The organism is Streptomyces paludis (assembly GCF_003344965.1).
GTDB classification, from domain to species: Bacteria; Actinomycetota; Actinomycetes; order Streptomycetales; family Streptomycetaceae; genus Streptomyces; species Streptomyces paludis.
Genome location: NZ_CP031194.1, coordinates 1714283 through 1829625 on the forward strand (window position 1 = coordinate 1714283; position 115343 = coordinate 1829625).

Consider the following 115343-nt stretch of genomic DNA (forward strand, 5'->3'; position numbering starts at 1 on the left):
GCCGCGTCGACCCGGTCGGCGCCGCTGCCCGCTGCACCGGCAACGCGCCGACCGAACGCCCCGGTTCCGACGCGGATACGGAGGGAGTCACGGAGGGAGGCGCACCACCGGTGACGCGCGGAGCGGCAGGCGCCGGACCGGGCGCGGCGTTCACACGCGCCGGGGCAGCAGGGGCACGCGCAGGGGATCCGGAAGGACCGGAGGAGCCGGAAACCGCAGGAAGCTGAGGGGAGTTGAGGGGTACGACGACCGAAGCGGCCGGACCGGCGGAACCGGAACCGGAGGCAGGACCACCCCCCGTGCTCGACGGCCCGCTCCCACTCGACGGCCCGCTCCCACTCGGTGACGCGCCGCCACTCGGTGACGCGCCCCCCGAAGCGTCGCTCCGCTGTACGGGCAAGGCCGGTGCGGCTGCGGGGCCGGTGGCCGATCCGGTGGCGAGCGGCGCGGCGGGAGCGGCAGGCGCGGCGGACCCCTGCGCGGGCCGAACGTGCGGCCGTACGGACGGAGCCGCCGGAGTGCTCGGCTGCTGACCGGCCGCCGCCGAGCGCTGTACGGGGGCAGTGCCGCCCGGGGCCGTGGCACCGGGCGCGCGCTGCGCCGTCGGCCGCGCCGCACGGGGCAGCGGCGGGGGCACCGGCGGGGGCACCGCCGGAGCACCGGCGGGCCCGCTCAACGGAGCGCCCAGCCGGGGCCGGGCCGGCCGCTGTCCAGCACTGGAGCCAGGCACAACGGCTCCCGGCGTACCGGCTCCCGGCATACCGGCACCGGGCACAGCGGCTCCGGGCGTAACGGTTCGGGACGTACCCGGCCCCAACGCTCCGGCCCGGGGCGCGACGGCCCCCGGTCCGGCCGCCGATGCCCTCTGCACGGACGGTGTTCCGCGCCGGCCGCCGTCGGCCGCACGCGCCTGCCCGGCAGCGCCCGCCGGAGGCGTTCCGGGCGTCGCCGGTGCCTGCGCGGACGGCCGTACGACGGGAGCGGCGATGCCCTGACGGGGCCGTACCGGCGGCGGCGAAGCCGGTGCGGCCGGCGGAACCACCGGCCCTGCCACGGGAGGCCCGAGCAGCGGGCGGTCCCGGCGCGGGGCGTCCGCCGGTCCCGCCGCCTCCCGGCCGGGAGCACTCACCGCACGGCGCTGTACGGGGAACGACGAGGCCGGAGCCGACGGAGTCCGGTCCGAAGCGGTCCTGCCCGGGGCGACCGGGGCAACCGCATCCGCCCCACCCGCCTTACCGGGCACACCGGGCGGCGGGCCGGACGGAGCCGGCGGCATCGCCTTGGGCGCACCCGTAGGACCCGGCCGCCGGGGGCCCGGAGGCACGATCCGCGCGGAGCCTCCCGGAGGGCCGTCCTGGCCCCCCTCGGGGCGCCGCACCGGAGGAGTGGCCGCCGGCGCAACGGCGGACCTCTGGACGGCGGCAGAAGCCGCCGGAGAAGAAGAGGAGGCAGCGGACCGCGCAGACGCAGACGGCGAAGCAGGCGCGGGCGACGGCCCCGACGCCGCCGCAGGCTTGGGCGGCGGCGCCACCGCGGGCTTGGGCGCCGCCACCGCGGCAGCCGCCGGCGCGGGCGCCACCTTGCGCGGCGCCACCGCGGGAAGCACCCTGCGCTGCACCGCGCTCGGCGCGGCGGCCCGCGTCAGCTTCGAGGGCGTGGGGCCAGGACGTGACGGCCGTACGGGAGCGACCCGCGGGCCCTGGGCACGCTGCACCGAAGGCGCCGGGCCATACCCCCGGCCGCCCGCACCGCCCCTTCCCGTACCGTCCGCCGCTTCGCCGTCACCGTTGTCCACGACGGCGACCGGCAGGGAGAGCCTGGCCCCGCCGAGGCCGCCCGGCCGGGATCCCACGGCGGGCGACAGGGCGTCCTTGATGACACCGGTCGGGGCGCTGTCAAGCACGGCGTGCGAGAGCGTCCCGGAGAAGGAGTGGTTCTGCCAAGTGCTCAGCGAACCCGCGAAGTCGGCGGACGCGACCGTGTGCCGTCCCGGCGCCAGCACCGCACGCTGGATCGGCGGCAGACCGGCCCAGCCGAACCCCCCGCCACCGGAAACACTGGAAGCCGCACCCGCACCGGCGGACGCCTCAGGGGCGGGTCCCGGTACCGCACCGTCCCCGCCCCCGGCCGCACTCGGGTCCCGGTCCTGTCCCGGACCCTGATTCCCGCCCCGGCCCCGGCCCTTGAGCCGGTCGATTATCCCCATCACCGCTCCGTCGCAGCACGCGTCACCAAGGTGGCGATCTGTTCGGCGTATCGCCGCCGCTCACGGTGTTCGAGGTCCAGGATGCTCTCCAGGCTCCAGTGGAAGTGGTAGGCGATGTACGCGATCTCCTCGTGGATCCGGTCGGTCGCGTACGTCACGATTCCCCCAGGCGGCTCCCGCCGAGCTCGACCTCGAACGGCTGCTCGCAGTGCGGGCAGGACACACCGGCCCGGGTGTGGCCCTCGGCGTTGACCTGCCGGTAGAAGTCCTGCAAAAAGGCGAGGTCGGAGGCGAACATGTTCTCCACCACCCCGTCGTGCATGTGTTCCACGGTCCCCAGCCGGGTGATGACCCGGCCGAGCAGTACCACCGAGAGATACGCGGGATTCTCCTGCACCCGCAGGTCCCGCAGCGGGACCAGCTCGTCCCGGGCGGTCGCCAGCCGCATCACACCCTCGCGATGCACCGTTCCGTTGTTGTCCACGTACCCGCGCGGCAGCTCGAACGCGAACTCGGTCCGCAACTGCTCTCGTACGGGGGGTGCTTCCGCCGGAACGACGGCCGGGGCCGCCACGTCCGCGAATGCGGAGGTGGCGGCAACGGCGTCGGTGGCGGGCCTGGAAGGTCCGCGGCGCATTACTCGGTGACCAGCTCTTCGTAGACGATCGTGACGGTCTGGGTCATGATGGCGGCCTCGCCCGCCGTCACCGGGGGGTCCACTACCTTGGAGCACCAGGCGTTGCGCAGGTGCTTACGCTTGACCGGGTTGAACTGGTAGTCCATGTAGATGATGCTCGCGTTCTTGCGCGCCGAGGCCATGTCACCGCGCAGCGAGGTTTCGATCCACTCGTCGAACTCCTTGGACTGGTTCGCGCCGCGCGTCAAGGTCGTCTCGCCGGCCTTCTTCACACCGGGCATCTTTTTGATGATCGGCAGGCCGTTCTCCGTGACCTGCGAGTACTCGATGACGTCCTGCTCCATCCCCAGCTCGCCCACGCCGTGGAGGTGCTCGACCATCACGCCGTCGATCTGGAGGCCGAAGTTATGGGTAGTGAGGGCATCGCCCTGCGAGAGAGTCATGAAAGCCGTTCCTTCCACTGATGGGGGGGCCCGCGGGGCCCGTGTCTGTAAGCGAAATCAGATGCGAGTCAAGGGTGTGCGGGAGGACGTGGACCGACCGGTCCTGTCTCCTCCGGCTCGTCCTACTCCTCCAACTCGCCGCTGCCGCCCGAGAACTGCGCCAGCCGGAAGACCACGAACTCGGCGGGCTTGACCGGCGAGACGCCGATCTGGCAGATGACCCGTCCCAGGTCCACCGACTCCGGCGGGTTGGTCTCGGCGTCACACTTCACGTAGTAGGCGTCCTGCGGCGAGGCGCCGAAGAGCGCGCCGCTGCGCCACTCCGTCACCAGGAACGCGGAGATGTTGCGCCTGATCCGGGCCCACAGCGCCTGGTCGTTGGGCTCGAACACGACCCACTGCGTGCCGTTGAGGATCGACTCCTCCAGGTAGTTGAAGTACCTGCGGACGTTGAGGTAGCGCCAGGCCGGGTCGGAGGAGAGGGTGCGCGCACCCCAGACGCGGATGCCGCGGCCGGGGAAGGTGCGGATGCAGTTGACGCCGATCGGGTTGAGCAGGTCCTGCTCGCCCCGGGTGATCTGAAGCTCCAGGTCGACGGCGCCGCGGACGACCTCGTTGGCGGGGGCCTTGTGCACACCGCGCTCGGAGTCGTTACGGGCCCAGATGCCGGCGATGTGACCGCTCGGCGGGATCAGCCGGGTCTGGCCGCCGGCCGGGTCGAAGACCTTGATCCAGGGGTAGTAGAGCGCGGCGTACTTGGAGTCGTAGTTGGACGTCTCCTGGCGCCAGACCCGGATCTGCCGGGCGTTGAGGCCGGGCGGCGGGTCGATGATCGCCAGCCGGTCGCCCATGAGTTCGCAGTGGGCGATCAGACCGAGCTGGACGGCCTTCACGGCCTCCAGGTCGATCGCGCCGCGCTGGTAGGCGGCCATCAGGTCGGGGACGGCGACCATCGAGACCTCGTCCACCGCTTCGAGACCGCCGAAGCCCGTACGGTCCGAGGAGTCGCCCAGGTACTCGGCGATGCCGACCGACTCGGTCTCCACCGGGTCCGGGACCGCGGGGGTCTGCGCGGCGGCGGGCACGGCGAGCGCGACCGTCTGGTTGTCGGGGCGGGCCAGCTGCGAGGCCGCGACCGCCTCCTGCACGGAGATCAGCGCGGAGCGCTCCTTGACCTGCGTGACCACGTAGTTGCGGGCGCTCTTCTTCGCCGAGACGTCAAAGGTCTCGACGGGCTTCGCGCCGTCCTTGACGACCAGCCGGAAACGCTCGGCGGGGCCCTCGCCCTCGGCGTCCGTGACCTCGACGCTGAGCGTGCCGCTCTCGCCGGGCGCGATGGCCGACACCTTGAACGTGCCGAGGGCCTGGGGCGCCCCGGCCGTCAGCGCGGCGGGACCCGTACCGGCGGCGACGGCGGACCGGCCGCGCCGGCCGTCGACCGCGCTGCCGCCCTCGGTCGGCGCGCCCGCCACTCCGCCGGGGGTGCCGCCCACACGGACGACATAGGCGGCGGAACCGCCGTTGTTGAAGAAGCCGTACACCGAGTGAGCCAGGAAGTAGCCGTCGGTGAACTCTCCGAAGGAGGCGACGTACTGGGTCCAGTTGGTGACCAGCGTCGGCTCGTTCAGCGGACCTTCGGGCGCCAGCCCGACGAACGCGGCCACCGAGGTGCCGACCCCCTCGATCGGACGAGAGCCGCTGGCCACTTCTTCCACGTATACGCCCGGCGACAGGTAAGACGGCATGCTCTGCTCTCCTCGGGGTACCAAGACAAGTCCAGAATTCAGCCTCTCGGTCCGAGTGCGGTCAGGTAAACGTCCTCACGTACCTGATCAGGGGCACGGAATATGTCCCTGGGGGCAACTCCCGCGCCCCCGGAGCCACCCCGCCCCTCGCCGCGCCACGGTGTAGCCGGTGCCTGGCGGCGAACGGGCGTTTGCGTGCGGGGTTTCAAGGGCAAGGCGCGCCACCTTTCGGGCAGCGGCGGTACCCCGCGGCTTCTGCCGTCGTCTTCCCGGGGGACAGTAACGTCCATCGGGTGACCACCTGGACATCCCTGGAGCCCGCCTCGACCACGGTCGACCCGGGCAGCAGCACCACCGTACGACTGCGTCTGCGCAACACCGGCGACGTCGTCGATGAGTACCGCTTCGAGGCCGTCGGCGACATCGCACCGTACGTCACGGTGGAACCGCCGTCCATCAGGCTCTTTCCTGGAACCACCGGCACCGTGGAGCTGACGTTCTCCCCGCCCCGCAGCCCGGACGCGACGGCCGGGCCGCATCCGTACGGGGTGCGCATCCTGCCCACCGAGCACCCCGGGTCAGCCACGGTCACCGAAGGGAACGTCACCTTCACCGCCTTCACGGAGGTACGGGCCGAGCTGGTCCCGCACACCGTCAAGGGACGCTTCAGGGGCCGGCCCAAGCTGGCCGTCGACAACCTCGGCAACACGCCGCTCACCATGTCGGTCACCGGCGGCGACAACGGCGACCAGCTGTCGTACGAGATCGTTCCCGCGAACATCCAGATCGCCCCCGGCCGCGCCGCCTTCGTCGACGCGACCCTCAAGCCCCGGCAGATCACCTGGGTGGGGCAGAAGCAGCAGCGGCCGTACGAGCTGGCGCTGCGGCGCTCGGGGACCGAGCCCCTGACCGTGGACGGAACGTACGTACAGCGCAGCTTTCTGCCGTTCTGGCTGATGACCACGCTGAGTCTGCTGCTCGCGCTCACCATCGCCGGCGTTGTGCTCTGGTTCAACTACAAGGCACCGGTCACCACCCTCGCGCGGCCGAAGATCCAGCAGGTGGGGGCCACCGCGCTGCCGGAGGAGCCACCGGAGAAGGCGCAGGAACTGACGCCCGAGAAGCCGACGTCGGAGATCACCCCCGAGCCGCCCACGACGGACGACGGTCCCGGGGACACCGTGGACACCGGGGACGGCGGCGGGGACAGCGGCGGCAGTGGCGGAGGCGGAGGCGGCGGGGACAAGGAAAAGGAGAAGGAAGAGGAGGAGGTCGAGAACGAGATCATCCCCGAGGGTCCGCTGCCCATCACACAGGCGGACAAGCCCAATCTCTTCGTGCAGTTCGCCCAGGTACGCCTGGTGGAGGGAGCGGCCGGCTGCAAGCTGACCGCCCCGCACACGGTGGGCAAGCTGGACGCGGCGACCAAGGAAGCGCTGAAGTGCTTCCAGCAGGCCAACGACCGGAATTACAGCGGCTCCAGCCGGCTGGGCGAGTTCGACGGCTACGGGTTCCTGGGCCGCAGCACGATGACCGCGCTCCTGGCGTCCCACTTCGTCGCCGTCGAGACCGTGCCGCTGAAGGACGGCGAGGCCAGCCCGGAGGTGTTCTGGGTGCGGAACATGCTGCTCTGGGGCACCCAGGCCGAGATCGACGACGGTGACCTGGAGTCGACGATCGCGTACACGAGGGCCAACATCAAGTATCTGCGGGACCGTATCCAGGACAAGGACGTCCTGACTCCGGGTCTCACGAACAGGATCAAGGAGTACCAGGGCCTGATCGGCGCCGAGAAGACCGGCGTGGTCGACCAGGCGGCGCTCACGAAGGCGAAGCACGGCTGGACCAAGGCGGCGGACTTCCCCGGCACCGTGGTGGCCAAGGACTGGCTCCCGGGACCGATGCAGTAGACCGCTGGTCAGGGTGGTCGCGCCGCGGGGCTGTGAAGCCCGCGGCGCGGCCACCAGAACGGGCTTCGTCTACCAGGACGCGTCGTCCAGCACCAGCCGGCCCGCCTTGCGGTACTCGCGCTGGGCGCCCGCCAGCAGATCCGCCGTCGAGACGGCGCCGCCCCGGTCCGCCGCCGCGTACGCGGCCGTGACGACCGCGCTGCGGATCGAGCCGCCCGCCAGCTCGAAGTCCCGGGCGCAGGACGCCGGATCGATGTCGTCGGCGCACGGGACATGGGCGAGGCTGTGCCGCCAGAGCGCCAGGCGCTGGGCCTTGTCGGGGAACGGGAAGTCGACCACCAGGTCCAGCCGGCGGGTGAAGGCGTCGTCGATGTTGGAGCGCAGGTTGGTGGTCAGCAGCGCGATACCGTCGAACGACTCCAGGCGCTGGAGGAGATACGCGCTCTCCATGTTCGCGTGGCGGTCGTTGGAGCTGCTGACCTCGGAGCGCTTGCCGAAGACCGCGTCGGCCTCGTCGAAGAGCAGGACCGCGTCCGTACGGTCGGCCTCGGTGAAGATCCGCTCCAGGTTCTTCTCCGTCTCGCCGACGTACTTGTCCACGACGGACGGCAGTTGTACGACGTAGAGATCGAGGCCGAGTTCGCCCGCGACCACCTCGGCGGAGAGCGTCTTGCCCGTACCGGAATCGCCCGCGAACAGCGCCACCACACCCCGGCCGCGCCCGCCGCCCGCGCTCAGCCGCCAGTCGCCGAGCACCCGGTCGCGGTGCTGGGCGCGCCGGACCAGTTCGCGCAGCTGCGACAGCGGGCCCTCGGGCAGGACGAGATCGTTCCAGCCGACGTCGGGCCGGATACGGCGGGCGTGCCGCTCCAGGCCGGACACGGACTGCTGCCGGGCCGCGAGCCGCAGATGCGCGGCGGACAGCTCCGTACCGTCGAACGCGGCGAGGTCCAGGGCCGCGCGGGAGGCGCGGTCGATCCCGCCGGGTCCGATCCGGTACGCGGCGACGACCGGCGCCAGGTCGAAGCCCGGCTCCTCGGGGCCGAGCGCCGCCCGCCAGGCGTCGAGCGCGCCGGCCCGCTGCCGGGGGGCGTCCAGCACGAGCGGGTCGGGCCCGCCCTCGCACCACTGGGGGTCGTACGGGCGCGGGTCCGCGAACACCACCGGGACATCGTGCACCGCCAGCGCCCGGACCAGCTTCTCCGGCCTCTCGGGCAGCGAGGTCACCACGATCGCCTGCCCGGTCAGCCGCGCCTCGCGGAGCAGTTCCCGGTACGGGAGGCGCTCCCCCGTCGCCCGGTCCGCCGACGTGTGGTCATCGGGGCGGTGGTCGTCCTGGGGGTCGCCCGCCTGATGCCCCGGGGTGAGATGCAGGGCGTCGATACCGGCCGCGTCCAGGGCGACGGTGGCGCAGGCGAGCCCGTCGCCGTCGCGGTGTTCGCGCAGGTAGACGGTGAGCGGGCGCGCCGAGAGCGCCTCGGCCAGCCGCCGTACCAGCGGGTCGTCGCCGTGCACCGGGCCCGCGCTCCGCGGGTACGGCAGCGGGCGTACGGTGCCGCCCAGCGCCGGGTCCGGGGTGTCGTCGCCCAGCAGATGCGCCACGACCCGGTCGGGCACGCGCAAGGAGCGGCTGAGGAAGGGGCGTTCGGGCTCCTCGACCTCGATCAGCGCCCGCGCGAGCAGCGGCGCGGCCGGGTGGAGCCGGGAGCGGCCGAAGGCGGAGTGCGTGGGCAGGCCGCAGAGTTCGAGCGCGAGCGCGACGGTCGCGCGGCGACGGGTGACGTCGTCGTTGAGGTAGCCGTACAGCGACTCGAAGGTACGGTCCAGGTCGGGCGCGAGCGCGATCAGCAGGATCTGCATGTCGAGCGGGCCGAAGCCCAGCCGGCGGGCGAGTCGGTGGAGCCGGTCGTCGGGGTGCGGCTCCGGGGCTTTCGGCTCTTCCGCCTCTGCCGGCCCTTCCGGCTCGAACAGCAGGTGCCGTACCCGGTCGTCCGTCAGATACATCCCGCGCATCGGGTCGTTGGCCGTCGGGTCGGTGGCGCTGCGCCGGTCGACCAGGAGGGCCACCCGGTCGCGGAGTCGCGCGAGCCGTTCGAGCAGAGGGTAGGAGGGGTCGCCGCTCATTTCCGCTGCTCCGGAACCGCTCCGCTCGTACCGTTCCTCCTCACGAAGTCCTCCTTGGCGGCGGCGAGGGCCTCCGGGCTGAGGTAGTGCGTGGGACTGTCGTCGGGCGCACCGCCCCTCCCCCGTATCTGCACACCGAGGCCCTCCGTGACCGGCGGACCGACCCGGTATTCGGGGGACGCCAGGAGGGGCGCGGTGATCACCACGTCGAGCGAGGGCTTGAGTTCGCCGTTGAGCGCGGACCAGATGTCCGCGAGCGAGCGCGCCTCCGTGTGCGTTCCCGAGACCGACAGCGGGATGGAGAGCTTGAGTCCGGCGAGGGACCCGGTCAGTACCTCCGGCGGGAGGATCTCCCAGGGCAGCAGTGTGTGCAGTACCGCGGAGAGCATCCGGTGTTCGTCCTGCGGGCGCTTGGTCCAGGCGGTGACGAGATACGCGAGCCGGAACCAGCGCGGTGGCTGGCGCTGATGGACGGCGATGCCCCGCTCGTCACGGACCGACACCGCGCCACGCTGACGGCGTGTGGTGTCCTCGCGGATGTCGTAGAGATACGCGTCGATGGTCGGGGCGTTGCGCCGGGCCGCCCAGTCGCGTGTCGGGGCGTCGAAGACGACTTCGACGTCGGACCCCGCGAAGGCGCCGCGGGTGAGGAGTCCCCGGAGGATGTCGTCCACCTCGTGGATCACGGTCGTGCAGCCCTTCGCTGTCGCCGTTCGCCGTCCGGCCGCTCGTCACCGAACGCCCCGTCGCCGAACGACCTGTCACCTGTACCCGATGGGGAGGCCGCGCGAATAGGTGGGGCGGCCTCTTACCTGTACTCGATTGCATGTCGTCGTGGGCGCCTCGGCATGGTGCGCCCCAGCCCATCATCGCCGTCCGGACGCCCATCCCGCGAGCCGCCGGGGGGACGATCAAGGGGCAATCCCCCTGCCCCCGCGCCGCCCCATCCCTGTCCTCAGGGCCCTTGACTCACTCGCGAACCATCAGATGTAGCCTTCCCGCAAGGCATACGCCACGGCATGGGCGCGGTTGCGGAGTTGCAGACGGGTCGTGAGACCGTGCATGACGTTTTTGACTGTGCGTTCGGAGTACGACAGTTTGCTGGCAATCTCCCCGGTGTCCATCCCCTCGGCCACGAGCCGGAGCACGTCGACCTCGCGCGGCGCCAAGCCGGAGCCGGTGGTTCCCGACGGGCCGCCGGTGCCACGCTGTAACGTGCCGACCTGGGCAATGAGTCTGCCCAGCAGGTCGGCCGGCAGATCCCCGTCGCCCCGGGATGCCGCGAGCACCGCTTGGAGCAGCCGGTGGCCGGTGGCCTCGCGCCGCCAGACGATCGCGCCGACGCCGTACTCGATCACCTGGAGCAGCTCCGCCTCCCGGATCAGGCTGGTGACGAGGACGGCCTTGGTGCCGTCCGTACGGGTCAGCCGCCTCAGCCGCGAGAGCGTCGGTTCGTCCAGTCCCTCGGCGAGCAGGACCGCGACCGTGCCCTGCCGGCCCGCGCCCTCGTCGACCAGCTCGATCTCGGCCTGCGGGCGGAGCTGGCTGACCGCTCCGTCGTGGGAGAGGGGATCCGAGGCATGGATCTCCACCGGAATTCTGACCGGAGTTCGCAGAACCATGCCCATACGTCCTTACGTCTTGCCTCAGCGGAACAACCGATTCCTGCCCCTGACCACCCTTCCTTCGCTGATAGGACGACCACAACCGTGGCCCACCACGAGACCGACCACGAGATCGGTGGAAGGTTCCCCATGACGGCGAGTCCGGATCAGGCGGCGAACCCGCCACCGGCCCGCCCGCCGGCACCGTGCTGTCAGCCGGCCGCCGCCGTGCCGCCCGCCGAAGCCGCTGTCGTACCGTCAACGCAGGTCAAGGAACCTCCCCCGGCCCCCGCCACAAACCACACTCCGTCCCCCGCCCCGTCCTCCACCCCATCCCCCGTCACCGGCCCCGCCTCGGCCGGGCTCCTGGAGCGGGAGGCCGCCCTGGAGCTGCTGACCGCGGAGGCCGAACGGACCCTGCGCGGCTCGGGACGGCTGGTCCTGTTCCGCGCGCCCACCGGTACGGGCCGCAGCGCGCTGCTGGAGGCCGCCGTCGAGCTGGGCGCGAAGCTCGGCATGCGGGTGCTGCGGGCCCATGCCTCCGCCGAGAGTTCCGGCGTCCCCCTCGCCCTCGTACGGCAGCTCCTCGAACGGCCGCCCGGTCTCGGCGGCCTCGGCGGTCTCGGCGGCCTTGGCGACGACACCCCGGAGACCCCGCACCACCTCGAACTCCCGGCCAGGCTGTGGCAGTTGCTCTGTGCGCACGCGGCCCGGTCGCCCGTGCTGGTCGCCGTGGACGACGCGCACCTCGCCGACCCCGAGTCCCGGCGCCTGCTGGCCGAGGGGGCCCGGCGGCTGACCGGGATGCCGGTGCTGATGGTGGTGACCGAGCGCGGGCAGTACGACATCGCCCCGCCGACACCGGGCCTCGCGTACTCGCTGCCCCCCGACGCGGTCCGGGTGCACCCGGTGGCGCCGCTGAGCCGGCGCGCCGCCGAGGAGCTGATCCGGGGCGCCCTGGGCGCGGACACCAGTGACACCTGGGTGGACGGCTGCGTACGGGCGGGCGCGGGCAATCCGCTGCTGCTGCGCGCCCTGCTCGACGATCTGCGGGCGGTCTTCCCGGACGGCGTCGGACCGGAGCCGCAACTGCCTCGGAACAGCGCGGAGTTGTATCCGGGGGCGTTCGCAGCGGCGGTCTCGTGGTGGCTGGAGAGCACGGGCCCAGGAAGCACCGCGGTGGCGCGTGCGCTCGCGGAGCTGGAGGGCACGGACGTGGAGGGCGGGGAGTACGGGGCTCCCGGCGGCCCCGGAACGCCCGGCCCCCGCGCAGACGCCCAGGACCAGGACGACCAGCCCGACAGCAGCGCCGGCGCCGGCACCGGCCCAAGTCCCCACCCCGGAAGCGGTATGGGCAACAGCGGTATGGGACACAACGCCATGGGACACAACGGCATGGGCCACAGCTTCGACGCCTTCCTGGCGGAGCTGACCCGGGCCGATCCCGCCCGCGTCGGCGGCTGGATCGCCGCGATGATCCGGATCGGCCTGCTGCGCCGCGCCCCCGGCAGCGGCGCCCCGCGCTTCGCGCACCCCCTGCTGCGCGGCGCGGTCCTCGACGGCTGGCCCCACGCGGACCGGCAGGCCCTGCATCTGCGCGCGGCCGAACTGCGCCAACGCCGGGGCGACGGTGCCGAAGCCGTGGCCGGCCATCTGCTGCGTACCACCCCCGGCGGTACGGCGTACGCCGTCAAGCCACTCCTCGACGCGGCGGCCGACGCGGCCAGGGCCGGCCGGACCGGTGCCGCCGCGCACTATCTGCGCCGCGCGCTGGACGAACCGCTGCCGCGCGAGCGCCGGGCCGCGGTCCTCACCGAACTGGGCGAACTGGAGTTCGCCGCCGAACGGTCCGGCGAACGGTCCGGCGGGATACCCCTGCTGGCCGAGGCGCTGCGCCTCCAGGAGGAGCCCCGGGAACGAGTGCTGGCCGCGGTCACCCTTGGCAGCGCCCTGACCAACCGGGGCGATCCGCACGCCGCGCTCGACGTCATGCGCGATCTGGGCGCGCTGGACGGGGAACCCGTCCTCGCCCGTACGGTCCAGACGGCGTCCGCGTTCTTCTCCGACCACGACCGGGAGATCCGGCGGGCCGTCTACACCCGGCTGCGCGAGAGCGCCGAGCACGCCCCGGAGCAGATCAGCCCGGCTCTGCGCGCCCTGCTGATCCGGTACGAGGCGACGGCCGGGCTGCTCTCCGCCGAGTCGGCCGTACGGCAGATCCAGCATCTGCTGGCGGCCCCGGAGGATCCGCTGCTGGTGCCGTATCTGCTGGGTACGGCCGCCGCCGTGACACAGTGGGCCGACGCGCTGGACCACGCCGAGCGGATCATCAGGAACGGGCTGACCGAGCACCGGCTGTCGGCGCTGCACCCGGTCCACGGGGCGCTGCTCAACACGCGGCTGGACACGGCGGCGGCGCGCGGGCGGTACCGGTGGGTGCTGGAGGAGACCGCCGGCAAGATCCCGGCGCCCGGCGAAGCACCCCGTACCGGAGCGAGCAACTTCCTGGCCCACCGCGTCCTCGCGCTGGTCGAGTGCGGCCGTCCCGCCGAGGCGGAGCGGCTGACCGCCGGGGTCAACGTCAAGGACGCGTACGACAGTTGGGAGCTGAACCGCTTCCTCTACGCCCGTGGTGTGCTGCGTGCGTCCGTCGGTGACGCGGCGGGGGCCCTGGACGACTTCCGCGAGTGCGGCAGGCGCCAGCTCGGCCGCGGTGTGGAGAGCCCGGTCGTCACACCGTGGCGCTCGGCCGCCGCCGAGTGTCATCTGCTCCTCGGCGAACCGCAGGAGGCCCTCGCGCTCGCCGAGGAGGGATACCGGTACGCGGCCGTGTGGGACACCCCCCGGGTCAGGGGCCGCGCGCTGCGCGCCCTGGGCGCGGCCACCGGCGGCCGGCGCGGTCTGGAACTCACCGCCGAGGCCGTCGCCACCCTGCGCGGCACCGCGCTCGAAGTCGAGCTGATCCCCGCGCTCATCACCCACGGCCTCCAGCTCACGGCCGCCGGTCAGCCGGGCCAGGCCCGCCCGCTGCTCAGGGAGGCCGCGGCGGCGGCCGAACGGCTGGGCGCGGTACGGCTGTCGGGCGACGCGGACCAGGCCCTGCGCGCCAGCGGCGCCCGCCGCACCAACGCCTCGCTGACGGGCCGGAGTTCACTGACCGCGAGCGAACGCCGTATCGCCACGCTGGCCGCGGGCGGCCGGACGAACGCCGAGATCTCCGAACTGCTGCATGTGGCGCTGCGTACCGTGGAGACCCATCTCACCAGCACCTACCGGAAGTTGGGCATCAGGCGGAGGGCGGACCTGCCGACGGCGCTGGACAATGAGACGTAGTAATAAGCCAAGGGACCGCACGGTACGGTGACCCCCGGGTGTCACCGCGCCGCGCACACCTCAGGGGCCGTACGGTCGATACCGAGGAGCCTGAAGTAGTTCCGGCCGAGGGCGATGCCGCGGAACGCCTCGTCCCCCAGGGCCTTGTTGATACGGCTGGTGACCTCCAGCTCCTCCGCGTAGACCTGGTAGTCCTTGTTCGCGGCGGCCACGAAGTCGGTGCCGGGAATGGCCCTGGTCGGATAGCGGTCGAGGAACGCGGCGTATTTCTGCCGTACTCCCGGCTTGCTGAAGTACTGGTCCTCCAGCACCCGCCAGCTGAGGTCCAGTGTCAGCCGGGGGTAGCGGTCCAGGAGCCTCTTCATGATGCCGATGTGCTGATCGGGGTTCATGGTGGAGAGTTCCTTGGACAGACCCATGTGCGCCCAGACGATTTTGTTCTGGGGATAGCGCCGGAGGGTCTCCTCCATCAGCGGGAGATACTTCGTCGGCTCGGCGTCACTGCCGAGATCCGAGTGAATGGTGATCGGAATGCCCCGGTCACGCAGCACCTTCATGAACGGCGCCCAGTTCTTGATGTTCTCGCTGGTCGCGGGCTCGTGCTGGTTGGGGAAGAGGGCCTGCTTGACGAGGTTGACCTCGCCGGCCCAGCGGAACGCCCCGGGGAATTCCTTGTCGTAGAGGTCGATGCCGCTGGGAATGGTCTCCGGGTGGTTCAGGTCCATGAAGGTCATGGAGAGCGCGAGTTCGGGATCCTCGGGCCGCTCCTCCAGATAGTTCGCGGCGTTGACGAAGTCGTTCTTCATGCTCGGTGTCACGGGGACCCCGGGGCAGTCGAGATAGTACGTACAGCCGGAGTCCACCGGCAGCGTCTGCCCGATGCCGTACATGCTCGCGTAGCGGACACCGCTCTTGTGCAGATAGCCGGTGAGTTCCTCGAACGGAATCGCCTTGCCGCCGAACGGACGGGTGTGCAGGTGACTGTCGACGACCGAGGTATAGGGCTCCCGCGCCCGGTCAAAACACGCGTCCAGAGCCAGCACCGACCCCGCACCCGCCGGAGAGACACCGATGGCCACGGCCGTCATCACGGCCCCCGCGACCGCGAACCGCCTGCCGACCCGAAATGTACGATTGATGATAAACCTCCGGTGCGCCAGGCGAATTGAAGAATTGACGCCCGGGATTCTCGCGGCTGACCACCCAACCGTTCCGCAGAACCGGGCAACCGGAAGACACAAACACCCGGATAGGTGAACGCCGACCACACAGGCAACCCCAGAGGCCCCGGTCGGCACGGAACCGGGGCCTCTGGGGGGCGGTGATCAGGCGCGGCAGGTCAGCCGCTGCTCGGGACCTTCGACCGGTCCGCTCGCGAACCAGGTGCCGTTGGAGTTCTTGAGCTGGCGGGTGGTCACTCGGCCCCGGTAGAGCTGGTTGTCACCCACCGAGCACTTCCACTCGGCGGTGACCACCGTCGCCGAGGCACCCGGGCCCGAGTACTCCTCGGCCGCCTTGGCCACCCAGATACCCAGGGCCCGGTACTGAAGCAGGTACCCCCTGAGCCTGATGTCCCCCTTCTGGTTGCACACCAGGGAGGCGCTGGTCTTGATCATGCGGTCCACCGTGAACGGCTTGTACATGCTCAACTTGCAGCTGGGAGCGGCCTGGACGGCGACCGTCCCGGCGGCCTTGGCGATACCGAGCGCCCCGGGGTCCCTGCGGGGGCGCCGATATCCGGCTTCCCGATATGCCTTCCAGCAGGCCAACGTAGCCGTTCACGTCCTGGCCTGTGGCGGTGGCGGGCTCACCGACCGGGCCCCTCTCCCTCGGATCGGCGGCCCCAACCGAGCCCACAGGGAAAGCTCTTTCAGTGACAAGTCACTTACGAGGACGTGGAGTTACCGGAATTCACTATTCCTGTTCACCGCACTTCCGTCAGCTCCTCTTAAGGTCCTGGAGTCGTGTCGAATCGCCCGGGGTGGCCGGCCGGGAGCGAAACGTCGTGCCGCGCCGCCGCGTAGAACCTCTCGCGGGCCAAGCGCTGATTCGCGAGCAAGGCCGACCAGGCATCCGGATCACGGGTCTCGTCCCGCACGAACCGCTCCATCGCGGCGATCGTCCTCGCCCACGCGTGCGCCACGTCCACAACCTCCGAGGCTGCCAGCAGCAGAACCATCTCCCATGCCTGGTCACGGGCCTCGGACGCACTGGCCAACCGCGGATTCGCCTCCGCCGGCGCCAGAGGCTGCGGATGCGGGTCGTTGCCGAAGTGAGCCGAGACCCTGAACAGCACGCTGATTATCGCCTTGAGTGACCTGGCGTAATCCGTATAGGCGGTCAAACGCCGATCCTCCCACCGAGCCGCCTGCTCACGACGAAACCGCGCTCGATCGCCGAGAGTGACCGCCAGATAGGAGCCAAGGGCACCGACGACTACGCCGATCAGCGCCGGAACTTGCTGGAGGAAGGCCGACATCGCAGCACCGTATCGGCATAGTCGAACGCCGTCCCCTCCATGCAGAACAAACGGGTCACGCCCCTGAACACTCCGCCCGCCCCTGGAACGCGGACATGACCTTCGAAGAAGGCTTCCTCCCCTCGCGAAGCCGACACGTGATGCACGGGCCCCACTGCTTCGCTACCGCCTCGGCTGGCCCGACTCACTGATCGACCGCCCACCTGATCGATGTCTGCTACGTGGACAGTTACGACGAGCTGCACGCCGTGACTTGAGCAGCTCGACAGGCTCCGTAGTTCTGCTTCAAGACTACGGAGCCTCGGGTGTGCGGGTGTTGCGGGTCAGGGGAGGAGAAGGTTGCGCTGGCCCTTGGACACCCCGCCGGTGAAGGCGCGGTAGTCGTCTTCGGAGATGACAAGGATCTTGGCCTCGGGGTCGCCGACGTCATTGGAGTCGCGGAGGGCTACCACGCCGTCCACGAATGCGATCTCCAGGCAGTTGTCGCCACCGTTGCTCTGGTCACTCTTGACCCAGGCCGCGTTGGTGAGATCGACCTTCTTGTTCATGCTCAGTCCTTGATCAAGTCGTGAATGTATCGCCGGGAGGCGTCCGCATCGAGGGCCTCGCTGCGGAGATGGTTGAACGCCGTCTCGTAACGACCGATGTCGCTATCTTGCTCCAGGTAGATGGCGATTGTCAGCGGCTCCACCACGGCGACCGGCGGCCCTGCGAGGAAGGTGTAGGAGATGGAAAGGGCCATCGATGCCGGCGCGGCCACCGCGCTCGTTCGACAGACCCTGTATCGCTACGTTCTTGTGCTCCTCCGTGACAACGAGCAGATGCTTCAGTTACGCCTTGACCTCGCCGCCGCCAACCTGCCGATGGAGCGCGGCCTCATCCAGTACGCACCACAGGTGCAGTGGGTCTTTCCGCGTAAGTGCCTGCTGACGCGCCATCCGCAGCTCTACGAAGTTGTCGATCTCCCGCCCGGTCTGCCACGTCCGGCTCCGCTCCACAACCGCCTTGGCGTAGATGGGAGTTTGAAGCAGGCCCGGCACGACGTACGACCAGGTCTCGTTCCGGCTGGCCGGCTCTTCGAGGTGCGGGTACTCGGCGAAGGGATCGCGGATGGACTGGTGGTACTGCTCGAACAGGTTGCTCCGCTTGCCGGACAGCGCCAGCAAAGCAATGGTGCGAATCTTGTGCTTTCGAAGGTCATCAGTGAGGCCGCAGACCTCGAAGTATCCCGCCAGGGTGATCGCCGGCACTCGCTACTTGCCGTTCTCGATCTTGCTCAGGGCTGAAGATCCGGACAGTTCCAGGGCCGTGGCCGCTTCAGACAGTCTCATGCCTGCCGGGTTCCGAAGTGCTCACGGCCGTTGACTTAACGTTTCCGGCCCTTCACCGCGAAGGTGAGCTCTTCGTGCTCGGTCGATCCCGTTCCGAGGCGCTCAGACCGGAGAAACTACGCAAGCGACTCGACATCCCGGCGGACACGCCTGTTCTCCTGGTCTTCTGCGGCAGCAGCGGATCCCAGCGCATCAACGACGCCGTACAGAACCAACTCAGCTCCCTGTGCGCGCGCTTCGCGGTCGTACACGTACGAGGGAAAGGCAACCTCACGCCCGCCCTCAAGGCGTGCACGGAACTGGCCGCCGGCCTCAACCGGACCACGCGGGAACACCTGGAGCCGAAAGATCTCTACCGAGCTGCCGATCTGCTCGCACGGGAGACCATCGCCGCCGCCCGGCCAAGGCGCAGTCGTCGCGCCCGATAGCTCTCAACCGTCGTGGGCCTTGATCGGCACAAGCCCGGGGATGGCCTGATGGCAGTAGAAGTCGGACGTCGACGAGGCCACAGCAACAGTCACAGTAAGTAACTTTCCGTATCGGAGAGCAATAGCGCCGCAACACTACCGCCCAGCTCAACCGCACCACATCAGCCGCCCACGAGGCTGGAGGGCCAGACGCCGTTGACCACCTGACGACGCGATGAGCCCAGAGGACAGGGGTCGAATCCGCGGGCACCCTCGCGGGGCAACTCACAGCCGCGTGGCAGGATCTCTGTGCCGACAAATCGGCCTCAAGCCGCCTCGAACCCCTTGGTCAACGGCACCCCAGACACCTCCACCCCTGGGGCTTTTCAGGGACTTTCAGCTCTGCCGGAGGGACTTCCGAGGGACTTTTCGTCGCCTAAGACAGTAAGCCACTGAAAGATCAGAAAGGGCCTCCGACGCAGGTCAGAGGCCCTTTCTGAGGAAAACCGCAGATGGCGGCAGACGAGTCGGGCTGTACGCCGGGTTCTGTCTCCCGGTCGCCTCGCGGCGGCCGGGGAGGCGGCCATCCATCTAGGACCGGCGTTGCCGCCGGCCTCGTGCGGTCTACCCGCGGACTCGGGCGGGCAGCCCTCGAACGTCCGCGCAGGAGCGCCGTAGCGTTCCCTCTTGACCTTGCTCCGGGTGGGGTTTACCTAGCTGCCCAGGTCACCCTGGGCACTGGTGGTCTCTTACACCACCGTTTCACCCTTACCGGGGACCGAAATCCCCGGCGGTCTGTTTTCTGTGGCACTGTCCCGCGGGTCACCCCGGGTGGGCGTTACCCACCACCCTGCCGTGTGGAGCCCGGACGTTCCTCGGCAAGATCGAAGATCTTGACGCGGCCGTCCGCCCGGCTCGTCTGCCGTGCGTGCCATGTTACCCGGCGGCCGCGGGCGGGAACGCCTCAGCCGCCCGGGGCGCCTGATCACCCCGGGCCCCCGGCTCCTGACTACGCTGGCACGGATACGCCCCCGCACCGTCCGAGGAGAAGCACCGTGCTCGTCCTGCTGCCGCCGTCCGAAGGCAAGGCCCCCTCCGGACGGGGAACTCCGCTGAAGCCGGAGTCCCTCTCCCTGCCGGGGCTGGCCGGGGCGCGGGCCGCCGTGCTGGACGAGCTGGTGGAGCTGTGCGCCGCCGACGAGGAGAAGGCGCGCCAGGTGCTCGGGCTGAGCGAGGGCCTGCGCGGCGAGGTCGCCAAGAACGCGGAGCTGCGTACGGCCGGCACCCGTACGGCAGGCGAGATCTACACCGGCGTCCTGTACGACGCCCTCGGCCTCGCCACCCTCGACCCCGCCGCCCGCCGCCGCGCGAACGCCTCGCTGCTGGTCTTCTCGGGGCTGTGGGGCGCGGTACGGGTGAACGACCGCATCCCGTCCTACCGCTGCTCAATGGGCATCAAGCTCCCGGGCATCGGCGCACTGGGCACACACTGGCGCACCCCGATGCGGTCGGCACTGCCGGAAGCGGCGGGCGACGGGATGGTGCTGGACCTGCGCTCCGCCGCGTACGCGACGGCCTGGAAGCCGACGGCCGCACTCGCAGGCCGCACGGCGACCGTACGGGTACTCCACGCCCGCGTCGATCCGGCGACGGGCGCGGAGAAGCGGTCCGTGGTCAGCCACTTCAACAAAGCGACAAAGGGCCGCCTGGTACGAGACCTGCTGACCTCCGGCGCCCGCCCAAAAACGCCGGCCGAACTGGTCGAGACCGTAAGGGACTTGGGCTACACGGTCGAACCGAAGCCCCCTGCGGCCGGGCAGCCGGACCGACCGTGGGCGCTGGACGTGGTGGTACGGGAGATCCACTGACGCGGGAGGGGAGGGGAGACAGAGAACGAACGCTTCATCTGCGTGTAGTTGGGGGTGGAGCGGGGGGGCTGCTTACGGGAGCGAGGTGCTGGCGCTGGGCCGCCCCTCCTTTCGCCAGTGTCGCGCCTCCAGGGGAGGTGTAAAGGGCGCTCCTCCGTCGCGTCGGCTACGCCGATTACGCTTCGCTCCACCCTTGACACCTCCCCTTCCGGCGCGTGTACGGAAGAGGGGGGGCGGCCGGGGGAAGGGGACCCAAGGGGTCCGCTGTCCTCTCGGCCGGTTTAGGGTCCGGCGGGCCGGTGGGCCCTGCGGGGCTGCGCGGCAGAGGAATGGGGCTGCCCGGCTGGTCTCGGCGGCTGACGGCCGTCTGTTCCTCAGACACATGCCCCGCTGGGCGCCGTTGTGTGGGTGGTGGGGTTGCCGGGGCGTGGGTGGCGGCAAGTGGGTCCCTGAAGGCCGCCCATGCGTCCAGGAATGCCGCTAACGCACCTGAGGACACATGTGCCGTCCGAGGAGGCCCTCAACCTCTCACCAAACCGCCCCATATGGGACATGCGGGTGGGGTGTCCGGCGAACCCGTCCGCCTTCCGGGCATGTCCTGGCCAACCTGCGGCCGTTAGCCGCTGAGGCTCGCCGCGCAGCCCCATTTCCCTTCCGCGCAGCCCCGCAGGGCCCACCGGGCTGTCAGCCCCTGAGCCGAGTGGCAGTACGGCGCCACCTCCTGGGCCCCCCTTCCCCCCGGCCGCCCCTCCCGCACCTGCACTTGCGGCTCCGGGGGAGGTGTCAAGGGCGGAGCGCAGCGGAGTCGGCGCAGCCGACGCGACTTTAGGAGCGCCCTTTACTCCTCCACCGGAGACGCGACACTCACAGCTGGAGGGGCGGCCCCGCGCCCAACAACCTCCGCCACCCACCCGCCCCCGACCAGCCGCTTTGCGTCCTCCGCAACGTTCGTTGCGGAGCATGAGCGGGCGGGGCAGGATGTTGGGCATGACCTCTGTGCTGGGCCTTGCGCCTGTTGTGCCCGTTGTTGTGATTGATGACGTGGCTGATGCCGTTCCGCTCGCGCGTGCGCTTGTGGCCGGTGGGTTGCCCGCTATCGAGGTGACGTTGCGGACGGCGGCGGCGCTGGAGGCGATTCGGGTTATTGCCGCCGAGGTGCCGGGCGCGGTGGTCGGGGCCGGGACCGTGGTGACGCCCGGGGCCGTGGCCGACTCGGTGGCGGCCGGGGCGCGGTTTCTGGTCAGCCCGGGGTGGACGGAGGCGCTGCTGAGCGCGATGCGCGACTCCGGCGTACCGTTCCTGCCCGGGGTGTCGACGGTCTCCGAGGTCGTGGCGCTGCTGGAGAACGGGGTGACCGAGATGAAGTTCTTCCCCGCGGAGGCGGCGGGCGGCCCGGCCTATCTCAAGTCGGTGTCCGGACCGCTCCCCCAGGCCCGTTTCTGCCCCACGGGCGGCATCACCGCCGCGAAGGCCCCGGCCTATCTGGCGCTCCCGAACGTGGGCTGCGTCGGCGGTACGTGGATGCTGCCCCCGGACGCGCTGGCGGCCAAGGACTGGGCTCGGGTCGAGGCGCTCGCGCGTGAGGCTTCCGCTCTGCGTCGCTAGCCGGTGCCGTATTCAAGTCGCTAGCCCGTGCCGTATTCAAGTGGGTTGGTGGGCGGGTGCCCGCCCACCAACCCGCTTGACCGCTCAGCGCAGTTGTGACGTCTCGTTCAGCAGCCTCAGCGACGCGTTGCCGTCCGCGTAGTACGCCACCACCGACAGCGACGCCGCCGACAGTTCCATCCGGAACAGCGACTCCTGCGGCGCGCCCAGTGCCAGCCGTACCAGCTCCTTCACCGGGGTGACATGCGTGACCAGCAGCACCGTACGGCCCCGGTAGCGCTCCAGCAGCCGGTCGCGGGCCGCCGAGACCCGGCGGCCGACGGTCGCGAAGCTCTCGCCGCCGCCGGTCGGTGCCACATCGGTCGAGGCGAGCCAGGCGGTCAGGTCGTCGGGGTAGCGCTCGCGTACCTCGGCGAAGGACATGCCCTCCCAGGCGCCGAAGTGCGTCTCCCGGAGCCCTTCCTCGACCGTCACCTCCAGGCCGAGCCGCGCCGCGACCGCCCCGGCCGTCTCGCGGCAGCGCCGCAGCGGTGACGAGACGATGTCCTGGATGGTGCCGCGCGCGGCCAGCGACGCGGCGACGGCATCGGCCTGCCTGCGGCCGATCTCCGACAGCTCGGGGTCCGTGCCGCCGCTGCCCGAGAAGCGCTTCGAGGGGGTCAGGGCCGTCTCGCCGTGCCGCAGCAGGACGAAGGTGGTCGGCGCGCCGAGGTCGGCGGACGAGCCCCAGCCGGCCGACTCCGTCTCCGTGCCGCCCACACCCGTCGTGGCTGCCGTGGCTGCCGTGGTCGCCGTCAGCGTCGACGTCACCGGCGCGCGACCGCCCGCCAGCGCCGCCCGCGCCCTCGCCGCGCCGGCCGTCGCGTCGCCGGGCGGGCCGGCCGCAGCCGCGGCAGCCGCCGAGCGCGCCGCGCTCGCGTCCAGCGCCGCCGTGGACGACGACGGCTGCCACTGCTTGCCGCGCTTGCCCGCGTCCATCGCCTCGTTGGCCAGCCGGTCCGCGTGCTTGTTCTTCTCGCGCGGGATCCACTCGTACGTGACCTGGCTCGCCGGGAGGATCCGGGCGGCCTCCGCCGCCAGCGGCTTCATGTCCGGGTGCTTGATCTTCCAGCGCCCGGACATCTGCTCGACCACGAGCTTGGAGTCCATCCGGACATGGACCGGCGCCGCCGGGTCCAGCGCCCGCGCGGCCTTGAGGCCGGCGATCAGGCCCTTGTACTCGGCGACGTTGTTCGTGGCGACACCGATGTACTCGGCGGCCTCGGCCAGCGGTTCACCCGTCACCGGGTCGAGGACGACCGCACCGTAACCCGCCGGTCCCGGGTTGCCCCGGGAGCCGCCGTCGGCCTCGACCACGAACGTGGGCTGGGACGTGGGCATCGGCATCCGCTCACAGACCCGAGTCGGCGGTACGGACCAGGATGCGGTGGCAGTTCTCGCACCGCAGGACCGCGTCGCGCGCGGCGGACCTGACGTCGTTCAGCTCGGTGACGTTCAGCTCCAGCCGGCAGCCCTCGCAACGGCGCTGGTACAGCCGGGCGGCGCCCACACCGCCTTCCTTGACGCGCAGCTTCTCGTACAGCTTGAGCAGGTCGGCCGGTACGGAATCGGCGACGAGCCCGCGCTCCTTGGTGACCGTCGCGCTCTCGCCGTCGAAGCCCGCGACGGCGGTGTCGCGGCGCGCCACCGCGTCGTCCGTCTTGGCCTGGACCGCGGAGACACGTTCCGTCAGCTCGGCCACCCGCTCCTGCGCGGACTCGCGGCGCTCCATGACTTCGAGGACGACGTCCTCCAGGTCGCCCTGGCGCTTGGCGAGGGAGACGATCTCGCGCTGGAGGTTCTCCAGGTCCTTGGGCGAGCTGACCGCGCCGGAGTCCAGCCGCTGCTGGTCGCGCACGGCGCGCTGACGGACCTGGTCGACGTCCTGCTCGGCCTTGATCTGCTCGCGTGCGGTGTCGCTCTCCTCGGTCTGCGCGGCGACCAGCAGGTCGCGCAGCTGGGCGAGGTCCTTGGTGAGGGACTCGATCTCGGCGTGCTCGGGCAGCGAGGTGCGCTTGTGGTCGAGCTGCGACAGCCGTACGTCGAGGGCCTGGACGTCGAGAAGTCGGATCTGGTCGGCGGGCGCGGCGTTCAGTTGGGGGCTCCTGAGGAGGATGAGGGAGAGGATGAGGACGAAGACGAAGGCGCGTCTGCCGTGGAGTACGTGGCGGACGGAGCGTACGGGACCGTCGAAGCCTGGTGCGCCGACCACGGGTCGGTGACCGTCTTGGACACATGGACCCGCAGGTCCCAGCCGTGCCGGTCGGAGACCTCGTCGAGCTGGGCGGCGGCCTGCTCGCACCAGGGCCACTCGGTGGCCCAGTGCGCGGCGTCGATCAGCCCCAGCGGGGAGTGCTGGGTGGCCTCGGAGACCGGGTGGTGGCGCAGGTCGGCGGTGACGAACGCGTCCACGCCCGCCGCCCGTACCCGGTCGAAGAGGCTGTCGCCCGAGCCGCCGCTGACCGCGACCGTACGGACCAGGGCGTCCGGGTCGCCGGCGATCCGCACGCCCTGCGCGGTGGCCGGCAGCCGGTGCGCGACACGGGCGGCGAAGTCGCGGAGGGTGGCCGGGTGGTCGAGTTCGCAGATCCGGCCGAGGCCACGCCGTCCGGCCGGATCGGTCGGATCCGGTACGAGGGGGCCGAGGATCCGCAGGTCGAGGGCGCCCGCGAGGGCGTCGGAGACACCGGGGTCGGCGGAGTCGGCGTTGGTGTGCGCGACGTGCAGCGCGATGTCGTTCTTGATGAGCGTGTGCACGACACGGCCCTTGAACGTGCCGGCCGCGACCGTCGTCGTACCGCGCAGATAGAGCGGATGGTGGGTGACGATCAGCTGGGCGCCGAGCCGCACGGCCTCTTCGGCGATGTCCTGGACAGGGTCGACGGCGAACAGGACGCGGTTCACCGGGGCGTCGGGGTCGCCGCAGACCGTACCGACGGCATCCCACTGTTCGGCCCGCTCGGGGGGCCAGAGGGCGTCGAGCGCGGCGAGGACTTCGGACAGCCGGGGCGCGGACGGGACCGGGGACGGGACGGGGGAAGGGACAGGGGGCACGCCACAAAGGCTACCTGCCCCCGTGCGGCGCCCGGTCGGTGTCCTCCCGGCCTTCTTGCCGGCCTCCCGTTCGCCTTGTTGCCCGGTTGTTGCCCGGCCTTCCGTTCACCTTCTTGCCGGGCCTCCTTCTCAGCCCTCCGGCCGGTCTCCCTTCCACGCTTCCCCGCCCCAGGAAGCACAGCCGCCCCGCACTTTCAGGCGAATCCCGCACCAACCACCCTTATGTGTGAAGAGGGGTGTCACTTGTTGTTCGGCAGCGAGTACGAAAACTAGCTTCGTCGCCGGAGGTGACAGACCGATGACGGCCTGTGCTACGGAGTTCGCGATCACGGCGGACGGTGCCTATGCCGCCCGGCTCACCCTGGGCAACCCGGCCAGCCCGGGCATCCCCGTTGCCCCGGGCACCCCGGGATACGGCCTTCCCGGGAACGGTGACGCGTGGTACCCGGAGCGGTGGACCCTCGGCGGGCCCGAGCCCTACGCCGTATCGCTCCCCCTCGACCAGCCCGAGGAGCCCGAGACCGAGGTGCTGCCGCTGGCCGACGGGCGGGTGCTGATCAGCCGGCGGGTGGCGGACCGCAACGACTTCTCGCTGCTCTACCCGACGGGGCCGGGCACGGGGCAGGTCCCCATGGGGGCCGTCGAGTGCCGGTCGCTGACGATACTGCCGCCCTCGCCCGACGGCCGGTGCGCGTACGCCCTGGTCGTCGGCGAACGGTCCACCACGCTCTGGCTGGTGGCGGGCGGCGCGTTCGGGCCCGAGTGGATCGCCGAGGTGCCGGGCCGCTGCTCCGGCGGCGTCTGGCTGGACCGTACAGGCCGGATGCTGGCCCTCGACCGGGAGCGGGACGGCGTGGTCAAGGCCGTCGCCGTGGATCTGGAACGCGGCGGCGAGGTGACGCCGCTCCTCCAGATCACCGACGAGAGCAACGACCGGCTGCTGCTCGCGGACGCCGACAGCGGACTGCTGCTGATCCGCTCGGACGCGCCGGGCCACGACCGGCTGGGCTGGGGCGTGCTGGGCAGCCTGCGGCCGGTGCGGTTCCCCGAGTGCCTGCGGCCCGCGGACTGCGCGGTGACGCCCTTCGCCGTACAGCCGGGGCAGGTGCTGATGCCGGAGAGCTGCGCGGTGGCGCTGCGGATCGACGGCGCGGCGGGCAGCTGGCTGGGCGTGTGGCGGCCCGCCGACCGGCGGCTGGCGCAACTGCCCGCGCCCCAGGGGTGGCTGGCGGGGTCCGGGCTGTGGACCCGGGACGGTGTGCTGCGGCTGCCGTACGCGACGGAGGCGGTGCCGTGCGGGATGGCGACGGTGGTCCCGCGGCCCGAACCCGAGCACGAGTACGAGCCGGACCCGACGCGATTGCCGACGCAGACGCCTTACGCACCCGGGGCCGCGGAATCGGGAGCCGGACGATCACATGACCCGGATCGGGAACCGGACGCCGCCGCACACACTCCTGTGATGTGCAGGCCGGTGCCCTTGCAGCAGGCTCCACTCACCGGCCGCCTGGACAGCGCCGACAGGCCCTAGAATCCCGGTCGGGGCCCCACAACCGTACTGACCTGCTCGTTCCGTCAGTACGTGCGAAGTGGACGGTGCCCGTGCCGCTGTCGGGCGGTACGGGGAAGGCCGGGCCCCGCGCCACAGCAGAACAGCAAGACAGCACGCAGCGATGACGACGGAGTGACTTCCCACATGTCCGAAACCCGAACCGACACGACCCAGAGCCATCCGCAGGGAGCGGTGGCCACGGACCGGGGCGACGTCGACAGCCACGGAAAACACCGAGGTGGCGCGGCACCGACGGAGGACTCCGCGTCCCCCGTCCACGGTCGCCACCGCCGCCCGGGGGACCGCGACAACGCGGCCTGACGAGATACCGGGACCCCCGGATACCGGACAGGAGAGGCCGTCACGGCGGGCAAGGCAACGTCGTGGCGGCCTCTCGCCGTATCCGTCTCTCGCCGCGTGGGTCTCTCGCCTCGTCCGCCGCCCCACCCCTGCCTACGCTGGATCCGTGACGGAGATGCCGCGGGACCACAGGCCGGCGAAGTGTGTGCGGGTGCTGCTCGCCGAGGACCGGCGGACGGCGCACGGCGCGCTCGCCCATCTGCTCGGGATGGAGCCGGACATCGAGGTCGTCGCCCAAGTGGGTCAGGGGGACATGATCGTCGACGCGGCGCTGGTGGCGCGGCCGGACGTGGCGCTGCTGGATGTCGAACTGCCGGGGCTGAGCGGGCTGGACGCGGCGGCGCTGCTCCGTACCGAGGTGCCCGACTGCCGGGTGCTGATCCTGACGACGTCCGGACGGTCCGGGTATCTGCGGCGGGCGACGGAGGCGGGGGCGGCCGGTTTCCTGGTGAAGGACGGGCCGGTGGCGGAGCTGGCCGGGGCGATCCGCCGGGTGCTGACCGGCGAGACCGTGATCGATCCGGCGCTGGCCGCCGCCGCGGAACGCGAGCGGGACGCGCTGAACACGGCCGTGGACAGCGCGACCGTCGCCGATCTCGCGGAGTAGCTCCGGCTGACCGAACCCGCCGTACCAGCCGTACCGGCCGAACCGACCGAACCGGCCGTACGGGACCGCCTCGCAGCCCCCGCTCTCAGGACTCCGCCGACTCCGCCGCCGCGAGCAGGATTCCCGCCAGCTCGCGCGGCCGGGAGAACATCGGCCAGTGCCCGGTGTCCAGTTCGACCAGCCGCCAGCGCTCGCCCGTCAGCAGTTTTGCCACGTCGTCCGTCGGATCCGGGCCGTCGAGCAGGCACTTCACGTACGTCGCGGGGAGCGCGCCGAGCGAGCCGGTCAGCACGGCCGGTTCGGTGAGGGCGGCGCCGGGGTGCGGGGTCGCGCCGGCCACGATGCGGGCTATCTGCTCGTCGCTGAGCCCCTGGCCGGCGAAGTCGGCGGCGGGCAGGGGTGCCCAGAAGCCGCCGTTCGCGGCTATGACGGGCTCCAGCACACCGGGCCCCTGCCACCACGCGGAGGCGAACGACTCGCCGTCGGCCGGGACGTTGGAGTCGACGAAGACGACCCGGGCCAGCCGGTCCCCGATGCGCTCGGCCGCCTGGCCGACCGGGATGCCCGCGTAGCTGTGCCCGACCAGCACGACATCGCGCAGATCGCGCCGTACCACCTCGTCCACGATGTCCTGGACGTGCGTACGCTGCCCGGCAGGCGCGTCCCTCTTCTCGGCCAGGCCGGACAGCGTCAGCGCGTGCGCGCCGTGCCCGGCCGCGCGCAGCTCCGGCACCACCTCGTCCCACGCCCACGCACCGAGCCACGCCCCCGCCACCATCACGAATTCCGTCATGCCAGCAACGTAGCGCGTGGGTCTGACAATGACGGAAACAGGAGAACGAGCGGAATAGCTCGGCTCGGCAGCGGGTTGAGCCAGATGGTTTCATAGGGCAACGAATTCGCGTCGGCCCCCGCCACCCCGACCACCCCACCCATCCCCGCATCCCCGCATCCCCACTCGCCCCACCCGGAGGCCGCACGTAATGCCGCAGACGACGACCGATCAGCTCCCCGGGACGCTGCCCCCGGATCCGCGGAGCCGCGCCGCCGGGGCCATCGTCCCCGTACTCGCCTTCGCGGGCATCACCGTCGCCGTGATGCAGACCCTGCTCGTGCCCGTCATCAAGGACCTGCCGGCCCTGCTCCACACGGCGCCCGCGAACGCCACCTGGGTCATGACCGCGACCCTGCTCGCCGGCGCCGTCGCCACCCCGATCATGGGGCGGCTCGGCGATCTCTTCGGCAAGCGGCGGCTGCTGCTCGCCAGCCTCGCCGTCATGGTGGTCGGGTCGATTATCTGCGGATTCACCGACAACCTGATCATCATGATCATCGGCAGGGCGCTCCAGGGCTTCGCCATGGGCGCGATACCCCTCGGCATCGGCATCATGCGCGACGAGCTGCCGCGCGAGAAGCTCGGCTCCGCGATGGCGCTGATGAGTTCGTCCATCGGCGTGGGCGGCGGGCTCGCGCTGCCCGTCGCCGGGCTGATCGCCCAGAACACCGACTGGCACGCGCTGTTCTTCGGCGCCGCCGCACTCGGTGTGCTGGCGATGGCGCTCACCTACTTCCTCGTGCCCGAGTCGTCCGTACGGGCCGCCGGGACCTTCGACTGGGCCGGCGCGCTCGGTCTCTCCGCCGGGCTGGTCGCCCTGCTCCTGCCCATCACCAAGGGCGGCGACTGGGGCTGGTCCTCGCCCACCACGCTCGGGCTGTTCACGCTCGCCGTGGTCATCCTGCTGCTGTGGGGCCTGATGGAGCTGCGCAGCGCCGCCCCGCTGGTCAATCTGCGCACCACCGCCCGGCGCGAGGTGCTGCTCACCAACCTCGCCTCGATCATGGTCGGTGTCGCCTTCTACGCGATCTCGCTCGTCCTGCCGCAGCTGCTCCAGCTCCCCGAGTCCACGGGCTACGGCCTCGGCCGGTCCATGGTGGTGGCGGGGCTGTGCGTGGCGCCGCTCGGGCTGACGATGATGTTCACCGCCCCCATCTACGCGCGGATCGCGGCCCGTTACGGCCCCAAGTTCTCGCTGATGCTCGGGATGCTGATCATCGGCATCGGGTACGGGGCCGGTCTCGGTCTGATGAGCGAGGTCTGGCAGACGGTCCTCGTCTCGGTGATCGTGGGCGCGGGCATCGGTCTCGCGTACTCCTCGCTGCCCGCGCTGATCATCGGCGCGGTCGACCCGTCGGAGACGGGCGCGGCCAACGGGCTGAACACACTGATGCGGTCGATCGGCACCTCGGTGTCGAGCGCGGTCATCGGCATGGTGCTGGCGCACACCTCCATCGTGTCGGGCGGGGTGGCGATGCCGTCCCTGCACGGCTTCCGGATCTCGTTCGGAATCGCGGCGGGCGCGGTAGCCATCGGTCTGGTCCTGGCGGCGTTCTTGCCGTCGCGTCGCACGGCGAACACGAGCGCCGATGCGGGTGCGGGTGTCTCCGGAACCGCGACCGCCGCCACCATCCCCGTACCCGACCCCGGGCCGTCGCGGACGCTGATCGCCGGGTCGGGCGGGTTCCACGGGCGGGTACGGGACGCGGACGGTGCGCCGGTCGCGCGCGCGAACGTCACCCTGATCGACCACCGGGGCCGGCAGGCCGGTCTCACCACCGCCGACGAGGACGGCCGCTTCGCGCTGCTGCCCCCGAGCGCCGGCGCGTACGTACTGGCGGGCTCGGCGACCGGCCACGCGCCACACGCGTGCCCGGCGCGGTACGCGGGCGACGGGGTGCCGGTCGAGGTGGATCTGACGCTGCCGGAGCTGGACGCGCCGCAGACGCGGGAGCACAGCAACAGCAGCAGCGGCGGCAGCAGCAGCAGCAGCGGTACGGTCGCGGGCTGACGCAGGCGGAAACACCCCGGCGCCCGCGCCACGCGGGACGTACGGCAGCATGGGCGGGCCCGTCCCGTACCAGCGGGTAGGCCCGCACACCGTACGCCGTACGAACGTGCCCGCGTCCGCCACGCCCCGTACCCCGCCAGGAGTCACCTATGCCCGCCGGTCCCGCCGCCGACGTCCTCGCCGCCTTCGAGGCCGCCAAGGGGTTCATGCCCGTGCACGAGGGGCTCGCCCTGTACGGCGCGGCCGTCGAGGCGGGGGCGCTCGGGCTGCCGCTGCTGGAGGTCGGCACGTACTGCGGGCGCTCCACGCTGCTGCTGGCCGCCGCCGCGCGGGAGGCGGGGACGGTCGCGGTCACCGTGGACCACCATCGCGGCAGCGAGGAGCAGCAGGCCGGCTGGGAGTACCACGATCCGACGCTGGTCGACCCCGAGAGCGGTCTGATGGACACGCTGCCGGCCTTCCGCCGCACCCTGCTGCGGGCCGGGCTCGAAGACCACGTGATCGCGGTCGTCGGCCGGTCGCCGCAGGTCGCGCGGGTGTGGGGCGGCGGGCTCGGGCTCGTCTTCATCGACGGCGGTCACACCGACGAGCACGCGAGCGGGGATTACGAGGGCTGGGCGCCGCGGCTGGCCGAGGGCGGGCTGCTGGTGATCCACGATGTGTTCCCCGACCCGGCGGACGGCGGGCAGGCGCCGTACCGCGTGTACCGCCGGGCCCTGGCGTCCGGTGCCTTCGCGGAGGTCTCGGCGAGTGACTCGCTGCGCGTCCTGCGCCGTGTGTCGGCGGGAATCTGACCCGGCCCACTACCATCGCGACGGTGTCGTACGACGAGAGTCCGCAGCCCGTCCGCAGCCGCTTCGGCCGGAACCGCCTCACCGTCACGGTCGCCGCGCTGGTGCCGACCGCGCTGGCCGGAGCGCTCGTGTGGCAGGGGGTGAGCGGCGCCGGGGAGAACGACGGCGGACCCCCGACGGCGAGGGCGGCGGTCTCCCCCGCCGTGCCGACGCCCCCACAGTCCCCGGCCGACGACCTCCCCGGTGGCGGCGACCCGACGGCACCCACGAGCCCTCCCGCCACACCCGACACTTCCACCGCGCCCACCGCTCCCACCGGACCGCTCGCGGGCAAGGTCGTCGTCCTCGATCCCGGCCACAATCCGCGCAATCGCGAACACACCGCCGAGATCAACAAAAAGGTCGACATCGGGACCACCACCAAGGAATGCGACACCACCGGCACCTCCACCAACGCCGGTTACCAGGAAGCCGAGTTCACCCTCGACGTCACCCACCGGCTGCGCGATCTGCTGGTGGCGGAGGGCGCGACGGTCACCCTCACATACGACAATGACCGCCCCTTCGGCCCCTGCATCGACGAGCGGGCCCGTATCGGCAACAACGCGAAGGCGGACGCCGTCCTCTCCGTGCACGCGGACGGTTCCGCGGCCGGGAATCGCGGATTCCATGTGATTCTCCCCGCCCTGGTCAAAGGCGGTGGGGCGGATACTTCCGCAATCGTGGGGCCCTCGCGTGAACTTGGTGAACGTATCGTGGGGAATTTCGCGCGCGAGACCGGCAGCGCGCCCGCCAACTACCTCGGCGGTGGAACCGGTTTGGATGTCCGCTCGGATCTCGGCGGCCTGAATCTTTCGACCGTTCCGAAGGTGTTCATCGAATGCGGCAACATGCGCGATTCGAAGGACGCCGCTCTCCTTACCAACGCGGAATGGCGGCAGAAAGCGGCGCGGGGCCTGGCAAGCGGCATCAGCGGTTTCCTGAAGAAGTGACCGCGTAAACCGGCCGGAAGAAGGCCCGCAGGGCACTTACGCGCACAGCCCACGGACAGCGGCAGGACAGCCTTCGGACAGGTACGGGGCAGGTACGAGGCAGGTACGGGACGGGCGCGGGACAGGCACGGGACAGGTGTGACCCGAGTAACGGCCGGATAACCAGGCGTGATACCGGGCAGACGCCCCCATCGGACAGGCGTTACATTCATCCGTACGATAGGGAGCCGCCCCCGAGCTTCGCACCGTGCACCGCCTGGGTCCCGTACGGAAAGGGCCCAGCAGCGGCAGCGACGACCGCCCCGACGAGACGACTGACCGAAGGACTTTTCACGTGAACATCCGCTCCCTCACTAGAGGCGACGGCGTGGTGATCGGAGCAGCGGTGTTGCTGTTCATCGCCTCGTTCCTCAATTTCTACGACTCGTCCTACACCAATGGTGTGAAGGCATGGGACCTGCTGGGTGTGGTGATGAGCATCCATCTGGCCGGGGTCATCGCGGCGGCGCTGATCGTGACCGCTCGCGCGCTGCCGCAGCCGCGGAAGTTCGCGGGGCTCGACCTCGGTCAGCTCGGCACGGCGCTGGCGATCTTCGCCGCGTGGACGGCGCTCTGGTACCTGCTCGGTGACGGCAAGGCGGGCAGCGGTCAGATCCTCGGCTTCCTGGGTGCCGCGGTGCTCGCGGGCGCCGCGGTGGCGACGCCGCTGCTGCCGCCGCTGAAGGTCGCGCTGATCGGCGCGCCGAAGCCGGCCGCCCCGCAGCCGTACGGCGCCCAGCCGGGCGGACCGGCCGGTCCGGGGTACGGCTACCCGGGCGGCCAGCAGACCTTCGGCGCGCAGGGCCAGCCCCAGCCGTACGGCGCGCAGGCCGGCGCCGGTGCGGGCGCGGGACAGCCGGCCGGCGGCCAGCCGTCGCCCTTCGGCGGCGCGCAGTCCGGCCAGCCGGCGGCCCAGGCGGACGCCGCCGCCCCGGCGGGCGACTTCGCGCCGTTCTGGTTCGCCGTCCCGGTGGCCCGCCCGCTGTTCGGCGAGGACGGCTCCCCGTCGCCCATCGCCGAACTCGCCCCGGGTACGTGGTACCTCGCGGTGGAACAGCGCGGCGCCGCGCTGATCGCCCAGACCCAGGACGGCCGCCGCGGCGTCCTCCAGGACACCTCGGGCATACAGCGAGGCTGAACAGCCCGTGCCGCAACCGCACATGACGTCGGCCTCCAAGAGCCTGCTCACAGCTCTTGGAGGCCGACGCGTTCTGTGGGGGAGGTCAGCCCTTGTTGAGCTGGGAGAGCGAGGGCACCTTGTCCTTCACCGGTGCGCCCGCGCTGCTGCCCGCGTCCTTGACCTTGTTGATGATGTCGTTGAAGCTGCCGACGTCGCTGCTGCTCGCGTCGCCCTTGCGGAGCTTCGTGCCGAGGCCCTTGAGCGAGTCGATGCCGGCGGTGAGAGGGGCCAGCGCCTTGGAGAGGAGCGGGTCGCCCTTGGCGTTCTTGGTGGCCGCCTTGAGGCGGTTGTACGTGAAGGCGCCCGCGAGGCCCGCCTTGACCAGGGCGAGCTTGCGGCCCTTGGCGTCCTTCTTGAACTTGCCCTTCTTGTAGGGCTTGATGATCCACTGGTACGCGGCGCCGGCCGCGAGCGCGGCGTCGGCCACGAAGCGGGTCTTGGCGAACTTCCGCTTCTCGAAGGTGGAGGTGGGGGTGGGGTCCGCCGCCATGAGGTCGGCGGCGTCCTGGACCTCCTGAAGCTGCTGGAGCTCCTGCGCCTGGCCGGATGTGCCGGCGGCGTTCTTGCTACCGCTGCCGCACGCCGCCGAAGTGAACAGCAGCGCGCAGGACAGCATGACCGCCAGCACGGCACGCCGGAGCGTCACGTGGGGCGGCCTGCTGCGTATGTGCGGGGTCTCGGTCCCCGGTATGTGCGGGGTCTCGGTGCGCGGTGTGTCGGACATGGGAAACCTCCCTGGCAGACTGCCTGTAAGCCTCACCGCGGCCCGGTCCCGCCGCCATGCGGGCTGGTCCGTTCGGGTGGCGGCCCCAGGTCACCGAGGACAGGTCAGCGCGCCCTGCCGACCGCGCCCCGGTCAGCAGTCGCAGCGCGCCCCGGTCAGCAGTCGCAGTCCGGTTCCAGGCCCAGCGGCAGGCGCTCGCCGCCGAACACCGCGGTGGTCGCCTCGTCGCCCCCCAGCGCGGCGACGGCCAGCAGCAGCGAGCCCGCCGTCCAGCTGGTGCGCTCGTCCGGCCAGAACGCGATGTTCCCCTCGAAGACGAACCCCGTCCAGTACAGCCCGTCCTCGGCGCGCAGATGCTGGATGGACTGGAGGACCTCCAGCGCCCGGTCGGACTGGCCCATCACCCAGAGCGTCAGGGCGAGTTCACAGCTCTCGCCGCCTGTGACCCACGGGTTCGGCAGTACGCAGCGCACCCCGAGCCCCGGTACGACGAAGCGGTCCCAGCCCTCCGCGATCCGGGCCGTGGCCCGCTCCCCGGTCAGTGCGCCGCCGAGCACGGGGTAGTACCAGTCCATCGAGTAGTGGCTCTTGTCGAGGAACCGCTCGGGGTGGTGGGTGATGGCGTGCGCGAGCGCGCCGGCCGCCAGCTCCCAGTCCGGCTGCGGCTCCTCGCGCTCCTCGGCGATCGCCAGGGCGCAGCGCAGCGCCTGGTACACGGAGGAGCAGCCGGTCAGCAGGGCGTCCTCGACGGGGGTGCCGTCGGCCTCGCGCTTCCAGCCGATCTGGCCGCCGGGCTGCTGGAGTTCGAGGACGAACTCGATCGCGGCGTGCACGACGGGCCACATCCGGTCGAGAAAGCCGTCGTCCCCGGTGGCGAGATAGTGGTGCCAGACGCCGACGGCCACGTACGCGCAGAAGTTGGTCTCGCGCGCCGCGTCGGTCGGTACGGCGGTGCTGGTAAAAGCACCGTCGCCAGCGCCGCCGCTGCCGCTGTCGGCGTACGCCGCGTACCAGGACCCGTCCTCGTTCTGGTTCCGCGCCAGCCACTCGTACGCGCGCGCCGCCGCCCCGTCCTCGCCCGCGGCGTCCAGCGCCATGGCCGCCTCGGTGTGGTCCCAGGGGTCGAGGTGGTGGCCGTGGAACCACGGTATCGAGCCGTCGGGCCGCTGGAGGGCCAGGACGGCCGCCACCGTTCCCGCCGCCTCCTCGGCGGTGAGCACACCGGGCAGGACCAGGTGTTCCGTGGCGTCGGGGCCGCGTCGGGGCAAGGTCACTTGGCGGCCACCGGCAGGTGCGGCTTCGTCGCGTACGCCACGAAGCTCTTGCCCACGACGGGGTTGAGGAGCTGCTCGGTGAACCGGGTCGCGAGGGGCTTCTTCATGATGTCCCAGACGAGCAGCTTGTGGTACGCGCGGACGGGCAGCGCCTTGTCGTTGTCGACGCCGAAGGCGCACTTCAGCCACCAGTACGGGGAGTGCAGCGCGTGCGCGTGGTGGGTGCCGTACGGCTTGAGTCCGGCCTCCCGCATCCGGCGGAGGAGTTCATCGGCCTTGTAGATACGGATATGGCCGCCCTCGACCTCGTGGTACGCGTCGGAGAGCGCCCAGCAGACCTTCTCGGGGCCGTACCTCGGTACGGTGACCGCGATCCGGCCGCCGGGCCGCAGGACGCGGACCATCTCGGCGAGCACGCCCTTGTCGTCCGGGATGTGCTCCATGACCTCGGAGATGATCACGACGTCGAAGGACGCGTCGGGGAAGGGCAGATGGAGCGCGTCGCCCTCCATCGCGGTGGCGGTGGCGCCCGCCGGGGCCTCGCCCTCCGCCTTCATCGCGGCGAACCACTTGGCCACTTCGCGGATCTCCTCGCCGTTCCGGTCGAGGGCCACGACCTGGGCACCGCGCCGGTAGCACTCGAAGGCGTGCCGGCCCGCGCCGCACCCCAGATCGAGCACGCGGTCGCCCGCGGCGAGCGGGAAGCGGGTGAAGTCCACGGTCAGCACTGGGTCGTCCTGCTTTCGCGGTCGAGGAGGGAGAGGGGTGGAGAGGAGCTGATGGGTGGAGAGAGGTGGAGAGGAGACAGAGGCAGGAGGAACGACGCGTACGGCATCAGCCCGCGCCGCCGGCCACCGCACCGGCCCGGCGGCCCCGCCGCTCCGCCGCCGCGATCGCCTCCCGGTACCGCTCGGCGGTCTGCCGCGCCGCGCCGGCCCAGGTGAAGCGGGCCAGCACCCGCGCACGCCCCGCCGCGCCCAGCCGGGTGCGCAGCTCCGGGTCGTCGAGCAGCCGGCCGAGGGCGGCGGCCAGCGCGCCCGCGTCACCCGGCGGTACGGCAAGACAGGTCTCGCCGTCCGGGCCCGCGACCTCCGGGATGGCGCCGCCGGTGGTGGCCACGAGCGGGGTGCCGGTGGCCATCGCCTCGGCGGCGGGCAGCGAGAACCCCTCGTACAGGGACGGTACGCACGCGATCTGCGCGCCGCGCACCAGGTCGACGAGTTCGGCGTCGGAGATCCCCTTGACGAACTCGACGGCGTCCGCCAGCCCGTACCGCTCGATGGCCCGCGCGACCGGCCCGTCCTCGGCGCGTCGGCCGACGACGACGAGATGGGCGGCGGGGTGTTCCGTACGGAGCTTGGCAAGGGCCTCGACCAGATGGATCAGGCCCTTCAGCGGGACGTCCGCGCTGGAGGTCGTGACGATCCGGCCGGGGGTCTCGGGCACGGCCGGATCCGGCGAGAACAGCTCGGTGTCCGCGCCGATGTGGACGACGTCGATACGGCCGGCCGGCACCCCGAGGTGCTCGGTGATCTCCTGCTTCGAGGAGCCGGAGACGGTCAGGACGGACGGCAGCCGGCGCGCCACGCGCTTCTGCATCCGGGTGAAGCCGTACCAGCGCCGGACGGACGCCTTCTTGCTCCAGGTGGGCGCGGCGTCGAGATCCAGCCGCCGGTCGACGGTTATCGGGTGGTGGATGGTGGTGACCAGGGGCGCGCCGAGGTCGCCGAGCAGTCCGTAACCGAGCGTCTGGTTGTCGTGGATGACATCGAACTCGCCCGCGCGGGCAGCGAGATGGCGCCGGGCGCGGAGGGAGAAGGTGAGCGGTTCGGGGAAGCCGCCGGTCCACATGGTGGAGACTTCGAGGGCGTCGATCCAGTCACGGAACTCGGCGGCCTTCGGGGTGCGGAAGGGATCGGGCTGGCGGTAGAGGTCGAGGCTGGGCAGCTCGGTGAGGCGTACGCCCTCGTCCAGTACGGGGTAGGGCTGGGCGCCGATGACCTCGACGTGGTGGCCCAGGCGGGCGAGTTCGCGGGAGAGGTGGCGGACGTAGACGCCCTGGCCGCCGCAGAACGGGTTCCCTTTGTAGCTGAGGAGAGCGATACGGAGGGGCCTCTCACCGCCCGTGGAGTCGTCCGCCTCGGGGTCGCCTGCCTCGGCGTCGCGGTCGTCCTCGTCGTTCCGGGACCCTGACCCGGTGCCCGCTTCAACAGCCTCAGCGGTCACTCGCGGTCCCCTTCTCGCTGCTTTCACTGTGCTCTCAGGTTGTTCAACGGAGCGTAACCGCTGCCGTCGAGCTAGAACAAGTTCTCGTACACCGCACCGAATCTACCGGCAGGTAGCCTCGCCGCACCCGTCGGATCAGGTGATTCACACCACCTCGCGCGTGGTACGGGCGCACCTCGGGCCCTTCCCGGACAGCGCATCCGCGCCGCGCACGACACGCGGGCGAGTGGCCGAAATGACCGGGCTGCGCGACGGCGCGCCCTTCCTGACACCTCGTCATGGGATCGCACGGTGTAGCGTTCCCCGGTCGTCGCCCGCACAGGGCCTTTCACCGGATACCGGAATGAGTGAACTCCCCATCTCTCTGCCGCCCTCGTACGAGCCCCTCCGCGTGGAAATCGTCTCCCGGCCCGACCGCCGTGTGCTGGTCCAGGTCGGGGGCGAACTCGACTGCGACACCGGGCCCGATCTGTTCGCCACGCTGGCGCCGCTGGCGCACCGTTACGTCGAGCTGGATTTCAGCCAGGTGCACTTCATGGACTCCACGGGGCTCAACATCCTGCGCAGCCAGCGCCGGGCGAGCAGGCGCGCGGGCGGCGATCTGTGCCTGCTGCGCTACACGCCTCCCGTACGGCGCGTACTGGACGTCACGCGGAGTTTTGACTATCTGACGGCGCCCTGCGACGCGTGAGCCGGTACTGAAGCCGGTGCTGGAGCCGCGCCGGGGCGGGCCAGCAGCTCGCCCATGGCGGCGACCGCGCCCGCGACCATCGCCGGGTCGGCGCCCCGCCGCGCGTGGGCGCTCATCCGGATGGCCGGTACGGGCGGCAGGTCGTGCCGCGCGCTCAGCCCTTCGGGGGCGTCGCCGAGCCCGGCCAGCAGCGCGGCGCCGAGCCCGGTGCGGGCGGCGTCGAGGACGCCCGCGAGATAGCCGGCGTCGCAGACGACGGTGGCGGGGATGTCGCGCTCGGCCAGCACGCCCAGGGCACGGCGACGGATCGCGCAGGGGTCCTCGATGGCCACGAGCGGGAGCGGCGCCGGGGCCTGCGGCGGGGTCCAGCCGGGGGCCGCGTACCAGTTCAGGGGCAGTCCGCCGACCGGCGTCCCCTCCGTACCGCCCGCCTCGGTGACATAGACGGCCAGGTCGACCGTGCCCCGGTCCACGGCCTCCACCAGCCGGGCGGAGCGGTCGATGCGGAACCGTACGCGGCACTGCGGGCGCACTTCGCGGACGGCGGCGGTCAGCAGGGGCAGGATCTGGTCGGCCGCGTGTTCGGTGGAGCCGATGACGACGGCCTCCCCGTCGTCGCCGAGCAGGGTACGGACCGCCTCGTCGTGCACGGCGACGATCCGGCGCGCCTGTTCCAGCAGCCGGGCGCCGTCGGCCGTGAAGCGGGTGCCGCGGCCCTGGCGCTCGACGACCGGGCGGCCGAGGGTCTTCTCCAGCCGCCGTACGTGCTGGCTGACCGCGGACTGGCTGAGCGCCAGCGCCTCGGCGGCGCGGTGGAAGCCGCCGCGGTCCGCGACCGCGAGGAGGCTGCGCAGCGCCGTAATGTCCAGTACGTGTGCCATGCGCGCACGCTAGCACCGGAAACCTTGATCGATCAGAAAACGTGATCGATTATGAGTCCGAATCGTCGTTGGACGTGGGGTGCCGGGTCGGTCATCCTGGTGCCATGTTGCAGACAGCGAATGAGGCGGCCACCGCGCCGAAGCCCCTCGACGCCGGGCGGTACGCCGCCGTGGGCGTGCCGCTGACGCAGCGCCGCGTGGTCGATTTCGGCCTCGTCAACAGCGCCTGTTGTCGCTGACCCCGTCGCCGTGGTCGCGGGTGCCCGCGCCCTCTTCCTGCGCCTCTTCCTGGGCTTGCTCCTGTGCCCGCGCCTGTGCCTCTGCCGCGCTTCCGCGCATCGCGCACCGATTCATCTCGCTGATCAGTGACCGCTGATCAGTGACCGCTGATCAGTGACCGCTGACCGCTGACCACGGTCGTTGTCGCCTTCCCCCCCCACCTCATCACCTCATCGCGCCGCCCGGCCCGGATCCGCGCCGGAGTGCGCCACTGCCTGCCCTCACCGCGCCGGACGCGACCGCATGACGAGAGGAACCCCGATGCCCGTCCAGGAGCACACGGCCCCCGGGACCGCACCACCGGAACCGTCGCCCCGTACGCTCACCATCCGTCCCGCACGGCAGAGCGCCGGCGGCCGGAGCGGGCCGCGTGTGCCGCGCTGGGCCCGGCGGGCCAGCGGTCCCGTCGGGGTGCTGCTCGCCTGGTACCTCGCCAGTACGACCGGGGTGCTCCCGGAGAACATCCTCGCCTCGCCGGTCGATGTCGTACGCCAGGCATGGGATCTGACCGTCAGCGGTGAACTCCCCAGCGCCATCGCCGCGTCCGGCCGCCGGGCCGCGACCGGCTTTGTGATCGGCGCGGCGATCGCGCTCGCGCTCTCCCTCGCCGCCGGGCTCTTCCGGCTGGGCGAGGACGTCATCGACTCCTCGATGGGCATGTTCCGCGCGATCCCCTGGGTCGGGCTGATCCCGCTCTTCATCGTCTGGTTCGGCATCGACGAGACCCCGAAGATCGCGCTGGTGGCGCTCGGGGTGACGTACCCCCTCTACTTCAACATCTACGGCGGGATCCGCTCCGCCGACTCCCAGCTCATCGAGGCCGCGCGGATGCTGGGTCTCGGCCGGTTCGGGCTGATCCGCCATGTCATCCTGCCGTCCGCGCTGCCCGGCGCGCTGGTCGGGCTGCGGTACGCGCTGTCCACCGCCTGGCTGGCGCTGGTCTTCGCCGAGCAGGTCAACGCCAGCAACGGCATCGGCTATCTGATGAGCAACGCGCAGCAGTACTTCCGTACGGACGTGATCGTGCTCTGCCTCGCCGTCTACGCGGTCCTCGGGCTGCTCTGCGACTTCGTCGTACGGCTGCTCTCCAAGCGCCTGCTGACCTGGCGGGCCTCCTTCGACGGCGACGGGGCGTGACACGCGTATGAGTACCGACACCGACCGCACCAGTGTGGAGATCCGGTCGCTGACCCGGACCTTCGACGGCAGAACCGTGCTCGACGATCTCGATCTCACCATCGAGCGGGGCGAGTTCGTCGCGCTGCTCGGCCAGAGCGGCTGCGGCAAGAGCACCCTGCTGCGGATCCTCGCCGGGCTGGACGACGAGATCAGCGGCGAGGTGACCGTACCGGCCCGGCGCGCCGCCGCCTTCCAGTCGCCCCGGCTGATGCCCTGGCTGAAGGTCTGGCGCAATGTGGTGCTCGGTCTGCCCGGCAGACCCGACCGGGAGCTGGCCACCCGCTATCTCGCGGAGGTCGGCATCGAGCAGCGCGCGGCGGTGTGGCCCAAGACGCTGTCGGGCGGCGAGGCACAGCGGGTGTCGCTGGCCCGCGCTCTGGTGCGAGAGCCCGAACTGCTGCTGCTGGACGAGCCGTTCGGCGCGCTGGACGCGCTGACCCGGGTCAAGGCGCAGCGTCTGGTGGGTGAGGTTGTGGCAGCGGCACGGCTGCTCGATTCTGCTGGTCACCCATGACGTGGAGGAGTCGCTGCTGCTGGCCGACCGGGTCCTGGTAATGGACGCGGGCGGTATCGCGCACGAGGTGACCGTGGATCTGCCCCGGCCGCGCTCGCTCGGTTCGCCCGAATTCGTCGCGCTGCGCGGCCAGTTGCTGGCCTGGCTGGGCGTGCACGACGACGCTCCGGCCGAAGGCGCCGCGCGGGCCGCCTCCTCTCCCCCCGCTCTGTCTTCCCTTCCCTCTGTGTCTTCTCTGCCCTCTCTCGAAAGGTCTCCGTCATGATGCGCGGAACAGCTGTCCGCGTGCGCACCGCCGCCGCGCTCCTCGCCCTCTCCGCCCTCGCGTTCGGCGCGGCCGGGTGCGGTACGAGCAGCGGCGCGACATCCAAGTCGGGGGCGGACGCGGCGTCGGGTGCGGCCGGATCCGGGTCGTCCGGCGTCACCCTCACCCTCGGCGACCAGGCGAAGAACCTCCAGACGCTGGTGAACGCCTCGGGTGCCTTCAAGGGCGCGCCGTACGGGGTGAAATGGGCCGAGTTCGAGGGCGCCGCCCCGCTCTTCCAGGCGGCCCAGGCGGGCGCGGTGGACACCACGTACGCCGCCGATCTGCCGACCCTCCAGGCGCTCAGCGGCGGGGTGCCGGTGAAGGCGGTCGCCGGGCTGCGCAACGACGGTACGGCGGTCGGGATCGTCGTCCGGAAGGACTCGAAGATCAAGAAGGTGGCCGACCTCAAGGGGCGGACGGTCGTGGTGTCGTCGGCCAAGGGCAGTATCTCCGAGTATCTGCTGGCCAACGCCCTTCAGCAGGCGGGCCTGGCGTACTCCGACGTCAAGGTCAAGTATCTGCTGCCCACCGACGCGCAGGCCGCGTTCAGCGCCGGGCGGATCGAGGTCTGGGCGATCTTCGGGGTCTACAAGGCGGTGGCCACCCAGCAGGGCGGCCGGGAGATCGTCAACGGCGCGGACGGCCGGGTCAGCGGGTACGGGTTCATCGGCGCGTCCGACAAGGCGCTCGCCGACAGCGCGAAGAAGCCGGCGCTGAGCGACGCGCTCCAGCGCATCGGCAAGGCGCTGGAGTGGGCCAGGTCGCATCCGGCTGAGTACGCCGCCGCCATCAGCAAGAACAACGGGGCGTCCGCCGAGGTCGCGAAGACCATCGTGAGCCAGAGCTACGGCCGGCTCGTGCCGATCACCCCCGAGGTGACGAAGGCGGTGCAGAAGGTCGCCGACACGATGCACTCGATCAAGGTGCTGGACCCGAACGTCTCGGTCGCCGACTCCGTCGACGCCGGCCTCTACACCGAGTAGCCACCGCACTGTCCACGCAACTCACCTGTCACACAAAGGAGTTGGTCCGTCATGCCCGTCGAGTTCATCAGCGCCATCCATCCCAATCCCGCCTTCGACGGCACCTCCACCTTCGGCCGGGGCATCGACCCCGACCACACCCGCCGCTACGCCCGGGCCCTGGACGACGGCGGCTTCGACTACACCCTCGTCGCGTACCACTCCTCGTCCGCCGACGCGCTCCAGCTCGCGCAGTTCGTCGTGAACCACACCGAGCGGCTCAAGCCGATGCTCGCCCACCGCCCCGGGGTGATCTTCCCGACGCACGCGGCGCGCGCCTTCGCCACACTGGACCGGATCAGCGGCGGCAGGCTCGCCGTACACATCATCTCGGGCGGCAGCGACCAGGAGCAGCGCCGGGAGGGCGACTACCTCTCCAAGTCGGAGCGGTACGAGCGGTCCGACGAGTACATCCGGATCCTGCGCGAGGTGTGGTCGGCCGAGGGGCCCGTCTCGCACGAGGGCACGTACTACCGCTTCGAGGACTTCGTCTCCGATGTGGCGCCGGTGCACGGCACGATCCCGGTGTCGGTGGGCGGTTCGTCGGCCGACGCGTACCGGGTGGGCGGGCAGCAGGGCGATATCTTCGGTCTCTGGGGCGAGCCGCTGAAGGAGACCGCCGAGCAGATCGCCTCGGTCAACGCCGTGGCCGACGCGGCGGGGCGGCCACGGCCGCGTATCTGGGTGTCGTTCCGGCCGATCATCGCGCCGACCGACGAGCTGGCCTGGGAGAAGGCACACCGGATACTCGGCAAGGTCGAGAAGGGCGCGGCCACCCGCCTCAAGGACGACCACGCCAACCACTACCCGGCCCCGGGCACCGGCCGGCCGGCGAACGTCGGCTCGCAGCGGCTGCTCGACATCGCCGCGCGCGGCGATCTGCACGACCGGGCGTTGTGGACCCCGCTGGCCACGGCCACCAACGCGGCGGGTTCGTCGACCGCGCTCGTCGGCTCCCCGGAGACCGTCGCCGCCGCGCTGCTGGACTACGTGGACATCGGCTGCGAGCTGCTGTCGATCCGTGGCTACGACCCGCTCAACGACGCGATCGACTACGCCCGTTACGTGTTGCCGCTGGTACGGCAGGAGCTTGCCTCGCGGGCCTCCGCCGGGGCGAGGCCGGCCGCGTAACACGTACGCCGCGCACCACGTACGCCGCGTCACACGTACGTCGCGCGAGGTGCGGCGTCACACGTACGTCGCGCACCACCCACCACACACCCCCCGAGGAACCCCCATGCCCCGTGTCCGCAGAACCGCCGCGCTCGCGCTCGCCCTCACCGCCCTGCTGTTCCCGCTGGCCGCCTGCGGCGGTTCCGCCGACGCCACGTCCACGTCCACTTCCACTTCCACTTCCAGCGACGGCGCGGACGCGGCGAAGGCCGGCCGGGAGACGGACCTGTCGTCCGTGACCCTCGCTGTCGGGGACACCGGCTGGGCCCGCCAGGAGTCCATCCTCAAACTCGCCGGGCTCGACAAGACCCCGTACAGAATCAAGTGGAGTGTGTTCCAGGGCGGTGATCTCCAGCTCCAGGCGATGCGGGCGGGCGCGCTCGACGTGGCGCAGTCCAGCGAGATCCCGCCGGTGTTCGCCGCCGCCGACGGCAAGGCCAACTTCAAGGTCGTGGCGGTGCAGCGGGCCAGCACCCTGCTCCAGGAGGTCGTGGCGCCCAAGGGCTCCCCGCTCACCGGGATCGCGCAGCTCAAGGGCAAAAAGGTCGGCTACGTCAAGAACACCACCGCCCAGTACTTCCTGTACGAGCTGCTCAAGCAGGCCGGGCTGGAGTGGAGCGACATAGAGGCGGTGCCGCTGCTGCCGGACGCCGGGCTCGCGGCGCTGACCGGCGGGTCGGTCGACGCGCTCGCCTCGTACGGCAACGCGATCATCGCCGCGCACGCGCAGGGCGCCACCACGATCGGCTCCGGCGCCGACATCCTCTCCGGCAACTTCAACTGGGAGGCATCGGACAAGACGATCGCCGACCCGGCGAAGCGCGCGGCGGCCGCCGATCTCATCGCCCGGATCGGCAAGGGCTGGGACTACATCCGCGACGGCCACGAGAAGGACTTCGCGAAGGTGACGGCCGCCGCCACCCACCAGCCGCTGGAGCAGGCGCTCAGCCAGCTGCGGGACGGTGAGAAGCAGCGGCCGAACAAGGTCGGCCCGACGACGCCGGAGGCCATCGCGTCCGCGCAGAAGGTCGCTGACGCGTTCCACGCGCTGGGCGCGCTGCAAAAGCCGCTCACGGTCTCCGACTTCTGGACGGACGCGCTCAACGCCGATCTGGCGAAGGCGCGGAGCGGCGAGGGGGACACCACCTCATGACCGCGCCGAACCTCCGCACCGCGCCACCGGCCACACCACCGACCACACTCCCGACACCACTTTCGCCCGCGCTCCGGCCCGTCGCTCTCGACCGGCTCCCGGACGTCACTCGCCAACTCGCCCGCCACGCCGGGGAGTACGACCGTACGGGCGCGTTCCCCGCCGAGGGGATCCGCGCCGTCCACGAGGCGGGGCTGCTCACCGCGACCGTCGCGCCCCGGTACGGCGGGGCCGGTCTCGGTGTCGAGGACACCGCGCGGATCTTCGCCGCCCTCGGGGAGGGCGATCCGGCCACCGCGCTGATCGCCGCCATGACCCTCAACGCGCACACCGTGCAGGCGCGCCGCCCGCACTGGCCCGAGGAGCTGTACGCGCGGGTGCTGGCCGACTCCGCCGAGCGGCCCGTCCTGCTCAACAACGCGCGGGTGGAACCCGATCTGGGCTCGCCGGCCCGGGGCGGGCTGCCCGCCACCACCGCGCGCCGTACGGCCGGCGGCTGGGCGATCAGCGGCGCCAAGCGCTTCGTGACCGGCGCCGAGGGGCTCAGCTGGTATCTGGTGTGGGCGACCACGGACGAACCGGAGCCGCGCGTGGGCACGTTCGCCGTGCCCGGGGACGCGCCCGGTATCGAGATCACCCACCGCTGGAACCATCTCGGGCTGCGCGCCAGCGGCAGCCACGACATCGCGTTCCACGAGGTGGCGGTCCCCGCCGGGAACCTGGTGAGCGTGGCCGCGCACGGCCCGGCCGCCGAGCAGGACAACCGGGCCGGCGCACCGCTCCATCTCCCGCTCGCCGCGCTGTACTTGGGCGTGGGCCGGGCGGCGCAGCGGTACTTCCACCGGTTCGCCCATGAGCGGGTGCCCGCCAACCTCGGCCGTCCGGTCGCGACGACGGAGCGCTTCCGGCAGGCCGCCGGGGAGATCGAGGTGCTGCTCGGCAGCGCGGAGCAGCTCGTGTACGGGGGCGCCCGGCGTGTCGACCTCGGGGACGGCACGTACGCGCCGGAGCAGGCCCTCGGTACGAAGGTGCTGGCCACCCGGCACGCCACCACCGCCGTGGGGACCGCGCTGCGGCTGCTCGGCAATCCGGGGCTCACCCGGGACAACCCGCTGGAGCGGCACTTCCGGGACATCCAGTGCGCTCCGGTGCACGCCCCGCAGGAGGACACCGCGCTGCTGGCCATCGGCGCTTCGGCGCTGGGCGCGTGGGCGCGGAGCAAGAGGGAGGGCTCATGACGACCACCCGTCGGCCCACGTATCAGCCCACCGAACAGGCCACCGCCGCCGCCCAGTTGCTCGGGCTGCTCGCCCGCGATCTGGCCGCCGACCGGCTCACCACCGACCCCGCCGCGACCGCCGCGTACGCCACCGACCGCTCCGGCGCGCGCCCCGACGGGCAGCCGCTCGCCGTCGTACACGCCACGCACGCCGACGAGGTGCGCACCACCCTGCGGCACGCGGGCGCGCTGCGCGTGCCGGTCGTGCCCCGGGGCGCGGGCACCGGGCTGTCCGGCGGCGCGACCGCCGCCGAGGGGACCGTCGTCCTCGATCTGGCCCGGATGAACCGGATCGTCGAGATCTCCCCGGACGACCAGCTCGCCGTGGTCGAGCCCGGTGTAATCACGGCCGATCTCGACCGCGCCGCCGCCGCGTACGGGCTGCGGTACGCCCCCGATCCGGCCAGCGCCGCGATCTCCACCATCGGCGGCAACATCGCCACCAACGCGGGCGGGCTGCGCTGCGCCAAGTACGGGGTGACGCGGGACAGCGTCCTCGGGCTGGACGCCGTACTCGCCGACGGCACCTTGCTGCGGACCGGCCGCCGTACGGTCAAGGGCGTCGCGGGCTACGACCTGACGGCGCTGCTCACCGGCTCGGAGGGCACCCTCGGTGTGATCACGGCGGCGACGCTGCGGCTGCGTCCGATCCCGGTCGCGGTGTCGACGCTCGCCGCGTACTTCCGTACGTTCGAGGACGCGGCGGCCGGTGCGAGCGCGCTCACCGCCGCCCGGATCGAGCCCGCCATGGCCGAGCTGCTCGACGGTCCGGTGCTCGCCGCGATCGATGCCGCGCGCGGTACGGAACTGCGGGCACGCGGCGGGGCGCTGCTGCTCGTGCAGTGCGACGGCGCGGGCGCGGCGGCCGAGGCGGCGCGGGTGGCCGGCCTCCTCACCCCGCGAGCCGCCTCCGTCGAGACGACCGACGACCCGGCGGAGGCGGCGGCCCTGCTCGCCGCGCGCCGGCTGGCGCTGCCCGCGCTGGAGCGGCTGGGCCGTCCGCTGATCGAGGACATCGCTGTGCCGCGCTCCCAACTGGCGCGGGCGGTAAGGGAGATAGAAGCCATCTCGGCGCACCACGGGGTCCCCGTGTACTCCCTGGCGCACGCCGCCGACGGCAATCTCCACCCGATCCTCGTCATCGACCCGGCGCTCACCGAGGTCCCGGCGGCGGCCTGGGCGGCGGCCTCGGACATCTTCGCGCTGGCGCTGCGCCTGGGCGGCACCCTGACCGGCGAGCACGGGGTCGGCACGCTCAAGCGCCAGTGGCTCGCGGACGAACTCGGCGAGGACAGTCTGGCGCTGCACCACCGGCTGAAGGCCGCGTTCGATCCGTACGGAATTCTCAATCCGGGCAAAGCGATTTGAGATCCAAGCCCGGAACGGCAAATGGAAACTGACTTCCGTTCACATGCAACAGCCTTGAAATCATCGCCCGTTGGCACGTATCGCTCCCTGTCCTAGAGTGAGCCGCCGACCGACCGCCCTCCCTCCGGAAGGATCGTTTCGCGATGAATTCCAGACGTTATCTACCTTTACCAGTGGCCACATACCTGCCGCTCGCCCTCATGGCGGTGGTGACAGCCCTCTCGCTCCTGCTCGGGGTCGGCGCGCAGCCGGCACAGGCCCGCGCGGCAGCGACCGACCTCGTCGTCGAAGTCGACTTCGCCAGACCGGACCTCGCAGACCGGATACGCACCTTTTTCGACCAACTGGCGCGCGACCAGACACGGTTCAGCGATGGATACAAGGCGCTACTCAAAGAATCCGGCGCTGACGTCGATCCGAGCATCCCCGATTTCAGAGCCCAGGTGCAGGTAAGAGACACCCTGGTGATCTTCACCATTCCGGCGGGCGATGTGGAGGCGTCGACAACTTGGAAGCAGGGCATACTCGCCGGCACCATCGGTGCGGTTTCCTATGCCCTGCTCAACACTGTCTGCCTCATATATTTTCCGGCGGCGGGACTCCTGTGCGGGATGGGCGCCGGAGCCGTCGGCGAATTGCTCAACGGCACCATCTCGCAGGCGTTCGACGGGCTGATCAAGGATCCCGAAGCGTGGAAGAACACCATTGCGCGCACCTTGGTCGCCGGTTTGCTCACCGGAGCCCTGGGAAAGCTCATTCAACCCCATTTCCCGGAAATGTTCGACAGCGTCATGACTGCTCTCGAAAGGACCATCGAGAGGATCAAGGGCTGGTGGTGGAACGCCGGGGAGGTCCTCGCGATCTGCGTCTGGCCGCTGCGCGCGGGTGCGAAGCTGGCCATGGATCTCGTACGCGGCGGGACCATGGCCTGGATCACCCTTGAGGAAATCGCGAGCAAAAGCAAAGGCTTGCAGGCCCAATTCCCCGACCTCAACGGCGACGGGGCCGCCGATCGCGTCGAGGTCGGCGCCGACGGCCGTATCAGCGGGTGGCGCAACGACGCACGGCTGCGGTGGACCGCGCTGGGCGACATCACTCCCCCCGGCGCCGTACGCGCGGGGCTGGACCCGAACTCGGTGTTCTTCGGCGATGTCGACGGGGACGACCGCGACGACTACATCCAGATCCTCAACGCGAGCGAGTCCCCGACCGGGGTCCCCGCCATGATGGTCTGGCGCAACGAGTCCAGCGGCGGCACGATCAAGTGGGCGGCACAGCCCGTCAGGGTCGCGAACAACCTGGGCTACACCAAGGACGTGTTCTTCGCGGACATCGACGGTGACGGGGACGACGACGTTCTCATCGTCGGCAGGAACAACTACGTCACCGCCTGGGAGAACACCGCGACCGGGCTTCCCTCGCCCGGCGACTGGAAGCTGATCTCCGGCTTCGACCATCCGGCGACGGGGCCGACCGGACAGCTGTCCTTCGCCGACATCACCGGGGACGGCCGCGCCGATGCCGTGCTCGTCCAGCACATGACGGGCGATGTGGCCGCCTGGGAGAACACCGGCCGGCCGTGGACCATGACCACCGGCTGGAAGTCGCTCGGCACCATCCGCAGCGGCAGTCCGTTCCCGGGCGACTTCGGGGTCTTCGCCGACCTGAACAACGACCAGGTGGCGGACTACCTGATGTACAACGCGAGGACCGGAGGCGTCGACGGCTGGCTGCTGCCCCGGTACGGCAGCGGCCAGCAGGGCCCCGGCCAGCCGACCCCGCCGGACACCGGCGGGCTTCCGGCCGGCACCCTCCCCCCGTACACCGGCGGACAGCCCGAGCCCCAGGTCAGCGGGAGGCTGCTCCAGAACAGCACCTTCACCGGGACGGACAAGCCGTGGTGGGTGAACGCGGGAATGACACCGAAGGTGGACGGCGGAGTGTTCTGCGTCAACGCCCCGGCGTCGGAGAAGCCGTGGGACGTGCTGGTCGGGCACAACAGCATCTATCTGCCCACCGGGGGTTCGTACACCCTGAAGTTCAAGGTGCGCACGAGCGCGACCGCGAATCTCGTCGTACAGGTGGCGCCCTTCGACAACCCCACCAACGCCACGTATCTCGTCAAGTACCCCAGCGTGACCGGCGGGGCGTGGAAGGAATACGAATACACCTTCAACACGGCGTTCAGTGACGAGTATGTGCTCGCACAATTGCAGTTCCGGCTCGGGGGAGCCGCCAAGGCGTACGAGTTCTGCATGGACGACGTCACACTCAACGGAAAGCAGTACGCCTACCGGGCGAAGACGGGCCCGGCGGTGAAGGTGAACCAGCACGGCTATCTGCCGAACGGCCCGAAGAACGCGACGGTGCTCACGAACGCGACCGCCGCGACGGCATGGACGCTCACCCGGGTCGACGGCAGCGGTGTGGCCTTCGGCCTGACCAAGCCCGGGGGCTACGACGGCTCCGCCGGTGCGTCGGTCCACACCATCGACTTCAGCGCCGTCAAGGCCACCGGACGGTTCAGGCTCACGGTCGGCGGTGTGCAGAGCCATCCCTTCGACATCAGACAGGACCTGTACACCTCGCTGCGGTCCGACTCGATGCGGTTCTTCTACACCAACCGCAGTGGCATCGCGATCGACGGCGGCATCGCGGGCGCCGCGTACGCCCGCCCGGCCGGGCATGTCGCCTCCTCGCCGGGCGGCGGTGACACCAAGGTGCCGTGCCAGTCACCGAAGCACTACGTCGACAACTGGACGTGTGACTACACACTGGATGTGACCGGCGGCTGGTACGACGCGGGCGACCACGGCAAGTACGTCGTCAACGGCGGTATCGCCACCTACCAGTTGCTCAACGCCTGGGAGCGCGCCGTGGCCGAAGGCAGCGAAGCCGCCCTCGGTGACTCCACCCTCGCCATCCCCGAGCGCGGCAACGGCGTCCCCGACATCCTCGACGAGGCCCGCTGGAACCTGGAGTTCATGCTCAAAATGCAGGTGCCCAGCGGCAAACCCGACGCGGGCATGGTCCACCACAAAGTCCACGACGAGACCTGGACCGGCCCGCCGACCCTCCCGCACCTCGACAAGAAGAAGCGCGAACTGCACCGCCCCTCCACCGCGGCCACCCTCAACCTCGCCGCCGTCGCCGCCCAGGGCGCCCGCGTCTACAAGCGCTTCGACCCGGCCTTCGCCGACCGGCTCAGCCTCGCCGCCGTACGCGCCTACAACGCTGCGGAGATGAACCAGAGGCAGTACGCGCCACAGGCGGACCGCATCGGCGGCGGCCCGTACGCGGACAACGACGTCTCGGACGAGATCTACTGGGCCTCCGCGCAGCTCTACCTCACCACCAAGAGCCAGCGCTACCTCGACGCCGTACGCGTCAGCCGCTTCCACAAAGCAGGAGAGGCGTTCAACCAGAACGGCTTCTACTGGGGCTCGGTAGCCGCGATCGCCCAGCTCGACCTGGCACGCTTCGGAACGGACCTCTCCGAACGGAACCAGATACGGGGCTGGGTCACCGCCGCCGCGGACCGGCTCATCTCGTTCCAGCGGGCGGAGCGGTTCGGACAGACGTACACACCGACGAACGGGAAGTACGACTGGGGGTCGAACGCGTCGATCCTGAACAACCAGGTCGTTCTGGCGACCGCGTACGACCTCACCCGCGACAAGAAGTACGCCGACTCCGTGTTCGAAGCCTTCGACTACCTCATGGGCCGTAACGCCCTGGGACAGTCGTACATCACCGGCTACGGCACGAACGACGCCAAGAACCAGCACCACCGCTGGTACGCGAAGTCCCTCGACGCGACCCTGCCCAACCCGCCGGCCGGGTCGGTCTCGGGAGGCCCGAACTCCAGCCTCCAGGATCCGCTGGCGGCGTCGTGGCTGCACGGCTGTGCTCCGCAGCTGTGCTACGTCGACAACATCGAGGCGTGGTCGGTCAACGAGATCACCATCAACTGGAACTCGGCGCTCGCGTGGGTGAGCGCGTTCGCGGCCGATGTGGCGGGCCGTGCATGAAAGAGGCCGGTGACAGTGGTGTGAGCAGCCACTGTCACCGGCCGGCCCTGCTTGACGCGGGGAACTCCCTGACGCAGGGAACTACTTGATGCGGACGACCTGCGGGTCGTGGTCGCTCGCCTGGTCGGCGAACTCCGCGTTGATGTGGACGACCTCGTAGCCGGGCTTCTTGATCGCCGGGCTGACCAGGATGTGGTCCAGGGTCTGCGAGTTGCCGTCGTAGACGTAGCTGTAGCGCTCGTTCTTCGGCAGTGTGTCGATCAGGTCGGTGAGGACCTTGCCCTTGGTCAGGGTGTCCAGCGGCTTGGAGAACGGGTAGTCGTTCAGGTCACCGAGGACGACGATCTTGGCCTGCTTGTCCTTGGCGAGCAGGTCCGAGACAAAGGCGTGGACCTCCTTGGACTGCGCCACCCGCTGGGTCTCGGAGCTGAGGACCGGCGGCTGGTTGGCGCTGTGCAGCGGCTGGTCGCCGCCCTTGGAGTTGAAGTGGTTGCCGACGACGAAGACCTGCTGGCCACGGAAGGTGAACTCACCGACGAGCGGCTTGCGGCTGCTGTTCCAGGCGGTGGACGTCGGGTTGATACGGGCCGGGGAGGCGGACAGGGAGACCTCGGTCTTGACGACCTTGCCCTTCTTGTCCTTCGTCGTGGTGGTGACGACCTTCACGGGGGTGGTCGCGTCGCCGCCCGGACGGTCGACGAAGCTCACGCGCTGCGGGTTGAAGAGGAAGACGTTACGGATGTTGCCGCCGGGCTGGCCGCCGTCCTTGCCGTCCTCGGGGTCGATCGAGCGCCACTCGTAGGAGGGGCCGCCCTTCGCCTTGATGGCGGCGATGAACTTGGCGAGGGTCTTGTCGGCCGCGACCGTACCGTCGTTCGTGGCGCCGCTGTTGTCCTGGATCTCCTCCAGGCTCACGACGTCGGGGGCGGCGAGGTTGGTGACGATGCCCTCGGCGAGCCGGTCGAACTTGCTCTGCGCGTTGGCAGGGGCGAGGTTCTCGACGTTGTACGTGGCGACGGACAGCTCGTCGCTCTTGCCCTTCTTCGCCACCTCGGCCTTGAGACCGGCCGACTTGACCTTGCCGAGGGTGGTGGTCTGGAGGACGTAACCGCCGTAGTTGGAGTAGTCCAGTACGCCGGTGCTGGTGCCGGTCAGTGTGTCGCCCACGTTGGCGGTGATCTGGTCGCCGGTCAGCGAGATGAGCTTGAGGCGGCCGGAGTTGACGTCGTCGTACGACTTGTAGATCGTGCCGCCGCGCGGGGTCGCGTTCTGCTTGGGCTTGGTGGTGACCCAGGTCTCGCCGTACGAGTTGGAGGCGCCCACGACACGGCTGTCACCGATCTGGAGGCGCATACCCTCGTGCGCCTCGAACCAGTCGAGGGCGTACTTGGTGGGCTTGAGCGGCAGCGCTTCGATGTTGCCGCCGCCCTTGACCTTCGGGGCGTACTTGTCTGGCACCGTCTTGGCGGTGATGACCACCGGCGCGGGCAGCTCGTTGCCGGAGGACAGCACGACGGTGGTCGCGCCCGACAGCTCGGTGAGGGACTGTACGCCGCTGGCCTGGCCGCCGGGGTAGTACTCGACGACCCTGGCGGAGACGAGGACGGAGTCACCGACCTTGACCTGCGGGGTGGTGGTGCCGGTGAAGACGAACACGGCCTCGCTGGTGGCGGGGTCGTTGTCCGGCTTGGTGTCCTGGATCCAGAAGCCGCGCGAGGTGCCGGTGGAGCGGACGGCGGTGACCACACCGGGGACGTTGGTGACGCTCTGGCCCACGTACGGCGAGATGCGCGTCTTGCCCTGGATGTCGTGGATGCGTACATCGCCGGGGGTGGTGTTGGTCGGCGACGGGGTCGGGGACGGGTCGCCGTCGCCCGGGGCCGTGCCGCCGCCCTCACCGGCGCTGTTGCGCGGGCTGGGCGTGGCGCCGCTGAGGTCCACGGAGTTGTTGTCCGTGTCGGTGAGCTTGGCGTCGCGGGTGACCGAGTGCGTGTTGTCGGCGCCGGTCGCGGGCGAGGTCTCGCGGACCACGGCCGTACCGAACCCGACCAGGTCCTTGATACCGGCGTCGGCCGCGCAGTCGTCGGCGGTCAGGCAGGTCAGCGCGGTGGTGGAGTGGACCAGCGCGACCGTACCGCTGCTCGCGGACATCGCGATGGTGCCGGTGGCGTCGGGGGTGGGCAGGGCGTCGGTGCCGCCGGTGCCCTTGGCCTGCTGGATGAGGTAGCTGCCGCCGGCCGGGATGGCGCCGGAGAGCGGGGTGACCGACCACTTGGTGGTGGCGCCGGGCGAACCGCTCAGGTACTGGACGGACCAGCCGGTGAGGTCGAAGGCCGCGCCGCCGGCGTTGCCCAGCTCGATGAAGTCATGGGTGAGGGTGGCACCGGAGTTGCCGCCGCCGCCGTACACCTCGGCGATGACCGCGTCGGCGGACGGGGTCGCCTGGGCCGTGAGCGGAAGGGCCACGAGCGATCCGGCGATGCCCACGGGAAGGGCGACGGAGAGGGCGATCAGGCGGGCGCGCCTGCCGCGCAGGGCCGGGGGAATGTATGAGGTCACGGTGACTCTCTCTGTTGCGTGTTCTTCTACGGCGTGTTCCTGCGCACGTGGTGTGGGGGCGGCCGGTGCGGCAAGGGCTGGGGCTCGGGGGTGACGCGGGTGACTCAGGTTCGGGTGACTCGGGTGACTCGTAATGACGCGAAAGTCGGCTCAAGATACGCGCGTAGATCTGCCGTCTACAAGGGGGTGGTCGCGTCAAGGGGGCAATGTTTCCCGACTGTTCGCCGGATTTAACCTGGTTGTCGGGAAGCGTGGGCGTCGGTACGCGCGTAAGTGCGGGCGTCTGTACGGTCGCCGGACGGGGCGCCGGTACGGGCCTCAGCGCGGGCGTCGGTACGGGCCCGGGTGGCCGTCCGGCAGGGGCCGGTAGAGTGGGCGAGGTCGCCTTCACCCCCGTATCGCCCGCATCGCATCACATCGCGGCAAACCGGTACGGACCGGCACTGAACCGCAGCTCCCGCAGGAGAGGCTCCGCCCGCCATGACCACCGTTCGCCGCTGCACCGCGGCGCTCGCCGCAACCGCCGTGCTCTGCGTGGCGTTCGCTCCGGCCGCCAGCGCGGGGGGTGACACGGCTCCGGCCGCGGAGCCGACTCCGGTCACCGGAGCGTCTCCTATGCAGGCGGAACCGACAAGGGAGTCCATCGGTACGACAACGGCTTCCGGAGCCTCGGGCACGACGTCCGGAACCTCCACTGCTTCCGGCACGTCCGGCACGTCGACCATAGTGATTCCGCCCGGCGTGTACGGAGACAAGGATCCGACGCAGGACGGAGTGTGGCGACAGTCGCTGGCCATGCTGGGGCAGGCCGCGGCCCAGGTGCGCCCGGGCGACCAGGCCGTGATCTGGCTCAAGTCGCAGCAGTGCGCCAGCGGCGCCTTCCCCTCCTTCCGCGCGGACCCGTCCGTACCGTGCGACGAGAGCACGGCCGTCGACTCCCGGTCCACGGCCGCCGCCATACAGGCGCTCTCGTCGCTCGGCGAGCAGCGGCTCCCGATGGATCACGCGATCAGCTGGCTCCGTTCCGTACAGAACGAGGACGGCGGCTGGGGCTACCGCCCCGGGCAGCCCAGCGACGCGAACTCCACCTCCGTGGTGATCGGCGCGCTGACGGCGGCGGGGGTACGGCCCAGCTCCGTCCGTACGCGGAACAACGCCCCCTCCCCCGAGGGCAAGCACGCCTACGACGCGCTCGTGGGCCTCTCCGTCCCGTGCGGCGCGGACTCGGGCGCGGACGCCGGGGCCTTCGCGTACCAGCCGGACGCCGACAACCGGCTGACCGCCGACGACGGCGCCACGGCCGCCGCCGTACTGGCCGGCATCGGCAAGCGGATGGTGACCATGCCGGTGATCCCGGGTCCGGCGCCGAGCTGCGAGAACGTGGCGGGCACGGAGACGGACCCGAAGGCGGACCTGCCGCCCGAGCGGGCCGCCCGCAACGGCGCCGCCTATCTCTCCACCACCCTCGCCGCGACCGGCCACCTCGACCAGCCGCGGCGGCCCGGCGCCAAGGAAGGCGCGCCGCTGCCCGATTACGCGAGCACGGCGGCGGCCGTGGTCGCGCTGACCACCGCCGGATACGGAAACCAGGCGATCGTCGCCCTGGAGTGGCTGAAGCAAAACTGCGGCGCCTGGGCCCAGGCCAACGGCCCGGCCGCCTACGCCCAGTTGATCTTCGCCGCCCACGCGACGGGCACGGACCCGCGCAACTTCGGCGGCATCGACCTGGTCCAGCGCCTGAACGAGACGGGCCCGGCCCCGAAGTTCATCGCCCCCACCCCCACCCCAGGCACCCCGGGCGCCCCCGGCACCACTCCCGGCACCACCCCCGCGACCACCACGACAGCAGCGCAAAACGCCCTGAGCGGCGCCGACGGACGCGGCGTGCTGTGGCTGGTCGGCATCGCCCTGGCCTTCGGCACAGGAATCGGCTACCTCCTGGGAAGCCGCAGAAGGCCCAGCCGCCCTACGACAACGCACTGAGCGGGGGGACGGGTTCGCCGGGACTCGGTGGGATTGCCGGGTGCGGGTCAGTACCAAGAGGTAAACCGGGGTGTACGGGAGCAAGCGTGCAGCGCTGGGCCGCCCCTCCTCCTGTCAGTGTCGCGCCTCTGGTGGAGGAGTAAAGGGCGCTCCTACGTCGCGTCGGCTGCGCCGACTCCGCTGCGCTCCGCCCTTGACACCTCCCCCGGAGTCGCAAGTGCGGATGAGGGGGGGCGGCCGGGGGGAGGGGGCCCAAAGGGTGGCGCCCTACTGCCGCTCGGCTCAGGGTCCGGCGGCCCGGTGGGCCCTGCGGGGCTGCGCGGCAGAGGAATGGGGTGACTCGGCACCGGCTCAGCGGCCAACCGCCCGCTGCTGGTTGCGACTCAAGCCCCGCTGGTCACCGATGCGCTGTGGTGCCCGGAAGGCGGACGGGTTCCGCTGCCCGACCGGGTCTGCAGGCCGGACACCCCACCCACCTGCCCCATATGGGTCGATTTGGTGGCCCGTTGGGAGTCTTCTCGGGCGGCACATGTGTCCTCAGGTGCACAAGCGGCACTCCACGGCACATAGGCGACCCCCAGGGGCCCACTCCCCCTCGCCCGCGCCCCAGCAGGCACTTCCCCACACCACCGGGCGGACCCTACTCCCCGGCCGAACCCTCAGGCCGCCCACTCCCGCCCCTATGTCCTATATGGGCAGGTTTGGCAACCCGTTGGAAGTCCCCTCGGGCGGCACATGTGTCCTCAGGTGCACAAGCGGCACTCCAGGACGCATGGACAGCCTTCTGGGACCCACTTGCCGCCACCCACGTCCCAGTAACCCCACAACCCACACCACGGTGACCAGCGGGGCATGTGTCTGAGGAACAGACGGCCGTCAGCCGCTGAGACCAGCCGGGCAGCCCCATTCCTCTACCGCGCAGCCCCGCAGGGCCCACCCGCCCGCCGGACCCTGAACCTAGTGGCAGAACAGCGGACCCCCCGGGCCCCCTCCCCCCGGCCGCCCCCCCTCTCCCGTACACGCGCCGGAAGGGGAGGTGTCAAGGGCGGAGCGCAGCGGAGTCGGCGCAGCCGACGCGACGAAGGAGCGCCCTTTACACCTCCCCTGGAGGCGCGACACTGGCAAAAGGAGGGGCGGCCCGGCAGGCACCCGGCGTCCAGCACCTCGCCCCCGGCCCGCCCCGGTTACCTCTTGGTACTAACTCGCAGACAGCGACAAGCCGCTGGCCCCCCCTCGCGGTCAGAGCAACGGCCGCTGGAGCAGGGTCGTCCAGAGGAAGGGTTCGCCGAAGTGTGGTGAGTCGGCTGGCTCGTTGTGCATGTGGCGCAGTTCTACTTCCGTCAGGTCCGAGAAGATCCTGCGCAGGGACTCCGGTGTGTAGGCCAGGCCGCCGTGGAGGCGGGGGTCGCCCGCGCGGTAGAAGTCGGCGTCCGGGAGTTCGGAGCCCATGCGGCCGGACGCGAAGCAGGTGAGGGCGAGGTGGCCGCCGGGGGCTAGGGTCCGGGTGAGCAGGTCGCGGTAGCTGACGCGGCGGTGGGGCGGCAGGTGGTGGAAGCAGCCGGAGTCGTAGATGAGGTCGTACGGGCCGCCCAGCTCCGCCGGCTCCGTGGCGGAGAGGGCGAAGGCGTCGCCGCAGTGGAACCGGATGTCCGCGCCGGCTTCCCGGGCGCGTTCCCCGGCCCAGCCGATGGCCGCCGGGGAGAGGTCCACGGCGTCCACCTGGAAGCCCATGGACGCCAAGTACAGGGCGTTGCGGCCCGGTCCGCATCCCAGGTCCAGTGCCCGGCCGCGCGGGATCAGCCCCCGGTCGAGGTACGAGACCAGATTCTCGTCCGGCTTCGCCACGAAGAACGGCACCGGCTTCGACCGGTCCGCGTAGAACCCGTCCCACCACGTCGCCGCCTCACTCGTCCAGCGGTCGGCCTCCGGCGCGAACAGCGTGTCCATGAGCTTCAGCACATCGTCGACCGTGCGTATGTTCCGGTGTTCCGTTTCCATCCGTTCGCCCTCTCGCGGTGGGACATGAAGAGGAGCAGCACGGTACGGACGGACGCGGAGAAAGCCCAGTTCGGAGCGGGTCACGGCAGAGTCCGGACGGCCACCGGCGCCGGACGGCCGCCCCCGCAACGACCGTCCGGCCCCGTCACCCGCGCCCCGGCGCGACATACCGCCGGCGCCCCCTCCGGCGGCCGTCCCGGGGGCTTCTGGCGAGGCGTTCAGGCACGTATCTCCACGTGTTCGCGCATCGCCGTCACCCGCTCCGGCTACAACCTGTCCGGCTCCGGCTCCCGTTCACGTACCGGCTCGCGCTCGCGCTCCCGTACCACCGGCTCGTCCCCCTTCGTCGGCGACGGGAGTTTCACCCGTACGTCCACGGAGGCGGAGGCAGAGGCAGAGGCAGAGGCAGAGGCAGAGGCGGCCGGCACCGGGCCGCCCAGCAGCTCCCGGCGGCCCGCCAGCAGATACGTCAGCCCGAAGCCCGCCGCGACGACCGTCGCGCCGCCGACCGCGTCCAGGATCCAGTGGTTGGCGGTGGCGACGATGGCGCAGACCGTGAAGAGGGGGTGGAGCAGGCCGAGGAGCTTCATCCACAGCTTGGGGGCGAGCACCACGATCACCACACCGCACCACAGCGACCACCCGAAGTGCAGCGACGGCATCGCCGCGTACTGGTTGGTGAGGGCCGTCAGGGCGCCGTAGTCCGGGTTCGTCAGATCCTGCGGGCCGTGCACGGTGTCGATGAAGCCGAGGTCCGGCATCAGCCGCGGCGGGGCCAGCGGGTAGAACCAGAAGCCGACCAGCGCCAGCACCGTGGCGAAGCCGAGTGACGAGCGGGCCCAGCGGTAGTCGGCGGGACGGCGTACGTACAGCACGCCGAGGACCGCCAGCGGGACCACGAAGTGGAACGACGTGTAGTAGAAGTTGAAGAAGCTCTCCAACCACCCGGTCCGTACGGTCGCGTGGTTGACCCAGTGCTCGATGTCGATCCCGAGCGCCCGCTCGATCGAGTGGATCTGGTGCGCGTGCTTCTCGGCGGTCTCGCGACCGCCCGTCGCCGCCAGCCGGATGTGCGAGTACGCCGAGTAGCCGACGCGGATGACAAGCAGTTCGAGCAGCAGGTTCGGCCGGCTCACCAGCCGTTTCCAGAAGGGCGCCAGCGGCACCCGGCCCCAGCGCGAGGGCGCGGGCCGCGCGTACTCCGTCGGGACCGGCTTGTCGAAGTACGGCGAGGTACGCAGCAGGAACGGCACCGCGCACGCCGCCGCGAGCGCGGCGATCAGCGGTACGTTCTCCCGCAGCGGGGCGAGCACCTTCATGTTCGGCAGCATCATCTTGCCCGGCAGCGTCATCACCAGGATCACCACCGCCGGCCACACCAGCCGGTCGCGCGCCCGGGAGCCGACCCGTCCCACCAGCGCCAGCAGTACCCACAGCAGCTGGTGCTGCCAGGCGGCCGGCGATACGGCGATCGCGGCGCAGCCGGTCAGCGCGACGGCCAGCAGCAGCTGCCCGTCCCGGGCGTACCTCGCGGCCCGGCGGAGCGCGAGGAAGACCACGCCCGCCGCCAGGACGACGAAGAGCGCGACCTCCAGCGGCCCTTCCAGGCCGAAGCGGAGCAGCGCGCCGTGCAGGGACTGGTTGGCGAGGCTGTCGGCGCGCTCGCCGAGCCCGGCGCCCGCCACATGGTGCACCCAGTACGCCCACGAGTCGCCCGGCATGGCGGCCCAGGCCAGCGCCGTCCCGGCGGCGAAGGTCCCGGCCGAGGTGACGGCCGCCCGCTTCCGCCCGGCCAGCCACAGCAGCGGCGCGAAGAGGAGGACGGCGGGCTGGAGCGCCGCGCCGACGCCGACGAGGATCCCGGCGCCGCGTTCGTTCCGTACGGCGAGTGTGCCGAGCAGCACCAGCAGGACGGGGATGATGCTCGTCTGCCCGAGCGAGAAGCTGTTGCGCACCGGCAGGGACAGCATCAGCAGGCTGATCGCGACCGGCGCGGCCAGCAGTCCGGTACGGCGCGACACCTGCCCCGGCAGCGCCCGCGCCACGACCAGGCCGAGGGCGACGACCAGCAGCAGGGTCCCCAGGGTCCAGACGACGCCGAGGCTCTCCTCCGCCGAGCGGGCCAGTGGCTTCAGTACGAGACCGGCGAACGGCGTTCCGGTGAACTGCCCTGTGTCGTACAGTGATCCCGGCACATGCAGGACGCCGTTCTCACCGATCCAGGTCTCCAGATCGGTGAGCCGTTCCCCGGGCGGCTGCCGGAGCACCGCCGCCGCCTGTCTTACCGCCAGCACCGCGGCGACCAGCCAGAGCACTGCGCGGGCCCTCCCGAGCCCACTTCCCGCAGCACCCGCCGCCGCACCGCCGTGCGCGCTGTGCTCTGCATTCGCCACGCCGCGCCGACCCTCCGTCCCGAATTACGCCCGTCCTGGGCATAGAGCCTCGCACTGTCTTGCTGAAGAGACTCAGGCAACCCCCTCTTCGCCTGACTGTCACCCTTGTTTTGGCCGAATGCCCCTGACTTCCGCGATATGTTCCCGCCGGAAACTAATTCCCGCCCAGAGACTCAACGACAGAGACAACACCCCGACCGTCACGGAGAGACCCCATGTCACAGGAGCAGTGGAACACCGTCGACCGTTACTTCACCGACCGGCTCTCGCCGGACGACGAGGCGCTCTCCGCCGCCCTCGCCGCCGCCGACGCGGCCGGCCTGCCCGCCATCGGCGTGGCCCCGAACCAGGGCAAGCTGCTGCATCTGCTGGCCCTCACCCAGGGGGCCCGTACGGTACTGGAGATCGGCACGCTCGCGGGCTACAGCACCATCTGGCTGGGGCGCGCGCTGCCCGACGACGGCCGGCTGATCTCGCTGGAGTACGACCCGGCGCACGCCGAGGTCGCGCGCGCCAATCTCGCGCACGCCGGGCTCGACAAGATCGCCGAGGTACGGACCGGGGCGGCGCTGGACTCGCTGCCGGCGCTGGCCGCGGAGGGCGCGGGCCCGTTCGACCTGGTGTTCATCGACGCCGACAAGCGCAACAACCCGCATTACCTGGAGTGGGCGCTGAAGCTCACCCGGCCGGGCAGCCTGATCATCGTGGACAACGTCGTACGCGGCGGCGGAGTGGCCGACCCGGACACCACCGATCCGTCCATGCGCGGCGTCCAGCTCATGATCGAGCAGATCGCCGCGAACCCGAAGCTCTCCGCGACGGCCGTGCAGACGGTCGGGAGCAAGGGATACGACGGGTTCGCGCTGATCCGCGTGCTCGCCTGACGGGTGCGCGTACGTATGTACGTACGCCTGGCATACGTACATACGTACGCGCTAACGGGGGGATCGCATGCGTGGGCAGTCCCCCGGCCCCCCGTCAGCACGTACGTACCGTTCACTCCCTCACCCGCGCCACATGGTCCCCCGGCGGCTCCTCCCGTCTCCTCGGCCGCTCGCTCTCCGAACCGCACAGTTCGCTGTTCAGGTCGTGTACGAGCCGCACCAGATCGGTCGGCCGCTCCGGCCCCCACCAGTCCCCCAGCAGCTCCGCGAGCGACTCCTCGCGCGCCGCCGCCAGCTCCCGCGCCACCTCCGCGCCCCGCTCGGTGAGCACCAGCTCCACCCCCACGCGCCGGACGAGCCCGCGCTCCTCCAGCTGCCGGGACGCCTCGGTGACGGACGCGAGGGGTACGGGTGTGGTCTGCGCCAGGGCGGCGGGCCGGACCACGCCGTGGCGCCGGACGCGCAGCAGCAGCCAACTGGCCGCCGGGAGCAGGTCGTACCCCGCCCTGGCCGTGATCTTCTCGTAGATCCGCCGGCGCCCCTCGCGGGTGCCGAGCACCGACAGGGCGCGGGCCACCTCGTCGTGCGAGGAGCGGACGACCGGGTTGGACGCCAGGGTCTCGCTGGCCTCCGGGGCGGTCACCGAGCCGCGCAGCTTGTCCTCCTTGAGGAACCAGGCCACCACGAACCCCACCAGCACCACCGGCACCCCGTACAGAAAAACGTCGGTGATGGACGTCGCGTACGCGTGCAGGACCGGCGCCCGCAGCGCGTCCGGCAGCCGGGCGAGGGACTGCGGGTCGGCGGCCAGCTCGCCCGCGCTGGCGCCCGGCGGCAGCGGCTTGCCCGTCAGCGCGGTGGCGAGCTTCTCCCGGAGGAGGTGGGTGAAGATCGTGCCGAAGACGGCGACGCCGAAGGACGCGCCGATGGAGCGGAAGAAGGTCGCGCCCGAGGTGGCGACGCCGAGGTCCTGGTAGCTGACGGCGTTCTGCACGACCAGCACCAGGACCTGCATGACCAGCCCGAGACCGGCGCCGAAGACGAAGAAGTAGGCGCTCATCCGCCACGTACCGCTGAACTCGGTGAGCTGGTGGAGGAGCAGCAGCCCGACGGCGGTCACCCCGGTGCCCAGGATGGGGAACACCTTCCAGCGGCCCGTACGGCTGACGATCTGCCCGGAGAGCGTGGAGGTGAGCAGCAGCCCGAGCACCATCGGCAGCAGATGCACCCCCGACATGGTGGGGGTGACCCCCTGCACGACCTGGAGGAACGTCGGCAGATAGGTCATCGTCCCGAACATCGCGAAGCCGACGATAAAGCTGATGCACGCGACCATCGTGAACGTCCTGAGCCGGAACAGCCGCAGCGGCAGTACGGGTTCGGCGGCGCGCCGCTCGACACGGATGAAAACCGCGAGGAGTACGAGTCCGAGCAGCCCGAGGCCGATGATCCGGGCGGAGTCCCAGGGCCAGGTGGTGCCGCCGAGCGAGGCGACGAGCACGAAACAGACGGCGACGGACGCGATCAGGAAGGTGCCGAGGTAGTCGATGGTGTGCTTCGTCCGGTGCACGGGGATGTGCAGGACGGTCGCAATGACGAGCAGCGCGAGGGCGCCGAGCGGCAGATTGACGTAGAAGACCCAGCGCCAGCTGAGGTGCTGGGTGAAGAAGCCGCCGAGCAGCGGCCCGAGGACGCTCGTCGCGCCGAACACGGCGCCGAACAGGCCCTGGTACTTGCCGCGTTCGCGCGGCGGGACCAGATCGCCGACGATCGCCATCGACAGCACGATCAGCCCGCCGCCGCCGAGGCCCTGGAGCGCGCGGAAGCCGATGAGCTGCGGCATGTTCTGGGCGATGCCGCAGAGGGCGGAGCCGATGAGGAAGATGACGATGGCGGTCTGGAAGAGCCTCTTGCGGCCGTACTGGTCACCGAGCTTGCCCCAGAGGGGGGTGGCGGCGGTGGAGGCGAGCAGATACGCGGTGACGACCCAGGAGAGGTGTTCGAGGCCGCCGAGGTCGCTGACGATGGTCGGCAGGGCCGTGGACACGATCGTCTGGTCGAGGGCGGCGAGCAGCATGCCCATGAGGAGCGCGCCGATGGCGACGAGTACGGTGCGCGGCTTCCGGCCGTTGCCGGGGTCAGGGGCAGGGGTCGGGGCTGGATCCGGGGCAGGGGATGCGGCCGGATCCGGGGGCGGATCCGCCGGGGGGCTCGCTTCCTGGGCCATGCGGTGTCGCTCGCTCTCTGCTCCGGGCGCCTCAGATGTCCATCCTGACCGCTCCGTCCCGTTATGGCCTGCCGGGATCGCCCCCGCCGCTCAGGGCGGCACTGCATAATCAGCGGCAGTTCAAGGGGAGGGGACCCAAACAGTGAGCGGACAGCTCTGTCCCGAATGCGGTACGCCGCGGGCCGCGCTGGGCAGACCCGGCTGCGGCTGCGCGGAACGCGCCGTACAAGCCGTGCAGGCCGGACGTTCGGAGGAGATAGCGGCGTCGGAGGACTTCCATCCGATGCGCATCAGGCCGTACGTGCCGGTGCCGCCGGGGGGCGAGGACGAGGCGGACGCGGGCGCGGGCGCGGCGGGCGTGGAGGCAGGCGCCGGCGGAGACGCGGCCGAGGTGGCCGCTCCACCACTACCCGAACCGGCCGCCGCACCGGCCGTCGAGGACGACCGGCCGACCACCGCGCTACGGGTGATCCCGTCCCCAGCGGCGGCCACGACGGCGGCCACAACGGCATCCGCGGCGGCGGCCGAGACGGCCGTCCTGCCCGTCATCGCGCCCGGGCCGCCCGCCGCCACCGGGGCCCCGCCCGGACCCCCGCCCGGGTACGGGTACGGGCCCGCACCCGTACCCACCCCGGAGCCCGCCGCCGAGCCCGAGCCCGCGCGCGGGCGACGCAGATCCCTCCGGGTCGCGGCGATCGCGGCGGCGACCGTGGCGGTGGTCGGTACGGCGGCGTTCGCGGGCGGGCTGTTCCAGGGGGACGGGGAGCGGGACACGGCGCTCAAGGACAGTACGTACGCGGGCCGGCCGGACCCGAAGGCGACCGGCGCGGACACGTCCGCGTCACCGTCCGCCACATCGTCGCCGTCGGACTCCGGGGGTACGGGGACCGCCGCGGCCACGGGGTCGGCGCCGACGGACACGGCGTCGTCCACCGCGTCTCCGGAGACGTCGGCGTCAGCATCCGACGCGGCGGCGGCCGGGGCGGGTACGGACACAGGCGCGGGCACGGGCGGCACGGGCACGTCCTCGTCCGAGGAGCCGGACACCTCCAAGTCCACCAAATCCGCGGGGACTTCGGGCCCTTCCGGATCGACGGGCTCCCCGAAGGGCCCAACGGCGTCGGCCGACCCCGATCCCGATCCGGCGGGCGCGACACTGCGGGTCGGTGACTCCGGGCCCGAGGTCGTGGAACTCCAGCAGCGGCTTAAGCAGCTCTGGCTGTTCCCGGGGGCGGCGAACGGGCAGTTCGACGCGAGCGTCGAGGAGGCCGTCAAGGTCTTCCAGTGGTCCCGGAACGCCCTGACGGACCCGCTCGGGGTGTACGGGCCGGACACCCGGCGCGCACTGGAGGCGGAGACCAAGCAGGGACAGGGGCCCGGACGGGGACGCGGCTAGCAGGTCCTGGGCGGGAACGGACGGGGTCGCGCGTGCGGCGATCGACCCGCTTTGTATAATGACGAAACAAAGTGGCCCCGTCCGTTCACCCTGACCGGCGGGCGGGGCCACTTGTCTTTGTTCCTCCCGTTCCCCCCCCCAGTTCTCCCAGCTCCCCCGCAGCTCCCGCTCCCGCCCTGGAGTACGCCCATGACGCCCGCCGCCCCCGTCCTCACCGCCCGCGCCCTGCTGCTGGACATGGACGGCACGCTCGTCAACTCGGACGCCGCCGTGGAGCGCTCCTGGGGTGTCTGGGCCGACGAGAACGGCTTCACCCTCGACGAGGTCATGAAGGTCTCGCACGGCCGTCAGGCGCACGCCACCATGGCCGTACTCCTCCCGGACCGTCCGGCCGAGCGGAACCTCGCCGACAACCGCGCCATGCTCGCCAGGGAGACCGCCGACACGGACGGGGTGGTGCCGGTCCCCGGCGCTCCCGCCTTCCTGGCCGCCCTCGCCGGTCTGCCGCACGCCCTGGTCACCTCGGCCGACGCGGCTCTCGCCGGGGCCCGGATGGCGGCGGCGGACCTGCCGGTGCCGGCGGTCCGCGTCACCGCCGAGGACGTCACGGCGAGCAAGCCCGACCCGGAGGGCTTCCTCCTCGGCGCGGCCACCCTGGGCATCGCCCCGGCGGACTGCGTGGTCTTTGAAGACTCCGAGGCCGGCATCCTGGCGGCGCGCGCGGCGGGCATGCGCGTGGTCGGCGTGGGCCCGCGGGCGGCGGACCTGGGCCCGGACGCGCACGTCGAGGACCTCACGCGGCTGCGGGTGACGGCCGCGCCGTCGGGCGGCATCGCCCTGTACTTGACCGAGCCGGCCCCCGTACCCACCGCCTGACAACGACCGCCATCATCTGACGGACCGCCCGGCCGACCGACCGGCGCGCCGTCTCACCCCCGCGCGCCCTCCTCCCCGTACCGCCGCATGAACTCCGTCATGCGCTCCACCGCGCCCGCCGGCTCACCGAAGTGGATGCCGAGCTGCTCGGCCCCGGCGGCCTCCCACCGGCGCGCGTAGCGCGCGAGCGCCGCGATCTCCCGGTCGGAGTCGGTCAGCGAGATCACGGTCCCGGCCCGGACCCGCCGCCCGGCGGCAAGCGTGCGCAGCGTCTCCTTCCGGGCCGTGAACTCGTCCGGCGTGAGCCCGAACGCCTGCCACATGTCACCGACGCGCGCCGCCCTGCGCAGCGCCGCGTCCGACGTTCCGCCGATCATCAGCGGTACGGGGGCGGTCGGCCGGGGCTCGAACACACCGGACTCCGCCGCGTAGAAACGCCCCCGGAAGCCCGTACCGTCCGCTCCCCCGACGCCGCCCGTGCGGTGCAGCCGCTGGATCAGCTCGATGGCCTCGTCCGTACGGGCGCCCCGGTCGCCGAACTCCACCCGCAGCGCGTCGAACTCCGACCGCTCCCAGCCGACCCCGACCCCCAGCACGACCCGCCCCGGCGCGAGCCGTTCCAGCGTGGCGGTCTGCTTGGCGAGCAGGAACGGATCCCGGAGCGGCAGGATGAGCACGGAGGTGCCGAGGGTGATCCGGTCCGTGACCGCCGCGATGTGCGCGAGCAGCGTGAGCGGCTCGAAGACGCCGCCGTAGACGGGACCGTACGGCGCCGGCGGCAGCGGATGGTCCGGCAGCCATACGGCGGCGTAGCCGAGCGCCTCGGCGTGCCGCGCGAGGGCGACGACGGTGCGGGGGTCGGCCCCCGGCGCCCCGTCCGGCAGGACGACGCCCAGACGCATGGTCTCTTCTGCTGTCCTCGACAGTCGGGATGACTCCATACGACGGACGCTAAGGCGTGACACCGGTGTCACGGTCAAGGCGCACGCAGGACCGATGCCGGCCCTCGTACCCGTACCACCTCACTCGTCCCGGTTCAGCCGTCCCCTGGTCACCAGCTCCAGCACCACGCTCACCGCCACCGCCTGCACCGCCATCAGCGCCACCAGCACGAAGAGCTGCACCGCGCCCGCCAGCACCGGCGACGCCCCGCCCAGCAGCATGCCCACGAACGCCCCGGGCAGCGTCACGATCCCCACCGTCCGCGTCTGGTCGAGCCCCGGCAGCAGCGCGTCCCCCGCGGCCGGCCGCGCGACCTCCATCCGGGCGTCGCGGTCGAGCAGCCCCAGCGCGAGCCCCGCCTCGACCTCGCCCTTGCGCGTGTGCAGTTCGTCCAGGGCGCGGCGCCCGCTCAGTACGGTCGCGGTGAGCGCGCCGCCGATGAGGATGCCGGTGGTCGGGATCACCGCGATGCCCTTGGCCGGGACGACCCCGGTGAGCAGCAGTACGGCCATCACCGGCGCGACCCCCGCCCCGATCGGCAGGGCCGCCCACCACCACGTCCGGTTCGGGGTGACCCGCCGCCCGGCGGTCCGTACGGCGACCGCGTACATCAGCGCGACGAACCCGGCCAGCGGCGGTACGGAGCCGACGACCCAGCCGATCGCCAGCGAGACCGCGCCGAGTTGGAGCGCGGCGCGCACCCCGGCGACGGCCATCTCCCGGCCCCGGCCCAGATGCGCGAGCGCGGCGACGGTCACGGCCGCGACCAGGAGCAGGCCGAGCACGACCCCGAACGTGAAATCGACCCGCAGCAGCACGGGCCCACTGTAGGTGGTGCGGTGTCCGTGAACATCCGGTACGCCCGGAGACATCCCGGGGTGCCCCGGGAGGCACTGGGGCGCGCAGGGCCGCGCCCCCGCTCGCGTTGGCGCGCCACCGCGCCAACCTTGCCCGGTTAAGCGCCAATTGCCCGTCCGTCAGGAAAGCCGGACACCCGCGACCCCTTGATGTGACGTGAACATGTCGCCACGCTGTTACCTGGCGCCCACCCCCCGGAAACCCACCGCCCCCACGATGGCGGCCGGGCCACGGCACCGCGCGGCCCGCACGGCCGCGAGCAACGCACCACCGAATCCCCGCACATCGCACCGCCGCATATCCCCGCACACCGCAGCACACCGCACCGCCGCAGAATCCCCGCACCACACCGCCATGTCAGGTTCCCCCCACTTCACGGGAGTTCGCATGTCACGTGTCTACGCGCGTCAAATGCCGCGCTTCGTCATCCTCCTGCTCACGGCGGCCCTCGCGCTCGTCGCCACCCTGGTCACCGCGCCCGCCGCCGTGGCGGCCATGCCGACCCCGGTGTCCGCCGCCACCGCCCGTACCTACCTCGGCACGCTCACCGTGGCGGCGGAAGGTTCCACCAGCGGTTACAGCCGCGACCTGTTCCCGCACTGGATCACCCAGTCGGGCACCTGCAACACCCGTGAGGTCGTGCTCAAGCGCGACGGCACGAACGTCGTCCAGGACGCCGCCTGCGCCGCCGTCAGCGGCAACTGGTACTCCGAGTACGACGGCGCCACCACGACCACCTCGTCCAGCTTCGACATCGACCACATGGTGCCGCTCGCCGAGGCATGGCGCTCCGGCGCCAGCAGCTGGACCACCGCCCAGCGCCAGGCGTTCGCCAACGACCTGACCCGCCCCCAGCTCATCGCCGTGTCGGCCAGCTCCAACCGGTCCAAGGGCGACAGCGACCCGGCCAAGTGGCTGCCGACGCGTACCGCCTACCAGTGCACATACGTCCGCGCCTGGGTGCAGGTGAAGTACTACTACAACCTCACCGTCGACTCGGCCGAGAAGACCAAGCTCACCAGCGTCCTCAGCGGCTGCTGACCCGCCGCTGACCCGCCACTGACCAGCCGCTGACAGACCGTTCCCCGGGTCCCCCACCCCGCGTACACAGCCCTCCGGGAGTTGTCCCGCCCCGTGCACGTACGGTGCGGAACACCCCCGGAGGGCACCGAGCGTACCGAGCGCGACGAAACCGGGCACCGTACAGCAGAGCGCCCCGGTGCCCGGGCCACTCCCTCCCCGGGTGATCATTCCCACACCACGTGATCCTTCCCCCAAGGGTTCGAACTCCTGGTGCACCAACGGCATGATGAGCGGACCATCCGCATCCCGTCACGCCCATGCCCCGGGAGTCACCGCTTTGTCCGACGTACGGCAGCCTCCGTCCCATTCGATCGCCGTCGTCGGCGCCGGTCCCCGCGGCACCTCGGTCCTGGAGAGACTCTGCGCTTCCGTCCCCGAGCTGGCGCCCGACATACCCCTGACGGTGCATCTGATAGATCCGGCACCCCCGGGGGCGGGCCGCGTCTGGCGCACGGACCAGTCCGCCGAGCTGCTGATGAACACGGTCGCCTCGCAGGTCACCGTCTTCACCGACGAGAGCGTCACCTGCGAGGGGCCGATACGGCCGGGGCCGAGCCTGTACGAGTGGGCGCGGACCCGCCCGGGGGAGCGGCTGGGCCCCGACGACTATCCGAACCGGGCCGCGTACGGCCGTTACTTGCAGTGGGCCTTCGACCGGACGGTGGCGGAGGCCCCGGAGAACGTGACGGTCGTGGTGCACCGGGCGCTGGCGGTACGCCTGGACGACGAGGCGGACACGAGCGCGAAGAATCCGGCCGAGGACCGCAACCTCTCTCCCGCCGACACCCCTTCCTCCCACACTCCCGCCGAACCCCCTCCCCCCGCCCCCACCCAGACCCTGACCCTCGACAACGGCACGACCCTCTCCGGTCTCCGTGCCGTCGTTCTCGCCCAGGGCCATCTCCCGGTGGTGTCCGGCCAGACCGAGGCGGCCCTCGCCGAGTACGCGACGCGCCACCGGCTGCGCTATCTGCCGCCGGCCAACCCCGCCGATGTCGATCTCTCCGGGGTCGCCGCGGGGGAACCGGTGCTGCTGCGCGGGCTCGGGCTGAACTTCTTCGACCACATGGCGCTCCTGACGGCGGGCCGCGGCGGTCTGTTCACCCGGGACGCCGAAGGGGTGCTCGTCTACCACCCGTCGGGCCGCGAGCCGCAGCTGTACGCGGGGTCCCGGCGCGGGGTGCCGTACCAGGCGCGGGGCGACAACGAGAAGGGGCCGTCGGGGCGGCACGAACCGCTCGTACTGACGCCGGAGGTGATCGCGGCGTTCCGTGAGCGCGCGGACGGCGGCGATCCGCCGGACTTCCTGCGCGAGATCTGGCCGCTGGTCGCGAAGGAGGTGGAGGCGGTCTACTACGGCGCGACGCTGCGCGCGCGGAAGTCCACCCCCGACACCCGGCCCCCGGAGCGCTATCTCGCCGATTTCCTCGCCGGTTACCTCGCGACGCCCCACGGCGGCGCCGCCGAGTCGGACCTCCTCGACGGCGCGGGCTTCGGCCCGGCCGACCGCTGGTCGTGGGAGCTGGTCTCCCGGCCGTACGGTACGGAGACCTTCCGCGACCCGGCCGACCATCGCGCCTGGCTGCTGGACCATCTGCGGGCGGACGCGGCCGAGGCCGTGCTGGGCAATGTGGCGGGCCCGGTCAAGGCGGCGCTCGACGTCCTGCGGGACCTCCGTAACGAACTGCGGCAGATCGTGGACCACTCCGGGATCTCCGGTGTCTCCCGGCGCGACCATCTGGACCGCTGGTACACGCCGTTGAACGCCTTTCTGTCGATCGGGCCGCCGCGCCGCCGGGTCGAGGAGATGGCGGCGCTGGTCGAGGCCGGGGTGCTGGACGTCATCGGCCCGCGGACGGCCGTACGCGCGCAGGACGGCGCGTTCGCCGCCGAGTCGCCCGACGTACCGGGGTCGCTGGTGCTGGCGACGACGCTGGTGGAGGCGCGGCTGCCGGAACCGGACCTTCGGCGCAACTGCGATCCGTTGCTGTCGCGACTGCTGAAGACGGGTCAGTGCCGGCCGCACACGGTGGGCGGTTACGAGACCGGCGGGCTGGATGTCACCCAGCGCCCGTACCTCCTGATTGACCGTCAGGGACGGCCACACCCAAGGCGATTCGCCATCGGCGTGCCCACGGAGGGGGTGCACTGGGTGACGGCGGCGGGCGCCCGGCCGGGGGTCGACTCGGTGATGCTGTCGGACACGGACGCGGTGGCGCGTGCCGGTTTGCGAACGCGGGCGGGGGACAATCCGGAACGTACGGCCCGAAACAGCCCCCCACCCGGCCCCGAACGTGACAGCCAACACAAAGTTGAACTTGCAAGCATTGATTAGCACTGCCTAACGTGGGGGGCGGAGCTTCTTGTCGGTCCGCCCTTTGATCGAACGGAGTACGACCCCCCACATGAGCACCCCCATGAACTCCTCCCCCACGCCCTCCTCCGCTTCCGGTGCCGCTTCCGGCGCCACCCTCAACGCGCGTCTCCAGCAGGCGCAGCCGTACGCGCTCGGGCTGTTCCGTATCGTCACCGGCCTCCTCTTCACCTGCCACGGCGCCGGTTCGCTCTTCGGCGCCTTCGGCAGGGAGACGGCCGCCGCCGGGAGCTGGCCGGGCTGGTACGCGGCGGTCATCGAACTGGTCGGCGGCGCGCTGGTGCTGCTCGGGCTCGGCACCCGGGTGGCCGCGCTGATCGCCTCCGGGGCCATGGCGTACGCCTACTTCAGCGTGCACCAGGAAGGCGGCCTCTTCCCCATCCAGAACGGCGGCGAGCTGTCGGCCATGTTCAGCTGGGCGTTCCTGCTGCTCGTCTTCACCGGCCCGGGCGCGTTCGCGCTTGACCACCTGTTCGGTTCGCGTGGACCGGGCCAGTCGGTACGGGACGACGGGAACGACCGCACGTCGGTCTCCGCGTAACCTCCTGACCTGCCCGTACGCTCTCCCGGCCCGCCTCCGTGGCGGGCCGGGATCAGCCATGTCCGGCCACGCTTGGCCCCGCCCGAAAGTCTGGTACCGCACACGCGTACGCTGTATGGTTGCAGCCGCCGCTGCCGCTCCCTGTGATGCCGAGGCGCTGCAAACGGGCGACGGGCGGGGAGTGTTGAAGGTGTTGGAGAGTCTGGGCATGCTGACCGGCAGCCCATGGATCTACGCCGTCGTCGCTCTCTCCGTGCTCCTCGACGTCTTTCTCCCCCTGCTGCCCAGCGGCGTTCTGGTGATCACCGCGGCCACGGCCGCGGCGGCCGGTTCAACAACGGTCGTGGGCGCGGCCGGGAAGGTCGCCGTCGCGCAGGCGCAGGAGGTGCCGTCGCTGCTGCTGCTGATGCTGTGCGCGTTCACGGCGTCCGTGCTCGGCGATCTGGTCGCCTTCCGGCTGGCGCGCCGCCGCGACGGCCGGGTCGCGCGTACGATCGCCCGCTCCCGCCGGCTGACGACCGCTCAGGAACGCCTGGGCGGCGCGCTCAGCGCGGGCGGCGGCGCCCTGGTCGTGGTCGCCCGCTTCGCCCCGGCGGGCCGCTCGGTGGTCTCCCTGAGCGCGGGCGTGGCACACCGCCGCCTCAAGGAGTTCCTGCCCTGGTCGGTACTGGCGGCCGTGGCCTGGACGGGGTACAGCGCGGGCCTCGGCTACCTCGGCGGCCAGTGGCTCGGCGCGAGCTGGTTCGGCGCGGCGATCTCGGTGCTGGCGCTCTTCGCGGCGGGTTCTCTGGCGGCGTACTTCATCCGCAGGCCGGGCCCGGGGACGGCATCGCCGGCGTAGGAGGGCGTACGCCCCGATCCGCCCCCCGCCCCCGCACCTCGATCCCGTCGAGGAGCCGGGCGGTGGCGGCCGTGATCTCCTCGACGGCCCGCTCGAACACCTCCTGATTGTGCGCGGCGGGCGCCCGGAAGCCGGACACCTTGCGTACGTACTGAAGCGCGGCGGCCCGCATGTCGTCCTCGGTGGCCTCACCGGGGAGCACGGGTGGACGGAGGGTCTTGATACTGCGGCACATACGTCCAGTGTCGCGCTCCGCACCACCACGGGCTACGCGTCGAAGCCGTACTCCAGCACATAGGCGGCGGAGTCGAGGACCATCTCATTGACCTCGACGGCCCGGCCCCCGTCGGCGAACGCGGTCCGGCAGACCAGCACGACGGGCGTCCCGCCCGGAAGCCCCAGCTCCCGGGCCTCCTCCGGCAACGGCATCCGCGACCGTACCTCCTCCCGGAAGCGCACGGGCGCGCACCCGATCTCCGCCAGCCGCGCGTAGATCCCACCGGCCCCGGTATCGATCTCGGCCACCGCCGTCTCGGCGACGAGCGCGGCCGGCAGATAGCTGGCGGCCAGCATCACGGGCTTCCCCTCCAGCACATACCTCCGCCGCCGCACGCACACGGCGTCACCACCGGCCACATCAAGCACCCGCGCGACCCGCTCCGGCGCGGGCTCCTCCCCCACCCGCACCCGATCCACGACCGGCGCCCGCCCCGGATCATCCACCTCCCACACGGACCGACCGTCCGCCCACCCGCCTTGGGCCAGCCGCTCCACCGCGCGCCGCCGCCGCATCAGGACACGTCGTATTCGGCCGAGAGGTGGCGGCCGGGGCCGAGCAGGTCGATGGCGTACTCCGTCACCGAACCGTCCTGGTCCCAGTAGCAATTGGCCATCATCAGAACGGCGACTCCCGGCTCGACCCCCAACAGGGCGGCGTCCTCGCGCCCGACCGGCTCCAGCGACACGACATCCCGCCGCCGGACCGTACGCCGCCCGGTGCGCTCCTCCACCAGGCCGAACGTCATCCTCGGCAGCGGCTCCGCCGCGATCAGCTCGGGCGCGTCGCCCGCCAGCTCCCCCGGCAGCCAGGAGGTGGACAGCGCCACCACGCCGCCCTCGTCCTCGTACCGCCGCCGACGCCGCACCACCGGAGCACCCTCCGCCAGCCCCAGCACCCCTGCCACATCGGACGGCGCAGGAACCACCTCCGCGCCGATGATCTCCACCCGCTCCCCGGCCCGCAGCCCGCTTCCCCCGACCCGCAACATCCGCACCCGGTCCGCCCCGGTCGTCTGCCGCGCCCCCAGGTCCACGAAGGTCCCCTGAGTCGACGACCGTACGTATCCCTCGGCCTGAAGCTGCTTGATCCCCTTGGCCGCCGTGGCCGTGGCCACGCCCCACTCCTCGGAAATCGCGGCGATGGACGGCAGCTTCGCGTCCGGCGCGAGTTCCCCGTCAACGATCCGCTGTCGAAAGTGATCCGCGATCTGAACGAACGGCGGCGGCTCGCGCCGCACTCGTGGCGCCATGTCCCCTCCCGGCATCGTTGGCTAGCTCACAGAAACACTACTCCCGCATGGACTTGGCGAGCGCGTACTAGCACACGTATATTCATCGCAAGCTAGCATGCACTCTTCGGGAGAGTAGGTCGCCACATGCCGGACCATCCAGTGCCTTACATCACCCAGTGGAGCGCGGAACAGGCCCCCCACCTGCGCGTTGTCGCGAAGGGACGGGGCATCGGCTACGCGGACGAGCGGCCCTACGACCGGGACAGCGGCGGCGTGCTGTGGACCCGGGTCCCCTCACTCCCCGGCAAGGGCCGGCCCGAGTTCGGCCGGGTCCATGCGCTGCGGCAGCAGCGGGCCATGCGGGAGCTGCTCTGTCAGGTCTGCGGCTGTCCCGCCGACCGCGACAGCGACGGCGTGCTCTGGCTGATGGGCGAGGACCCCCGCGATCCCGGCTTCTGGGCCACCGATCTCAGCACGACGCACCCGCCGCTGTGCATGCCATGCGCCGCGACGTCCGTCCGCACCTGTCCGCACCTGCGTGAGCGCTACGTACCCCTTCGGGCCCGCGCCTTCGAACTGGCCGGAGTCCGGGGCGCGTTCTACCGACCGGGATATCCGCAGCCCGTTGCCACCGAGGTGACCGAAGTCGCTTTCGGCGACCCCCGGATCCACTGGCTCCGGGCCGGACAACTGATCATGCGGCTGAGCGAGTTCACGGTCACCAGCCTGGAGTCCCGCGCCGCGTAAGCGACCGGCCCCCGGTCGCTACGCGCCCGGCGGTGGGGCCGTGCTGTCGCGTACGACCAGGCGGGTGCCGAATTCGATGCGGGTGTCGGCCTGGTCGGCGCCTGAGGGCTGGGGCGGGGATCCCGGGCGGTCCGTGCGGTCGGAGCGGCGGAGGCGGAGGAGCATGCGGGCGGCTTCCTCGGCCATTTCGACCAGGGGCTGGTGGACCGTGGTGAGGGCGGGGCTGGACCACTGGGCCGGGGGAATGTCGTCGTAGCCGACGACCGAGAGGTCCTCCGGGATGCGCAGGCCCAGCACGCGGGCCGCCTCCAGGACGCCCAGGGCCTGGAGGTCGCTGCCCGCGAAGATCGCGGTGGGGCGGGTGCCGGCCGGGGCGCCGAGGAGGTCCAGCGCGTGGGCGTGGCCCGACCGTACGTGGAAGTCGCCGAAGCGCGTCAGCGCCGGGTCCGGGGTCAGGCCGGCCATGCCCATCGCCGAGCGGAAGCCGTCCAGCCGGGCCAGCGAGCAGAGCATGTCCTCGGGCCCGGTGATGACGGCGATCCGGCGGTGGCCGAGTTCGATGAGATGGCGGGTCGCGGCCAGGCCGCCCGCCCAGTTCGCCGAGCCCACGGACGGTACGTCGGGTTCCGGATCGCCCGCCGGGTCGATGATCACGAACGGGATGGCCCGGGACCAGAGCTTCTTCTTGAGGTCGTCGGGGAGCGTGGAGAAGACGAGGACCACCCCCAGCGGACGGCGGCGCAGCACGCCCTCGACCCAGTCCGCGCCCGGCGAGTGGCGGGTGCCGGTCTCGGTGAGGACGACGCTCACCCCCGTCTCCTTCGCGACGTTCTGGACGCCCCTGATCAGCGCCATCGACCAGGTGCTGTCCAGCTCGTGGAAGACGACCTCGATGAGCGGCGCCTCGGGCGCGGTGGGGGTGGAGCGCCGGTAGCCGTGGTTGTCGAGCAGCTCCTCGACCTTGACCCGGGTGGGTGCGGAGACATCGGGGCGCCCGTTGAGGACTTTCGAAACTGTCGAAAGAGATACCCCGGCTTGCGAAGCCACCTGAGCCAGGGTGACCCGGCCTGCACTCGTCTCATCACGCATGGACTGAAGGATAACGGTTTGGCTGCGCGACGACCGCACTGTTGACCGCCCCGGAGGAGAGTCCTACGGTCACTCGCCAGATACTTTCGGCAATGCAGCCGATACTTTCGAGGGGTGGACGATGGCAACGCTGACACATCGCGCACGGTTTTCTCGAACCACGACGGCAACGCTGGTGCTCGCGCTCGGGCTGGGCCTCGCCGCCTGCGGTGGCGGCAGCGGATCGTCCGGCGGCGCCAAGGAGTTCCACGTACTCGTCTACGGCGACGCCGCCAACAAGGTCGAGAAGCGGATCGTCGCGACGTTCAACAAGACCTCCGACGTCAAGGCCGTCCTGGACACCGTCCCCGGCGCCGACTACCAGCAGAAGCTCCAGACCGTCATCAACACCCCCCAGGCCCCCGACGTCTTCTTCAACTGGGGCGGCGGCTCCATCCAGCCCTTCGTCAAGGCCGATCTGCTGCTGCCGCTCGACGGCATGGTCGCCGAGGAACCGAAGCTGGCGTCCAGCTTCCTGCCGTCCGTCTTCGACACCGCCAAGGTCGACGGCAAGGCGTACGGCGTCCCCATGCGCGGGACCCAGCCGGTGCTGCTGTTCAACAACGCCAAGGTACTCGCCGACGCGGGCACGCAGCCGCCCGGCACCTGGGCCGAACTCCTCGACTCCGTAAAGAAGTTGAAGGCCAAGGGCGTCACCCCCATCGCCCTCGGCGGTGGCGACCAGTGGCCCACCCTGATGTGGTTCGAGTATCTGTACGACCGGGTCGCGGGCCCCGAGCTGTTCAAGAAGGCGCTGGCCGGCGACAAGGAGGCATGGGCGAGCGAGGACAGCCGCAAGGCGCTCTCCATGCTGCGCGAGCTGGTCGACGCGGGCGCGTTCGGCACCAACTACGACTCGGTGAAGTTCACCGACGGCGGCTCCCCCGCGCTCCTCGCCACCGGAAAGGCCGGCTTCGAGCTGATGGGCTCCTGGGCGTTCTCGACCCAGCAGGAGACCAGCCCCGAGTTCGCCAAGAACGGCCTCGGCTACACCGCGTTCCCCACCATCGAGGGCGGCAAGGGCGACCCCGCCAACCTCGTCGGCAACACCAACAACTTCTACTCCGTGCTGAAGAAGACCAAGCACGCCGACGCCATCGCCGACTTCCTCAAGCTCATGTACTCCGACGAGTTCGTGAAGGAGCAGCTGGCCATCGGCAATCTGCCCACCACCACGAACACCGCCAAGTTCCTGGACTCGGCCGACAACTCGGCCTATCTCAAGTACCAGTTCGACCTGGTCGACAAGGCGCCCGCCTTCCAGCTGTCGTGGGACCAGGCGTACCTCCAGACGAACGCCACGCCGATGCACCAGGCCATCCAGCAGTTCTTCAACGGCCGGCTCGACGCCGACGGCTTCATCAAGGCCATGCAGGCCCTGAGCACGGAGTGACGGAACGGTGACCTCGGATACGGACACAGACCTGGATATGGGTACGGGTACGGGTACGGGTACGGGGGCAAGCACGGGCGCGCGCGCCTCCCAGGACGCCGGGCGCCGCCCCGCCCGCGCCCGCCGCCGTACCCGCGCCCCCGCCACCCCCAGCAGCACCGTCGCCCGGCCCGGTGTCGGCTGGGCCCTGCCCGCCACCTTGTTCTTCGGCCTCTTCGCCCTCGTCCCGCTCGTGCTCGTCGCCGTCCTGTCCTTCGCCTCCTGGGACGGGCTCGGCGCCCCGCAGTTCGCCGGCACGGACAACTGGGCCAAGCTGCTGGACGACCCGGTGATGATCAGGAGCCTCTGGCTGAGTCTGCTGCTCACCGTGCTCGGCGTGGTCACCCAGACCCCGCTGGCCATCCTGCTCGGCGTCTGGGCCGCCGGGCCGCAGCGCAACCGGGCCGTGCTCTCGGCGGTCTTCTTCGTCCCGCTGCTGCTGTCCGCCACCGCCATCTCCGTACTCTGGCGGGCGCTGCTCGACCCCAACTTCGGGGTGCCCGCGCAGGCGCGCTGGCTCTTCGGGGACGGCAATCTGCTGGGCTCGCGCGACGGCGCCATCGCCGTGCTCGTCCTCGTCGCCGCCTGGCAGTTCACACCGCTGCACGCGCTGATCTACCAGGGTGCGGCCCGCGCCGTCCCGGAGGTCCTCTACCAGGCGGCGTCGATCGACGGCGCCGGGACCGTACGGCAGTTCTTCCACATCACCTTGCCGCAGCTGCGCAACTCCATCATCACGTCCGTGATCCTCATGGTGGTCGGCGGGCTCACCACCTTCGACACCGTGCTGATCCTGACCCAGGGCGGCCCCGGCACCGACACCACCATCACCGCCTTCTACATGTACCAAAAGGCGTTCAAGGGCTTCGAGTTCGGCATCGGCTCGGCCATCGCGCTGCTGCTGGTCGTCGTCGCGACGCTGATCTCGCTGGTCGTCGTACGGATGTCGGGCTACGACCGGATGGCCGGCACGAAGGAGGGGATGTGACGACCAACACCACGCACACGAACCACTCAAAGGGCAGGAACCGCTCCGTCACCCGTGGCCGCCCCAACTACGCCGCCGGATTCGGGGCGTTGCTCTGGCTCTGCGTCGTCGCGCTCCCCCTGTACGTGATGATCGGCGCGACCCTCCAGTCCCGCCCCGACTACACCGCCGGCGGCCCGCTCTCGCTGCCGCGCAATCTCACCCTCTCCAACTACACCCAGGACTTCTCCAGCGGCTTCGGCCGCTACTTCCTCAACACCGTCGTGGTCACCGCGAGCGTCGTCGGGCTCGTGTGTCTGCTCGTGCCGCCGCTGGCCTTCGCCATCGTCCGCAACCGGGGCCTCGCCACCTCCCGGATCTTCCGGATCTTCCTGCTGGGGCTCGCCATCCCCGCGCAGGCGGTGATCGTGCCGATGTTCTACGTGATCAGCAAGGCCGGGCTGTACGACAACCTCATCGGTGTCATCCTGCCCACCGCCGCGTTCTGTCTGCCCGTCTGTGTGCTCATCCTCACCGGCACCATGCGCGACATCACGAGCGACCTGTTCGAGGCCATGGCCATCGACGGCGCGACCACCCGGCGGGTCTTCTTCCAGCTCGTCGTCCCGCTCTCCAAGGGCGGTCTCGCGACCATCGTGGTGTTCTCCGCGCTCCAGGCGTGGAACGGCTTCCTCTTCCCGCTCGTGCTGACCCAGTCCGAGGAGACGAAGGTGCTCACCCTCGGTCTGTACGACTTCCAGACCCAGCACGGGGTGGACATCCCCGGTCTGCTGGCGGCCGTGGTCCTCTCCACACTGCCCGTCCTGTTCGTCTATCTGTTTGCCCGCAGAGCCCTGGTCCAGGGGCTGATGGGCGTCGGAGGAAAGTGACCCACAACGTGAGCGACACACTCAACGGCGGCACACTCAACAGCGACGCACTCGACGCCGACACACTCGACGGCAGTACGGAACGCACCGCCCTCGACGTACGCGCCGACGTACGCGCCGACGCGCGGGCCACCGCCCGGGCCGAGCGCGTCGAGGCCCTCGTCGCCGCCATGACCCTCGACGAGAAACTCGCCCAGCTCTACGGCCTGTGGGCCGGCGCGTCCGCCGACGGCGCCGAAGTCGCCCCGTACCAGCACGACATGGAGACCCCGCCGACGCTGGACGAGCTACTGCCGCACGGGCTGGGGCAGTTGACCCGGCCGTTCGGTACGGTCCCGGTCGATCCGGCGCTGGGCGCGCTCTCCCTGATGCGCACCCAGGAACGTATCGTCGCCGCCGGCCGCTTCGGCATCCCGGCGATGGCGCACGACGAGTGCCTCGCCGGCTTCGCCGCGTGGGGCGCCACCACGTACCCCGTCCCGCTCTCCTGGGGGGCGTCCTTCGATCCCGCGTTGGTACGGGAGATGGCGGGCGCGATCGGCCGCGACATGCGCTCGGTGGGGCTGCACCAGGGGCTGGCCCCGGTGCTCGACGTGGTGCGCGACGCGCGCTGGGGGCGGGTCGAGGAGACCATCGGCGAGGATCCGTACCTGGTCGGGACGGTCGCCACGGCCTACGTACAGGGCCTGGAGTCCGCCGGGATCGTCGCGACGCTCAAGCACTTCGCCGGATACGCGGCCTCGCGCGCCGGGCGCAATCTCGCGCCGGTGAGCATGGGCGCCCGGGAGCTGGCGGATGTGGTGCTGCCACCGTTCGAGATGGCGGTACGGGAGAGCGGCGTACGGTCCGTGATGCACGCGTACAACGACATCGACGGGGTGCCCTGCGCGGCGGACGGCGAGCTGCTGACCGAACTGCTGCGCGGGACCTGGGGGTTCGAGGGTACGGTCGTCGCCGACTACTTCGGCGTCGGCTTCCTCAGAACACTGCACGGGGTGGCGGCCGACTGGGGCGAGGCGGCCACGATGGCGCTCGGCGCGGGGGTCGATGTGGAGCTGCCGACCGTCAAGACCTTCCGCGAACCCCTGCGGGCGGCGATCGCCGCCGGGCGGCTGCCGGAGGAGACGGTCGACCGCGCGCTGCGCCGCGTCCTGACACAGAAGGCGGGGCTGGGCCTGCTGGACCCGGACTGGACGCCACGCCCCACCGCGCTCACGGACCGGGGCCCCGGCACCCACCGTCATCGCGACGATCCGGACACACTGCGCGGCAGTGTCACCCTGGACTCCCCCGCACACCGGGACATCTCCCGCCGGCTCGCGGAACGGTCGGTGATCCTGCTCCGCAATGACGGCACACTGCCGCTGGGCGGCGGCCCGGTGACGATCGCGGTCATCGGCCCGCAGGCGGAGTCACCGACGGCCGTGCTCGGCTGCTACTCGTTCCCGGTCCATGTCGGCTCCCAGCACCCGGACACCCCGGCGGGCATCGAACTTCCCACACTGCGCGAGGCGTTGGCGGCCGAGTTCCCGGGCGCGGAGATCGTCACGGCGCTGGGCACGGACATCTCCGATGACAACGATGCCGCCGGTTCGGGGGGTTCCTCCGGCGCGGACGGGATCGCCGAGGCCGTACGGCTGGCGCGCGGCGCGGATGTCGTCATCGCGGCCCTGGGCGACCGCGCCGGGCTCTTCGGACGCGGTACGAGCGGCGAGGGCTGCGACGCCGAGAGCCTCGAACTGCCCGGACGGCAGCGCCAGTTGCTGGACGCGCTGCTGGACGCCTGCCAGGAGACCGGGACCCCGCTGGTGGTCACCCTGCTGGCCGGCCGGCCGTACGCGCTGGGCCGGGCGGCCACCGGGGCCGCGGCCGTCGTGCAGTCCTTCTTCCCCGGCCAGGAGGGCACACCGGCGCTCGCCGGGGTGCTCAGCGGCCGGATCGAACCGTCGGGCCGGCTCCCGGTGAGTGTGCCGCGGCTGACGGGCGCCCAGCCGTCCACGTATCTGGCCGCGCCGCTGGCCCGGCTCACCGAGGTCTCGAACATCGACCCGACGCCCGACTTCGCCTTCGGCCACGGGCTGTCGTACACCTCCTTCGACTGGTCGGAGCTGACGGTGGAGGCGGCCGGGACCGCCCGTACGGACGGCACGCTGGAGCTGTCCTTCACCGTCCGCAACACGGGCGACCGGGCCGGCACCGAGGTCGTCCAGCTGTATCTGCACGATCCCGTCGCGTCGGTCGTCCAGCCGGTACAGCGGCTGATCGGCTACGCGCGCGTACCGCTGGGGCCGGACGAGCGGGCCCGCGTCGCGGTGCGCGTACCTGCCGACCTCGCCTCGTTCACCGGACGCGACGGGCGCCGGCGCGTCGAACCGGGGGCGCTGGAAATGCGGTTGGCGGCCTCCAGCGCGGATGTACGGCTCACCGCCGCCGTGACGCTGACCGGTCCCGTACGGCAGGTGGACCACACGAGGGAGCTGCACACGGTATTCACCATCACGCACGACACACCGCGCGACGCCACCCCGAAGGTCCGGCGGCGCGACTGACCCCACCGCCGAGTGCGCCCCCCGCACGCCACCAAGTGCCCCCGTGCGCTCCACTGTTGGTCGTTTTCGGACTGTCCGAAAAGTCGTTGTCCCGTCACAGTACGAGGAGGATCCACAGAGAGATCACGGGGACACCATGACCGTACCGTCACAACCGAATCACCCACCCCAGCAACCACACAGACCTCCCGTTCAGCCACCGCTCCAGCGACCGCTTCAGCCGCCGCGTCAGCCACCGGGCGCGGCGGCCGACCGGCAGAACTCCGCCACCCGCTACCTGTGCACCGGCGTACGCCTCTACGAGGACTTCGCCCGCACCGTCGTCGCCGAGACCCGTTTCGAGCGGATCAAGGCCCGCGCCCCCTCGTACGGGGTCGATCTCGACGAGGTCGCCCGGCACGCCGAGGCGGCGCTGCGCGATCTGCGGCTGCGGGACCGGTGGGTGGGCGCGGCGTTCGTGTTCTCTCTGCTCCTCGCGCCCTGGGTGACGATCCTCTACGCCCTGATCTCCGCCCTGCTGGGCTCCGGCACCCGGCGGAGAATCCGCGTACGGAAGGGGGAGTCGGCGGGCGAGTCGGCCGGCCCCGCGCATCTGAGGAAGCCGCAGGGATCCCAGATCGGCGCCATCGCCCGGCCGCTGATCACCCAGGCCCTGGTGCTGCTCGCCGCCTGCTGGTTCGGCCCGCTCTTCCTCTGGTCGCCGCCGGCCTTCGCGACGTACGTAATGACGATGGCGCTGCTGATCGGCTGCCCCTGGTACTTCACCTGGCGCCAGCGCTCGGCCGCGTGGGCCGTCGTACGGCAGGAGCTGCGCCCCGGTCCTCAGGTGCCCGCGCAGGGGGGACCGCCGGCCGCGGCAAGCGACGCGAAGGCCGATGCGACGGGCAACGCGACGACGGGCGACGACTCGACGGGCGACGCGACGACGGGCGACGACGCAAATCTGATCGCCTACAGCGGCTACACGCCGTTCGTGGGAGCGGGGGTGCGCTTCAGCTCCTGGTCGTTCGCGAACCGGCTGGTGCCGGAGGGCTGGAAGCCGGGCACCGGCGAGCGTCCGCCGCCGGTGGCGTTCACCACGTCCGATCTGGTGGACCGGCTCGGCGCCGACCTCGCGGAGCTGTCCGCGCGGACGCCGGGCTCGACGGACGGGATCGTCGGGCTGGAGGTCGGCGAGAAGGTCTTCGTGCACGGCTCCGCGCTGCTCAGCACACCGCTGATCCCCCCTGCCGAGATCTGGCCGGGCGGCGAGTGGGCGGCGCCGGGCCTGAAGCGCCCCACCGACCGGCTGCCGCGGCACCGGATCACGGCGGCGCGCGGGCTGATCGACGGGCCGCTGCGGCACTGCCTGTGCGTGCAGATCCGCAGTTGGGACACCGATCTGGTGCTGACGGTGTTCGTCCAGGTCGCGCTCAACGGGGGCACGCTCTACCTCCAGTCCGACACCCGGGTGCTGGCGCCGGTCAGGGAGGAGTACCGGGTGGCCGACTCGCTCCACGCCACCGAGAGCGCCGAGGAGGGCGCGCGCCGCGCGGCCGAATCCGTGCTGGCGGCGGGCCCGGTGCTGCTCGCCTCCGTACCGAACGTGCTGTCCGAGCTGGGCGCGGCCGGGCGGCTGCGGCGCTGGGAGGAGGAGGAACGCTGGGCCATCGAACGGGACAAGCGGTACGACTTCGGCGCGCATCTCAGCCTCCGCGAGGCGGCGGCGTCACCGAACTACCGCAACTTCTTCCAGTTCGTCGACGCGACGAGAACGGGCAAGCAGGTCGAGTTGCAGGTGCTCGGCTCCGTCCTGAACTTCCTCGCGGAACACGGTCTGGACGTCAGCGACCTGGACGCGCGCAGGACGACGATCCTGAACAACGGCGTGATGATGTACGGCGGTTCCGTGAACGGCAGCATCGCCGCCGGTACGGGCGCGACGGCCACGACGAACGGCCCCGGCGGGGCGGGCCCGGCCCCGAGCGCCGCCAAGTGACGTACAGGCAGCCACACTTCGACGAGCGAGAGGACCCCGCCATGAGCGTGAACGACGGGCCGCAGATGAACGAAGGCATTGTGATCGGTGGAAACGCGCAGGTCAGCGGCGGCTCCATGGCGGCGGGCCGCAACGCGCGGGCGGTCTCGTACCAACTGCCCGGCGGCGCCGCGGACCCCGAGGCGCTGCGTGCCGCGCTGGAGAGCATCGCCGAGCTGAGGCGCGCGCTGGCGGCGGAGACCGCCACCCCTTCGGAAGCCCTGGCGGAGGCCGAGGCGGCCGAAGTTGACCTCGCCGCCACCACGCCGGACCCGGACCGCGTCCTGGGCCGTCTGGAGCGGCTGCGCGCGCTGCTGGGGAGCGGGACGGCGCTGCTGGCGCTGGTGGCGTCGGCGCAGGAGAGCGTACGAGCGATCGTAAGCGGCTGAACACCTGAGCACCCGAGCACCCCGAACTCCCCTTCCCCGCCGTACGGTTCACCCGGGAAGGGGAGTTCGATGTTTGTCCGTCCGGACTCTACCCATCAGTAACCTGTAACTGTCACGATGCGGTCGACCCTTCAGCCCCCGCCCCTCACCCAAGGAGCCCGGCATGGCGGCATTCGGCCGACTCAGCAGCATCGCCACAACAGCGGCGCTCACCGCGGCACTGGCCGCGGGCACCGCCCTCCCCGCCCTGGCAGCGGCGCCCACAGCGACCCCCGCCGCCACCACCGCAGCGGCGGCGGCGGCGAAACCGGACTACGCCACATGGCAGGCCGATATCGCCGTCGTCCTGGACGAGGCCGACGCCTACGTCGCCGCCCGTATCGCCGCCGCACCGGCCGGCGAGAAGCCCGCGATCGTCCTGGACATCGACAACACGTCACTGGAGACCGACTACTCCTCGGCCATCCCGACCCCTGCCATCCGCCGCACCCTCGCCCTGGCCAACTTCGCCCACGCCCGGGGCGTCAAGATCTTCTTCGTCTCGGCCCGCCCCGACCTCATCCAGCCGATCACCGAGTACAACCTGAAGAAGGTCGGCTATCCGGTGGACGGCCTCTACAGCCGCTCGTTCCTCGACCTGTTCACCGAGGTCAGCAAGTTCAAGACGGCCCAGCGGGTGAAGATCGAGAAGAACGGCTACACGATCATCGCCAACATCGGCAACAACACCACAGACCTGACCGGCGGCCACGCCGAACGCACCTTCAAGCTCCCCGACTACGACGGCCAGCTCTCCTGACCCGAGTCGCCACCCCGGGCACTCCGCCGTACGCCTGCCGTCCACCAAAACCGACCTGAACGCCAATTACCTGCGTCCAGACCGCCGAACAGGGCGCCGAGTCCACCGTCCGCATGGCACTCGTCATACCCGACGGCCCCAGCGCCCGCTTTTTCGACGCCGAAGGCCCGCTCCCCTGGTAGAACCCCAAGGAAGCGGGCCCGCAGCGGCCGGGGTGGCCCGTCGGGCACCCCACCATCACACGGTTCCACCCGGTGGTTGGCCGCGAGGGCCGCACTGCCGGAGGGACGCTTCTCCACCTGCCCCGCCCTAGGCTTCCGCCCATGATTCGTACGGTGGTCTTCGATGTCGGCGAGACGCTGGTCCGGGACGACCGGTACTGGGCGTCCTGGGCGGACTGGCTGGGGGCGCCGCGACATACGGTCGCGGCGCTCGTCGGCGCGGTCGTCGCGCAGGGCCACGACAACGGGGACGCGCTGAGGCTGATCCGCCCGGGGATCGACATCGCCGTGGAGTATGCGGCGCGGGAGGCCGCCGGGCGCGGCGAGCAACTGGACGAGGCCGACCTGTATCCGGACGTCCGGCCCGCGCTCGCTGCTCTCCAGGAGCGCGGTGTTCGTGTGGTGATCGCGGGCAATCAGACGGTCAAGGCCGGGCAGCTGCTGCGCGGGCTCGATCTGCCCGCCGATCTCATCGCGACCTCAGGGGAGTGGGGCGTCGCCAAGCCGTCGCGCGAGTTCTTCGATCGCACCTTGGACGCCGCCGACGCGCTGTCGCACGAGACGCTGTACGTGGGCGACCACCCGCAGAACGACATCGCACCGGCGCGGGCAGCGGGACTCCAGACCGCTCATCTGCGCCGTGGCCCTTGGGGATACCTCTGGGCAGACACCCCGGAGGCTGCCGAGGCCGACTGGCGTATCGACGGCCTGCTCCAGCTCCTGGAGATCGTGAGCTGACCCGTCCGGGGACGCGAGTGACGTTCTCGGCACCGGGCGCCGGTCGCGCGGGTACGGTGCGAGCAGCCGTCCCGAGGGCGAACCGGCTCCAGTATGCGCACCTCTGCTCTCCGCCGGGAGGGCAGAGGCGTTCCATCATGTCCGGAGAAATGCGGAACGCCCCGGACCGGGTGACCGGTTGCCGAGGCGCCGCGCCCGGAGCCGACCGGGCGTACCGTTCTGAGTGTCACCGCAGAACGGAGCCAAGTATGCCCGACCTCACTGACATTCACATCGGCGCGCGAGTAGCCTCTCGCCGGAAACTGGCCGGTTACACGCAGCGCCAGCTCGCCGAGCACGCGCATCTCTCCCTCGGCATCATCCGGAAAGTCGAACGCGGCGAACGCCCCCCCACCCCGAGCTTCCTGGCCGGAGCCGCACGAGCCCTCCACGTCACAGTCGAAGACCTCACGGGCCAGCCGTATCGGCTCCACCCCCAGGATGACCGGATCCACGCACCCATCACGGACGTGCGGGCGGCGCTGCGTCACTGGGACCTGCCCGGAGACTGGTTCGAGGCACCCCGCCCGCTGGCGGAGCTGCGCGCGGACGTGCAGACCGCCATGGACCACCGCGTACACGGACGCCTGACCCGGCTCGGAGAAGTACTCCCCGCGCTGATCGAAGAGCTGACGGCATCCGTCCACCTGCGCTCGGGAGCCGACAAGCGGCGGGCGGCGCGGCTGCTCTCCCTGGCCTACGACATGGCGCACACCTTCACCTACCGCCTGGGATACCCCGACCTGAGAGGCCAAGTCGAGGACCGGCTCAGGTGGTCGGCGCAGCTCTCCGGCGACCCGCTGCTCATGGCCTTGGCCGAGTACAAGCGAGCCGAGACGTTCAAGTCCGCTCACGAGTACGGCGCCGGTCTGCGCGTCCTCCGGGCCGCCCGCGAACGGCTGGAGGACGAGACCCCATCGAAGGGATCCGAGTACCTGACCGTCCTGGGCGGGATCCGGCTGCGTGAGATCACCCTCGCGTCCCGGGACCGCGACTCAGACGCGACGGCCCACCACATGGATGCGGCCCGGCAGGTACTCGACCGGATGCCGGCGCGTGCCGACCGGCGCCAGCACAGCATGGTCTTCGGTGCGGGCAACTTGGCCATTCACGAGATCCAAGCGCGGCTGGAACTGCGGCAGGTGTCGGAGGCAGACAAGGTCATCGAGGCCACCAGCCTTCCGGGCTCGGTCCCGCCCACCCGGGTGAGCGCCTTCCACATCAACGTGGCCCGGGTGCATGTCGAGGCGGATCGGCGCGAGCAGGCGCTGCTGCATCTCCAGAAGGCTCGTCGGGCGGCGCCCCAGATCACGCGGTACAAGCCGATGGCGCGAGACGCCGCGCTGCTGCTGACGATGAAGTACCGGCGGACCACGGAGGAACTACGGTCACTGAGCAGCTGGTTCGGGCTGGAGTAGTCAAGGCGACGGCACTCGCTGGGGTACCCCAATCCGGGGTACTTCGGCACTTGCCTCATCGGCAGGATGTGACGAGCACCTGACTCGACGTCACATAGAGCCGACCATGTCCGACACCACAGCCGAGCCGCCGCCGCTCGTCTTCCTCTACGACCGTCACCCCGGCCTGCGCGCCCGCGCCATCCTCAATCTCAGGCTGGACGGCTGCCAGAACTGGGCCGCGGCCCGGCACTGGGAGATCGCCGGCCGATGGGTCGACCTCGGCGACGACGCGCTCACCGACCACCGGCGGCCCGGCTTCGACGAGCTGGTGACCTTCATGGCGGAGATCCCGGGCGACCGCACGAAGATCTGCCTGGTACACCACTGGGAGCGCCTCACCCGCCACGGCGACCGCGCCGACTACCAGCGCAGGGTGCGCGAGGCCGGCGGGTACATCGCGACCACCGCGGCCACCCCGCCGGCCGCGCCGTGCCTGGGCGCGGCCCTGTCCCGGGGCGAGTCCTGCCCGTGCGGGTGCACGCCGTGAACATCCGCCTCGCCGCCGCGCGGGCCGCCGAGCCACCCTGGGGAACTGCTTCCGCTGCCGTGCCCACACACCCCACACACCCCACCGCCCCCGCTCCGTCCGGAGCGGCAGCCGAAGAGCACCAGTGAAGGGACACGCCATGTGGCACACACTGAGCGAATGCGACCACGACTGGACCGAGTGGAGCGGCAAGCAGCGCTGCCGTAAGTGCGGCACGACGCAGAACTGACCGGCAAAACGGAGGGGCGCCGGACACCGGCGCCCCTCCCTCATTCGAAAGGATCGCATGATCAACCGCGTGCAATGGGCCGAGCTTCCCCCGGACTTCCGCGCCTGCGTAGAGGCGCGGACAGGGGCCGTGCTCTCGTCACAGACCGTTCCACAAGGTCTGAGCTGCACCGTGGCCCTGACACTGAACACGGTCCAGGACGGGCTCCTCTTCCTCAAGGGCGTCCGCGACAGCGACACGGACGGGACCGCCGCTCTCCGCTGGGAGCGGCTCGTCAGCCCGGCCGTGGCGGGAATCGCGCCGGAGATCCGCCACGCGTTCCACGCATACGGCTGGTCCTGTCTGGCATTCACGCATGTAGAGGGCCGGAATGCCGACCTCGGCCCGGGGTCCGCCGACCTCGCCGCAGTGGCGGAAGCCCTTGAACGCATGGGTGAGTTGGCGCCGCCCGACATCCAGCCCCCGCCCCTTACGAACCGGCTGGCCGGTTACCTGAGTCCGGGGGAAGCTGACGCGCTGGCCGGTGAGCACCTCCTGCACACCGACACGAACCCCCACAACATCATGATCGACAGCAGGGGTTGCGCTCATGTCGTCGACTGGGCCATGTCCGCCGTTGGCCCGGCCTGGGTGGATCCGGCATACACAGCCGTCCGCCTCATGGAGTACGGACAGCCTCCGGCCGCCGCGCTGTCGTGGCTGAACAGATTCGCCAGCTGGCGGCACGCAGACCCGAAGGCCGTCGAAGCTCTCGTATCCGCCACCTGCCGAAAGTGGACGGACAAGGTCGGCGAAAGAGGGAGCCTCGCCAGCAACGCCCGGTTCCGCCACCTGGCCACGCATCACGACCGTAGCCGCAACGTATCGCCAACGTAGGCATGGGGCGCGAAACAGGAGAAGGCCCGGACCGGAAGCGTCTCCGGCCTGGGCCTTCTCGTGCTACGTGCCTGTTCCATGGTGGGCGCGGACGGTTTCGAACCGCCGACATCTGCTTTGTAAGAGCAGCGCTCTACCCCTGAGCTACGCACCCGTGGATGAGGCAACAGCGTACATGGCGGAGGCGGGCCCGCCGTAATCCGCGTTCGGGCGGGGCGCAGGGCGCGAGAGCGCGGGCGTGCGGGGGATAGCCCTACCTCGGGACGGTGGGCGGCCGGATCGGCGGGTGGTGTGTTCGTCCGTACGGTGGGAGACCTGCGGCCGAGGGGTTCGGCCGGGCACCGCAGACACACACCGGGGGAATCCATCGTGGTCGGAAGCCGTCACCGTACGCGTACGACGCTCATGGCGGCCGGCGGGGCGCTGGTCGCCGCGCTGGTCGTGAGCGGGTGCGGGAGCGATCCCTCCGGGGCGCCGGAGGAGAAGAAGTCGTTCGCGTTCGAGGGGAAGACGCTGACCATCGACGCCGAGAACGCCGAGATCGATCTCGTGCCCGCCGATGTGACCTCGGTCGACGTGACCCGCCAGGTCGACGGCTGGGTGCTGCTCGGCAGCGGGCCCAAGGGCGTCTGGAAGATGGACGGGGCCACGCTCACGCTCAAGGTGAAGTGCTCCGGCCTCAGCAGCGACTGCTCCTCCCGGAACGAGGTGAAGGTGCCGCGCGGTGTCGCCGTGACGCTGACGGGCGACAACGGCAAGGTGACGGCGACCGGATTCACCACCGCGCTCAAGCTGGCCTCTGACAACGGCTCGATCACCGTCGCCGACTCCAGCGGACCGCTCGACCTCAAGAGCGACAACGGCAGCGTCACCGCGCGGAACGTCTCCTCGCGCACCGTGACCGTCAGGTCCGACAACGGCGCGATCCGGCTCGGATTCAGCGAAGTACCCGACCACGTGGACACCCTCAGTGACAACGGCCGGACCGAGATCGTCGTGCCGCCGGGCGGCTCGTACGCGGTGACGACGTCCTCGGACAACGGCCGGGTCGAGGTGGACGTGGAAAGGGACGCGAACAGTCCGCATGTGGTGAAGGCCCGCAGCGACAACGGGAAGATCACGGTGCGAAGCGCGAACTGACCGGCCCGTGTGTTCGTTCATACCTGGTGGGAGAATGAACCAGGCCATGGCGATCGGCACGGGAGAGGGATGTGACGGCGACACACGCGCACGCGCAGCCGCACGCAGGAGCGAGAGCCACGGCGGAGGGCGCGGCGCGGGCGCGTGCGGTCGCCCATGACCCGGGAGACGCGAACCACGCGGGCGGTGGCCCCCGTGCGCGCGATGCCACCGGCCCGCGTACGCCGGGCACGCCCGGCCCCGGCACACCCGGCGCCCGTACGCCCGGCACACCCGATGCCCGTACGCCCGGCACCCGCAGCCTCCGTACGCCCGGTGCCACCGGCACCCGTACGCCCGGCACCCCCACCCGCGGCCCCCGGACGCCCCGCACCCGCCCCCTCGCCGACGTCCTCGCGCTCCTGCTCCTCCCCGTCCCCCTCCTCCTCGCCGCCGCCCCCGCCGCCTTCGCCGGCGGTGGCACCCGGCGCTGGTTCGGCGGGCGCGGGGAGAGTCTGCGGGCCGACGCCCAGGCCGCGAAGGACGCCGCCGCCGCCGCGTTCTACGAGCTGGACACCGCCCAGCGCGATCTGCGGATCTCGATGGAGACGATCACGGCGGTGGACAATTCGCCCGCCGCCCGGCGCGCCGCCGAAGGCTTCGCGGCGCTCGGCGAGCGGATCGACGCGGCCAGCCACACCTACATCGAGGCCGTGGACGCGCACGACCTGGACCGCGACGACCTGGAGCCGTCCACCGCGTCCAAGGCGCGGGACGAGCTGACAAAGGCCAAGGACGAGCTGACCCGCGTCAAGACCGACCTCGACCGCTTCGGCCAGAGCCTCACCCCGCTGCTCGACAAGGCCGAGACACAGCTCGCGCGGCTCGCCCCCGCCGTCGAGCGGGCGCGGCAGGCGCTGCTGGCCGCGAGCAACGCGCTCGACGCGGTGCGCGGCTCCGGACTGCGGGCGGACGATCTCGCCGCCCGCCTCGCGGCGCTCGCCCCCGAGCTGACCAAGCTCAACCAGGGCGCGGGCCGGCACGGCGTGCCGGAGACCATCCAGCGCGCGGAGCAGGTGGTGCACGCCGCCGACGCCGTACGGGCCGAGGCGGCGCGGCTGCCCGAGCGCGCCCAGGAGATCGACCGGCGGCTGGTGTCGCTGCGTACCCGCGCCCAGGCCCTGACGACCCGCGCCGGCACCGTCGACCCGGTCCTCAGCGAGCTTCGCCGCCGTTTCGCCGCCGCCTGCTGGCAGGACCTCCAGCACGTTCCCGAGCAGGCGGCGCGGAGCGTCCGGCAGGCGGAGGAGAAGATCAAGGAGGCCGCCGAGGCGCGCGCGGAGCAGCGCTGGGCGGACGCGACATCGCGGCTCGGCACGGCCCGCGCGCTGCTGAACGGTACGGACGAGGCGGTGTCGGCCGCCGGCGACCGGCTGCGCCGGCTGAACGCCGTGGCGAAGGATCCCCAGCAGGAGATCGACCGTACGCGCTTCGCGGTCAGGGACGCCCAGCGGCTGGCCATGACCGGCCGGCACACCCCCGACCCCCGGCACGCCCGCCCGCTGGACGACTCCGTGGCCCGGCTGGACCGGGCGGTGGCCGCGCTGGAGGGCCGCCACCCCGACTACTGGCAGTTCCTGACCGAGACGGAGGCGGTACGGAACACGGCCGCGCGGGTCGTCTCGGAGATCCGCGAGGAGCGGGGCACGGGGGCCTGAGCCAACGGGACGGCGCCCGAGCCGCCCGGCGGCTCCCGTCGTACGAGCGCCCCGGCGGCCCGAGCCCCTCTGAGTTGTCCGACGGCCCGGCCGGGCTGATGCTGGAACGACCACTGGATTTCGGATTCGTCCCAAGGAGGCCCCTCCATGGCCACCCCAGTGACACCTCCGGCAGCCGGACCGCCCGCACGGCACGACCGGTCCCCCTATCCTCAGTACCACCTGCTGCACCACGAGCCCCGCCAGAGCCCGCGCCGCGCGCGCTGGCACCGGCGGCGGGTGAAGCTCGACTCGCAGCTCCCGCTCGACCACCGCCTCAACCAGGTCTACCGCGTCGGCGCCGGGCTGATGGGGCTCTTCCTGATCGTCTTCGGCATCCTCGGACTGGTCGACAAGATCGGCTTCTTCGGCACCGGCGGCCAGGAGGTCGCGGGCCTCAACGCGAACGGCACACTGAGTGTGCTGTCGATCTGCGTCGGGCTGATCCTCCTGGTGGGCATGGTGATCGGCGGCAACACCGCCTCGACGCTGAACATGGTCTTCGGGATCCTCTTCATCGCCAGCGGATTCGTGAATCTGGCGCTGCTGGACACCAGTTACAACTTCCTCGCCTTCCACATCCAGAACGTGCTGTTCAGCTTTGTGGTCGGGGTGCTGCTGATGTTCTTCGGCATGTTCGGCCGGGTCAGCGCCACCCTCCCGCACAACAACCCGTACTGGCGCGCCCGCCACCCCGAGGACGCCGAGCGCGAGCAACGCGCCCGCGCGGGCAGCCACCGCCAACTGCCCGTCGGCTGAACGGAGGCGTGCCCCCGAGACCCGAGACCCGAGGCACTAGCCTGGGCCCATGCCTCGCTACGAATACCGCTGCCGGTCCTGTGGTGACACCTTCGAACTGACCCGGCCCATGGCCGAGTCCTCGGCCCCCGCCGCGTGCCCCGAGGGGCACGACGACACCATCAAGCTGCTCTCGACCGTCGCGGTCGGCGGCAGCGCGAAGGGCGCCGGCGCCGCCGGAGCGCCCGCCCCGGCCGCCGGTGGTGGCGGGGGCGGCTGCTGCGGGGGCGGCTGCTGCGGCTGAACGCGGCGGGTCCGGCCGTACACGTGCAACCGGACCCGCGATACGTACGCGTACGGCGGCAGGCCGACCGGCTGACCGCCCGGCCCGCGCCCGGGCCGACCAGGTCAGACCGCCGTACGCACGTCCCCCGCGCCCATCCGGTCCTCCGCGACCGTGACCATGCGCCGCAGGATCTCCTCCCCCGCCGCCACCCCCCTCTCCGCCAGCGCCGTCACCCCCGGGGCGTTCCAGTCGCCGTCCGCCAGTTCGCCGTGGCCGGGCCGCCAGCCCCGGTCGGCCGCCAGCAGCAGATCGGCGTCCAGCAGCGAGTCACCGGCGGCGAGTGTCAGCTGCGCGCCGGTCCGGCGGGCCACCTCGCGCATCGCCGCGCTCTTGGTGAGCGGGCGCGGTACGGCGTAGATCTTGCGGCCCTGGAGCGAGACCGTCCAGCCCCGCTCGCCCGCCCACTCCGTCAGCTCCGCCACCCAGCCCCCGGGCAGCCGCTCGCGGTCGACGACGAGATACGCGAAGAGATCCTCGGCGGTCCGCTCCTTGAGCAGCCACGCGGGGTCGGCGGTGGCCAGCAGCCGCGCCCTGACCTCGGCCAGCGGCGCGCACCCGGCCGCCAGCCGCTCCGCCACGGCCGCCCGCCACACCGGGTCGGACACCCCGTCGACCAGCAGGTGCCCGCCGTTGGCGCAGATCGCGAACTCCGGCGCCGGGCCGGGCAGCCGGACCCGTCCGTACTGCTCGCGGGTCCGGGTCGTCGCCGGTACGAAGACGGCGGCGCGGGCCAGCCGCGCGAGCAGCTCCGCCGCCGTCTCCGTCACATACGACAGGGGCCGGTGCTCGTACACCTCGACGCAGAGCAGCCGGGGCGCCGCCGCGTCCGGCCCGGTGAGCCCGAGCGAGGCGGCCGAGTAGATGAGCGTACGGTCGAGATCGCTGGCGACCAGGACCGGAGCGGCAGCGGTCTCGGCAGCGGCGGTACCGCCCGTACCGGTAACGGCAGTGGTCATGAGGTGGCCACCGCCGTGCCGTCCGCGCCCGTCGCGCCGCGCGTGAACCGGGGGTGGATCAGCCCGACGCAGGTGTACGGGAGGCCGTCGGCCTCCTCCACCGGTACGCCGCGCTGCTCGGCCAGCAGCCGGACATGGTCGAGGTCGGCGCCCGCGCCGCGCCGCGCGAGGATCTTCCAGGGGACCCGGCGCAGCAGCACGCGCGTGGTCTCGCCGACGCCCGGCTTGACGAGGTTCACGTCGTGGATGCCGTACTCCTCGCTGATCCGCTCGACGGCCGCCCAGCCCTCCCAGGTGGGGGCGCGGTCCGCCGCGAGCAGCTCCTTGACCTCGATGTCCACGGCGTCCGCGACCTCGTCGAAACGGGCCTCGACGGTCTCCAGGAAGCGCCCGGAGACATCGGCGCCGGCCAGCTCGCGGTAGTACTTCGCGCCGTGGAAGTCGTCCGGGCCGACCAGGTCGGCGCGGAGCACCGTACGGGAGATCAGCCCGGAGACCGTCGAGTTGAGGCAGGCGGACGGGACGAGGAAGTCCTCCCGCGTGCCGTACGTCCGTACGCAGCCGCCCGGGTCGGCGAGGACGGCGATCTCCGGGTTGAACCCGTCGAACTCGCGCAGCGCCTCGGCCAGTTCGCGGGTGATGGCGCCCTTGCCGGTCCAGCCGTCGACGAAGACGACATCGGCGGGGTCGTGGTGGGCCGCGAGCCAGCGCAGCGCGTTGGCGTCGATGCCCCGGCCGCGCACGATGGAGACGGCGTAGTGCGGCAGATCGAGGCCGTGCCGCCGCTGGGCCCAGTGGCGCATCAGGACGCCGACGGGCGTACCGGCGCGGGCGAGCGACACGAGGACGGGGCGCGGCGACCGCTCGGCGAGGACCGTCTCCGTGACGGTGCCGACGGCGCGGGCGACCCGGGCCGCCGAGGTGTCCAGGGCGGCGGTGAAGAGGCGCTGGTACCGCTCGCTGGGCTGGTACTCGACGGGGAGCGACTCGGCGTAGTGCGCGCCGCCGTTCTGTATGGCCTCCTCACGCTCCTCGGTGGGGGCCTCCAGCCGCACGTCGGAGAGGTCCTGGAGGAGCCAGCCGACGTCGTCGGGCGCGTAGGAGGAGAAGGCGGGGCCGCGGAGGGGTTCGGGCAGCATGGGGGGTTCTTCCTGCCGTTCGGGATGCGCGTGTGCGGGGAGTACGGGCACGGGGAGTACGGGCGCGAGGGGTACGGGCGCGGGCGGTACGTACGACGGGATCGCGGCCAGCACCACGCGCGGGACATGCGCCGCCAGCCGCGCCAGCAGGCCGCCGGGGGCGTGGAGTTCGGGGGTGTCGCCGAGGGAGTCGACGACCGCGACGACGGCGTCGAAGCCGCCGCCCGCCACGTTGTACGCGTACCGGTCGCCGCTCCGGTCCTCCTCGGCGAGGGTGGCGGTGTCGTGCGCGGGGAAGACGAGCCGGGTGCGGATCGCGTAACCGGGGTCGTCCACGGCGAGGACGGGCGACCGGGTCGTGGTCGAGAACCGCACCTCGACGGCTCCGTCGTCGCTCCCGCCCGCCCGCCGCTCCAGGGCCTCGGCCAGCCGCAGCGGCGCGTACATCAGCTCCTCGAAGCCCAGCACGAGCACCCGCCGCACGCCCTCGCCCAGTACGGCGGCGACGGCGTCCGCCATCGCGGGCAGCGCGGCCTCCAGCCGCGCCCGGTGAGCGGGCGTGAAGCCGTGCCGCCCGCCATCGGGAACCCCTTCCGGCCAGCCGAGCACGGCCCGGGACACGGGACCGTACGGAACGGACGCGGCAGCCGGAGCCGGTACGGAGGCCGCCGCAGCAGCCGGCACAGAGGCCGCGGCCCGCGCCTCGTACTCCGCCACCAGCGCCTGGCCCTTCGCCAGGACGCCGTCCGGCAGCCGTACGGTCCCGGAGGCCAGCGTGACCAGATCGACCCGTGCCCCGATCTCCCGGGCGAACTCCGCGAGCCGCCCCTGATCGGCCGCCGAGCGCATGTCGACCAGGGCGACGATCACGTACCACGCGCGCGGATAGCGCTCGTGCAGCGCGCGAACCGTGTTGAGCACGGTGTTGCCCGTGGAGAACTCGTCGTCGACGAGGACCAGCGGACCGTCCGTGGCGAGCAGTCCGGGGTCCGACGGCAGCAGCAGATGCGAGGTGGCGTGCGAGTGCGACTCCTCGAAGCCGCCCGCCCGCGCGACTCCCGGCACCGGCCGGCGCGTGGAGTGCAGATAGGGGGCGTGGCGGATTCCGTCCGCGACCGCGTGGCCGAGACCCGTCGCGGTCTCCGCGTAGCCGAGGACCACCGCGCGTGCCACCTCGGCGCCCAGCAGCCGCCGTACGCGCTCACCGAGGCCGAGCCCGGTGCCGTATACGACCTCGGGACGCTGGGGCACATGTTTGCCCAGCACATTCGAGACAAGCAGATGCGCGCGCTTGGGGTTACGGCGCAACGCCAGCCCCAGCAGGTCCCGCAAATCCCGCAGATCCCGCGGCTCGTCCGTAACAGTACCCCCGCCGCCCCCATCAGCCTCGGCGCTCCCGGCACTCCCGGCCAGTTCCACCCCCAGCCGGTCGGCGACCCACGTCCCCGACCACACCGGCCCGGCTTCCTGACCGGCTTCCCGTCCCTCTTCCCGCCCGGTCACGCGGCGAGTCCCGCGGCGAGCAGCTCCACGAAGCCGATGTCCTCGCGCGCGACGCCGAAGACCTCGGCCCGCCGCAGGGTCCGCTCCGCCCACGCGCGGTGCGGCTTCACCTCGTTCATCTTGTTCGTGTACGCCGAGCGCAGCACTCCGCCGCCGTCCCGTTCGGGCCGCAGGATGTCCCGGGCGTCGCTGAACTCCTCGTGGCTGACCACCGACAGCGCGTGGACGGGCGGCACATGGGAGGGGTGGATACAGGTCTTGCCGAGAAGGCCGTTGGCCCGGTCGAGCGCGATCTCGCGGAGCAGTCCGTCGAGGTCGTGCTCGATCAGGGTCGCGCGCAGCTCCTCGGCGCGGCCCTCCAGGAAGGGGCTGCGGCGCAGCTGGGGCTTGAACATGCGTTCCTGGAGGCGGAAGTACTCCCAGACCGGGCCGGTGATCGTGAAACCGGAGCCGTCGGCGCGTCCCAGTACGTTCACCACGTCCGCGATGACCCCGGCCACGATCCGTACGTCGTACGCCGTCATGTCGGGCGAGCGGCGCAGGCCGTACGCCGAGCAGAAGTCGGTGACGCCGAGGCGCAGCGCGAGCACCCGGTCGCGGTGTTTGTCGACGGCGCCGGCGATGCCCGCGAGCGTCTCGGTCCTGGTCTCCAGGTGCAGCAGCTCGGGGGATTCGAGCACCGGCATCGCGTACAGCGTGCGTCCGCAGGCGCGTTCGGCGTCGGCGAGGGCCTCCAGGAAGGGGATACCGCGTACCTCGGTGAATTTGGGCAGTACGAATCCGGACAGCAGCCGGACCGTCGGGCCGAGCCGGTGCACCAGGTCGGTGATCTGCTCGGGCTCGCGGACGCGGATGAAGAGCAGCGGGGTCCCGGAGACGCCGTCGGCACCGCCCTCAGTCCCGCTCCCGACGCGTTCCGCGAGGTCGGCGAATTGCCGGACGAGGTTCTCCTCGGCGGCCTCGACCTCGGAGTCGTGGATGGAGTCCTCCAGGCAGAGCACCATGGACACGACGCCCCCGCCGACCTGCTTCACCACGTCGTCCGCCAGCCGGGGCCGGGTCGCGGGGCTGTAGAGGGTCGCGCCGAGCGCGACGGAGAGCAGCGCTGAGGGAGAGTCGGCCGTGAACTCGCCGGGCTCCTGGTGGAACAGGCCCTTTCGGGCAGCGGGCGGGATATGCCCGAAGTGACGCATGGTGAATCCCCTGTACTGCCGTTATGGCCCGTTCGGGCAGGTGGCCGGTAATAGTACGTACGGGCAAGTGTCAAGAGTTCCCCAGGTGGATGAATTCCTGGTAACTCGTCCACATCACGCCGCGCCATGGGTGCGGAATACGCGCTACCGGTCCGCGCCACCGGCCGCTCCCAGCCCTCGCCGGGCCCCACGTTGTCCGCGCGGGGCCCGGGAAGGCAGGATGTCGGGTATGACGCACGCGATGCTCAAGGGCTCGAACGTCCCCCTCGACGCCATGGCGGTACGCGCCGTACTGCACTGGTCCCCCGGGCCGGGGGTGCCCGACGTGGACGCGTCCGCCCTGCTGCTCGGGCCCGGCGGCCGGGTGCGCTCCGACGAGGACTTCATCTTCTACAACCAGCCGCGCCATCCCTCCGGGCTGGTGCGCCGGCTGCCGAAGAAGCAGGCCGGCGAGGCGCTGACGGACAGCGTCGAGGCCGATCTCGTCGGGCTCGACCCCTCGGTCGAGCAGGTGGTGCTGGCGGCGTCCTCGGACGGCGCGAGCTTCCAGCACGTGGAGGACCTGCGGATCCTGCTGTACGACGCGGGCTCGCCCGACGGCGAGCCGCTGGCCGTCTTCGACGTACGGCCGGAGACCGGCGAGGAGACCGCGATCATCTGCGGCGAGCTGTACCGGCGCGGGGACGGCTGGAAGTTCCGGGCCGTCGGGCAGGGCTATCCGACCGGGCTGGTCGGGCTGGCCACCGCGTTCGGTATCTCGGTCGACGACTCGGAGGAGGACCCGGACGCCGAGGCGGAGCCGGGCGCCGACCCGTCGGCCGACGCCTCTCCGGCCCCGGCCCCCGGTGCCTTCGCCGGCGCGCCGTCGGACGACGAGGAGACCGCGCTGATCCCGACGATCCCGCCGCCGCCCGCACCGCCGGCCGGGGCCCCCGCGTACGGCTATCCGCAGCCCCCGCTGCCCGCCGCGCCGCCTCCGTACGGCTATCCGCAGCCGGTGTCGGCGCCCCGGCCCGCGTACGGCTATCCGCAGCCGGCCGCTGCCGCCGCCCCCGCGCCCGACCCCGGCTTCCGACTGCCCCCGATGGGCCCGCAGTTCGTACGGTAGGAGCCCAGCCCCCCGCTCAGGTCTTCGTCTTGTAGCCGCGTCCCCACTGGAGGCCCCAGCCGTACAGCCGGTCCAGCTCGGCCTGGAATCCGTACACGTACTTCACCTCGCGGCGGACGACCAGCTCGCCCTTGACGTTGTCCAGCGAGAACACCGCGCAGGAACGGGCCTGCGGTGCCTGCTCGTCGAGGTCGATCTCTATGCGCGGGCCGTTGCTCGGGTAGAGCGTGATGTGCGCGTGCGTGCGGTCGAAGGCGGGCGTCTGGTCGTAGATGTAGACGAAGAACAGCAGCCGCTTGATCGCGTCGCGCTGGTCGAGGTTGACATAGACCGTCTCGCCGGAGGAGGCGCCGAACCGGTCGTCGCCGCTGAGTTTGACGAACGGCGGCCCGTTGAGGTCCCCGAGGAGGTTGCCCAGCGGCTGGACCACGCCCTTGGTGCCGTCGGCCAGTTCGTACATGCAGCCCAGGTCGAGGTCGACGTTGACGACGCCCAGGGTGTGGCCCTGGACGATCTCCGGCTTGAAGAGCTTCAGCGGGTTGCTCAGCAGCCGGTTGCCCTGCCGCGACCGCTCACCGATGTCCGATGTGCGCATCTGCCACGAGAGGTTGACCCGGAGATTGCCGGTCGCCGCGCCCTGCTTGGAGAGCGAGACCGTCGGACGCCGCTTGGTCAGCTCGATGGAGTTGGACGCCGCGTTGCCCGAATCGAACTGCGATGCTCGCTGTCCCTGCCACAGATTGTCCCAGAAGGCCATGTCCCCCACCCCGATCTCTTGTCGAACTCGCCATCATCCAGCACACCAACTCGCCGTACGCGCACAGAACAAACGCACACAGAACAACGGGGCGGCCGTGGGCTCATGCCTCATGGCCGCCCCGAAGAGAGCGTTCCCTGATTTCCCTCCGGATCACACCCCGGAGGACCGGCTCATACGAGGGCTCACCGGCGCACCGGCTCAGGCGTGAAGCGCCGTCTTGTCCTCGTCCTGATCCTTGTCCCCGCCCTCGGCCGCCAGCGCCTTGTTGCGGCGCACGGACGACCAGAAGGAGGCTCCGATGAGAACGACGCCGACCAGGCCGGTGATGATCTCGTTGATGGAGTACTCGATGGTGACGAGGAGGATCGCGGCGAGCGCACCGATGGCGTAGTGCGCGCCGTGCTCCAGGTAGACGTAGTCGTCCAGGGTGCCCTGGCGGACCAGATAGACAGTGAGGGACCGGACGTACATCGCGCCGATGCCGAGACCGAGCGCCATCCAGAAGATCTGGTTCGTGATGGCGAAGGCGCCGATGACGCCGTCGAAGGAGAAGGAGGCGTCCAGGACTTCGAGGTACAGGAAGAGGAAGAACGCGGCCTTGCCGGCCAGTCCGACGGCGGAGACCTGCTTGCCCTCGGCCCTGGCCTTCTCCTCGGCCTCGTGCTCCTGCTCCTCGTCCTCCTCCAGCTTGTTCTCGAAGTAGCTGGAGAGACCGCCCACGATGAGGTACGTGATGAGTCCGGCGACCCCGGCGAGCAGCACGGTGGCCGATTTGTCCTCGTGGCCGGTGCTGACATGGGCGCCGGTGGCGAAGGTCATGGCCGAGAGGAGCAGGACGATCAGCGCGACACAGACCGAGAGCATGTCGACCTTGCCGAGCTTGGCCAGCGGGCGCTCCAGCCAGCCCAGCCACTTGATCTCCCGCTCCTCGAAGATGAAGTCCAGGAAGATCATCAGCAGGAACATACCGCCGAAGGCGGCGATCGCCGAGTGCGCGTCGGTGACGAGGTCCTTGTACTGGTCGGGGTGCTGCATCGCCAGCTGGACGGCCTCGATGGGGCCGACCTTGGCGCTCACCGCGACGATGACGACGGGGAACACCAGACGCATGCCGAAGACCGCGATGATGATGCCGATGCTGAGGAAGATCTTCTGCCAGAAGACATTCATCTTCTTCAGGATTCCGGCGTTGACCACCGCGTTGTCGAAGGACAGCGAAATTTCGAGGACCGACAGGATCAGCACGACCCCGAACGCCTGCCACCCCCACTGCCAGGCCGCGAAGGCGAGGCCGAGCGCCGTGATGGCGAACGACCAGCCGAAGGTTTTCAGGATCACTCGGTACCCCATGTGTGATGAACGGGAGTTCCCCCGCACAGAACGCTGCTTTCGCAGTGCGCCGCTTTACGAAACATTGACCCCGAAGTCTAGGGCGATACCACGCAGCCCGGACGCGTACCCCTGGCCAACCGCACGGAACTTCCACTCACCGCCATAGCGGTACAGCTCGCCGAAGATCATCGCCGTTTCGGTGGAGGCGTCCTCGCTCAGGTCGTAGCGGGCGAGTTCCTGTCCGTCGGCCTGATTGACCACGCGGATGAAAGCGTTGGCGACCTGGCCGAATGTCTGGCCGCGATTGTCGGCGTCATGGATCGACACCGGAAAAACGATCTTGTCGCAGTGGGCCGGCACCTGGGAGAGGTTGACCAGAACCGACTCGTCGTCCCCCTCGCCCTCACCGGTCAGATTGTCACCGGTGTGCTCCACGGAGCCGTCCGGGCTGGTCAGATTGTTGTAGAAGACGAACCAGTCGTCGCCGAGAACCCGGCCGCTCTGGCAGAGCAGCGCGCTGGCGTCGAGGTCGAAGTCGGCTCCGGTGGTGGAGCGCGCGTCCCAGCCGAGTCCGACCAGCACCTGGGTGAGGTTCGGCGCGGCCTTGGAGAGGGAGACATTGCCTCCCTTGGCGAGTGTGACGCCCATGATGGTGAGTCCTCCCCGAGGTGATGTGTTGCCGTGCGTACGGTCGGCGCTGTCGCTCTGTGCCTCTTACTGAACGCCTCTTACTGAACTTACCGACTTGACCGGAGTTACCGATGGCGGGCGGGACGCGGTCCGGCGCCGCACGGGAGGTGCGGCGCCGGGCCCGGCCGCTGCTCGGGCGCCGCTCAGACGTTGACGCCGAAGTCCTGGGCGATACCGCGCAGGCCCGAGGCGTACCCCTGGCCGATCGCGCGGAACTTCCACTCCGCTCCGTTGCGGTACAGCTCGCCGAAGACCATCGCGGTCTCGGTCGAGGCGTCCTCGCTCAGGTCGTACCGCGCGAGTTCGTTGTTGTCGGCCTGGTTGACGACGCGGATGTACGCGTTGCGGACCTGGCCGAAGGACTGCTGGCGGCTCTCGGCCTCGTAGATCGAGACGGGGAAGACGATCTTGTCGACATCCGCGGGAACCGAGGCGAGATTGACCTTGATCGCCTCGTCGTCGCCCTCGCCCTCACCGGTGAGGTTGTCACCGGTGTGCTCGACGGAGCCGTCGGGGCTCTTGAGGTTGTTGAAGAAGACGAAGTTGCCGTCGGTGGCGACCTTGCCCTCGGTGTTCGTCAGCAGGGCGCTGGCGTCGAGGTCGAAGTCACTGCCGGTGGTCGTACGGGCGTCCCAGCCCAGACCGACGGTGACCGCGGTCAGGTTGGGCGCGGCCTTGGTCAGCGAGACGTTGCCGCCCTTGCTGAGGCTGACTCCCACGAGTCCTCCCTATGGTTTCTCGGGGCCGGCAACCGAGCCGGGCGCCCCTTGGTGCGTTGGCATCCGATCAACGTCTGGATCCTATGGACCGGTTCCCCGATACGACAGGATTTCGACAGCCGGAACAACGATTCCTCGCCGGAGGGACCGGAACGGGCGTGCGTACGGCCCCGGGCACGCGCCCTCAGAGGGCCGCCAGGGCCCGGACATACGCGTCGGGGTCCCGGGCGTCCGCCAGGGCGTTGACGACCGTCCAGCGCACGGTGCCGGTCCGGTCGATGACAAAGGTCCCGCGCACGGCGCAGCCCTTCTCCTCGTCGAAGACGCCGTAGGCGCGTGAGACCTCGCCGTGCGGCCAGAAGTCGGACAGCAGCGGGAACTCCAGACCCTCCTGGTCGCCGAAGACGCGCAGGGTGTGGATGGAGTCGTTCGAGACGGCGAGCAGCTGGGTGCCGTCGTTGACGAACGAGGAGAGCCCGTCGCGCAGGGCGCGCAGTTCGCCGGTGCAGACGCCGGTGAAGGCGAACGGGTAGAAGAGCAGCACGACGTTGCGGGCCGCGCCGGGGGCGCGGAAGTCGGAGAGCCGTACGGTCCGCCCGTGGTTGTCCTTGAGCGCGAAGTCCGGGGCGGGGCTGCCGGCCTCGATCGCCATGGTGCACGTCCTTCTTCTCCCGGCGGGCCGCTTCGCACGGGCCCGGCTGTCGCCGTCCACCCTACGCACGGACGCGCGGACGCACGGGGCCCCCGCCGACAGTGGGTCGGCGGGGGCCCGGGGCCGGGACCCGGGCCCGGGCTGTGGGCCGGGGGTCGCGGGCGGCTGCGGCTGCGCGCCTGTAGCGGCGCTCGGAGTCAGCGCTTGGGCGCGACCAGTCGGCTGCCGGACCAGTCCTTGGCGACGCTGATGGCCTTGGTCTGGGACAGGCCGGCGGTCTGGGCGGCCTCGCTGGTGTCGCTCGGTTCGACGTAGCCGTCACGGCCCGTCTTGGGAGTCAGCAGCCAGATCACGCCGCCGTCCTCCAACAGACCGATGGCGTCCACCAGCGCGTCCGTCAGGTCGCCGTCCTCGTCACGGAACCAGAGCACGACGGCGTCCGCGACGTCGTCGTAGTCCTCGTCGACGAGGTCCTGGCCGATGATGGACTCAATGCCCTCGCGGAGATCCTGGTCGACGTCGTCGTCGTAGCCGATCTCCTGGACCACCTGTCCGGGTTCGAACCCAAGCCTCGCGGCAGGGTTGGTCCGTTCCTCCGCGTGGTCCGCGGTCGCGCTCACGGATTGCCTCCTGAATCATGTTTCGGATAAATGCTTCGGCCGCGCGCGTACGCGGGGCATTGGCCGTAGTCCACACGGACGGAGCGGATCGCGCAAGTACCCGGCCGCCGAGACCGCCGAAACGGTGACGATCCGGGCGCCTTCGTGGCATCTCCTGCCACTTCGCCCTCACACGCCGTGACACAGGCCATACACTTCCTCCTTTTCTGTCATCGTATGCCGGTTCGGTCCGTCAATCGGACCCGGACGACCGAACGGAACACATGCACGGGTTGGGCGTAAAGTTGCGATTTGAACCGGCACGGGTGTGGGTTACCTCTCGGTAGAGATGACGTTCTCCACCGGGGCGGTACACGATGGACGCGGCGTATGTGACGTGACCCTCCCTCGAACAGTGAAGGACACAGAGTGGCTTCCGGATCCGATCGCAACCCGATCATCATTGGCGGCCTTCCCAGCCAGGTCCCGGACTTCGATCCCGAAGAGACGCGGGAATGGCTCGACTCGCTCGACGCCGCCGTCGACGAGCGCGGCCGGGAACGTGCCCGCTATCTGATGCTGCGGCTGATCGAACGCGCCCGCGAGAAGCGGGTCGCCGTGCCCGAGATGCGCAGCACGGACTACGTCAACACCATCGCCACCAAGGACGAGCCGTTCTTCCCCGGCAACGAGGAGATCGAGCGCCGGATCCTCAACGCGACCCGCTGGAACGCGGCCGTGATGGTCTCGCGCGCACAGCGGCCGGGCATCGGGGTCGGCGGCCACATCGCCACCTTCGCCTCCTCCGCCTCCCTCTACGACGTGGGCTTCAACCACTTCTTCCGGGGCAAGGACGCCGGTGACGGCGGCGACCAGATCTTCTTCCAGGGGCACGCCTCCCCCGGTATCTACGCCCGCGCGTTCCTGCTCGACCGGCTGAGCGAGGAGCGGCTCGACGCGTTCCGCCAGGAGAAGTCGAGGGCTCCGTACGGGCTGTCCAGCTATCCGCATCCGCGGCTGATGCCGGACTTCTGGGAGTTCCCGACCGTGTCGATGGGCCTCGGCCCGCTCAGCGCGATCTACCAGGCGCGGATGAACCGCTACATGGCGGCGCGCGGCATCGCGGACACCTCCGCCTCGCATGTCTGGGCCTATCTCGGCGACGGCGAGATGGACGAGCCCGAGTCGCTGGGCCAGCTGTCCATCGCCGCCCGGGAGGGCCTGGACAATCTGACCTTCGTCGTCAACTGCAACCTCCAGCGGCTCGACGGCCCGGTGCGCGGCAACGGCAAGATCATCCAGGAGCTGGAGTCGCAGTTCCGCGGCGCCGGCTGGAACGTGATCAAGCTGGTCTGGGACCGCTCCTGGGACCCGCTGCTCGCCCAGGACCGGGACGGGGTGCTGGTCAACCGGCTGAACACCACACCCGACGGTCAGTTCCAGACGTACGCCACGGAGACCGGCGCGTATATCCGTCAGCACTTCTTCGGTGACGACCAGCGGCTGCGCGCCATGGTCGAGAACATGTCCGACGACCAGATCCTGCATCTGGGCCGCGGTGGCCACGACCACCGGAAGGTGTACGCGGCGTACGCGGCGGCCAAGGCGCACCAGGGCCAGCCGACGGTGATCCTGGCGCAGACCGTCAAGGGCTGGACTCTCGGGCCGAACTTCGAGGGCCGCAACGCGACCCACCAGATGAAGAAGCTGACGGTCGCGGACCTGAAGGGCTTCCGCGACCGGCTGCATCTGCCCATCTCCGACCAGCGGCTGGAGGACGGCCCGCCGCCGTACTACCACCCCGGGCGGGACTCCGAGGAGATCCAGTACATGCACGACCGGCGCCGTGCGCTGGACGGGTACGTACCGACCCGGGTGGTCCGGGCCAAGCCGCTGGAGCTGCCCGGCGACACGGCGTACGCGGCGGTGCGCCGGGGCTCGGGCCACCAGTCGATCGCCACGACCATGGCGTTCGTACGGCTGCTCAAGGACCTGATGCGGGACAAGGGGATCGGCCGGCGTTTCGTACTGATCGCCCCCGACGAGTACCGCACCTTCGGCATGGACTCGTTCTTCCCGACCGCCAAGATCTACAACCCGCTGGGGCAGCAGTACGAGTCGGTGGACCGTGAGCTGCTGCTCGCGTACAAGGAGTCGCCGACCGGGCAGCTGCTGCACGACGGCATCTCCGAGGCGGGGTGCACGGCCTCGCTGATCGCGGCGGGTTCCGCGTACGCCACCCACGGCGAGCCGCTGATCCCGGTCTATGTCTTCTACTCCATGTTCGGTTTCCAGCGGACCGGCGACCAGTTCTGGCAGATGGCCGACCAGCTCGCGCGCGGCTTCGTCCTGGGCGCCACCGCCGGCCGGACGACCCTGACCGGCGAGGGGCTCCAGCACGCGGACGGCCACTCCCATCTGCTGGCCTCCACCAATCCGGCGTGCGTCGCGTACGACCCCGCCTACGGCTTCGAGATCGCGCATATCGTCAAGGACGGGCTGCGCCGGATGTACGGTCCGGCGAGCGAGGACGTCTTCTACTACCTGACCGTCTACAACGAGCCGATCCAGCACCCCGCCGAGCCGGACGGGGTGGACGTGGACGGCATTCTCAAGGGCATTCACCTCTACAAGCGGGGCGAGGCCGGCGCGGTGCCGGCGCAGATCATGGCGTCGGGCGTCGCCGTGCCGTGGGCGATCGAGGCACAGCGGCTCCTCGCCGAGGAGTGGAACGTACGGGCGGACGTCTGGTCGGCGACCTCCTGGACCGAGCTGCGCCGGGAGGCCGTCGAGGTCGAGCGGCACAATCTGCTGCACCCGGAGGAGGAACAGCGGGTGCCGTATGTGACGCGCAAGCTCTCCGGCGCGCAGGGACCGTTCGTGGCGGTCTCCGACTGGATGCGCGCCGTCCCGGACCAGATCGCGCGCTGGGTGCCGGGCCGCTACCAGTCGCTGGGCGCGGACGGTTTCGGCTTCGCGGACACCCGGGGCGCGGCCCGCCGCTTCTTCCACATCGACGCGCAGTCGATCGTGCTCGGAGTGCTGACGGAGCTGGCCGGGGAGGGCAAGGTCGACCGGTCGGCGCTGAAGCAGGCGGTGGACCGCTATCAGCTGCTGGACGTGGCGGCGGCGGACCCGGGGGCGGCGGGCGGCGACGCCTGACCGTTCGGTGTGTGCTCTGCCTGCCGGGTGCGGGCGGCGGAACCTGTGGGGCCGCCGCCCGCACCCGTACTCGTACCGCTGTCCTTGTCGGTGCGGCCCCTTCCGGGTCAGCGTTCCCAGATCTTGAAGGCCCTGACGCGGTAGGGCGTGCGGGGTGTCCAGGTCCCGCCCTTGCCCGGATACGTCTCGAACTCCCCGGTCGTGCCGCACACGGCGGACTGGTAGGTGGTCACGGGCCGGCCGGTCCGGTTGGCCAGCGAGTGGGCGGTGACGCCCTCGGGGAGGGAGACACAGCTTTCGATATCGGTGTCGGACAGCTCATGGGTGTGGCGTACGCCCTGGAAGTCCTCCTTCTCCCACAGGCACAGCTCGCCCGTGGCACACTCCCCCAGCCGTCCCGGCGCGGCCTCGGCGACGCTCGTGGCGGCGGCGGGCAGCAGTGCGGCGACGGCCAGCGCCCCCGCGGCGACGGTCCTTGATGTCCGTGTGGTTCCGCGCATGTCGGATCAACCCCCGTGTGTTGTCTTGCGAATTCGGTCATCACCAGCCTGACCTGCGACACCTCGGGTCCGGAAGAGGCCCGGGAGGGCTCCACCCTGATAGGCGAGAGCCCCGGCGGAACCTTCCGGCGGGGCCCTGAAAGGCAGTGAGTTGACGCCCTGTCAGCGGAACGTTGACCTCAGATATGCACCCTGCCGACCGCCGGATCCGTGTAGTCGGCCCGCTTCGTCAGCGACGCGACGACAGACCGCCGCGCGCGCAAGCACCTGTCCAGGGCCATTCGGGTGAGTTTTGAATACGTCGACCGCCGGCCGTAAACCCGCAGGCCAACGGGGTGCGGCACACAGCACCGTGCACCCGTCCGCCACGTTGGGTGAAGTTACCCACGGTTCAATCCTCCCCGGCGGGTGATCTCACTCACCCTCGTCGCGAAGGCCCTCGCGGTCGCCCTAGGCTGGTAAGCAGTGAATTCCTTCGACTCCTCCCCCACCCTCAGCGCATGGCGCGCCCTGCTGGCCCTCGCCGTGGTGTTCGTGATGCTGGCGACGACCGGCTGGACAGCAGTGGCCCGTCACCGCAACCCCGGCGAACCGCTGAAGGTCGCCATCAGCGCGTGGGAACGGGGCCGCACCGGCGCACGGCACCTGCCCTCCCCCACCGCGCCGCCCAAGATCCTCGCCGCGTTCTTCGCCTCGCTCACCGCCGCCGAACAGACACGGCTCGCCGCGAAGTACCCGCTCGTCGTCGGCAATCTCAACGGCGCGCCGACCACCCTGCGCTACCGCGCCAACCGGCTCGCCCTCATGCAGGCGCGCCACGTCGAAGAGCGGCGGGCCCGCGACAGCCGTCTGTCCAGCGACGGGCGCGCGCTCGCCGACCGCCGGATGCGCCGCTTCGACTCCCTGCTGGGCGGCGACCGCCAGATCCTCTCCTTCGACCCGTCCGGCACCGGCCGCGTCGCCGAGGTGCTCGGCGACCTCGACCGCGCGCAGCGCGTGTCGATCGTCGTCCCCGGCGTGGACACGAACCTCCTCACCTTCGAGAAGTCCAGCAACTGGTACACCGCACCGGCCGGCATGGCCGAGTCGCTGTACGCCGCCGAGCGCTCCGCCGCGCCCACCGTCCGTACGGCCGTCATCGCCTGGGCCGACTACACCTCGCCCGCCGGGCTCGGCATGGACGCGGCCATCGGCAAACTCGCCGAGAACGGCGCGGTCCGGCTCACCGCGCTCACCGCCGCCCTCCCCGGCACCTCCCGCGTCTCCCTCTTCTGCCACAGCTACGGCTCCGTCGTCTGCGGCGTCGCCGCCCACGCGCTGCCCGCCCGGGTCACCGACGTGGCCGTCGCCGGCAGCCCCGGCATGCGCGTCGGCAACGCCGCCCAGCTCCACACCCGGGCGCACATCTGGGCGATGCGCGACGGGGACGACTGGATCCAGGACGTGCCGTACCTCGCGGTCGGCGGCCTCGGCCATGGCGCGGACCCGGTGACGAAGGACTTCGGCGCCCGTGTCGTCGCGGCGCACGACGCGGTCGGCCACACCGGCTACTTCAAACCCGGCACGGAGAGCCTCGACAACTTCGCGGACATCGGCGTGGCGGCGTATGCGGCGGTGAGCTGCGCGGATGGCGGCACGGAGTGCCGTCCGCCTCCCGGCTAGGGGGCCGTAGTGCGGGCCGGTTCGGGGTGCGGGCCGGTTGTCCTGGTGCCGGGGGCCGGGGCACTCCGGAGGCGCATCCCCGGATGCATGATTTACGCCGCCGCGCGGGCCGGTTCTTTGACTGCGGACCGTTCAGCGGCACAAATCACGCTCTACATCCGGGGACGTCACCTCCTGCGACCCCGGCCCCCTCCGGTAGGTGGTCGGCCGGGCCACGAACTCCCCGGGCCGGGCCCGGTGGGTCCGTGACGGGCGGGGAAGGGGGCACCGCAGGGGGTGCGTGTCCGGACGTAAAGCGCGATTTGTGCCGCTGAGCGAAACCCGCGGTTCTCCACCGGGCCGCACGCGGCGTAAATCGTGCAGTCCGGGCGCGTGCCACCGGAGGGGACCCCGGCGACAACCCGCAGATTCCCCGCCGAGCCCCGCCCAAGACGTCCGGACCACGGCCCCTCGCCGGGAGGCGGCCCCGTGCAGTCCGGGCATGTGCCACCGGAGGGGACCCCGGCGACAACCCGCACGTGTCCACCGGGCTCAGCCCAAGACGGACCACGGCCCCTCGCCGGGAGGCGCACCGCCGGGAGGCTCATACCTGGGTATGACCGCCCGTGCCGGTCCCCGGTATGACGCGTTCGCCGGGGCCGCTGCTTACGCTGGCCTGGCCATGGATCCTTCCCCCGCCACCCCCCGGCCCCTCCCCAAGGCCCTCGCCGTGTTGCGGCTTCTCGGTGATGCGCTGCGGACGCCGTCCGCGTCCGTCGAGCCGCTGTTCGCGCGTGCGGGCAAGCGGTGGCAGCGGCGTGCGCCGTATGCCGTGACGTTGGTGTTCGTCGTGGTGCTGCTGCCTGTCACCGTGACGACGCTCACCGAGGAGTACCGGCTCGGTGGCGGGTGGGCGGGGGTGCTGGCGATCGCGCAGACCGCGCCGCTGGTGCTCGCCGTGACGCGGCCGCTCCAGGCGTGGTGGATCGTCTTCGCCGCCGATGTCGGCGGCGGCCTTCTGCTGCGGAGCGCGGAGGGGGTCGCGGAGCGGCCCTGGCCGTGGACGCCGACGGTCATCGTCGGCTACCTGGTGCTGATGATCTGCCTGGGGCTGCGCGAACCGCGCCGTACGCTGCTCGCCGTGTGGCTCGTCACCGGCTCGGCCGGGGCGTTCTTCGAGGTCGTCTCGGAGCCCGGCAGGGGGCTGGGTGGCAGCAGCAGCGGTACGCAGGTGCTGATGACCGTGCTCAGCGCGGCGTTCCTCGTCGTCGCCGCGGCCCTACGCGAACGCGGTGAGGCGCAGCGCGCGCTGGCCGAGCAGGAGACCATCAGCGAGGGCGAGCGGGCGCGGCGGACGCTGCTGGAGGAGCGCACCCGGATCGCGCGGGAGCTGCACGATGTCGTGGCGCACCATATGTCGGTGATCACCGTGCAGGCGGACTCGGCGCCGTACCGGATCGAGGGGCTGCCGCCCGGGGCCCGGGAGGAGTTCGCCACGATCGCGGCGAGCGCGCGGGAGTCGCTGACGGAGATGCGGCGGCTGCTCGCCGTACTCCGCAGCGACGGCGCCGACGGGGAGCGGGCTCCGCAGCCGGGGCTCGACCGGGTGCAGCAGCTGGTGGAGGCGACGGTACGGGCCGGGGTGCCGGCCGAGCTGTCGATGCAGGCCGGGCTGGGTCCCGTACCGCCGGCCGTGGATCTGTCGGCGTACCGCATCGTGCAGGAGGCGCTGGCCAATGTGGTGCGGCACGCGGCGGGCGCGCGGACCACGGTGTCGGTGTTCGCGCGGGACGGCCTGCTGACCGTGCTGATCGTGAACGGGCCCGCCGCCGGGCGCAGTTCGCTGGTGGAGACCGCGGGGACCGGGCACGGGCTGGTGGGAATGCGGGAGCGCGTACGGTTGACGGGCGGCACGCTGGACACCGGGCCGCTGCCCGACGGCGGCTTCCGGGTCGCCGCGCGGCTCCCCCTGACCGAGCCGCTGGCCGAGTCCGCCACCACGAAGGACGCTCCTTGACCATCCGCGTGATCATCGTCGACGACCAGGCCATGGTGCGCGCGGGGTTCGCCGCGCTGCTGTCGGCGCAGGCCGATATCGATGTGGTCGGTGAGGCCCCGGACGGGCGGCGGGGGGTGGAGGTCAGCCGCTCCGTCCATCCGGACGTGGTGCTGATGGATGTACGGATGCCGGAGATGGACGGGCTGGCCGCGGCCCGTGAGCTGCTGAGTCCGCCGCCGGGGGTGACGCACCTCCCGAAGGTGCTGATGCTGACGACGTTCGACGTCGACGACTATGTGTACGAGGCGCTGCGCGCCGGTGCCTCCGGGTTTCTGCTCAAGGACGCGCCCCCGGCGGATCTGATCGCGGCGGTACGGATCGTGGCGGGCGGTGAGGCGCTGCTCGCGCCGTCCGTGACGCGGCGGCTGATCGCGGACTTCGCCCAGCAGCGGCCCGCCCCGCGCCGGGAGCGCTCGCAGCGGCTGCGCGGGCTGACGCCCCGGGAGACCGAGGTGCTCGAACTGATCGCGCGGGGCCTGTCCAACCAGGAGATCGCCGACCGGCTCGTGGTCGCGGAGCAGACCGTGAAGACCCATATCGGCCGTGTCCTGGCCAAGCTCGGGCTGCGCGACCGCGCGCAAGTGGTGATCTTCGCGTACGAGTCCGGGCTGGTCACCCCCGGGGACGCACCCGTGTAACCCCCGCACGTCACCCCTCTGGCTCTCCGGTATGACGTCGCGGTTGGCTCCGCGGGGTGACGACCCGCCGTATGCCGTCTTCCTAGGTTTCTCGCCGTCGGACAGGGCGAGACGAGGGAGACGGAAATGCGCCGCTACGGAAGGACTCTGGTCGCCGCCGCGCTGGCGACGGTCGTGGTCGGCGGGACCGCGGGCTGGGCGTCGGGCACTTCGCAGGAGGCGGTGACCGGGCCGCCGCCCGGGACGGCCGCCTGGCGCGCCGATACCTCGCTGGGCCGGGCCCTGCCCGACCCCGCCACCGCCTCGCCGGACGCCGTGGCCGCCTTCTTCGCCGGGCTGACGGAGCGTCAGACGGATTCCCTGGTACGGCGGCACCCGCTCGTCGTCGGCAATCTCGACGGCGTGCCCGTCACCGTCCGGTACGCCGCCAACGCCCGTGCCGTACGCGCCGAGCACAACCCCCGCTACGACCGGCTCGCGGAGCCCGGCCGCCGGATCCTCGCCTTCGATCCCCGGGGGCGCGGGCAGGTCGCCGAGGTGTACGGGGAGCTGCCCGGCGCCCGCGCGGTGTCGGTGATCGTGCCCGGCTCCGACACCGACGCGGCCTCCTTCGACCGTACGGAGAATCCTTACGGCACCCCCGCCGGGATGGCCGGCGCGCTGCGGGCCGCGACCGGGGACCGTACCGCCGTGATCGCCTGGACCGGCTACACGACGCCGGTCGGGGTGGGGATCGACGCGGCCGGCGGCGATCTCGCCTCGGCGGGGGCCGCGCGGCTGGTCCGCTTCACGCGCGGGCTCGCGGCGGTGGGGGCGCCGAAGCCCGCGCTGTTCTGCCACAGCTACGGCTCGGTGGTGTGCGGGCTGGCCGCCCACGAGGTGAACGCCTCGGACATCGTGGTGTTCGGGTCCCCCGGGATGCGCGCGGGCAGTGTGCGCGCGCTGCGGACGAGCGCGCGGGTCTGGGCCGCCAAGGACTCCTCCGACTGGATCTCCAAGGTCCCGAACGTGGAGTTCGCCGGGCTGGGCCACGGCCCTGACCCGACCGGCGCGGACTTCGGCGCGCGCCGGGTGCCCGCCGACCACGCGGAGGGCCACACCGGCTACTTCGTCCCCGGTACCGACTCGCTGCGCGCGTTCGCCGCGATCGCGGAGGGGGATGTGCGGGACGTGCGATGACCGCCGAGCGCCCCCGGCCCGCTACTCACGGCCCGCCGAGGTGAACGTCATATCGGCGTACCGGCCACCGGCCACCTGTCCCGCGATCGGCTCCAGCAGCTCCAGCTCGCTCTCGGTGAGGATGAGCCGTGTCGCCGCCGCGTTCTCCTCGACGCGGGAGCGCCTGCGCGTCCCCGGGATCGGTACGACGGTCAGCCCGTGCACCCCCGCCCGCTGCTGCACCCACGCCAGCGCGACCTGGCCGAGCGTGGCGTTCCGGCCCTCCGCGATCTTCCGTACGGGATCGAGCAGCGCGGCGTTCGCGGCGGCGTTGCCGCCGGTGAAGCGGGGCTGCTGACGGCGGAAGTCGTCCGCGCTCAGCTCCTGGTCGGCGTGGACGAACGCGCCGGTCAGAAAGCCGCGGCCGAGCGGGGAGTACGGCACGAGCGCGACGCCGAGCGCGGCGGCGGCCGGCACGACACCGGCCTCGATGTCGCGGCTGAAAAGCGACCACTCGGACTGCACGGCCGCGATCGGGTGTACGCCCTGTGCGGCGCGCAGTTCACCGCCGGTGACCTCGCTGAGGCCCAGGTGCTTGACCTTGCCCTCGGCCACCAGCTCGGCCATCGCGCCGACGGTGTCCTCGATGGGGACGCGGACATCGCGCCGGTGCATGTAGTAGAGGTCGATCTCGTTCACGCCGAGGCGGGCGAGGCTGGCCTCGACGCACTGGCGGATGTACGGGCGGTCGTTGCGGATGACGCGCTTGGCGGGGTCGGCCGCGTCGACGCCCAGCGAGAACTTGGTCGCGACGACGACCTCGTCGCGGTGTGCCCGGACGAACGGCGCGATGAACTTCTCGTTCTCCCCGTCGCCGTACACGTCCGCCGTGTCGTACAGCGTGACGCCCAGCTCCAGCGCGCGCTCCAGGGTGGCGCGCGCCTCGTCGGCGTCGGTGGGGCCGTACCAGGCGCTCATGCCCATGCAGCCGATGCCCTGGGCACCGACCTCGGGGCCGCCGGTGCCGAGGCGGACGGCCGGGATCCGGTCGCTCGTACCGCTCATGTCGCTCGTGAGGTTCATGGTCGTTCAGGCCCTCTCCGCCGGGTGGCCGGCGTCCGCGTAGAAACTGATCTTGTGGTCGAGCACGGCGACGGTCTCGCGCAGCTCGGCCATCCGGTGCAGTACGTCGCGCCGGGTCCGCGCCAGCAGCTCCCGCCGCTCCTCGAACGTCTGCTGGCCCTCCCGGACCAGCTCCGCGTAACGGACCATGTCCGCGACCGGCATCCCCGTCAGTCTCAGCTTGGTGACGAAATCGAGCCAGTCGAGATCCGCGTTGCGGAAGCGGCGCTGGCCGGTGTGCGAGCGGTCGACGTGCGGCATCAGCCCGATGCGCTCGTACCAGCGCAGGGTGTGCGCGGTGAGGCCGGTGAGGGCGGCGACCTCGCTGATCGAGTAACGGTCGGCGCCGTCGGGGCGGGGGTGCCGGGTCGGCGCGAGGGAGCAGGACTGAACGCGGTCCGCGGGGGCGGGACTGATCTCGGTCAGCGTCATGGGGTCCACGCTAGATGCTTCGAGTGCACTCCAAGCAAGCGGAAAGGGCGCCCGCGGAGGGCCGGGCGTACCGGCCGGTGGCGGCCAGTAGGCTCATCCTCATGCAGAGCCTGGCGATGATCGAGAACTGGCCCGTGCCGGCCGCCGCTGCCGCTGTCGTCCGCGCGGACGGCAAGGTGGCCGGGGCGTACGGCCCCACCTCGCGGCGGTTTCCGCTGGCCTCGGTGACCAAGCCGCTCACCGCGTACGCCGTGCTCGTCGCGTACGAGGAGGGGGCCGTCGAGCTGGACGAGCCGGCCGGTCCCGAGGGCGCGACCGTACGGCATCTGCTCGCGCACACCAGCGGGCTGGCCTTCGACGAGCACCGGACGGCGGGCGCGCCCGGGACCCGGCGGCTCTACTCGAACGCCGGGTTCGAGGTGCTCGGCGAGCATGTCGCCAAGGCCACCGGGATCCCGTTCGCCGACTATCTGCGCGAGGCGGTGTTCGAGCCGCTGGGGATGGGCTCGACCACGCTGGCCGAGGGCGGTTCGCCCGCGAAGGACGGGGTGTCGACGGTCGACGACCTGGTCCGGTTCGCCGCCGAACTCCAGACGCCCCGGCTGCTCGATCCCCGTACGGTGCTGGCGGCGATGACGGTCGTGCACCCGGGGCTCTCCGGGGTGCTGCCGGGCTACGGGTTCCAGAAGAACAACGACTGGGGCCTCGGCTTCGAGATCCGCGACGCCAAGTCCCCGCACTGGACGGGCGCCGCCTCCTCGCCGCACACCTTCGGGCACTTCGGCCAGTCCGGTACGTTCCTGTGGGTCGACCCGGCGGCGGGCGCGGCGTGTGTGGCGCTGGCGGACCGACCGTTCGGGCCGTGGGCCGTCGAGGCGTGGCCGCCGTTCACGGACGCGGTGCTGGCGGAGCTGGCGGGCGCTCAGGAGTAGCGGCGGTCAGCCCTCCATCGCCCAGAGCAGCACCTCGGACGCCGCCTCGGCGACGAATTCCGGCCGTTCCCCGCCGGTGACGCGCGCCGAGTCGCCGGGCCCGAGCGGGCCGCCGGTGGACCCGGCGCCCCCTTCGATACGTACCGCGCCGCGCACCACATGCGCGTACACGAACGGCGCGGCCGGCGCCGCCACGCGCTCGCCCGCCGCCGGCCGCCGTACGTGGAGCAGCGCGCCCGCCGCCGGGAGGGCGTACGGCGTGGTGTCGGGGAGGGCGCGGACGATCTCGTACGCGGGCTCGCCGCCCGGCTCCCGGGGGGCGAGCCACATCTGTACGAAGACCAGCGGGTGCGGGCCGTCGTTGCGCTCCACATGCCGTACGCCGCTCGCCGAGCCGA

The 115343-nt window shown here is 71.3% G+C and carries 98 protein-coding genes, 1 tRNA gene, 1 other RNA gene and 2 pseudogenes (2 of these 102 running past the window's edge); 55 read left to right on the top strand and 47 right to left on the bottom strand.

Features of this window, described 5'->3' with window-relative positions:
• Both DVK44_RS36275 and DVK44_RS36280 read left to right on the top strand, forming a co-directional pair.
• Positions 1 to 227, top strand: the final stretch of a protein-coding gene (locus tag DVK44_RS36275) for a hypothetical protein (RefSeq protein WP_162793694.1). 1489 nt of this gene lie to the left of the window's left edge; only the last 227 of its 1716 coding nucleotides appear in the window; the start codon falls outside the window, past its left edge; its stop codon occupies positions 225 to 227.
• A gap of 72 nt (positions 228 to 299) precedes the next feature.
• Positions 300 to 533 (top strand): hypothetical protein, encoded by a 234-nt coding sequence (locus DVK44_RS36280; protein ID WP_162793696.1) that lies wholly within the window; start codon positions 300 to 302, stop codon positions 531 to 533.
• 1672 nt (positions 534 to 2205) lie between these two features.
• Here DVK44_RS36280 and DVK44_RS36680 read toward each other — a convergent pair.
• From DVK44_RS36680 to DVK44_RS07500, 4 genes are all read right to left on the bottom strand, one after another.
• Positions 2206 to 2364, bottom strand: a complete 159-nt coding sequence (locus DVK44_RS36680) for a DUF6760 family protein (protein ID WP_181957422.1) — start codon at positions 2362 to 2364, stop codon at positions 2206 to 2208.
• Positions 2361 to 2843 (bottom strand): hypothetical protein, encoded by a 483-nt coding sequence (locus DVK44_RS07490; RefSeq protein ID WP_114658933.1) that lies wholly within the window; start codon positions 2841 to 2843, stop codon positions 2361 to 2363. The genes DVK44_RS36680 and DVK44_RS07490 overlap by 4 nt, the downstream gene beginning before the upstream one ends.
• Positions 2843 to 3286, bottom strand: coding sequence for a phage tail protein (locus DVK44_RS07495; RefSeq protein WP_114658934.1), 444 nt, complete (start codon positions 3284 to 3286; stop codon positions 2843 to 2845). Before DVK44_RS07495 ends, DVK44_RS07490 begins: the two co-directional genes overlap by 1 nt.
• 122 nt (positions 3287 to 3408) lie before the next feature.
• The gene (locus DVK44_RS07500; protein WP_114658935.1) at positions 3409 to 5031 is read right to left on the bottom strand and encodes a phage tail sheath family protein; all 1623 of its coding nucleotides are present in this window, start codon (positions 5029 to 5031) and stop codon (positions 3409 to 3411) included.
• 293 nt (positions 5032 to 5324) lie between these two features.
• Here DVK44_RS07500 and DVK44_RS07505 point away from each other — a divergent pair, with 293 nt between their 5' ends.
• Positions 5325 to 6941 carry a COG1470 family protein gene (locus DVK44_RS07505; protein ID WP_114658936.1) on the top strand — a complete coding sequence of 539 codons (1617 nt, stop codon included), beginning with the start codon at positions 5325 to 5327 and terminating at the stop codon, positions 6939 to 6941.
• A gap of 69 nt (positions 6942 to 7010) precedes the next feature.
• On the opposite strand, the gene DVK44_RS07510 is transcribed toward DVK44_RS07505, so the two are convergent.
• From DVK44_RS07510 to DVK44_RS07520, 3 genes are all read right to left on the bottom strand, one after another.
• Positions 7011 to 9065 carry an ATP-binding protein gene (locus DVK44_RS07510; protein WP_114658937.1) on the bottom strand — a complete coding sequence of 685 codons (2055 nt, stop codon included), beginning with the start codon at positions 9063 to 9065 and terminating at the stop codon, positions 7011 to 7013.
• On the bottom strand, positions 9062 to 9751 hold the full coding sequence (locus DVK44_RS07515; RefSeq protein ID WP_114658938.1) for a DUF4255 domain-containing protein: 690 nt from the start codon (positions 9749 to 9751) through the stop codon (positions 9062 to 9064). Before DVK44_RS07515 ends, DVK44_RS07510 begins: the two co-directional genes overlap by 4 nt.
• 297 nt (positions 9752 to 10048) lie before the next feature.
• The gene (locus DVK44_RS07520; protein WP_114664973.1) at positions 10049 to 10687 is read right to left on the bottom strand and encodes a helix-turn-helix transcriptional regulator; all 639 of its coding nucleotides are present in this window, start codon (positions 10685 to 10687) and stop codon (positions 10049 to 10051) included.
• Positions 10688 to 10819: 132 nt separating this feature from the next.
• Between DVK44_RS07520 and DVK44_RS07525 the strand changes: the two genes are divergently transcribed.
• Positions 10820 to 14002, top strand: coding sequence for a helix-turn-helix transcriptional regulator (locus DVK44_RS07525; RefSeq protein ID WP_114664974.1), 3183 nt, complete (start codon positions 10820 to 10822; stop codon positions 14000 to 14002).
• Positions 14003 to 14043: 41 nt separating this feature from the next.
• Here DVK44_RS07525 and DVK44_RS07530 read toward each other — a convergent pair whose 3' ends face one another.
• From DVK44_RS07530 to DVK44_RS37580, 6 genes are all read right to left on the bottom strand, one after another.
• Positions 14044 to 15090: an amidohydrolase family protein gene (locus DVK44_RS07530; RefSeq protein WP_114658939.1), complete on the bottom strand. Its 1047-nt coding sequence runs from the start codon at positions 15088 to 15090 to the stop codon at positions 14044 to 14046.
• Between the two features lie 237 nt (positions 15091 to 15327).
• On the bottom strand, positions 15328 to 15618 hold the full coding sequence (locus DVK44_RS07535) for a hypothetical protein (RefSeq protein WP_162793698.1): 291 nt from the start codon (positions 15616 to 15618) through the stop codon (positions 15328 to 15330).
• A 332-nt stretch (positions 15619 to 15950) separates the two neighbouring features.
• Positions 15951 to 16481: a hypothetical protein gene (locus tag DVK44_RS07540; RefSeq protein ID WP_114658941.1), complete on the bottom strand. Its 531-nt coding sequence runs from the start codon at positions 16479 to 16481 to the stop codon at positions 15951 to 15953.
• 323 nt (positions 16482 to 16804) lie between these two features.
• On the bottom strand, positions 16805 to 17029 hold the full coding sequence (locus tag DVK44_RS07545) for a DUF397 domain-containing protein (protein ID WP_114658942.1): 225 nt from the start codon (positions 17027 to 17029) through the stop codon (positions 16805 to 16807).
• 2 nt (positions 17030 to 17031) lie between these two features.
• Positions 17032 to 17241, bottom strand: coding sequence for a Scr1 family TA system antitoxin-like transcriptional regulator (locus DVK44_RS37575; protein WP_269439575.1), 210 nt, complete (start codon positions 17239 to 17241; stop codon positions 17032 to 17034).
• 70 nt (positions 17242 to 17311) lie between these two features.
• Entirely contained in the window at positions 17312 to 17731 is a 420-nt protein-coding gene (locus DVK44_RS37580; RefSeq protein ID WP_269439576.1) for a Scr1 family TA system antitoxin-like transcriptional regulator, read from the bottom strand.
• Between the two features lie 155 nt (positions 17732 to 17886).
• Between DVK44_RS37580 and DVK44_RS07555 the strand changes: the two genes are divergently transcribed.
• A complete protein-coding gene (locus DVK44_RS07555; protein WP_228447028.1) occupies positions 17887 to 18240 on the top strand; it encodes a glycosyltransferase in 354 nt (117 codons plus the stop codon).
• Between the two features lie 498 nt (positions 18241 to 18738).
• On the opposite strand, the gene rnpB is transcribed toward DVK44_RS07555, so the two are convergent.
• Positions 18739 to 19137: RNase P RNA component class A (gene rnpB / locus DVK44_RS07560), an RNA gene on the bottom strand.
• A 137-nt stretch (positions 19138 to 19274) separates the two neighbouring features.
• On the opposite strand from rnpB, the gene yaaA reads away from it, so the two are divergent.
• Positions 19275 to 20087 carry a peroxide stress protein YaaA gene (gene yaaA / locus DVK44_RS07565; RefSeq protein ID WP_114658944.1) on the top strand — a complete coding sequence of 271 codons (813 nt, stop codon included), beginning with the start codon at positions 19275 to 19277 and terminating at the stop codon, positions 20085 to 20087.
• Between the two features lie 987 nt (positions 20088 to 21074).
• Positions 21075 to 21692 (top strand): bifunctional 4-hydroxy-2-oxoglutarate aldolase/2-dehydro-3-deoxy-phosphogluconate aldolase, encoded by a 618-nt coding sequence (gene eda, locus DVK44_RS07570; RefSeq protein ID WP_114664975.1) that lies wholly within the window; start codon positions 21075 to 21077, stop codon positions 21690 to 21692.
• A gap of 84 nt (positions 21693 to 21776) precedes the next feature.
• Here eda and DVK44_RS07575 read toward each other — a convergent pair whose 3' ends face one another.
• The 3 genes from DVK44_RS07575 to DVK44_RS07585 are packed head-to-tail and all read right to left on the bottom strand — an operon-like array spanning position 21777 to position 24785.
• Positions 21777 to 23078, bottom strand: coding sequence for a bifunctional RNase H/acid phosphatase (locus tag DVK44_RS07575; protein ID WP_408055299.1), 1302 nt, complete (start codon positions 23076 to 23078; stop codon positions 21777 to 21779).
• 4 nt (positions 23079 to 23082) lie between these two features.
• Complete coding sequence (locus tag DVK44_RS07580) at positions 23083 to 23826, bottom strand: zinc ribbon domain-containing protein (protein WP_181957619.1); 744 nt, start codon at positions 23824 to 23826, stop codon at positions 23083 to 23085.
• Positions 23823 to 24785: a Nif3-like dinuclear metal center hexameric protein gene (locus DVK44_RS07585; RefSeq protein WP_114658946.1), complete on the bottom strand. Its 963-nt coding sequence runs from the start codon at positions 24783 to 24785 to the stop codon at positions 23823 to 23825. Before DVK44_RS07585 ends, DVK44_RS07580 begins: the two co-directional genes overlap by 4 nt.
• A gap of 298 nt (positions 24786 to 25083) precedes the next feature.
• On the opposite strand from DVK44_RS07585, the gene DVK44_RS07590 reads away from it, so the two are divergent.
• The 3 genes and pseudogenes from DVK44_RS07590 to DVK44_RS07595 all read left to right on the top strand — a co-directional run.
• Complete coding sequence (locus tag DVK44_RS07590; RefSeq protein ID WP_114658947.1) at positions 25084 to 26316, top strand: hypothetical protein; 1233 nt, start codon at positions 25084 to 25086, stop codon at positions 26314 to 26316.
• Positions 26317 to 26481: 165 nt separating this feature from the next.
• A complete protein-coding gene (locus DVK44_RS36685; RefSeq protein ID WP_181957423.1) occupies positions 26482 to 26658 on the top strand; it encodes a hypothetical protein in 177 nt (58 codons plus the stop codon).
• 154 nt (positions 26659 to 26812) lie between these two features.
• Positions 26813 to 27298, top strand: a pseudogene (locus DVK44_RS07595) (response regulator); the annotation flags it as partial.
• Between the two features lie 91 nt (positions 27299 to 27389).
• Here the strand turns inward: DVK44_RS07595 and DVK44_RS07600 are convergent.
• Positions 27390 to 28097 carry an alpha/beta fold hydrolase gene (locus tag DVK44_RS07600; protein ID WP_114658949.1) on the bottom strand — a complete coding sequence of 236 codons (708 nt, stop codon included), beginning with the start codon at positions 28095 to 28097 and terminating at the stop codon, positions 27390 to 27392.
• A gap of 190 nt (positions 28098 to 28287) precedes the next feature.
• On the opposite strand from DVK44_RS07600, the gene DVK44_RS07605 reads away from it, so the two are divergent.
• From DVK44_RS07605 to DVK44_RS07620, 4 genes are all read left to right on the top strand, one after another.
• On the top strand, positions 28288 to 30150 hold the full coding sequence (locus DVK44_RS07605; RefSeq protein ID WP_114658950.1) for an MFS transporter: 1863 nt from the start codon (positions 28288 to 28290) through the stop codon (positions 30148 to 30150).
• A gap of 149 nt (positions 30151 to 30299) precedes the next feature.
• A complete protein-coding gene (locus tag DVK44_RS07610; protein WP_114658951.1) occupies positions 30300 to 30944 on the top strand; it encodes a class I SAM-dependent methyltransferase in 645 nt (214 codons plus the stop codon).
• A gap of 23 nt (positions 30945 to 30967) precedes the next feature.
• Positions 30968 to 31936 (top strand): N-acetylmuramoyl-L-alanine amidase, encoded by a 969-nt coding sequence (locus tag DVK44_RS07615; protein ID WP_228447029.1) that lies wholly within the window; start codon positions 30968 to 30970, stop codon positions 31934 to 31936.
• Positions 31937 to 32270: 334 nt separating this feature from the next.
• Entirely contained in the window at positions 32271 to 33113 is an 843-nt protein-coding gene (locus tag DVK44_RS07620; RefSeq protein ID WP_114658953.1) for a hypothetical protein, read from the top strand.
• A gap of 85 nt (positions 33114 to 33198) precedes the next feature.
• Here the strand turns inward: DVK44_RS07620 and DVK44_RS07625 are convergent, their stop codons facing one another.
• The 4 genes from DVK44_RS07625 to DVK44_RS07640 form a co-directional block, all read right to left on the bottom strand.
• Positions 33199 to 33771 carry a hypothetical protein gene (locus tag DVK44_RS07625; RefSeq protein ID WP_114664977.1) on the bottom strand — a complete coding sequence of 191 codons (573 nt, stop codon included), beginning with the start codon at positions 33769 to 33771 and terminating at the stop codon, positions 33199 to 33201.
• Positions 33772 to 34034: 263 nt separating this feature from the next.
• Entirely contained in the window at positions 34035 to 35147 is a 1113-nt protein-coding gene (locus DVK44_RS07630) for a prenyltransferase (RefSeq protein WP_408055391.1), read from the bottom strand.
• A 2-nt stretch (positions 35148 to 35149) separates the two neighbouring features.
• A complete protein-coding gene (locus DVK44_RS07635; protein ID WP_114658955.1) occupies positions 35150 to 35881 on the bottom strand; it encodes a class I SAM-dependent methyltransferase in 732 nt (243 codons plus the stop codon).
• Between the two features lie 106 nt (positions 35882 to 35987).
• Entirely contained in the window at positions 35988 to 37379 is a 1392-nt protein-coding gene (locus DVK44_RS07640) for a glycosyltransferase family 4 protein (protein ID WP_114658956.1), read from the bottom strand.
• A gap of 343 nt (positions 37380 to 37722) precedes the next feature.
• Between DVK44_RS07640 and DVK44_RS07645 the strand changes: the two genes are divergently transcribed.
• Entirely contained in the window at positions 37723 to 38070 is a 348-nt protein-coding gene (locus DVK44_RS07645; RefSeq protein WP_162793702.1) for an STAS domain-containing protein, read from the top strand.
• On the opposite strand, the gene DVK44_RS07650 is transcribed toward DVK44_RS07645, so the two are convergent.
• Positions 38043 to 38951, bottom strand: coding sequence for a LysR family transcriptional regulator (locus DVK44_RS07650; RefSeq protein ID WP_114658958.1), 909 nt, complete (start codon positions 38949 to 38951; stop codon positions 38043 to 38045). The genes DVK44_RS07645 and DVK44_RS07650 overlap by 28 nt on opposite strands.
• Positions 38952 to 39055: 104 nt before the next feature.
• On the opposite strand from DVK44_RS07650, the gene DVK44_RS37585 reads away from it, so the two are divergent.
• The 9 genes and pseudogenes from DVK44_RS37585 to DVK44_RS07695 all read left to right on the top strand — a co-directional run bounded on the left by DVK44_RS37585 (position 39056) and on the right by DVK44_RS07695 (position 51256).
• Positions 39056 to 39190: a hypothetical protein gene (locus tag DVK44_RS37585; protein WP_269439578.1), complete on the top strand. Its 135-nt coding sequence runs from the start codon at positions 39056 to 39058 to the stop codon at positions 39188 to 39190.
• Positions 39191 to 39491: 301 nt separating this feature from the next.
• Positions 39492 to 40367 carry an ABC transporter permease gene (locus tag DVK44_RS07660; RefSeq protein ID WP_114658960.1) on the top strand — a complete coding sequence of 292 codons (876 nt, stop codon included), beginning with the start codon at positions 39492 to 39494 and terminating at the stop codon, positions 40365 to 40367.
• 7 nt (positions 40368 to 40374) lie between these two features.
• Positions 40375 to 41188, top strand: a pseudogene (locus DVK44_RS07665) (ABC transporter ATP-binding protein).
• Positions 41188 to 42213, top strand: coding sequence for an ABC transporter substrate-binding protein (locus DVK44_RS07670; protein WP_331461583.1), 1026 nt, complete (start codon positions 41188 to 41190; stop codon positions 42211 to 42213). Before DVK44_RS07665 ends, DVK44_RS07670 begins: the two are co-directional and overlap by 1 nt.
• A 51-nt stretch (positions 42214 to 42264) precedes the next feature.
• The gene (locus DVK44_RS07675) at positions 42265 to 43383 is read left to right on the top strand and encodes an LLM class flavin-dependent oxidoreductase (protein ID WP_114658962.1); all 1119 of its coding nucleotides are present in this window, start codon (positions 42265 to 42267) and stop codon (positions 43381 to 43383) included.
• A gap of 106 nt (positions 43384 to 43489) precedes the next feature.
• Entirely contained in the window at positions 43490 to 44578 is a 1089-nt protein-coding gene (locus tag DVK44_RS07680; protein ID WP_114658963.1) for an ABC transporter substrate-binding protein, read from the top strand.
• The gene (locus tag DVK44_RS07685) at positions 44575 to 45816 is read left to right on the top strand and encodes an acyl-CoA dehydrogenase family protein (RefSeq protein ID WP_114658964.1); all 1242 of its coding nucleotides are present in this window, start codon (positions 44575 to 44577) and stop codon (positions 45814 to 45816) included. Before DVK44_RS07680 ends, DVK44_RS07685 begins: the two co-directional genes overlap by 4 nt.
• Positions 45813 to 47225 (top strand): FAD-binding oxidoreductase, encoded by a 1413-nt coding sequence (locus DVK44_RS07690; RefSeq protein WP_114658965.1) that lies wholly within the window; start codon positions 45813 to 45815, stop codon positions 47223 to 47225. Before DVK44_RS07685 ends, DVK44_RS07690 begins: the two co-directional genes overlap by 4 nt.
• 173 nt (positions 47226 to 47398) lie before the next feature.
• Entirely contained in the window at positions 47399 to 51256 is a 3858-nt protein-coding gene (locus DVK44_RS07695) for a glycoside hydrolase family 9 protein (RefSeq protein ID WP_162793704.1), read from the top strand.
• A gap of 81 nt (positions 51257 to 51337) precedes the next feature.
• On the opposite strand, the gene DVK44_RS07700 is transcribed toward DVK44_RS07695, so the two are convergent.
• Positions 51338 to 53815, bottom strand: a complete 2478-nt coding sequence (locus tag DVK44_RS07700) for an endonuclease/exonuclease/phosphatase family protein (protein ID WP_114658967.1) — start codon at positions 53813 to 53815, stop codon at positions 51338 to 51340.
• Positions 53816 to 54556: 741 nt separating this feature from the next.
• Here DVK44_RS07700 and DVK44_RS07705 point away from each other — a divergent pair.
• Positions 54557 to 55798, top strand: coding sequence for a prenyltransferase/squalene oxidase repeat-containing protein (locus DVK44_RS07705; RefSeq protein WP_228447030.1), 1242 nt, complete (start codon positions 54557 to 54559; stop codon positions 55796 to 55798).
• Between the two features lie 1239 nt (positions 55799 to 57037).
• Here DVK44_RS07705 and DVK44_RS07710 read toward each other — a convergent pair.
• Positions 57038 to 57796, bottom strand: coding sequence for a class I SAM-dependent methyltransferase (locus DVK44_RS07710; protein WP_114658969.1), 759 nt, complete (start codon positions 57794 to 57796; stop codon positions 57038 to 57040).
• A 266-nt stretch (positions 57797 to 58062) separates the two neighbouring features.
• Positions 58063 to 60111: a bifunctional glycosyltransferase 87/phosphatase PAP2 family protein gene (locus DVK44_RS07715; protein WP_114658970.1), complete on the bottom strand. Its 2049-nt coding sequence runs from the start codon at positions 60109 to 60111 to the stop codon at positions 58063 to 58065.
• Positions 60112 to 60404: 293 nt separating this feature from the next.
• On the opposite strand from DVK44_RS07715, the gene DVK44_RS07720 reads away from it, so the two are divergent.
• Positions 60405 to 61073, top strand: a complete 669-nt coding sequence (locus DVK44_RS07720; protein ID WP_114658971.1) for an O-methyltransferase — start codon at positions 60405 to 60407, stop codon at positions 61071 to 61073.
• A 112-nt stretch (positions 61074 to 61185) separates the two neighbouring features.
• Here DVK44_RS07720 and DVK44_RS07725 read toward each other — a convergent pair whose 3' ends face one another.
• Positions 61186 to 63300: an MFS transporter gene (locus DVK44_RS07725; RefSeq protein WP_114658972.1), complete on the bottom strand. Its 2115-nt coding sequence runs from the start codon at positions 63298 to 63300 to the stop codon at positions 61186 to 61188.
• 142 nt (positions 63301 to 63442) lie between these two features.
• Here DVK44_RS07725 and DVK44_RS07730 point away from each other — a divergent pair, with 142 nt between their 5' ends.
• Complete coding sequence (locus DVK44_RS07730; protein WP_162793706.1) at positions 63443 to 64696, top strand: peptidoglycan-binding domain-containing protein; 1254 nt, start codon at positions 63443 to 63445, stop codon at positions 64694 to 64696.
• A gap of 189 nt (positions 64697 to 64885) precedes the next feature.
• Entirely contained in the window at positions 64886 to 65572 is a 687-nt protein-coding gene (locus tag DVK44_RS07735) for an HAD-IA family hydrolase (RefSeq protein ID WP_114658974.1), read from the top strand.
• A 53-nt stretch (positions 65573 to 65625) separates the two neighbouring features.
• On the opposite strand, the gene DVK44_RS07740 is transcribed toward DVK44_RS07735, so the two are convergent.
• Together DVK44_RS07740 and DVK44_RS07745 are read right to left on the bottom strand one after the other, a co-directional pair.
• Positions 65626 to 66513: a TIGR03619 family F420-dependent LLM class oxidoreductase gene (locus DVK44_RS07740; RefSeq protein WP_228447031.1), complete on the bottom strand. Its 888-nt coding sequence runs from the start codon at positions 66511 to 66513 to the stop codon at positions 65626 to 65628.
• Positions 66514 to 66594: 81 nt separating this feature from the next.
• A complete protein-coding gene (locus DVK44_RS07745) occupies positions 66595 to 67332 on the bottom strand; it encodes an ABC transporter permease (protein ID WP_114658976.1) in 738 nt (245 codons plus the stop codon).
• Positions 67333 to 67759: 427 nt separating this feature from the next.
• On the opposite strand from DVK44_RS07745, the gene DVK44_RS07750 reads away from it, so the two are divergent.
• The 4 genes from DVK44_RS07750 (at position 67760) to DVK44_RS07765 (ending at position 72211) form a co-directional block, all read left to right on the top strand.
• Positions 67760 to 68413: an HNH endonuclease family protein gene (locus tag DVK44_RS07750; protein WP_114658977.1), complete on the top strand. Its 654-nt coding sequence runs from the start codon at positions 67760 to 67762 to the stop codon at positions 68411 to 68413.
• Positions 68414 to 68681: 268 nt separating this feature from the next.
• Positions 68682 to 70790 (top strand): FAD/NAD(P)-binding protein, encoded by a 2109-nt coding sequence (locus tag DVK44_RS07755; RefSeq protein ID WP_114664978.1) that lies wholly within the window; start codon positions 68682 to 68684, stop codon positions 70788 to 70790.
• A gap of 82 nt (positions 70791 to 70872) precedes the next feature.
• Entirely contained in the window at positions 70873 to 71370 is a 498-nt protein-coding gene (locus tag DVK44_RS07760; protein WP_114658978.1) for a DoxX family protein, read from the top strand.
• A gap of 190 nt (positions 71371 to 71560) precedes the next feature.
• Positions 71561 to 72211, top strand: coding sequence for a DedA family protein (locus tag DVK44_RS07765; protein ID WP_114658979.1), 651 nt, complete (start codon positions 71561 to 71563; stop codon positions 72209 to 72211).
• Here the strand turns inward: DVK44_RS07765 and DVK44_RS07770 are convergent.
• Genes DVK44_RS07770 through DVK44_RS07780 form a run of 3 tightly spaced genes read right to left on the bottom strand, consistent with a single transcriptional unit; the run spans position 72171 to position 73740 of the window.
• Positions 72171 to 72446 carry a DUF2277 domain-containing protein gene (locus DVK44_RS07770; RefSeq protein ID WP_114658980.1) on the bottom strand — a complete coding sequence of 92 codons (276 nt, stop codon included), beginning with the start codon at positions 72444 to 72446 and terminating at the stop codon, positions 72171 to 72173. The two genes, DVK44_RS07765 and DVK44_RS07770, sit on opposite strands and share 41 nt — an antisense overlap.
• A 32-nt stretch (positions 72447 to 72478) precedes the next feature.
• The gene (locus DVK44_RS07775) at positions 72479 to 73096 is read right to left on the bottom strand and encodes a GntR family transcriptional regulator (RefSeq protein WP_228447033.1); all 618 of its coding nucleotides are present in this window, start codon (positions 73094 to 73096) and stop codon (positions 72479 to 72481) included.
• A complete protein-coding gene (locus DVK44_RS07780; RefSeq protein WP_114658982.1) occupies positions 73003 to 73740 on the bottom strand; it encodes a GntR family transcriptional regulator in 738 nt (245 codons plus the stop codon). Before DVK44_RS07780 ends, DVK44_RS07775 begins: the two co-directional genes overlap by 94 nt.
• Before the next feature lie 126 nt (positions 73741 to 73866).
• On the opposite strand from DVK44_RS07780, the gene DVK44_RS07785 reads away from it, so the two are divergent.
• A complete protein-coding gene (locus tag DVK44_RS07785; protein ID WP_114658983.1) occupies positions 73867 to 74469 on the top strand; it encodes a hypothetical protein in 603 nt (200 codons plus the stop codon).
• A gap of 18 nt (positions 74470 to 74487) precedes the next feature.
• On the opposite strand, the gene DVK44_RS07790 is transcribed toward DVK44_RS07785, so the two are convergent.
• Positions 74488 to 75558, bottom strand: a complete 1071-nt coding sequence (locus DVK44_RS07790; RefSeq protein WP_114658984.1) for a LacI family DNA-binding transcriptional regulator — start codon at positions 75556 to 75558, stop codon at positions 74488 to 74490.
• A gap of 121 nt (positions 75559 to 75679) precedes the next feature.
• On the opposite strand from DVK44_RS07790, the gene DVK44_RS07795 reads away from it, so the two are divergent.
• The 11 genes from DVK44_RS07795 (at position 75680) to DVK44_RS07845 (ending at position 88690) form a co-directional block, all read left to right on the top strand.
• Positions 75680 to 76990, top strand: a complete 1311-nt coding sequence (locus DVK44_RS07795) for an extracellular solute-binding protein (RefSeq protein ID WP_114658985.1) — start codon at positions 75680 to 75682, stop codon at positions 76988 to 76990.
• A 37-nt stretch (positions 76991 to 77027) separates the two neighbouring features.
• Positions 77028 to 78017 (top strand): carbohydrate ABC transporter permease, encoded by a 990-nt coding sequence (locus DVK44_RS07800; RefSeq protein WP_114658986.1) that lies wholly within the window; start codon positions 77028 to 77030, stop codon positions 78015 to 78017.
• On the top strand, positions 78014 to 78886 hold the full coding sequence (locus tag DVK44_RS07805; RefSeq protein WP_114658987.1) for a carbohydrate ABC transporter permease: 873 nt from the start codon (positions 78014 to 78016) through the stop codon (positions 78884 to 78886). Before DVK44_RS07800 ends, DVK44_RS07805 begins: the two co-directional genes overlap by 4 nt.
• Positions 78887 to 78894: 8 nt before the next feature.
• Positions 78895 to 81435 carry a beta-xylosidase/alpha-l-arabinosidase gene (locus DVK44_RS07810; protein WP_456243354.1) on the top strand — a complete coding sequence of 847 codons (2541 nt, stop codon included), beginning with the start codon at positions 78895 to 78897 and terminating at the stop codon, positions 81433 to 81435.
• Positions 81436 to 81571: 136 nt separating this feature from the next.
• Positions 81572 to 83413 (top strand): hypothetical protein, encoded by a 1842-nt coding sequence (locus DVK44_RS07815; protein ID WP_114658988.1) that lies wholly within the window; start codon positions 81572 to 81574, stop codon positions 83411 to 83413.
• 41 nt (positions 83414 to 83454) lie between these two features.
• On the top strand, positions 83455 to 83841 hold the full coding sequence (locus tag DVK44_RS07820; RefSeq protein ID WP_114658989.1) for a hypothetical protein: 387 nt from the start codon (positions 83455 to 83457) through the stop codon (positions 83839 to 83841).
• Positions 83842 to 84004: 163 nt separating this feature from the next.
• On the top strand, positions 84005 to 84640 hold the full coding sequence (locus tag DVK44_RS07825; protein ID WP_114658990.1) for an HAD family acid phosphatase: 636 nt from the start codon (positions 84005 to 84007) through the stop codon (positions 84638 to 84640).
• Positions 84641 to 84963: 323 nt separating this feature from the next.
• Positions 84964 to 85599 carry an HAD family hydrolase gene (locus DVK44_RS07830; RefSeq protein WP_114658991.1) on the top strand — a complete coding sequence of 212 codons (636 nt, stop codon included), beginning with the start codon at positions 84964 to 84966 and terminating at the stop codon, positions 85597 to 85599.
• 248 nt (positions 85600 to 85847) lie between these two features.
• Positions 85848 to 87056, top strand: coding sequence for a helix-turn-helix domain-containing protein (locus tag DVK44_RS07835; protein WP_114658992.1), 1209 nt, complete (start codon positions 85848 to 85850; stop codon positions 87054 to 87056).
• Positions 87057 to 87162: 106 nt separating this feature from the next.
• Complete coding sequence (locus DVK44_RS07840; protein ID WP_114658993.1) at positions 87163 to 87585, top strand: recombinase family protein; 423 nt, start codon at positions 87163 to 87165, stop codon at positions 87583 to 87585.
• Between the two features lie 400 nt (positions 87586 to 87985).
• Positions 87986 to 88690, top strand: coding sequence for a phosphotransferase (locus DVK44_RS07845; protein WP_331461584.1), 705 nt, complete (start codon positions 87986 to 87988; stop codon positions 88688 to 88690).
• A gap of 79 nt (positions 88691 to 88769) precedes the next feature.
• Here DVK44_RS07845 and DVK44_RS07850 read toward each other — a convergent pair.
• A tRNA-Val gene (locus tag DVK44_RS07850) sits at positions 88770 to 88844 on the bottom strand.
• Positions 88845 to 89095: 251 nt separating this feature from the next.
• On the opposite strand from DVK44_RS07850, the gene DVK44_RS07855 reads away from it, so the two are divergent.
• The 4 genes from DVK44_RS07855 to DVK44_RS07870 all read left to right on the top strand — a co-directional run bounded on the left by DVK44_RS07855 (position 89096) and on the right by DVK44_RS07870 (position 92608).
• The gene (locus tag DVK44_RS07855; protein ID WP_114658995.1) at positions 89096 to 89830 is read left to right on the top strand and encodes a DUF4097 family beta strand repeat-containing protein; all 735 of its coding nucleotides are present in this window, start codon (positions 89096 to 89098) and stop codon (positions 89828 to 89830) included.
• 401 nt (positions 89831 to 90231) lie between these two features.
• Positions 90232 to 91527 carry a hypothetical protein gene (locus DVK44_RS07860; protein ID WP_114664980.1) on the top strand — a complete coding sequence of 432 codons (1296 nt, stop codon included), beginning with the start codon at positions 90232 to 90234 and terminating at the stop codon, positions 91525 to 91527.
• Positions 91528 to 91674: 147 nt separating this feature from the next.
• Positions 91675 to 92325, top strand: a complete 651-nt coding sequence (locus DVK44_RS07865; protein WP_114658996.1) for a DUF4383 domain-containing protein — start codon at positions 91675 to 91677, stop codon at positions 92323 to 92325.
• 49 nt (positions 92326 to 92374) lie between these two features.
• The gene (locus DVK44_RS07870) at positions 92375 to 92608 is read left to right on the top strand and encodes an FmdB family zinc ribbon protein (protein ID WP_114658997.1); all 234 of its coding nucleotides are present in this window, start codon (positions 92375 to 92377) and stop codon (positions 92606 to 92608) included.
• 104 nt (positions 92609 to 92712) lie between these two features.
• Here DVK44_RS07870 and DVK44_RS07875 read toward each other — a convergent pair whose 3' ends face one another.
• Genes DVK44_RS07875 through DVK44_RS07885 form a run of 3 tightly spaced genes read right to left on the bottom strand, consistent with a single transcriptional unit; the run spans position 92713 to position 97441 of the window.
• Positions 92713 to 93606: an HAD family hydrolase gene (locus tag DVK44_RS07875; protein WP_228447035.1), complete on the bottom strand. Its 894-nt coding sequence runs from the start codon at positions 93604 to 93606 to the stop codon at positions 92713 to 92715.
• Entirely contained in the window at positions 93603 to 96248 is a 2646-nt protein-coding gene (locus DVK44_RS07880) for a phosphoribosyltransferase (RefSeq protein WP_114658998.1), read from the bottom strand. Before DVK44_RS07880 ends, DVK44_RS07875 begins: the two co-directional genes overlap by 4 nt.
• The gene (locus DVK44_RS07885) at positions 96245 to 97441 is read right to left on the bottom strand and encodes an HpcH/HpaI aldolase/citrate lyase family protein (RefSeq protein ID WP_114658999.1); all 1197 of its coding nucleotides are present in this window, start codon (positions 97439 to 97441) and stop codon (positions 96245 to 96247) included. Before DVK44_RS07885 ends, DVK44_RS07880 begins: the two co-directional genes overlap by 4 nt.
• A gap of 229 nt (positions 97442 to 97670) precedes the next feature.
• Between DVK44_RS07885 and DVK44_RS07890 the strand changes: the two genes are divergently transcribed.
• The gene (locus tag DVK44_RS07890) at positions 97671 to 98549 is read left to right on the top strand and encodes a TerD family protein (protein ID WP_114659000.1); all 879 of its coding nucleotides are present in this window, start codon (positions 97671 to 97673) and stop codon (positions 98547 to 98549) included.
• Between the two features lie 16 nt (positions 98550 to 98565).
• Here DVK44_RS07890 and DVK44_RS07895 read toward each other — a convergent pair whose 3' ends face one another.
• The 6 genes from DVK44_RS07895 to DVK44_RS07920 all read right to left on the bottom strand — a co-directional run bounded on the left by DVK44_RS07895 (position 98566) and on the right by DVK44_RS07920 (position 103322).
• Positions 98566 to 99306 (bottom strand): TerD family protein, encoded by a 741-nt coding sequence (locus DVK44_RS07895; RefSeq protein WP_114664982.1) that lies wholly within the window; start codon positions 99304 to 99306, stop codon positions 98566 to 98568.
• Between the two features lie 201 nt (positions 99307 to 99507).
• On the bottom strand, positions 99508 to 100647 hold the full coding sequence (locus tag DVK44_RS07900) for a DUF475 domain-containing protein (RefSeq protein WP_114659001.1): 1140 nt from the start codon (positions 100645 to 100647) through the stop codon (positions 99508 to 99510).
• A gap of 66 nt (positions 100648 to 100713) precedes the next feature.
• Complete coding sequence (locus DVK44_RS07905) at positions 100714 to 101289, bottom strand: TerD family protein (protein WP_114659002.1); 576 nt, start codon at positions 101287 to 101289, stop codon at positions 100714 to 100716.
• A gap of 185 nt (positions 101290 to 101474) precedes the next feature.
• Positions 101475 to 102050, bottom strand: coding sequence for a TerD family protein (locus DVK44_RS07910; protein WP_114659003.1), 576 nt, complete (start codon positions 102048 to 102050; stop codon positions 101475 to 101477).
• A gap of 184 nt (positions 102051 to 102234) precedes the next feature.
• Positions 102235 to 102702, bottom strand: a complete 468-nt coding sequence (locus DVK44_RS07915) for a peroxiredoxin (RefSeq protein WP_114659004.1) — start codon at positions 102700 to 102702, stop codon at positions 102235 to 102237.
• Between the two features lie 197 nt (positions 102703 to 102899).
• Entirely contained in the window at positions 102900 to 103322 is a 423-nt protein-coding gene (locus DVK44_RS07920) for a DUF3052 domain-containing protein (RefSeq protein WP_114659005.1), read from the bottom strand.
• 408 nt (positions 103323 to 103730) lie between these two features.
• Between DVK44_RS07920 and aceE the strand changes: the two genes are divergently transcribed.
• Complete coding sequence (gene aceE / locus DVK44_RS07925; RefSeq protein ID WP_114659006.1) at positions 103731 to 106463, top strand: pyruvate dehydrogenase (acetyl-transferring), homodimeric type; 2733 nt, start codon at positions 103731 to 103733, stop codon at positions 106461 to 106463.
• A gap of 107 nt (positions 106464 to 106570) precedes the next feature.
• Here aceE and DVK44_RS07930 read toward each other — a convergent pair whose 3' ends face one another.
• On the bottom strand, positions 106571 to 106963 hold the full coding sequence (locus DVK44_RS07930; RefSeq protein WP_114659007.1) for a peptidase inhibitor family I36 protein: 393 nt from the start codon (positions 106961 to 106963) through the stop codon (positions 106571 to 106573).
• Between the two features lie 465 nt (positions 106964 to 107428).
• Between DVK44_RS07930 and DVK44_RS07935 the strand changes: the two genes are divergently transcribed.
• The 4 genes from DVK44_RS07935 (at position 107429) to DVK44_RS07950 (ending at position 112480) form a co-directional block, all read left to right on the top strand.
• A complete protein-coding gene (locus tag DVK44_RS07935; RefSeq protein WP_114659008.1) occupies positions 107429 to 108625 on the top strand; it encodes an alpha/beta hydrolase in 1197 nt (398 codons plus the stop codon).
• Between the two features lie 661 nt (positions 108626 to 109286).
• Positions 109287 to 110621 (top strand): sensor histidine kinase, encoded by a 1335-nt coding sequence (locus DVK44_RS07940; protein WP_114664983.1) that lies wholly within the window; start codon positions 109287 to 109289, stop codon positions 110619 to 110621.
• Positions 110618 to 111301, top strand: coding sequence for a response regulator (locus DVK44_RS07945; protein ID WP_114659009.1), 684 nt, complete (start codon positions 110618 to 110620; stop codon positions 111299 to 111301). Before DVK44_RS07940 ends, DVK44_RS07945 begins: the two co-directional genes overlap by 4 nt.
• A 126-nt stretch (positions 111302 to 111427) precedes the next feature.
• On the top strand, positions 111428 to 112480 hold the full coding sequence (locus tag DVK44_RS07950; protein ID WP_114659010.1) for an alpha/beta hydrolase: 1053 nt from the start codon (positions 111428 to 111430) through the stop codon (positions 112478 to 112480).
• A 21-nt stretch (positions 112481 to 112501) separates the two neighbouring features.
• Here the strand turns inward: DVK44_RS07950 and DVK44_RS07955 are convergent, their stop codons facing one another.
• Together DVK44_RS07955 and DVK44_RS07960 are read right to left on the bottom strand one after the other, a co-directional pair.
• Positions 112502 to 113542: an aldo/keto reductase gene (locus DVK44_RS07955; RefSeq protein WP_228447036.1), complete on the bottom strand. Its 1041-nt coding sequence runs from the start codon at positions 113540 to 113542 to the stop codon at positions 112502 to 112504.
• Between the two features lie 6 nt (positions 113543 to 113548).
• On the bottom strand, positions 113549 to 114013 hold the full coding sequence (locus DVK44_RS07960) for a MerR family transcriptional regulator (RefSeq protein ID WP_114659011.1): 465 nt from the start codon (positions 114011 to 114013) through the stop codon (positions 113549 to 113551).
• Positions 114014 to 114114: 101 nt separating this feature from the next.
• On the opposite strand from DVK44_RS07960, the gene DVK44_RS07965 reads away from it, so the two are divergent.
• Positions 114115 to 114945, top strand: coding sequence for a serine hydrolase domain-containing protein (locus tag DVK44_RS07965; RefSeq protein ID WP_114664985.1), 831 nt, complete (start codon positions 114115 to 114117; stop codon positions 114943 to 114945).
• A gap of 6 nt (positions 114946 to 114951) precedes the next feature.
• On the opposite strand, the gene DVK44_RS07970 is transcribed toward DVK44_RS07965, so the two are convergent.
• Positions 114952 to 115343: the 3' portion of a pirin family protein gene (locus DVK44_RS07970; RefSeq protein ID WP_162793708.1), read on the bottom strand. 283 nt of this gene lie beyond the right edge of the window; the window shows 392 of its 675 coding nt (coding positions 284-675); its start codon lies beyond the right edge, outside the window; the stop codon is at positions 114952 to 114954.

Excerpts from the sequence above, each read along its gene's own strand:
- DVK44_RS07530 (WP_114658939.1), bottom strand. The coding sequence starts at position 15,090 with ATGACGGCCGTGGCCATCGGTGTCTCTCCGGCGGGTGCGGGGTCGGTG.
- DVK44_RS07940 (WP_114664983.1), top strand. The coding sequence starts at position 109,287 with ATGGATCCTTCCCCCGCCACCCCCCGGCCCCTCCCCAAGGCCCTCGCC.
- DVK44_RS07795 (WP_114658985.1), top strand. The coding sequence starts at position 75,680 with ATGGCAACGCTGACACATCGCGCACGGTTTTCTCGAACCACGACGGCA.
- DVK44_RS07785 (WP_114658983.1), top strand. The coding sequence starts at position 73,867 with ATGCCGGACCATCCAGTGCCTTACATCACCCAGTGGAGCGCGGAACAG.
- DVK44_RS07660 (WP_114658960.1), top strand. The coding sequence starts at position 39,492 with ATGCCCGTCCAGGAGCACACGGCCCCCGGGACCGCACCACCGGAACCG.
- DVK44_RS07720 (WP_114658971.1), top strand. The coding sequence starts at position 60,405 with ATGTCACAGGAGCAGTGGAACACCGTCGACCGTTACTTCACCGACCGG.
- DVK44_RS07520 (WP_114664973.1), bottom strand. The coding sequence starts at position 10,687 with ATGGTTCTGCGAACTCCGGTCAGAATTCCGGTGGAGATCCATGCCTCG.
- DVK44_RS07770 (WP_114658980.1), bottom strand. The coding sequence starts at position 72,446 with ATGTGCCGCAGTATCAAGACCCTCCGTCCACCCGTGCTCCCCGGTGAG.
- DVK44_RS07830 (WP_114658991.1), top strand. The coding sequence starts at position 84,964 with ATGATTCGTACGGTGGTCTTCGATGTCGGCGAGACGCTGGTCCGGGAC.
- DVK44_RS07490 (WP_114658933.1), bottom strand. The coding sequence starts at position 2,843 with ATGCGCCGCGGACCTTCCAGGCCCGCCACCGACGCCGTTGCCGCCACC.
- DVK44_RS07855 (WP_114658995.1), top strand. The coding sequence starts at position 89,096 with ATGGCGGCCGGCGGGGCGCTGGTCGCCGCGCTGGTCGTGAGCGGGTGC.
- DVK44_RS07525 (WP_114664974.1), top strand. The coding sequence starts at position 10,820 with ATGACGGCGAGTCCGGATCAGGCGGCGAACCCGCCACCGGCCCGCCCG.
- DVK44_RS07590 (WP_114658947.1), top strand. The coding sequence starts at position 25,084 with ATGACGGCCTGTGCTACGGAGTTCGCGATCACGGCGGACGGTGCCTAT.
- DVK44_RS07960 (WP_114659011.1), bottom strand. The coding sequence starts at position 114,013 with ATGACGCTGACCGAGATCAGTCCCGCCCCCGCGGACCGCGTTCAGTCC.
- DVK44_RS07510 (WP_114658937.1), bottom strand. The coding sequence starts at position 9,065 with ATGAGCGGCGACCCCTCCTACCCTCTGCTCGAACGGCTCGCGCGACTC.
- DVK44_RS07675 (WP_114658962.1), top strand. The coding sequence starts at position 42,265 with ATGCCCGTCGAGTTCATCAGCGCCATCCATCCCAATCCCGCCTTCGAC.
- DVK44_RS07535 (WP_162793698.1), bottom strand. The coding sequence starts at position 15,618 with ATGATCAAGACCAGCGCCTCCCTGGTGTGCAACCAGAAGGGGGACATC.
- DVK44_RS07575 (WP_408055299.1), bottom strand. The coding sequence starts at position 23,078 with ATGCCGATGCCCACGTCCCAGCCCACGTTCGTGGTCGAGGCCGACGGC.
- DVK44_RS07735 (WP_114658974.1), top strand. The coding sequence starts at position 64,886 with ATGACGCCCGCCGCCCCCGTCCTCACCGCCCGCGCCCTGCTGCTGGAC.
- DVK44_RS07680 (WP_114658963.1), top strand. The coding sequence starts at position 43,490 with ATGCCCCGTGTCCGCAGAACCGCCGCGCTCGCGCTCGCCCTCACCGCC.
- DVK44_RS07725 (WP_114658972.1), bottom strand. The coding sequence starts at position 63,300 with ATGGCCCAGGAAGCGAGCCCCCCGGCGGATCCGCCCCCGGATCCGGCC.
- DVK44_RS07955 (WP_228447036.1), bottom strand. The coding sequence starts at position 113,542 with ATGAACCTCACGAGCGACATGAGCGGTACGAGCGACCGGATCCCGGCC.
- DVK44_RS07500 (WP_114658935.1), bottom strand. The coding sequence starts at position 5,031 with ATGCCGTCTTACCTGTCGCCGGGCGTATACGTGGAAGAAGTGGCCAGC.
- DVK44_RS07755 (WP_114664978.1), top strand. The coding sequence starts at position 68,682 with ATGAGCGGACCATCCGCATCCCGTCACGCCCATGCCCCGGGAGTCACC.
- DVK44_RS07800 (WP_114658986.1), top strand. The coding sequence starts at position 77,028 with ATGGGTACGGGTACGGGTACGGGTACGGGGGCAAGCACGGGCGCGCGC.
- DVK44_RS07540 (WP_114658941.1), bottom strand. The coding sequence starts at position 16,481 with ATGTCGGCCTTCCTCCAGCAAGTTCCGGCGCTGATCGGCGTAGTCGTC.
- DVK44_RS07760 (WP_114658978.1), top strand. The coding sequence starts at position 70,873 with ATGAACTCCTCCCCCACGCCCTCCTCCGCTTCCGGTGCCGCTTCCGGC.
- DVK44_RS07685 (WP_114658964.1), top strand. The coding sequence starts at position 44,575 with ATGACCGCGCCGAACCTCCGCACCGCGCCACCGGCCACACCACCGACC.
- DVK44_RS07600 (WP_114658949.1), bottom strand. The coding sequence starts at position 28,097 with ATGACGGAATTCGTGATGGTGGCGGGGGCGTGGCTCGGTGCGTGGGCG.
- DVK44_RS07670 (WP_331461583.1), top strand. The coding sequence starts at position 41,188 with ATGCGCGGAACAGCTGTCCGCGTGCGCACCGCCGCCGCGCTCCTCGCC.
- DVK44_RS07625 (WP_114664977.1), bottom strand. The coding sequence starts at position 33,771 with ATGCTGTCCTGCGCGCTGCTGTTCACTTCGGCGGCGTGCGGCAGCGGT.
- DVK44_RS07895 (WP_114664982.1), bottom strand. The coding sequence starts at position 99,306 with ATGGCCTTCTGGGACAATCTGTGGCAGGGACAGCGAGCATCGCAGTTC.
- DVK44_RS36685 (WP_181957423.1), top strand. The coding sequence starts at position 26,482 with ATGTCCGAAACCCGAACCGACACGACCCAGAGCCATCCGCAGGGAGCG.
- DVK44_RS07840 (WP_114658993.1), top strand. The coding sequence starts at position 87,163 with ATGTCCGACACCACAGCCGAGCCGCCGCCGCTCGTCTTCCTCTACGAC.
- DVK44_RS07610 (WP_114658951.1), top strand. The coding sequence starts at position 30,300 with ATGCCCGCCGGTCCCGCCGCCGACGTCCTCGCCGCCTTCGAGGCCGCC.
- DVK44_RS07750 (WP_114658977.1), top strand. The coding sequence starts at position 67,760 with ATGTCACGTGTCTACGCGCGTCAAATGCCGCGCTTCGTCATCCTCCTG.
- DVK44_RS07780 (WP_114658982.1), bottom strand. The coding sequence starts at position 73,740 with ATGGCGCCACGAGTGCGGCGCGAGCCGCCGCCGTTCGTTCAGATCGCG.
- DVK44_RS07605 (WP_114658950.1), top strand. The coding sequence starts at position 28,288 with ATGCCGCAGACGACGACCGATCAGCTCCCCGGGACGCTGCCCCCGGAT.
- DVK44_RS07650 (WP_114658958.1), bottom strand. The coding sequence starts at position 38,951 with ATGGCACACGTACTGGACATTACGGCGCTGCGCAGCCTCCTCGCGGTC.
- DVK44_RS07645 (WP_162793702.1), top strand. The coding sequence starts at position 37,723 with ATGAGTGAACTCCCCATCTCTCTGCCGCCCTCGTACGAGCCCCTCCGC.
- DVK44_RS07820 (WP_114658989.1), top strand. The coding sequence starts at position 83,455 with ATGAGCGTGAACGACGGGCCGCAGATGAACGAAGGCATTGTGATCGGT.
- DVK44_RS07950 (WP_114659010.1), top strand. The coding sequence starts at position 111,428 with ATGCGCCGCTACGGAAGGACTCTGGTCGCCGCCGCGCTGGCGACGGTC.
- DVK44_RS07870 (WP_114658997.1), top strand. The coding sequence starts at position 92,375 with ATGCCTCGCTACGAATACCGCTGCCGGTCCTGTGGTGACACCTTCGAA.
- eda (WP_114664975.1), top strand. The coding sequence starts at position 21,075 with ATGACCTCTGTGCTGGGCCTTGCGCCTGTTGTGCCCGTTGTTGTGATT.
- DVK44_RS07965 (WP_114664985.1), top strand. The coding sequence starts at position 114,115 with ATGCAGAGCCTGGCGATGATCGAGAACTGGCCCGTGCCGGCCGCCGCT.
- DVK44_RS07930 (WP_114659007.1), bottom strand. The coding sequence starts at position 106,963 with ATGCGCGGAACCACACGGACATCAAGGACCGTCGCCGCGGGGGCGCTG.
- DVK44_RS07915 (WP_114659004.1), bottom strand. The coding sequence starts at position 102,702 with ATGGCGATCGAGGCCGGCAGCCCCGCCCCGGACTTCGCGCTCAAGGAC.
- DVK44_RS37585 (WP_269439578.1), top strand. The coding sequence starts at position 39,056 with ATGTTGCAGACAGCGAATGAGGCGGCCACCGCGCCGAAGCCCCTCGAC.
- DVK44_RS07495 (WP_114658934.1), bottom strand. The coding sequence starts at position 3,286 with ATGACTCTCTCGCAGGGCGATGCCCTCACTACCCATAACTTCGGCCTC.
- DVK44_RS07875 (WP_228447035.1), bottom strand. The coding sequence starts at position 93,606 with ATGACCACTGCCGTTACCGGTACGGGCGGTACCGCCGCTGCCGAGACC.
- DVK44_RS07740 (WP_228447031.1), bottom strand. The coding sequence starts at position 66,513 with ATGGAGTCATCCCGACTGTCGAGGACAGCAGAAGAGACCATGCGTCTG.
- DVK44_RS07865 (WP_114658996.1), top strand. The coding sequence starts at position 91,675 with ATGGCCACCCCAGTGACACCTCCGGCAGCCGGACCGCCCGCACGGCAC.
- DVK44_RS07815 (WP_114658988.1), top strand. The coding sequence starts at position 81,572 with ATGACCGTACCGTCACAACCGAATCACCCACCCCAGCAACCACACAGA.
- DVK44_RS07790 (WP_114658984.1), bottom strand. The coding sequence starts at position 75,558 with ATGCGTGATGAGACGAGTGCAGGCCGGGTCACCCTGGCTCAGGTGGCT.
- DVK44_RS07710 (WP_114658969.1), bottom strand. The coding sequence starts at position 57,796 with ATGGAAACGGAACACCGGAACATACGCACGGTCGACGATGTGCTGAAG.
- DVK44_RS07825 (WP_114658990.1), top strand. The coding sequence starts at position 84,005 with ATGGCGGCATTCGGCCGACTCAGCAGCATCGCCACAACAGCGGCGCTC.
- DVK44_RS07690 (WP_114658965.1), top strand. The coding sequence starts at position 45,813 with ATGACGACCACCCGTCGGCCCACGTATCAGCCCACCGAACAGGCCACC.
- DVK44_RS07905 (WP_114659002.1), bottom strand. The coding sequence starts at position 101,289 with ATGGGCGTCACACTCGCCAAGGGAGGCAATGTCTCCCTCTCCAAGGCC.
- DVK44_RS07835 (WP_114658992.1), top strand. The coding sequence starts at position 85,848 with ATGCCCGACCTCACTGACATTCACATCGGCGCGCGAGTAGCCTCTCGC.
- DVK44_RS07885 (WP_114658999.1), bottom strand. The coding sequence starts at position 97,441 with ATGCGTCACTTCGGGCATATCCCGCCCGCTGCCCGAAAGGGCCTGTTC.
- DVK44_RS07545 (WP_114658942.1), bottom strand. The coding sequence starts at position 17,029 with ATGAACAAGAAGGTCGATCTCACCAACGCGGCCTGGGTCAAGAGTGAC.
- DVK44_RS07890 (WP_114659000.1), top strand. The coding sequence starts at position 97,671 with ATGACGCACGCGATGCTCAAGGGCTCGAACGTCCCCCTCGACGCCATG.